Below are 113,138 nucleotides of genomic sequence, written 5' to 3'. Positions count from 1 at the left end.
GCATGCACCTGCCGGCCAAGGTTGGCGACTACACCGACTTCTACGTCGGCATCCACCACGCGAAGAACGTCGGCAAACTGTTCCGCCCGGACAACCCGCTGCTGCCCAACTACAAGTACGTGCCCATCGGCTACCACGGCCGCGCGTCCACCGTCGTGCCCTCCGGCACCGAGGTGCGCCGCCCCAACGGCCAGACCCTGCCCGCCGGCGTCGACGTACCGACCTTCGGCCCCTGCGCACGCATGGACCTGGAGCTGGAACTGGGCATCTGGATCGGCCAGGGCAACGACCAGGGCAAGGCCATCCCGATCAATGCGGCCTCCGGCCACATCGCCGGCTTCTGCCTGCTCAACGACTGGTCCGCGCGTGACGTTCAGGCCTGGGAATACCAACCGCTGGGACCGTTCCTGTCGAAGAGCTTCGCCACCACGGTGTCGCCCTGGGTGGTCACCGCCGAGGCGCTGGAGCCTTTCCGCGTGGCCCAGCCGGCCCGCCCGGAAAGCGACCCGCAGCCGCTGCCGTACCTGTACGACGAAGGCGACCAGCAACACGGCGCTCTGGATATCGAGCTGGAAGTGCTGCTGCACACTGCGCGCATGCGCCGCGAACACCAGGCTCCCGAGCGCATTGCCCTGAGCAACACGTTGAACATGTACTGGACGGTCGCACAGATGGTCGCGCACCACAGCGTCAATGGCTGCCGCCTGCAACCGGGCGACCTGTTCGGCTCCGGTACCCTCTCCGGCGAGACCCCTGACAGCTTCGGCAGCCTGCTGGAAATGACCTTTGGTGGAAAGCAGCCGGTGGTGCTGGCCAATGGCGAAGAACGGCGCTTCCTCGAAGACGGCGACGAGATCATCCTGCGCGCCCGCTGCCGCCGCGAGGGGCATGCGACCATCGGCTTCGGCGAATGCCGCGGACGGATTCTGCCAGCGCACTGATGCGATTCCCGCGGACCGTAGGGCGCATAACGCGTCAGCGTTATTCGCCGAGTAGCCGGCGCATAACCTGTTCCAGGTTATTCGCCCTACGCCTCATACCGCTCTGCGCTCCACCCATCCTACGACTCGCCACCGCGCGAGGCTTTTCGTAGGGCCGAGGGGGACGCCTAGTCCTTGCTCGCGAACAGCCGGTGTCACCGCGGCTGGGCGGTTCGCGAGCAAGCTCGCTCCTACAAGTCCGGTCCGATACAAATCCCGCGCAAAAAAAACGGGCCCGAAGGCCCGCTGCTAAACGAGGGTGTTGCTCTCTCTATCAATCAGTGCGCGATGCACACCGACTTGATCTCGGTATAGGCCTCGACCACGGCACGGCCGAACTCGCGGCCCATGCCCGACTGCTTGACGCCGCCGAAGGGCATGCTCGGGTCGAGCAGCACGTGGGCGTTGACCCACACGGTGCCGGACTCGATGCGCGGCACCAGGTTCATCGCCTTGCTCAGGTCGTTCGTCCACAGGCTCGCGCCCAGACCGTATTCGCTGTCGTTGGCCATCTCGATGGCCTGGTCTTCATCATCGAACGGCAGCACCGCCAGCACCGGGCCGAAGACTTCGTCACGGGCCACGGCCATCTGCATGGTCACGTCCGCCAGCACGGTGGGCTGCACGTAGAAACCGTTGCCAGCGATCCGCTCACCGCCACAGACGATGCGCGCGCCCTGCTCACCGGCGCGGGCAATGTGCTCCAGCACGCTGCGCTGCTGCTTGGCGGATACCAGCGGGTTGATCTGCGCGGACGGATCCATGCCCTCGCCCAGGCTCATGCCGGCGACGGCAGCGGCCAGCTTCTCGACGAACTCGTCGTAGCGCGAGCGATGTACATAGAAGCGCGATGCCGCGGCGCAGACCTGGCCATTGTTCAGCAGGCCGCCCAGCAGCGCGCCCTGCACCGCGTTGTCGATGTTGGCGTCGGCCAGCACGATCATCGGGTTCTTGCCGCCCAGTTCCAGGGCAAAGCGGGTCATGTTCTGCACGGCGGCCAGGCCGACGCTGCGACCCACCGCAGTGGAACCGGTGAAGGACACCTTATTGACCAACTTGTGGCTGGCCAGGCCACCACCGATACGCGGGCCATCGCCAGTCACCAGGTTGAACACGCCGGCCGGTACGCCGGCTTCGAAGGCCAGTTCAGCCAGGCGCAAGGCGGTCAGAGGAGTTTCCGAGGCGGGCTTGATCACCACGCTGTTACCGGTAGCCAGTGCCGGGATCAACTTCCACACAGCGATCATCAGCGGGAAGTTCCACGGCACGATGCCGGCGACCACGCCTACCGGCTCGCGGCGGGTGTAGGCGGTGAACTTGGCGCCCGGCGGCAGCGGGATGGAGACGTTCAGCGACTGGCCTTCGATCTTGGTCGCCCAGCCAGCCATGTAGCGCATGAACTCGACGGTGGCGCCCACATCCAGCATACGCGCGATATTGATCGACTTGCCCTGGCTGAGGGTTTCCAGTTGGGCCAGTTCTTCGCCGTTGGCTTCCACCAGGTCAGCGAAGCGCAGCAGAATGCGCTCGCGGTCGGCCGGGCGCAAATCGGCCCAGACGCGCGACTTGTAGGAGGCGTGGGCGGACTTCACCGCGCGGTCGAGCAGGTCGGTGTCGATGTCGGCAACGCTGGAGATCGCCTCGCCGGTGGCCGGGTTCAGCACGTCGGTGCGGGCGCCTTCGGGCACCACCCAGGCGCCGTCGATGAAGCAGCCATGCTTGCGCTGCAGGAAGGCCGTGACCTTGGGCAGAGTCTGTGTGACGTTCATGGTCTCTCCTGGAATATCAGTGCTGCTGGCTCAGCCAGCAGGTGAGCGCCCGCCGCTCGGCCGCGTCGGCCAAGCCTGCAAAGGGCATGTAGGTTCCGGGCACGGCGGCCTGGGGCTGGCTGACGAAGGCGTCGAGATTGTCGCGCGACCAGGCCGCGCCCTTGCTCTTCATCGCCTGGGAGTAGCTGAAGCCGGCGAGCGAGCCGGCCATCCGACCGACCACGCCATGCAGGTTCGGGCCCATCATGCCGGGGCCGTCGGCCTTGGCGGTGTGGCAGATCGAGCAGTCGCGGGCGAAGACGGTCTCGCCTTTCTGCGCATCATTCGCCGGGCAGTCCCCGGCGAACGCCAGGACCGGTTGCAGCAGCGCGCCGGCCAGCAGCAGGCCGAGGGCACCGAATCGGAGCTTGTTACGGGACATCGGGATATCACCTTCGAGAACAGCGTGCGGCCGAGAGGGCGCGCGTCATCGAAGCTGATTGTTGCCAGCGGCGCTCGGGAGAGTCTTTTCCTCTGTGCCAGACGTATTGGCGGGAGTGCCAGGATGGCGGGAAAGGTGCGTGCCCATGCAAGACCAAAGCCCCTCACCCTAACCCTCTCCCGCACGCGCTAGAGGGGACCCTATGGTGCAGGCTGACACCTCGGCGCCAGCCGGCACAGACTGCCCCCTTTCCCTATGGGAGAGGGCTAGGGTGAGGGGAAAGCAGAGACAGGGGCTAGTAGAGCTGCTCGGTGCAACTCAATTCGCGTAACGCTTGCGATACTCGCCCGGAGAAACCCCGAAGCGCCCCTTGAACGCCGTGGAGAAGTAGCTCGAATCGGAGAAGCCCCAGGCATAGCCCAGCGCCGACAGCTTCTGCTCGAACTGGGCGTTGCGCAGGGTTTCGGCGCAGAAGTCCAGGCGGCGGTTCTTGATGTACTGCGCCACCACCAGGCCCTTCTTGGCGAACATGCGGTACAGGCCGCGCACCGAAATGCCCACTTCACGGGCGATCAGCTCGGGGCAGAGCTCTTCGGCGCCGATGTGCTGGTCGATGAAGACGGTGGCCTTGCGGAACATGCGTTCGTGGTTGTCCTGCTCGGCGTCGTGGCTGGCCAGCGCCGGGCGCAGCAGCGTCACCAGGGCGTCGAGGGTCGCTTCGCTTTCCAGCATGCCGAGGCTTTCCTGCTGGCTGGTCTCGACGATCAGTCGATTGGCGAGCACGGCAATCGGCGAGCTGGCGGGGATCTTCGAGGCGCAGGTCACTTCCGACATGCGCAGGCCGCGCTCGATCACCTGGCGCGGAAGGATCAGCGAGAGCTGCCGGGATTCCTCCAGGTAGGTCATGTCGCTGGGGCGGCTGGCGTCGATCAGGCTGATGTCGCCTCGCGACAGCTCCACACGGTTGTCGCCCTGCTCCAGGCGCGAGCGCCCTTCGAGCTGGAACACCGCGTAGTAGTGGCCGCCGGCGCTGGAGCCGACCTCCTTGCTGGTCCGGTACAGGTGCACCTGGGCCATGTCGACCACGGAAAGCTTGATCGCACCGCCCTGGTACTCGCGCAACCGTCCATGGAACTGGGGGCCGAGGGTACGCGCATCGAAACGACCGCACGCCCGGTTGACCTGTCCCAGCCACGCCTCGAAAGCGTCATCCCTCAATGTCGATGAAGAATTCATGACCTGCAAAGCCTCACACGCATTGTTTGTTGTTATTCAGCGACAGCCTCATGGGCCTGTCGTCATCGTCCGCCGCTCGCCTTCTCAGGAAGGATTCGCGGCGGTGTCCCCGCGCTGCAACCGCAGCGTTGCAGAGCGGGAGGCATTTTTCACGCCAACTCCTGTCAGTTCAATCCGCCGAAACGCTTGTAGAAGCTTTCCCCGACGTCCGGCAGCGGGCCGTCGGCGGTCTCCAGGTTGCGGTTCAGCCAGTCCTCGGCCTTGGCGTGGATCAGTCGGTAGATGTTGCGGCACAGCTGTCGCGCGGCGCGGCCTTCCCAATCACCCGGCAGCAGTTCGTCGGGCAGTTGTGGGTCGCGCAGTAGCAGCCGGCGGTATTCGTGGATCAAAAGGGTGCGCGCCAGGAAGCAGTCTTCCGGGCGCAACTGGTCCTGCTCGCGCAGTGCCTGCCAGAGCGGGCGGAACAGCTGGATGAATTCGCTGTAGTGCTCACCGAGCTCGTCGATCTTCCAGCTCTCGCGCACCTGCAGGCGCATGGCACGGGACGCCAGCACGTCCTGCGCGCGGGTTTCGAAGACAATGCAATCGTCGGCGACTTCGAGATCCTGCAGAGTCGCCATGACGTCGCTGCGGTCGGCGCGCGGGCAGGCCATGACGGTAGGCGAAATCGCGCCAAAGCCCTGCCATTCCAGTTCCTCGCGGACCTGCTTGCGCTTGTCGGCAGCGATCTGCGAGAGCATCACCAGGGTCCAGGAACCGTCCCAGGCCGGCAGGCTGGAGCTGTAGACGCGTTTGAAAGCCTTTTCGAACCGCCGCCGGCCAGTGCCGGTCAGGCTGTAGTAACTGCGCCGGCCGACCTTTTCGGCGGTCAGCCAGTCTTCCTTGGTCAGGCGGAAGATCGAGGTGCGGATCAGCCGCTCGTTGATGCCGAACGGTTCCAGCAGATTGATCAGGCTACCCAACCAGACGGTGCCGCCATGGGGTTCGATGGCATCGCCATACAGGGTGATGATCAGCGAACTGGCGCGGATCGGCGTCTGTTCCTGGAAGCGATTGATCAGCTGATTCAGCGGTGCTAGAGCGGTCATGGCACGTTGCGCAGGCGAAGGAGCGGCGACTATACCTGCCCGCCGCACCGCCTGGCCATTGGAGCGAACCCCAGTACTCATGCACCCTTCCCTGTCTTGGGCCGGAAACCGGAATCACCCAGGCGCGGGCGCTCTTCTTCTATCTCTGCCAGCGGCTGGCACTCCACCAGGCTTTCGATACAGCGCCTGGCCAGGGCCTGGTATTCCTCGGTGCCACGGCGCTTCCAGGCGATCTCTTCGTCGCTGAGGCTGCGCTTGACGCTGGCCGGCGCGCCCATCACCAGGCTTTGCGCAGCGCACTCGAACTTGGCCTTGACGAAGGCGGCGGCTGAAACGATGGAGCGTGCGCCGATGCGGGCGTAATCCATCACCACGGCATTCATGCCCACCAGGGCGTCCTCGCCGATGCGGCAGCCGTGCAGCACAGCGCCATGGCCGATGTGGCCGTTGCGTTCGACGACGGTGTCGCTGTCGGGGAAGCCGTGCATGACGCAGGTGTCCTGAAGGTTCGCGCCCTCTTCGAGGACGATCCGCCCGAAATCACCGCGCAGTGCCGCCAGAGGGCCGACGTAACAGCCGGGGCCGACGATAACGTCGCCGATCAGCACGGCGGTGGGATGGACATAGGCGGTCGGGTGTACGACGGGGCGCACGCCCTCGAGGCTGTAGCAAGGCATCGGGCTCTCCAGCTTTACGGCATCGCTGCGCAAAGCGATTTGTTCTTTTGCAATTCTTGTATCACATCAAAATCAAACCAACCAATCTAAATCTGCCGTATCGCTTCCAGCGACCAGCTGAAGGCCTTTAAAAATCCTTGTGAAACCAGCAAATACGCTGGAACCATTACCTTGCATGAGAACCGAGCCGATTCATTCGATGGCATCGGCAGAAACATTTTAGACACGCAATTCAACTTTCATAGTTGTTTTATTGTATCGCTTTAGGCCTATACTGCGGAAAGGCCGGAGCCGGGCAACGCCTGCCTCCCATAATTCCAATACCAGCCGGCCATGCAGCCGTGCGTGCAGCCTGAGGACGATGTCATGCCTCGCACCCTTGCCGTTCAGATGCCTGAAGCGGGCGTCCGCCTGATCACATTGCAGCGCCCCGAGGCGCTGAACGCCCTGAACACCGAACTGCTCGGCGAACTGGCCAGCGAACTCGAAGCCGCCGAACAGGACGTCGAAACCCGCGCCGTGGTGCTGACCGGCAGCCGCAAGGCGTTCGCCGCCGGCGCCGATATCAAGGAAATGGCCGAGCGCGACCTGGTCGGCATCCTCAACGATCCGCGTGTCGGTTACTGGCAGCGCATAGCCGGCTTCTCCAAGCCGCTGATCGCCGCCGTCAACGGCTTTGCCCTGGGCGGCGGCTGCGAGCTGGCCATGCACGCCGACATCCTGATTGCCGGGGAGGACGCCCGCTTCGGCCAGCCGGAAATCAACCTCGGCATCATGCCGGGCGCTGGCGGCACCCAGCGCCTGCTGCGCGCCGTGGGCAAGCCGCTGGCCATGCAGATGGTCCTCACCGGCGAGGCCATCGATGCCCGCCATGCCCAGCGTGCCGGTCTGGTCAGCGAAGTCACGCAACCCGAGTTCACCGTCGAACGCGGCCTGCAAATCGCCAAGAGCATCGCCGCCAAGGCGCCACTGGCCGTGCGCCTGGCCAAGGAAGCGCTGCTAAAGGCGCAAGACACCGATCTTGCGACCGGCCTGCGCTTCGAACGCCACGCCTTCACCCTGCTGGCCGGCACCGCCGACCGCATTGAGGGCATCCGCGCCTTCCAGGAAAAGCGCAAGCCGGCCTACGAAGGCCGCTGATCTCCCCTTTTTTGTCTTTGATGGAGCGAGCCCGCCCATGAACTTCGAGCACATCCTGTTTTCCATCGAGGACGGCATCGCCCTCCTCAGCCTGAACCGCCCCGAACAGCTGAACAGCTTCAACACCGCCATGCACGGCGAAGTGCGCGAAGCACTCAAGCAGATCCGACAGAACCCGGAAGCCCGCGTGCTGCTGCTGACCGGTGAAGGCCGCGGCTTCTGCGCGGGCCAGGACCTGTCCGACCGCAACGTCGCACCCGGCGCGGAAGCGCCTGACCTCGGCCAGTCCATCGAGCAGTTCTACAACCCGCTGATCCGCACCCTGCGCGACTTGCCGCTGCCGGTCATCTGCGCGGTGAACGGCGTGGCCGCCGGCGCCGGCGCGAACATCCCGCTGGCCTGCGACCTGGTGCTGGCGGCGCGCTCGGCCAGCTTCATCCAGGCCTTCTGCAAGATTGGACTGATCCCCGATTCCGGCGGCACCTGGACCCTGCCGCGCCTGGTCGGCATGGCCCGCGCCAAGGCCCTCGCGCTGCTGGGCAATCGCCTGACCGCCGAGCAGGCCGAGCAATGGGGCCTGATCTACCAGGTGGTGGATGACGCCAACCTGCGTGAGGAAGCCCTCAAGCTCGCCCGTCATCTGGCCACCCAGCCGACCTACGGCCTGGCACTGATCAAGCGCAGCCTCAACGCCAGCCTGAACAACAGCTTCGACGAACAGTTGGAGCTGGAGCGCGATCTGCAGCGCCTGGCCGGGCGCAGCGAGGACTACCGCGAGGGCGTGGCCGCCTTCATGGAAAAACGCACCCCCAGCTTCAAGGGCCGCTGATCGATGAGCGCACTTCAGCAAGACGCGAAAGTCGCGGTCATTGGCGCCGGCGCCATGGGCGCGGGTATCGCCCAGGTCGCCGCCCAGGCCGGGCACCCGGTGAAGCTCTACGACAACCGCCCCGGCGCCGCCGCCCAGGCCATCGACGGCATCGACCGCCAGCTCGGCCGGCTGGTGGAAAAAGGCAAGCTTGACGCCGAAGCTCGCAACGCCATCATCGCCCGCCTGCAACCGGTGGAAGCCATCGAGGCGCTGGCCGATTCGAAGCTGGTGATCGAGGCCATCGTCGAGAACCTGGAGATCAAGCGCAGCCTGTTCCAGCAGCTGGAAGCCCTGTGCGCAGAAGACTGCATCCTCGCCAGCAACACCTCCTCGCTGTCCATCACCAGCCTCGCCGCCGGCCTCAAACGCCCGCAGCAGGTGGTCGGCATGCACTTCTTCAACCCGGCGCCGCTGATGGCGCTGGTGGAAGTCGTCTCCGGCCTCGCCACCGATCCTGCGCTGGCCGACAGCCTGTATGCCACCTCGCTGGCCTGGGGCAAGAAACCGGTTCACACCAAATCCACGCCCGGCTTCATCGTCAACCGCGTGGCGCGCCCCTTCTACGCCGAAAGCCTGCGCCTGCTGCAGGAAGGCGCCGCCGACTGCGCGACGCTGGATGCGCTGATGCGCGATGCCGGCGGCTTCCGCATGGGCGCCTTCGAGCTGACCGACCTGATCGGCCACGACGTCAACTACGCCGTCACCTGCTCGGTATTCGCCGCCTACTACGGCGACTTCCGCTTCCAGCCCTCGCTGATCCAGAAGGAACTGGTGGACGCCGGCCGCCTCGGCCGCAAGAGCGGTCGCGGCTTCTATGACTACGCCGAAGGTGCCGAGCGCCCGCAGCCGGCCAGCCTGAGCAGTGCCTCGCCTGTCAGCGCCTGCGTGCTGGAGGGCGACCTGGGCGTCGCCCAGCCGCTGGTACAGCGCCTGAAGGACGCTGGCATCGAGATCGTCCAGCGCGCCGGCAATGGCCTGCTGCGCGTCGGTGATGCAGTGATCGCGCTGTCCGATGGTCGCCTCGCCAGCCAGCGCGCCAAGCAAGACGGCCTGCGCAATCTCATGCTGATCGACCTCGCGCTGGATTACACCAAGGCTTCGCGCCTGGGCATTGCCTGCTCGGCGGACACCACGCCCGCAGCCCTCGACCAGGCCGTCGCTCTGCTGGCCAAGGCAGGCATCGCCACTAGCCGCCTGAGCGACACCCCCGGCCTTGCCGTGCTGCGCACCGTCGCCATGCTCGCCAACGAAGGCGCGGATGCCGTGCTGCAAGGCGTCGGCAGCGCCGCTGATATCGACCTCGCCATGCGCGCCGGCGTGAACTACCCGCAGGGCCCGCTGGCCTGGGCCGGGCAGATCGGCATCGGCAACGTGCTGCGCGTACTCGACAACCTGCAGGCCGCCTACGGCGAGGACCGCTATCGCCCATCCCTGCTGCTGCGCCGCCTGTACGCCGAGGCCCCGCATGTCGAGGAGAGCACCTTCCATGACTGACGCTACCCAACTGGCCCGCGCCTGCGCCGAGGCGATGTACGAGCGCGACCAGGCCACCCGACGCATGGGCATCCAGTTGCTGGATGCCGGCCCCGGCAGCGCCAAGCTGTCGATGCGCGTGCGCGAGGACATGATCCAGGGCCACGGCACCTGCCACGGCGGCTACCTGTTCGCCCTCGCCGACTCGGCCTTCGCCTTCGCCTGCAACAGCTACAACGACGCCACCGTCGCCATCGGCTGCAGCATCGACTACGTGGCGCCGGCCCGTGAAGGCGACGAGCTGATCGCCAGCGCCTTCGAGCAGAGCCGCAGCGGCCGCACCGGCAACTACGACGTGCGCATCGAGAATTCCCAGGGCCAACTGATCGCCCTGTTCCACGGCAAATCCTACAAAGTGCGCGGCACCGTGCTGGCGCAGGAGACATCCGAATGACAGACCTCACTGACGCCCTGATCATCGACGCGGTGCGCACGCCGATTGGCCGCTACGCCGGCGCCCTGTCCGGCGTGCGCGCCGACGACCTCGCGGCGATCCCGATGAAGGCCCTGATACAGCGCCACCCGGAGCTGGACTGGAGCGCCATCGACGACGTGATCTTCGGCTGCGCCAACCAGGCCGGCGAGGACAACCGCAATGTCGCCCATATGGCCTCGCTGCTGGCCGGCCTGCCGGTCACCGTGCCCGGCACCACGCTCAACCGCCTGTGCGGCTCCGGCCTCGACGCCGTGGGCAGTGCCGCACGCGCCCTGCGCTGCGGCGAGGCCGGACTGATGCTGGCCGGTGGCGTGGAATCCATGTCCCGCGCGCCGTTCGTGATGGGCAAGTCCGAGCAGGCCTTTGGCCGCAGTGCGGAAATCTTCGATACCACCATCGGCTGGCGCTTCGTCAACAAATTGATGAAACAGCAGTTCGGCATCGACTCCATGCCCGAGACGGCGGAGAACGTCGCCGAGCAGTTCAACATCAGCCGCGAAGACCAGGATGCCTTCGCCCTGCGCAGCCAGCACAAGGCCGCCGCCGCCCAGGCCAATGGCCGTCTGGCGAAGGAAATCGTCCCGGTGGAGATTCCCCAGCGCAAACGCCCGGCCAAGGTGGTCGAGCAGGACGAACACCCGCGCGGCGATACCACCCTGGAGCAACTGGCCAAGCTTGGCACGCCGTTCCGCGAAGGCGGCAGCGTCACCGCCGGCAACGCCTCGGGGGTCAACGACGGCGCCTGTGCGCTGCTGATGGCCTCCCCGGCCGCCGCCACGCGCCACGGCCTGAAGGCCCGCGCCCGCGTCGTGGCCATGGCCACCGCCGGCGTCGAGCCGCGGATCATGGGCATCGGCCCGGTGCCGGCGACCCGCAAGGTGCTGGAGCTGGCCGGCCTGTCGCTGAACGACATGGACGTGATCGAGCTGAACGAAGCCTTCGCCGCCCAGGGCCTTGCCGTGCTGCGCGAGCTGGGCCTGGCAGACGACGACGCGCGGGTGAACCCCAACGGCGGCGCCATCGCCCTCGGCCACCCGCTGGGCATGAGCGGTGCGCGCCTGGTCACCACCGCCCTGCATGAACTGGAGGAACGCGGTGGCCGCTACGCCCTGTGCACCATGTGCATCGGCGTCGGCCAGGGCATCGCCCTGATCATCGAAAGAATCTGATCCACAGGGAGCTTCGCCCCCCCGCACCGCCAGTCGCCAAGTGCGCCGGCTGGCAGACAGAGCAACGTCTCTGGCAGGGGTTCGAATCCTTCCGCGAACGGGGGCGTTATGCTGCTCCCATGACACTCGCAGCCCGCTTACGGGCTGGCGTACAAGAACAAATCGAGTGAACCCATGAACATGTACCATGATGCCGAACGTGCCCTGCTTGACCCGATGGAGACCGCCAGTGTCGACGAGCTGCGCCAGCACCAGCTGGAGCGCCTGCGCTGGAGCCTCAAGCACGCCCACGACAACGTCCCGCTGTACCAGAAGCGCTTCGCCGAGGCTGGTGTACACCCGGACGACCTGACCTCCCTGGACGATCTCGCCAAGTTCCCCTTCACCGGCAAGAACGACCTGCGCGACAACTACCCCTACGGCATGTTCGCCGTGCCCCAGGAAGAGATCGTGCGCCTGCACGCCTCCAGCGGCACCACCGGCAAACCCACGGTGGTCGGCTACACGCAGAACGACATCGACACCTGGGCCAACGTGGTCGCGCGCTCCATCCGCGCCGCCGGCGGCCGCAAGGGTGACAAGGTGCATGTGTCCTACGGCTACGGCCTGTTCACCGGCGGCCTGGGTGCGCACTACGGCGCCGAGCGCCTGGGCTGCACCGTGATCCCGATGTCCGGCGGCCAGACCGAGAAGCAGGTCCAGCTGATCCGCGATTTCCAGCCGGACATCATCATGGTCACCCCGTCCTACATGCTCAACATCGCCGACGAGATCGAGCGCCAGGGCGTCGACCCGCACAGCCTCAAGCTGCGCCTGGGCATCTTCGGCGCCGAGCCGTGGACCGCCGAACTGCGCCGCGCCGTGGAAGAACGCATGGGCATCACCGCCCTGGATATCTACGGCCTTTCGGAAATCATGGGCCCGGGCGTGGCCATGGAGTGTGCCGAGACCAAGGACGGCCCGACCGTCTGGGAAGATCACTTCTACCCCGAGATCATCGACCCGGCGACCGGCGCCGTGTTGCCGGACGGCCAGTACGGCGAGCTGGTGTTCACCTCGCTGTCGAAGGAAGCGCTGCCGATGATCCGCTACCGCACCCGCGACCTGACCCGCCTGCTGCCAGGCACCGCGCGGCCGATGCGGCGCATCGACAAGATCACCGGGCGCAGCGACGACATGCTGATCATCCGTGGCGTCAACGTCTTCCCGACCCAGGTCGAGGAACAGGTGCTGAAGATCAAGCAGCTCGCCGAGTGCTACGAGATCCACCTGCACCGCAATGGCAACCTCGACTGCATCGACGTCCACGTCGAGCTGCGCCATGACCAGCAGAGCCTGTCGGCGGACGAGCAGAAGGCCATCGGCAGCGAACTGGGCAAGCAGATCAAGACCCACATCGGCGTCAGCGCCCGCGTGCTGGTGCAGCCGAGCCACAGCCTCAAGCGTTCGGAAGGCAAGGCCTGCCACGTGTATGACAATCGGCCCAAGGGCTGATTCGCCGGCGTGACTGAAAGCCCCGCTTCGGCGGGGCTTTTTATCTTCCGAAGGAGTGATTTAGAACCTCGGCCCGCGCAATCACCCCTCACCCCAGCCCTCTCCCAAGGGGAGAGGGAGCAGTTCGCAACTGCCGGTTGGCTCGGCATTCCTCCTCACGCCGAACGGTCCCCTCTCCCTCTGGGAGAGGGTTAGGGTGAGGGAACGCCCAGCGCCCATCGCTCCCGCAACACGACAACCATCCGTCGCCCCGCCTTCCCTACCTGTCGATCCTTCACACTGCCCTTCGACTATTCCTCAAAGGCAGGCGGCATCCGGCCGTCTGCCCAATCGCAGGAGAAGAGCGATGACCTATGTCGATGGTTTCCTCGTACCGGTGCCCACCGCCAGCCGTGAGCGCTACATCGAAGTGGCACGCAAGGCGGCGGCGCTGTTCAAGGAGCATGGTGCACTGAGCGTCGTCGAGTGCTGGGGCGACGACGTGCCCGAGGGCAAGGTGACCTCCTTCCCCATGGCCGTGAAACGCAAGGAGGACGAAACCGTGGTGTTCTCCTGGATCACCTGGCCGAGCAAGCAGGCGCGGGACGAAGGCATGAAGAAGTTCATGGAGGACGCCCGCATGAAAACCGACTTCAACGACATGCCCTTCGACGGGCAACGCATGATCTTTGGCGGCTTCCAGGTGATCGTCCAGGCCTGACGCCTGCCTCCCCCCACACGCGCTGCTCATTGCAGGACCGAGGGGACGCCTAGTTCTTGCTCGCGAACCGCTCGACGCCTGGTCATCGGCAAGCATGGTTCGCGAGCAAGCTCGCTCCTACAACCCCTCCTAACCACCACATATGATTCATTCATAAAAATACATTTGCGTATCACTTTGTCATCTTTCCGGTGAATGGCAGGCGCTTTTCACGCCCAGGCAAATACGCCGCAGAATTCCGATAAATTCCTGCAAAATTCTCACTTTTTACCGAATTAGCTCGGTGAATTGCGCTCCTTTGCGCGCCCGCCTGATCCCAAAAGATCGCCAAATCGATACACAATCCATTTACGACACATCATTTAGTGTTAGACATTCATTTCTGTATCATTTAAAACTACAGCCATGGCCAAGGCCGTCCCACGAACAAGACAAAAGGCTGGAGACACAGCATGTACGCACAACTGGTTGAGACCGGCGTGAAGCGCATCAAGGCGCTGGACGAGATGTCGCCGGAAGAACGCGCCTTCCAGGAAAAGATCGATGCCGAGATCAAGATCGAGGCAAAGAACTGGATGCCCGACGCCTACCGCCAGACGCTGATCCGGCAGATTTCCCAGCACGCCCACTCCGAGATCGTCGGCATGCTGCCCGAGGGCAACTGGGTGACCCGCGCACCGACCTTGAAGCGCAAGCTGCAGCTGATGGCGAAGATCCAGGACGAAGCCGGCCACGGCCTGTACCTCTACAGCGCCATGGAAACCCTGGGCGCCGACCGTGATACCGAGATCGCCAAGCTGCATTCGGGCAAGGCAAAGTATTCGAGCATCTTCAACTACCCGACGCTGAACTGGGCCGACATGGGCGCGGTGGGTTGGCTGGTGGATGGTGCGGCGATCGTCAACCAGGTGGTGCTGCAGCGCACCTCCTACGGCCCCTACTCGCGCGCGATGATCCGCATCTGCAAGGAAGAGAGCTTCCACCAGCGCCAGGGCTACGAAATCCTCCTGACCATGATGCGCCACGGCAACCAGGCACAGAAGGACATGGTCCAGGACGCCATCAACCGCCTCTGGTGGCCGGCGCTGATGATGTTCGGCCCCAGCGACGCCGACTCCCCCAACAGCGCCCAGTCCATGGCCTGGAAGATCAAGCGGCAGAGCAACGACGAGCTGCGCCAGCGCTTCGTCGACCAGACCGTGCCGCAACTCGAACTGCTCGGCTGCACCGCCCCGGACCCGGACCTGAAGTGGAACGAGGAGCGCGGCCACTACGACTTCGGCGACATCCAGTGGGAAGAATTCTACGAAGTGCTCAAGGGCAACGGCCCGTGCAACACCGAGCGCGTCGCCACCCGCCGCAAAGCCATCGAAGACGGCGCCTGGGTCCGCGAAGCCGCGGTCGCCTACGCCCGCAAACAACAACAGAAGAAAGACGCCGCCTGAGCCGCGAGGAGAGAAAAGTCATGTCCGAGTGGACTTTGTTCGAAGTATTCGTGCGTAGCAAACACGGCCTGAACCACAAGCACGTTGGCAGCGTCCATGCCGCCGACGCCGCCATGGCCATCGAGAACGCCCGCGAGCTGTACACCCGCCGCAACGAAGGCGTGAGCCTGTGGGTCGTGCCCTCCGCGCTGATCACCGCCTCCTCCCCCGACGAGAAGGACCCGCTGTTCGACCCGGCGCAGGACAAGGTCTACCGCCACGCCAGCTTCTACGAGCTGCCGCCCGAAGTCGGCCACATGTGAGATCGCGTGCGATGAACCCGAATTCTGACAAGATCGAATACCTGCTGCGCCTCGCCGACAGCGCCCTGATCCAGGGCCAGCGCCTGTGCGAATGGTGCGGCCACGCCCCGGCCCTGGAAGAAGAGCTGGCGCTGATGAACGTCGGCCTCGACCTGGTGGGCCAGGCGCGCAACTGGTACGAGTACGCCGTGGAACTGCTGGACGACGGCCGCGACGCCGACCACCTGGCCTTCCGCCGCGACGAGCGCGCCTTCCGCAACCTCCTGCTGGTCGAGCAGCCCAACGGCGACTTCGCCGTGACCATCGCCAAGCAGTTCCTCTATGACGCCTGGCACTTCCATGTGCTGCACGCCCTGAGCAGCTCCAGCGACGAGCGTATCGCCGCCATCGCTGCCAAGGGCCTGAAGGAAGTCACCTACCACCTGCGCCGTTCCTCCGAGTGGATGCAGCGTCTGGGCGACGGCACCGAGGAAAGCCATGCGCGCATGCTCGCGGCGATCCCGCAGGTATGGCGCTTCACAGTCGAGCTGTGCAACGCGGACGAAGTAGAGCAGCGCCTGTTCGAAGCCGGGATCGCACCGAACCCGACCGAGCTGGCCAATGCCTGGAAGTCCAAGGTCGCCGACATCTTCGCCGCCGCGACCCTGCCGTTGCCGGAGCCTGCGGTGAACTTCTACCTCAGCGGCCGCCGTGGCCTGCACACCGAGCACCTGGGCATTCTCCTGGCCGAGATGCAGTTCCTCCAGCGGGCCTACCCCGATGCAACCTGGTGAGCTGATTACCAGCGATCGCGGCGCGCGCGCCGGCACGGCTGATGACCTCAGCCGCGCCTGGCACGTGCTCGGCGCGGTGATGGACCCGGAAGTGCCGGTGGTCAGCGTGGTCGAGCTGGGCATCGTGCGCGGGCTCGACTGGCAGGACGGCCACCTGCACGTGGTGGTCACTCCGACCTACTCCGGCTGCCCGGCCACCGAAGTCATCGAGCAGGACATCCAGCACGCCCTGGAGCACGCAGGCTTCGCTGCGCCGCAACTGGAGCGCCGCCTGAGCCCGGCCTGGACCACCGACTGGATCAGCGACAGCGGCCGCCAGGCCCTACGCGAATACGGCATCGCCCCGCCGGCCGGCAGCACCAGCAAGCGCAGCCTGCTTGGCGAGACCCCGGAAGTGCGCTGCCCGCAGTGCGGCAGCCTGCACACCGAGCAGCTCAGCCAGTTCGGCTCCACCGCCTGCAAGGCGCTGTACCGCTGCATCGACTGCCGCGAACCCTTCGATTACTTCAAGTGCATCTAGGAGGACGAAGACAAACCGCTGCGCTAAGCCACGCGTCGCTGAAAACGACTTCGAATTGCTCATTCACAGATGTGAACCCCGCTTCCGAAGCCGCTTCCGCCTCGCCTGACCTTCGCTCGCGACGTTTGTAGTCGCCCTCCGCGCGGTAGAACCGCAGGAGAACAACAATGAGCAAATTCCACAGCCTGAAAATCAAGGAAGTGCGCGCGGAAACCCGCGATGCCGTGTCCATCGCCTTCGACGTCCCGGCGGAGCTGGCCGACAGCTTCCGCTTCCAGCATGGCCAGCACCTGGTCATGCGCACCCAGCTCGACGGCGAGGAAGTGCGCCGCTCCTACTCCATCTGCAGCGGCGTGAATGACGGCGAGCTGCGCGTGGCGATCAAGCGCGTGCCGGGCGGGAGTTTCTCCGCCTACGCCAACGAGACGCTGAAGGTCGGCGCCAGCCTGGAAGTGATGCCGCCAGCCGGCCACTTCAATGTCGAACTGGACCCGGCGCGCCACGGCAACTACCTGGCGGTCGCCGCCGGCAGCGGCATCACGCCGATCCTGTCGATCGTCAAGACCACCCTGGAAACCGAGCCGCACAGCCGCGTCACCCTGCTCTATGGCAACCGCTCCAGCAACGCCGCGATGTTCCGCGAGCAGCTCGAAGACCTGAAGAACCGCTACCTGCAGCGCCTCAACCTGATTTTCGTGTTCAGCCGCGAGCAGCAGGACGTCGACCTGTACAACGGCCGCATCGACGCCGACAAGTGCGGCCAGCTGTTCAGCCGCTGGCTCGACGTGAAGAGCCTGGACGCTGCCTTCATCTGCGGCCCGCAGGCGATGACCGAGACAGTGCGCGACCAGCTCAAGGGCAACGGCATGCCGGCCGAGCGCATCCATTTCGAGCTGTTCGCCGCCGCCGGCAGCGAGAGCAAGCGCGAAGCCCGCCAGGCTGCCGCTGCCGTCGACAGCGCGAAGAGCCAGATCACCGTGATCAGCGACGGCCGCGAGCTGTCCTTCGAGCTGGCCCGCAACAGCGTCAGCGTGCTCGACGCCGGCAACGCCCAGGGCGCCGAACTGCCGTACTCGTGCAAGGCCGGCGTGTGCTCGACCTGCAAGTGCAAGGTGGTTTCCGGCGAGGTGGAAATGGACAGCAACTTCGCGCTGGAGGACTACGAAGTGGCAGCGGGCTACGTACTGAGCTGCCAGGCGTACCCGATCAGCGACAACGTCGTGCTCGATTTCGACCAGCTCTGATCTGGCCCTGCGCTCCTGCAGAAAGAATTCAGCTCCACCGCCAGCGCCCACAAGGCCGCTGGCGAACCCAATCCGGCGGCATCGTCCCGCCAATGAAGAATGCGCCGCCGACGCCCACCCGGCGCGGCGGTCACCGGCAGCAGCCGGCACCCTTGCGTAGCGATCCGGAGGACAACAACCATGGCCCAAGAGCCTATCCTGCAAAGTTTCATCGGCGGCCGCTGGGTCGGCCAGCATGGCGCCCAGGCGCTGCGTAGCGCGCTCAATGGCCAGACCGTGGCGCGCACCCACGAGGAGGCGCTGGACTTCGCCGAAGCCGTCGCCCACGCCCGTGAGCAGGGCCTCAAGGAACTGATGTCCATGGACTTCCAGCAGCGCGCCCAGCGCCTGAAAGCCCTGGCGCTGTACCTCACCGAGCGCAAGGAACAGCTCTACGAGATTTCCCGCCACAGCGGCGCCACCCGCGCCGACAGCTGGATCGACATCGAAGGCGGCGCCGGCACCCTGTTCGCCTACGCCGGCGTCGGCGGCCGCGAGCTGCCCTCGGGCAACGTGGTCCACGAAGGCCCGGCCATGCCGCTGGGCAAGACCGGCAAGTTCGCCGGCAGCCACATCCTGGTGCCGCGCGGCGGCATCGCGGTGCACATCAACGCCTTCAACTTCCCGATCTGGGGGATGCTGGAGAAGTTCGCGCCGAGCTTCCTCGCCGGCATGCCTTGCATCGTCAAACCGGCCACCGCCACCAGCTACATCACCGAAGCCGCCGTGCGCCTGATGCACGAATCCGGCCTGCTCCCGGCCGGCAGCCTGCAACTGATCATCGGCGGCACCGGCGACCTGCTGGACCGCCTGCAGGGCCAGGACATCGTCACCTTCACCGGCTCCGCCGACACCGCCGCCAAGCTGCGCGTCAATCCGAACCTGATTCGTCACTCGGTGCCGTTCAACGCCGAGGCCGACTCGCTGAACTGCGCCATCCTCGCGCCGGACGTCACCCCGGACGACGAGGAATTCGACCTCTTCGTCAAGGAAGTGGCCCGCGAGATGACCGTGAAGGCCGGGCAGAAGTGCACCGCCATCCGCCGCGCCATCGTCCCCGCCAAGCATGCCGACGCCGTCGCCGAACGCCTGCGTGGCCGCCTGGCCAAGGTCGTGGTCGGCGATCCCTCAGTGGACGGCGTGAAAATGGGCGCCCTGGCCTCCCATGCCCAGCAGACCGACGTCGCCGAGCGCGTGGATGCTCTGCTGAAATCCAGCGAACTGGTGTTCGGCGCGAAGGACGGCTTCGCCCCGCGCGGCGACGGCGTGGCCGAAGGCGCATTCTTCGCCCCGACCCTGCTGCGCAGCCGCGATCCGCACGCCGAAGGCGGCGCCCACGACATCGAGGCGTTCGGTCCGGTGACCACCCTGATGGCCTACGACGATATCGACGAAGCCGTCGCCCTCGCCGCTCGCGGCAAGGGCAGCCTGGTGGCGAGCCTGATCACCCGTGATCCGCAGGTCGCCGCAAAAGTCGTCCCGGTGATGGGCGCCCTGCACGGCCGCCTGCACATCCTCGACCGCGAGTCCGCCGCCGAATCCACCGGCCACGGCTCGCCCCTGCCGGTGCTCAAGCACGGCGGCCCGGGTCGCGCCGGCGGTGGTGAAGAACTAGGCGGCGTGCGCGCGGTGAAGCACTACCTGCAGCGCACCGCCGTACAGGGCTCGCCGACCATGCTGATGGCCGTCACCGGCGAGTACGTGCGCGGCGCCAAGGTCTACGAGACCGAGGTGCACCCGTTCCGCCGCTACTTCGACGACCTGAAGATCGGCGAGTCGCTGCTGACCCACCGCCGCACCGTCACCGAGGCGGACCTGGTCAACTTCGGCTGCCTGTCGGGTGACCACTTCTACATGCACTTCGACGAGCTGGCGGCCAAGGATTCGCAGTTCGGCAAGCGCATCGCCCACGGCTACTTCGTGCTCTCGGCGGCGGCCGGCCTGTTCGTCTCGCCCGGCGTCGGCCCGGTGCTGGCCAACTACGGCCTGGACACCCTGCGCTTCATCAACCCGGTGGGCATCGGCGACACCATCCAGGCGCGCCTGACCTGCAAGCGCAAGATCGACCAGGGCAAGAAGAGCCCCAAGGGCGAACCGCAGGGCGTGGTCGCCTGGGACGTGGAAGTCACCAACCAGCTAGGCGAACTGGTGGCCAGCTACGACATCCTCACCCTGGTGCTCAAGCGCGCGTGATGCGCTGAGCGCTCAACTCCGCTGCCATCTTCGACCGGCCTTCGGGCCGGTTTTTTCATGCCCGCGCGCTGCCGACATGCAGGCGCCAGCGGAGCCTCTCCGCTGCCAGGGCCCTACTGGTCGGGCGCCGCCACGGTGGTCATGCTCCTGCCATCCACCCGCCGCAGCGGCAGCGATTCAGGGTCGAACCCGTCGATGCAGCAGGCGTTCACGCTGAGCAGCGCCGGGTTGCTGCGGCGCTGGTGATAGACGTAGATCCCGCACGTTCCGCAGAAATAGTGCAGCGCCACGCCGCTGTTCCAGCGATACAGGCGCAAGGCCTGATCGCCGCGGGTCAGACGGAAGTTGCCCTTCGGCACGGTTGCCATCAGCGCATTGCGCTTGCCGCACAACGAGCAGTCGCAGCGCACCAGTTCGTCGAGTTCCGCGTCGAAGGCGAAAGCCACCGCGCCGCAGTGGCAGGTGCCGGTGTAGTGCATGGCTAATCCCTCGTCACAAGTGCCCTTGATCACTGCCTGCAAGCGTAGCCCCTCGCCCTATTCGTGATTCAGGATCAACTATCCTTTGCCCTTCACCGCGTTTTTCTCAAGGGCTGACTTCCGGACAATGCCTCCCATCGCATCCCATTCGTCCGGAGCCCCCACCATGCCCCTCGCCCTCCTGGCGCTGACGCTCAGTGCCTTCGCCATCGGCACGACGGAGTTCGTCATCGTCGGCCTGATTCCCACCATCGCCAGCGACCTGGGGGTCACCCTGCCCTCCGCCGGCCTGCTGGTGAGCCTCTACGCCCTGAGCGTCGCCATCGGCGCACCGCTGCTGACCGCCATGACCGGGCGCATTCCACGCAAGGCGTTGCTGGTCGGGTTGATGGCGTTGTTCACCGTCGGCAACCTGGTGGCCTGGCAGGCGCCCAGCTACGAATCGCTGATCGTCGCGCGCATCCTCACCGGCCTCGCCCACGGCGTGTTCTTCTCGGTCGGCTCGATCATCGCCACCAACCTGGTGAGCAAGGACAAGGCCGCCAGCGCCATCGCCACCATGTTCAGCGGCATGACCGTCGCCTTCGTCACCGGCATTCCGCTGGGTACCTTCATCGGCCAGCACCTGGGCTGGCGCGTGACCTTCCTGGTGGTGGCCGCCTTTGGCGTGATCGCCCTGCTCGGCAGCCTGCTGTTCGTGCCGAAGAACATCCAGCACACGCCGCCGGCGCCGCTGCTGCGCCAGGCCCGCGTGCTGCTGCAGCCGCGCCTGCTGCTGGTCTACGCGATGACCGCGGTGGGCTACGGCGGCTCGCTGATCGCCTTCACCTTCCTCGCGCCGATCCTCCAGGATCTGGCCGGTTTCAGCCCGAACATGGTCGGCGCCGTGCTCCTGGCCTACGGTGTCTCGGTAGCCATCGGCAATATCTGGGGCGGCCGCCTGGCTGACAAACGCGGTCCGGTGAGCGCCCTGAAGATCATCTTCGGCCTGCTGGCTTCGGTGCTGCTGGTGCTCACCTTCACCGCCGGCAACCCGTGGCTGGTGGTGTTGACCGTGCTCGCCTGGGGCGCCGTCGCCTTCGGCAACGTACCGGGTCTGCAGGTCTACGTGGTACAGCAGGCCGAGCGCGTGGCGCCGGACGCCGTGGACGTGGCCGCCGGCTTCAACATCGCCGCGTTCAACCTCGGCGTGGCCGGTGGCTCCTGGGCCGGCGGCCTGGTGGTCAGCCACCTGGGCCTGGGCCATACGCCCTGGATCGCCGCTGTCGTCACCCTCGCCGCCTTCGGCCTGACCGCCCTGAGCGGTCGTCTGGACCGGCGCAATTCCATGGAACCGGCCGCCCCTGGCGCGGTTCCCACTCACTGATCGACCACAAGGAGTTCTTCCATGAGCGTTCCCGCCTTCGGCCTCGGCACCTTCCGCCTCAAGGGCCAGACCGTCATCGACTCGATCCGCACCGCGCTGGACCTGGGTTACCGCGCCATCGATACCGCGCAGATCTACGGCAACGAAGCCGACGTCGGCGAAGCCATCGCCGGCAGCAAGGTAAAGCGCGACGATCTGTACCTGACCACCAAGATCTGGACCGAGAACTACGCCGCCGACAAGCTGATCCCCAGCCTCAAGGACAGCCTGCACAAGCTGCGTACCGACCGCGTCGAGCTGACCCTGATCCACTGGCCGTCGCCCAAGGGCCAGGTACCGGTCGCCGAGTTCATGGGCGCCCTGGCCGAAGCCAAGGCCCAGGGCCTGACCGGCGAGATCGGCGTGTCCAACTTCACCATCGCCCTGATGCAGGAGGCCATTGCCGCTGTCGGCGCCGGCCAGATCGCCACCAACCAGGTGGAACTGCACCCCTACCTGCAGAACCGCAAGGTGGTGGAGTTCGCCCAGAGCCAGGGCATCCACATCACCTCCTACATGACCCTGGGCTACGGCAAGGTGCTCAGCGACGAGGTGATCATCGGTATCGCCAAGCGCCACGGCGTCACGCCGGCGCAGGTCACCCTGGCCTGGGCGATGCAGCTGGGCTACTCGGTGATCCCGTCGTCCACCAAGCGCGAGAACCTCGAAGGCAACCTGCGCGCTGTCGACCTGCGCCTGACCGACGCCGACATGGCCGCCATCGCCGCACTGGAGCGCAACGAACGCATCACCAGCCCGGAAAGCCTGGCCCCGGCCTGGGATTGATCCGCCGCTGACCGACAGCCGCCCCACCGAGGGCGGCTTTCCCGTTTCCAAGGAGTCTTCATGAGCGCTATCACTGCAGATTATGCCGCCTGGACCTGGACGCCCGGCGCCGGCCTCGATGGCCTGAAACAGGTGCGCCTGCCGATTCCGCAGCCCGGTCCGGACGAGGTACTGGTGGCCAACACCGCTATCGCGCTGAATCCGGTGGACTGGAAGATGATCGACTGGGGCCGCGACGACTGGCAGCAAGGCCAGGTACCTGGCGTGGATGGTGTCGGCATCGTCATTGCGGTGGGCAGCGAAGTGAACCTGCGCGCCGGCGCCCGCGTCGCCTACCACCAGGCGCTGACCCGTGGCGGCAGCTTTGCCGAGTACACCCTGCTGCGCGCCCGTGCTGTCTACCCGGTGCCCGATTCGCTGGACGACGCCACCGCCGCCAGCCTGCCCTGCCCCGGCCTCACGGCCTGGCAAGCACTGAATAAGCTGCCGGCCTGCAACCACCGCGATGTGCTGGTGACTGGCGCCGGTGGTGCGGTCGGCTATCTGCTCGCGCAACTGGCGCTGCAACGTGGGCTGCGCGTGTGGGTGACCGCGGCGCCGAAACACCGCGAACACCTGCTGCAACTGGGTATCGCCGGGGTCTTCGACTACCGCGACGGGCAGTGGTCCCAGCACCTGCGCGAAGCCCTCGGCCCGCGCCGCCTGCAGGGCATCTTCGATACCGTCAGCGGCAACCACGCCGCCAGCCTCGCCCCGCTGCTGGGCTACAACGGCCACCTGGTGTGCATTCAGGACCGCCAGGAAAACGCTCCGCTGCCAGCCTTCAGCACTGCCATCTCGCTGCACGAAGTGGCGCTCAACAGCATCCATGCCCACGGCGAAGCGCTGGACTGGCAGGAGCTGCACCAGGCGGCAGCGAGCCTGATGCAGGGCGTCGCCAGCGGCCAGTTGCAGGCGCCAGCGAAGCAGTTGTTCGACTTCGCCGAACTGCCCGAAGCGCTGCGGCGCTTGAAGTCCGGCGAAGGCAGCGGTAAATGGATCAGTCTGCTGCCGGCGCCGATGGTCGTTGCCTGACCAGAGCGCTGCGGGCGAAAGCGGAACTCCCATTTCGCAGGACGAACACGTCCTACAAAGACACTCCCCGGGCAAACACACAGGAGAACAACATGGATCTGGGCATCAAGGGCCGCTGGGCCGTGGTCTGCGCCGCCAGCAAGGGGCTGGGCAAGGGTTGCGCCGTGGCGTTGGCCCGCGAGGGCGTGAACCTGGCGATCAACGCCCGCGACGTCGATACCCTCGCCGCTACCGCCGCCGAGCTGCGCCAACTGGGCGTGGAAGTGCACGAAGTGGCCGGCGACATCAGCCAGCCGGAGGTGCGTGCCGCACTGCTCGCCGCCTGCCCGCAGGTGGACATCCTGGTAAACAATGCCGGCGGCCCGCCACCCGGCGATTTCCGCGACTGGGAACGCGAAGACTGGCTGCGCGCCCTGGAGCTGAACATGCTCACGCCCATCGAGCTGATCAAGGCCACGGTGGACGGCATGGCCGAGCGCGGTTTCGGCCGCATCGTCAACATCACGTCCGGCTCGGTGAAGGCGCCAATCGCCACTCTCGGGCTGTCCAACGGAGCGCGCAGCGGCCTGACCGGCTTCGTCGCCGGCCTGGCACGCCAACCGCAGGTGGCGGGCAGGAACGTGACCATCAACGGCCTGCTGCCCGGCTCCTTCGATACCGATCGCCTGCGCAGCGGCTTCCACCGCGCCGCCCAGCTGAGCGGGCGCGATGAAGATGAGCTGGTGGAGGCCGGCAAGCAGGAAATCCCCGCCGGACGCTTCGGCAGCGCGGAAGAATTCGGCCAGTTCTGCGCCTTCCTGTGCAGCGCACAGGCCGGCTACCTGACCGGGCAGAACCTGTTGCTCGATGGCGGCGCTTATCCGGGAACCTACTGACGGCGCCACCCTGTAGGAGCGAGCTTGCTCGCTCCTACAAAGGCCAGCCGCTACCATCCACCCCGCCGCTCCCGAACAGGCCCCCCGATGAAAGCCCACTCCGACGAACTCAAGACCTTCGCCACGGTGATCGACTGCGGCTCCATCACCGCCGCCGCCGAGCAACTGGGGCTGACGCCCTCGGCCGTGAGCCGGGCGTTGTCGAAGCTGGAGGAGAAACTCGGCACCACCCTGCTCAACCGCACCACGCGGCGGATGAAGCTCACCGAGGAAGGCGAGTTCTTCCTGGAGAACGCCCGGCACATCCTCGAACAGATGGACGCCCTGGAGGAACGCCTGGCCCTGCGCCAGCAATCCCCGGCCGGGCGGCTGCGGATCAACGCCGCCTCGCCCTTCATGCTGCACGCCGTGGTGCCGCATATCGGTGCCTTCCGCGAGCGCTACCCGGACATCGAGCTGCAGCTCAATACCAACGACCTCAACATCGACCTGCTGGAGCAGAGCACCGACATCGCCATCCGCATCGGCCACCTCGCCGACTCCAGCCTGCACGCGCGCCCCCTGGGCAGCAGCCGGCTGAACCTGCTGGCGGCGCCGCAGTACCTGGAGCGCCACGGGACGCCGGGCAACCTGGAAGAGCTGCTCGGCCACTCGCTGCTGGGCTTCACCCAGCCCGAAGCGCTGAACATCTGGCCGATCCGTCACGCCGGTGGCGATACCCTGACCATCAATCCGTCGCTGTCCGCCTCCAGCGGCGAGACCCTGCGCCAACTGGCCATCGGTGGCCAGGGCATCGCCTGCCTCGCCAGCTTCATGACCTGCGACGACATCCGTGCCGGGCGGCTGGTACGAGTGCTGCCGGAGCTGACCAGTGAGCGTCGCCAGCCAATCCACGCGGTGTACTACCGCAACTCGCAACTGGCGTTGCGCATCCAGTGTTTCCTCGACTTCATCCAGGAGCGCCTGGCGCAGTCCCTGCACGCCACCGGCTGACCTAAGAAATTTCCCACAGCTGGAAAACCTCGACCACACTGAACAGGGTTCGCGACGCACCGCATCGACGGGCGTCCTCCCGCCAAGATCGAGGGCCCGGCATGTCACCCATGCTGCTGTACCTGCGCGCCATCATCCATCCCGGCCGCGACACCCTGCTGTTTGCCCTGCGCACCGTAGTCGCGGGCCTGCTGACGCTGTACCTGGCGTTCCTGCTCGACCTCGACCAGCCCAAGTGGGCGACCATGACGGTCGTCATCATCAGCACCCCGCTGGCCGGCATGACGCTGCAGAAGAGCTTCGCCCAGGTGATCGGCACCACCATCGGCGCCATGGTCGCGGTGGCGATCATGGCGCTGTTCCCCCAGGCGCCCCTGCCCTTCATCGTCACCCTGGCGCTGTGGCTGGCGATCTGCACGGCCGGCGGCACGCTGATGCGCTTCACGCATTCCCATGCCTTCGTGCTCAGCGGCTTCACCGCCGTGATAGTCGCCCTGCTGGCCCAGCCGGCGCCCGAATCCACCTACACCCTGGCCATCACCCGCGTCACCGAGACCTTGCTCGGCGTCGCCTGCGTCACTCTGGTCAGCCTGTTCTTCGCTCGCCCACAGAGCGTAGCGCGGGGCTATTTCGCCAAGGTCGACCAACTGATCCGCTTGATCGCCGTGCATGCCGCTGCGGTGATCCGCGGCGAGGAGCCGGAAGAGGACTTCCAGCAAAGGCAGAAGCAACTGCTGGGCGAGATCGCCGCCCTGGAAATGTTGCGCCGCCACCTGTATTTCGACGCCCCGCGCCTGCGCGGCGCCAACGAACTGGTGCAGCAACTGGCCAACCAGCTGGTGCTGATGACCTCGCGCCTGGCCATTCTGCGGCGCCAGCGCAAGCTGATCGAAGCCCGGCTGACCGGCCCGCTGCCCGAATCCGTGCGACGGCTGCGCGAAGACGAACTGGCCTGTCTGGAGGAACTGGCCGAATTCGGTCGCTCCCTGCCCAATACCACTCGCCGACGCATCACCCAGCTGCGCCAGCGCTTCGACGCTGCTGCGCGGCAGGCCGAGGAGCTGGCCGACGGGCTGCCCGCCTCGCTGCGCTCGCTGGCCTGGGCACTGCGATTCGAACAGGCGCGGCTGATGCAGCAGCTGGACGAGATGATCGAGCTCAGCGAAGCCATCCAGGAAGGCCGACCCGGCAGCAGCACCTACCGGCAGAGCCAGGCCCAGGCGCTGCACCTGGACTTCCACCTCGCCGCGATGAACGCCACCCGCGCCTTCGTCGCGCTGTGCTGCGCCGGCTGGATCTGGGTGGAAACCGCCTGGGACGGCGCCCGCGCCGGGATGATCCTGATCGGCATCCTCTGCTCCCTGCTGGCCACCTTCCCGCGCCCGCTCATGGCCAGCCTGGCGTACATGCGCGGGCTGGCTATGGCGCTGGTGGCGGCGGCGTTGCTGCAATTCCTGCTGCTACCCAGCGTCGGCGACTTCGAGATGCTCGCACTGTTCCTCACGCCGCTGCTGTACGTGATCGCGGTGGGCCTGGCCAATCCGCAGACCGCCGGGATCGGCATCGGCCTGGGGCTATCAACCTTCCTGCTGGTGGGCCCGCAGAACCAGGGCGCGTGGATCAACACGTCGCTGCAATGGTTCGAGTTCGCCGGTGGCTATGTCAGCGCCGGCGTGCTGGCGCTGCTGGTGTACGCCTGGGTGTTCCCCTTCGACGCCGACGCCCGCCTGCGCCGCCAGTCGCGGCGGACCCGCGCCGAGGTGCGCTCGGTGCTGCTGTCCAAACCCAGCGAGGCGCGCCGCTTCCTGTTCGAGAGCCGCATGGTGGATCGCCTGGCAATCATGCTCGGGCTGCTGCCGGCGGCGCGCGACAGCCAGTCCGGCGAGCGCTTCCAGTGCAGCCTGGCGAGCATGACCCTGGGCGTGGTGCTGCACCAGTTGCGCCGCGAGAGCCTCAACCCCGGCGGCCTGCCGCAAACCCTGCGCGCCCGACTGTCGCTGCTGCTGGATGAGCTCGCCGCCTGCCTCGACCAGCCACCCGCCGCCCCGCTGCACCGGGTGCTGCCGGCGATGCGCGAGCTGGGAAATGAGCTGGACGAGCTGCAGAGCCTCGGCAGCTACCCCAGCGGCGACGCCATGCGCCCGGTGTTCGTCAGCGGCGTGGCGCTGCTGGTGGCCGCCGATCTGCTGGAGCGCTTCCGCGACCTTTACGGCGAATCCACCGCCTTCAACGACGACCCTGGGGAACCCGCGCTGCATGCCCGTTGATATCGAATTGGGCGGGGTCTACCTGCCGCCGCTGGCCCAGGCCCTGCTGCTGGCCTTGCCGATCTTCCTGCTGCTGGACTGGAGCCTGCGCCGACTCGGCGTGTTGCGCCTGGTCTGGCACGAGGCGCTGTTCGAAGGAGCGCTCTACGCCTGCCTCTGTGCCGGCCTGATCCTGCTCATGGGAGCCCTGCACTGAATGGCCGGCCTGCGCAAAGCCCTACCGCCGCTGATCACCCTGGCCGTCGTGGCGCTCGCCCTGGTCCTCGGCTTCTTCGCCTGGACCTACTACACCCGTGCGCCCTGGACCCGCGACGCCCGGGTGCGTGCCGACGTGGTGACGGTCTCGGCCGACGTCACCGGGCGCATCGTCGAATTGCGGGTGAAGGACAACCAGCACGTCAGCAAGGGCGACCTGTTGCTGAGCATCGACCCGGCGCGCTACGAGCTGGCGGTATTGCACGCCGATCGCGCGGTGGAAGTCGCCCGCGCCGCGCTCGGCCAGTCCCAGGCCGCCATCGCTGCCAACCAGGCGCTGCTGCGTCAGCGGCAGAGCGAGGAAGTCCGCCGCAAGGCGCTCAAGGCCCGCTCGGCAATCTCCAACGAGGAGTGGGAGAAGGCTCACACCGACGTCACCGTGGCCGAGGCGCAACTGCTGCGCGAGCAAGCCAACCTGGGGCTGGCGCAAGCCAATGTCAGCCTCGCCGAGGCCGCGCAGAAACAGGCCCGCCTCGATCTGGAACGCACCCAGGTGGTGGCGCCGGTGAACGGCTACGTGACCAACCTGCTGACTCGCGCCGGCGACTACGCCACCGCCGGCCACTCGCTGGTGGCGCTGGTGGACAGCGATTCCTTCTACGTCGGCGGCTACTTCGAGGAAACCAAGCTGCCGCGCATCCGCGAGGGCGACGCGGTGAACGTGCAACTGATGAGCGGCGAGCGCTTCGCCGGCCGCGTCGAAAGCATCGCCTTCGCCATCACCGACCGCGAGAACGCCCCCGGTGCGCGCCTGCTGGCGAACATCAACCCGAGCTACACCTGGGTCAAACTGGCCCAGCGCATCCCGGTACGTATCGCCATCGACCCGGACTACAAGGGCCGTGACCGCCTGCGCGCCGGCACCACCGCCACCGTCAGCGTGGTCGAAAGCCCTCGTTAGACTCGATCTTCCGATGGGCAGGCGGAACTTTCATCAGCGCCTCGTCATCAACCCATCGCGTGATTGTCACCCGCCCGGTGCAACATGCGCCCAGCTTCCCGCATCCCGCGCGGCAGCCACCGCCGAGGATCGCCCTTGCCCCGCCTTCGCCTTCTGGCCGCTTCCCTGCTGACCTGCACCACCCTCGCCCTGGTGGCCTGGCGCGCGCTGCCCTCGCCACCGGAGGACGTGCCCAGCAGCAGCCTGTTCGCACAGAACTGGGCCCGTGGCGGAGTCGTCCTGCTGGTCCGTCACATGGAGCGCTGCGACCGCTCCAGCGCCGAATGCCTGGGCGCCGCCGACGGCATCACCGAGCGTGCCGCCGCCCTGGCACGGAGCATGGGCGCAAGCATAACCCGCCTGGGCCTGACCGCCACCGACATCTACAGCAGCCCGGCCAACCGCACCATGCAGACCGCCGACCTGATGTTCGACCGCAGCGTGGCGCGCCAGGACTGGCTGCTCACCTGCAAGGACGGCGACCTCGCCGCGCAGATCCGCGAACACAAGGCCGAGCACCGCAACCTGGTGCTGGTCACCCACAGCGAATGCTTCGACCTCCTGCGCGAGAACCTCAAGGTGCGCGAGACCGACACGCCCGAGTACGGCAGCGCCCTGGTGCTGTTCGACGAGGCCCAGCCGCGGTTGCGCATCGCCGGCGAAGTCGAGACCGATGAATGGCTGAAGCTGGTGAACCCGCACAACCCGAGCTGAGGCCGCTGCCAGAAAGCGCTTTCTGTGCCATCTTCTTGCGATCGCTCCAAGGAGAGGCTCGATGCCCGCCCTGCTCACTAGCCACCCACTGTTCGCCGCCCCCATCCTGCTGCTGATCGACCTGCTGCTCTGGCGGCTGGTCGGCCCGGCCCATCCGCATTGGCGCCTGGCCGTGCGGCTGGTCGGCTTCCTGCTGTTCAGCCTGCTGCTGTTCAATGCCGGGATGAACCCGCTGCGCGCCGCACCCTGGGCGGACGACCTGCCCAGCCACATGGTCGCCACCGCCGTGCAGATCATCTGGTGGCTGTTCGCCGCACGCTGCCTGACGGTCGTGCTGGGCTTCCTGCTGGTGCAGCGCATCGGACATGGCGGGCGGTTGCTGCAGGATGTGGTCGGCGCGCTGATCTTCCTGGTCGCCATCATCGCTGCCGCCGGCTATGTGCTGGAGCTACCGGTGAAGGGCCTGCTGGCGACTTCCGGGGTGGTCGCCATCGTCCTCGGCCTCGCGCTGCAGAGCACCCTGAGCGACGTGTTCTCCGGCATCGTGCTGAACACCACCAAGCCGTACCAGCTGGACGACTGGATCTCCATCGACGGCATCGAGGGCAAGGTCACCGAGATCGACTGGCGCTCCACCTACCTGCAGACCTCCCAGGGCACGCTGGCCGTGGTGCCCAACTCCCTCGCCGCCAAGGCCAAGGTGCTCAACCTCAGCCGCCCGGCGAACCTGTATGGCGTCAGCGTGAGCCTGACGGTCAGCCCGCACATCCGCCCGCGCAAGGTGATCGAGGCGCTGGAGCACGCCCTCGGCGGCTGCCGCGTCCTGCTGGCCAACCCGGCGCCGGCGGTCAGCGTGCGCAAGTCCGCGCCCGATGGTGTGGAATACGAGATGAGCGGCTTCGTCGCCGCCATGGGCGAGAAGCGCGAGGTGCGCAACCAGTTGTTCGACCTTGCCTACCGCCACCTGCAGGCCGCCGGTATCAACCTGCTGGCCGAGGCCGACGCACCGATGCGCGAAAGCGCCTCGCGGGCGCGGGCGTTGCTGGTGCGCTCGGGGCTGTTCGATGCGCTGCGGGACGAGGAGCGCGACGAACTGGCCAGCCGCATGCAGCGCCGGCCCTTCAAGCAAGGGGAAGTGCTGCTGGCGCCGGGGGATGTCAGCGACCGCCTGCTGATCATCGACTCGGGCGTCGTCAGCGTCACCCTGCCCCAGGATGCCCAGAGCATCGAAGCCGGACGCATGGGGCCGGGCGAAGTCTTCGGCGAGGCCGGCGTGCTCACCGGCTCCGGCTGGCAGGCGCAATTCACCGCCATGAGTGACGGCGCGGCCTATTACATCGACAAGGAAACCCTGGCGCCCTGCATGGAAGCCCGCCAGGAGATCGCCGAGGCCATGGGCCGCCTGCTGGACTTCCGCCAGAAGGCCAGCGCCGCGCTGCTGGTCGAGCAACCCACAGTGGTGCAGCAGCGCGGGCTGATGGCCTGGCTCAGGCAGCACGCCGGGCGCCGCTACAAGGCCTGACCCGACGCCGGGTCAGGCGCTGACTTCCTGCAGGCAATCCAGCGGTACCCAGCCGGCCTCGCCGCCGGAGCGGACACACCAGAGCCAGCCACCGAGCTCGCGGCCGCCTTCGAGCCGCTCGCCGACCTCCACGTCGAGTTCGCGGGCGGTGTAGTCCTCCATCGCCACCCCGGCGCCTGGCGCGGTCATGTTGAACACCTGCGCCGGCACCCAGCCTTCGCGCTGCCCTGGCGTGGAGCAGAAGTACCAGTCTTCCCAGCCCTCGGCGCCTTCGTAGCGTTCGCCGACGAACAGCGGCGCCCCCTTGGCGAAGGTGATGGGCGTGGGGTACTCGCTACGGTGGCGTTGAATCACTTCGTAGTGCATGTCTCTCTCCCGGCTCCCTCGACCGATCCATGCTACTCCTCACAACGCATCGTGGAAGATCAGCCCGAGGGTGAAGCGCTCACCGGTATGCAGGCGGCTGACGCCATGGCGCAGGTTGAGCCGGTGGTAGCCGCGCACGCCCCGTACCGGCCGCTGGGCCACGGCGAACACCACGGCATCGCCCTGCCTGAGCGGCACCACGGCCACCCGCGACTGCATGCGCGGCCGCTGCTCGGTGAGGACGAACTCGCCGCCCTCGAACTCCTCGCCCGGTTGCGACAGCAGGATCGCCACCTGCAACGGGAAAGCCAGCTCCCCATACAGGTCCTGGTGCAGGCAGTTGTAATCGCCGGCGCGGTAGCGCAACAGCAAGGGCGTCGGCCGCCGCTGCCCGGCGGCATGGCATTGAGCGAGGAAGCCGGTGTGCTCCGGCGGGTAATGGATACCGGTACCCATGCGCTCGTGCCAGCAGTTGGCGATGGCGCGCAGTGGCGGATAGAAGGCTCCGCGCAACGCCTGCAGCAGTACCGGCAAGGGATAGGCGAAGTAACGGTACTCACCGAGGCCGAAGTTGTGCCGGGCCATGATCACCCGGCTGCGGAACGGCTCGTCCTGGTCGTAGAGCGCGCGCAGGGCTTCGCATTGCGCCTTGTCGAGCAGGCCCGGGATCAATGCATGGCCGTCGGCGTCGAGACGCTCAGCCAGCAGCGGCCAGTCCAAGGCAGCGATTCGATGGGCAAGGATGGGGATGACGGGCATCTTGAAGGTCCGTGGAAACCAGGCTCCAGTCTAGGTTCGCCCCTGCCCCAGCGCGCCCCGAGGCCGACTTTCAAACTGCCCCGCAGCGACGCATTGTAGAATCAACCACTCATTCTCGATCGAACACAGCCATGCCCCCCGAAGACCCGATCCTGCGGGACATTTCCCGCGTGACCCTGCAGCATTACCAGGAGCGCGCCGAAGCGTTTCGCGAAGGCACCTGGGACCACGATGTCACCCAGAACATCGCCGCGCTGCTGCGACATATCCAGGGCGATGCGCCCTTCGCCCTGCTCGACTTTGGCTGTGGTCCTGGGCGTGACCTGTGTGCACTGAAGCGCCTGGGGCATGAGCCAGTCGGCCTGGACGGCTGCGCCGACTTCGTCGCCATGGCCCGCGAGACCAGCGGCTGCGAGGTCTGGCAGCAGGACTTCCTGGCTCTCGACCTGCCCGCCGAGCGCTTCGACGGTATCTATGCCAATGCCAGCCTGTTCCACGTCCCGCGCAGTGAACTGCCACGGGTGCTCGGCCAGTTGCAGGCAGCGCTGAAGCCGGGTGGCGTGCTGTTCAGCTCCAACCCGCGCGGGGAGAACCAGGAGGGCTGGAATGGCGGGCGCTATGGCTCCTACCACGATCTGCAGAACTGGACGCGTTTGCTGGAAGCCGCGGGATTCCGCGAGCTGGAACACTACTACCGCCCCACCGGCCTGCCGCGCGAGCAGCAGCCCTGGCTGGCGAGTGTGTGGCGCAAGGTTTGACGGCTTACAGCAGCCGGAAGTGATTCGCGAGCAAGCTCGCTCCTCCAGGCCAATGTCGGTGCAACCGTGCAGGAGCGGGCTTGCTCGCGGACCCACCTGACGTCCGGCCGAAGGCCAGACGCTCCCCTCTGGACGGCGCGGGCAGTATTACCCGCGCCGCTGCGGTCAGCCCTTCGCCGCCCAGGCGTTGAAGCGCTGCTCCAGGTCCTCGCCGTGGTCGACCCAGAACTCGAAGTTCACCGGGACGGCCTGTTCGAGGTTCGCCGGTGCAGTGTTCAGGCGCTCCACCAGCTTCGGATCGAGCAGCTTGGTAGTCCCCAGGTTCACCGAGCCGTAGCCCAGCTTCACCGTGTGGATCTTCTGCTGTTCGGGTTGGAGCGAGAAGGCGATGAAGTCCTCGGCGGCCTTCTTGTTCGGGCTGCCCTTGGGGATCGCCCAGGAGTCGATGGCATACAGGCTGCCATTCCACACCACCTTCATCGGCGCGCCCTCTTCCTGGGCGGCGAAGGCGCGGCCGTTGTAGGCGGTACTCATGGCCACGTCGCCGCTGGCGATGAACTGCATCGGCTGCGCGCCGGACTCCCACCACTGGATCGACGGCTTGATCTCATCGAGCTTCTTGAACGCGCGGTCCACGCCTTCTTTCGTCGCCAGCACCTTGTACAGTTCTTCCTTCTTCACGCCGTCGGCCAGCAGGGCGATCTCCAGGGTGTACTTGGCGCCCTTGCGCAGCGAGCGCTTGCCGGGGAATTTCCTGGTGTCCCAGAAGTCCGTCCAGCCGGTGGGGCCGTTGGCGAAGCGCTTGCCGTCGTAGACCATGGCCATCGACCAGACCAGCAGGCCGGCGCCACAGTCGGAGAGGGTGCCGGGCACGTAGTCCTCGGCCTTGCCGAGAATCGCCGGGTCGAGCTGCTCGAACAGGCCGTCCTCGCAGCCGCGCAGCAGCTCGGGGCCTTCCACTTGGACGACATCCCAGTTGACGCTGCCGGTGTCGACCATGGCCTTGATCTTGCCCATTTCGCCGTTGTACTCGCCGGCGATCACCTTCATGCCTTCCTTCTTCTCGAAGGGTTTGTAGAAGGCTTCGGTCTGTACATCCTTGCTGGTGCCGCCGAAGGAGATCACGGTCAGGTCAGCAGCCATGGCGCCGGACGCCACGCCCATGAGCAGGGCTCCCAGAATCGGGTTCTTCATTTCCACCTCTTGGCTTTGTTGTTGGCAGATTGCTTAAGCACGCAGGCGCCCGGCCTCTGCGGACCGGGGCACGATAACAGGGTCAGGTGCGGTAGACCGCCTCGCCGTCCTCGATCAGGCGCAGCGCCGATTCCCAAGCCAGCAGGTGCAGGCCGTCGACCAGCGCTTCTTCTTCCTGCACGGCAACGCGTTCGCATACCGCGGGCGCCGGGTAGCGCAACTGGCGACCGCCGGCCAGGGCCTGGACCTGCGCTTGGCAGGCGCGTTCGAGGAAGTAGATCTGGTTGAAGGCTTCGGCGATGCAGCGCCCGGTGGCCAGCAGGCCGTGGTTGCGCAGGATCATCACCATGTGGCTGCCCAGGTCGTTGACCAGGCGCGAGCGCTCGTCCGGGTCCAGGGCGATGCCTTCGTAGTCGTGGTAGCCCAGGCGGTTGTAGAACTTCAGCGCGTGCTGGCTGATCGGCAGCAGGCCGTCTTCCTGGGCCGACACCGCGATGCCGGCGGCGGTGTGGGTATGGATCACGCAGGCCACGTCTTCGCGGGCGGCGTGTACCGCGGAATGGATGTTGAAGCCGGCGCGATTGACGCTTTTCGGGCCAAAGCGCGGGTCGATGACGTCGCCCGCGTGGTCGACCTTCACCAGGTCGGAGGCGCGCATTTCGTGGAACAGCACGCCGTAGCGGTTGATCAGGTAGTGGCCCGGCTCGCCCGGCACCCGTGCGGAGATGTGGGTGTCGATGTGGTCGGTCCAGCGGAAGTGCGCGATCAGGCGATACAGCGCGGCGAGGTCGCAGCGGGCCTGCCACTCTTCGGCGGAAATACTCGACGGATCGATGTTGTAAGCTGTGTCACGCATGACGGGTGGTCCTTGTTGTTCTGTCAGGCTGTGCGGCGAATTGCCGCCGTCTGGGACCGAGTGTGCTGGGCGCGTCCCGCCCGCACCATGCACAGGCACCCTGGAGAATTTGCAGTGCTGTTATGGTCCACCGACCTGTACAGATCCTTCCTCACCAGAATCGGACCCTCGGATGCTGTTGCTCGACCCCACCTCGGACACTCCCCTGGTCACCCAGATCGTCGACGGCATCGCCCAGGCCATCGACGAGCAGCGCCTGCGTGCAGGCGCCAAGCTGCCCTCGATCCGCAAGTTCGCCCAGGCCAACGGCGTCAGCCACTTCACCGTGGTCGAAGCCTACGACCGGCTGGTGGCGCGCGGCTGCCTGAACGCGGTGCCCAATGCCGGCTTCTACGTGCGCGGCCCGGCGCTCGAGGACAGCGCCAGCGCCGAGGCACCGACGGAATTCGACTTCGACGCGCACCTGCTGCTGCACAAGGTCTTCCAGCCGCTGGGCATGGAGATTCGCCCCGGCGTCGGCCTGCTGCCGGAACACTGGCTGGATGGCGAAGGCCTGCAGCGCGGTTTGCGCAGCCTGGCGCGGGAAGAGCCGACGCAGTTCGGCAACTACGGCCACAGCAAAGGCAACCTGAAGCTGCGCGGCAAGCTCGCCGACCGCATGGGCGACGCCGGCGTCGCCGCCAATCCCGAGCAGATCCTGCTGACCGCCGGCGCCAGCCAGGCGCTGGACCTCACCGTGCGCTACCTGGTGCAGCGCGGCGATCCGGTGCTGGTGGACGAACCCGGCTACCACAACCTGTTCCTCAACCTGCGCCTGCAAGGTGCGCAACTGCTCGGCGTGCCGCGCAGCGCCGACGGGCTGGACCTCGACCGCCTGGAGCAACTGGCCCGCGAGCACCGGCCCAAGGTCTATTTCACCCAGGCGCGCCTGCAGAGCCCCACCGGCGGCAGCCTGTCCCTGGCCGCCGCGCACCGCCTGCTGCAACTGGCGGAAAGGTACGATTTCCTCATCGTCGAGAACGATATCTACGCCGACCTCGACCCGGCCGGCCAGATGCTGCTGGCCAACCTCGACCAGCTGGCGCGGGTGATCTACATCGGCAGCCTGTCGAAAGTCATTGCACCCGCACTGCGCACCGGTTTCATCGCCGCCCACCCGGAGCTGATCGAAGAGCTGGTGCCGCTGAAGATGGTCAGCGGCCTGACCAGCTCGGAACTCACCGAAACCCTGGCCCTGGACATCCTCCTGCAAGGCCGCCACCGCAAGCACGTACGGCAGTTGCGCGACCAGCTTGGCGAAGCCCACGACAGCGTGGCGCGGCGCCTGGAAGCAGCCGGCCTGGAAGTCTTCCACGAACCCCGCGCCGGGTTGTTCCTCTGGGCCCGGCACCGCGCGGTGGACGATGCCACCCTGCTCGCCAGCCGCGCCAAGGAAGCGAAGATCCTGCTGTTCCCCGGCCAGCTGTTCATGCCCGATGGCCGCAGCGTGCCGTGGATGCGCTTCAACGTGGCGCATTCCCTGGATGAGCGGCTGTACGCTTTTCTTTCCCGGCAGGGCTGAAGACGGTCACAAAACTCGCGGCAGCCAAGTCCAAGGAAGAAGAGCCGGAATTTCCCCGGCCACGTCAGGAGGACACCGTGAAGTTCCCAGCCATCGAACCCGAGCAACTGCAACGCGCCCGGCAGGGCGAACCCGCTGCCCTCGACGCACTGCTGCTGGCCTTGCAGGCGCCGGTCTACAACCTTGCCCTGCGCATGCTCGGCCGCCGCGAAGACGCCCAGGACGCCAGCCAGGAAATCCTCCTGCGCATCACCACGCACCTCGCCAGCTTCCGTGGCGACAGCCAGTTCTCCACCTGGGCCTTCCGCATCGCCAGCAATGCGCTGCTGACCGCGCGCACCAAGGTCCGCGAGACGCCCACCGTGTCGCTGGACGCCCTGGCCGACAAGCTCGACCTCGGCCTGCGTCTGGCCCAGGCCAACGAGCGCCCGCTGGAGCCAGCGGACAAGCTGGCCGCCGAACGCATCGCACTGGCCTGCACCCAGGGCATGCTGATGTGCCTGGAGCGTGAACAGCGCCTGGCCTACGTGCTGGATATCGCCTTCGGCCTGGATTCGGAAACCGCCGCCGCCGTGCTGGAGGTCGAACCGGCGACCTACCGCAAGCGCCTGTCACGGGCGCGCCAGCGGCTGGACGACTTCATGCAACAGCATTGCGCTCTGGTGAATCCCCAGGCGCCCTGCTCCTGCGAGCGCCAGGCGCTGGCCCTGCCGGCCGGCGTGAACGACACCCGCAAGGCCGAAAGCGAACTGCTTGCCCTCACCCGCCTGGCCGACGCCGCCGCGGTATTCCGCGCGCACCCGGATTACCAGGTGCCGCAACGGGTGATCGAAACCGTGCGCGCCGTGCTGCAGCAGCACACCGGAGGCTGGCAATGAACGCTTTCGCCGATCTGGGCTATCCCGAGGGCTTCCAGCCACTGCAACGGCGCAACCCGCTGCTGGACCTGCTCGGTCCCTTCCTGGTGCGTGGCGAAGGCGATTCGCTGGAACTGGGCCTGCTGCTGGACGAACGCCACACCAACAGCCGCGGCGGCGTGCATGGCGGCATTCTCGCTACCCTGGCGGATATCGGCATGGGCTACGCCATGGCCTTCTCCAGCCAACCACCACAGCCGCTGGTCACCGCCAGCCTGACCCTGGACTACGTTTCCAGCGCCCAGGTCGGCGACTGGCTGAGCATCCGCCTGCTGCACAGCCGGCGCGGCAGGCAGATGGCTTTCGCCAATGCGCTACTGTCGGTGGACGACAAGGTGGTCGCCCAGGCCAGCGCGGTGTTCGCGGTGCCGGCGCAGCGCTGAGCCGCCGGATATCGCCGCAAATATCGCCAGAGTCCGCGCAAGGCCTTAGACTTGCCGCCCATCAGCAACCGCCAGCAAGAGATCACTATGGGCGCCCAGTGGAAAGCCAAACATAAAGAAGTCGCCGCCAACGCCAAGGGCCGCGTGTTCGGCAAACTGTCGAAGGAAATCATGATCGCCGCGCGCAATGGCGCCGACCCGGACATGAACCCGAAACTGCGCCTGGTCGTCGAGCAGGCGAAGAAGGCCTCGATGCCCCGCGATACCCTGGAGCGCGCGATCAAGAAGGGCGCCGGCCTGCTGGATGGCGCCGCCACCTTCGAGCGCGTGGTCTACGAAGGCTTCGCGCCGCACCGCGTGCCGGTGATCGTCGAGTGCCTGACCGACAACGTGAACCGCACCATCGCGGAAATCCGCGTGCTGTTCCGCAAGGGCCAGCTCGGCGCCTCCGGCTCGGTAGCCTGGGACTTCGATTACCTGGGCCTGGTCGAGGCCACCCCGGCCAGCGCTGACGCCGACCCGGAACTGGCCGCCATCGAGGCCGGCGCCCAGGACTTCGAGCCGGGCGAGGAAGACGGCGACACCCTGTTCCTCACCGACTCCACAGATCTTGACGCCGTCTGCCGCGCCCTGCCCGAGCACGGCTTCACCGTTGCCTCGGCCAAACTCGGCTACAAGGCGAAGAACCCGGTCAGCCTGTCCGGCGCGGAACTGGAGGAAGTCGAAGCCTTCCTCGACGCTCTGGACGGCAACGACGACGTGCAGAACCTTTACGTCGGCCTGGCGTAACGCAGAACGGGCGGCCCATTGGCCGCCCGTTTTCTTTGTAGACCGCGCATCCCGTAGGACGCATATCGCCCCAAGCGTTATCCGTCGTCCTGCATACGGCGGATGAATCGTACCGATTCACGCGCCCTACGCTTTCCGTCCCATCAACACTTCCTGGCTGCTCTCGGCCTTCTCCCGCAGGAAGTCCCAGGTCGTGCGCATCCGCGCGATGTCCTTGAGCTCCGTGGGCATCAGCATCCAGAACGTCCGCACGAACTCGATCTCGCCAGCCAGCACCGGCTGCAGCGACGGGTCTTCGCTCGCCGCGAACGCCGGCAGGATCGCCAGACCCGCGCCCTCCGCCACCGCCCGCTGCTGGGCGAGGATGCTGGTGCAGCGCAGCGCCATGTGCAGCGGCCGGCCGATCTCGTCGAGGTATTGGAGTTCCTTGCTGTACAGCAGGTCGTCGACATAGCCCACCAGCGCGTGCACGCGCAGGTCGTCGCGCGTGCGGATCGGCCCGCGTTCGGCCAGGTAGTCCTTCGAGGCGTAGAGCCGCAGCACGTAGTCGGTCAACCGGGTGATCAAGTAAGGACCGCGACCGGGCCGCTCCAGGGTGATCACGATGTCCGCCTCGTGACGTGACAGCTGTAGCGCACGCGGCACCGCCAGCAAATCGACGCCCAGGTGCGGGTGGCGCTGGTTCAGCTCCACCAGCTGCGAGGTCAGCAGCGTCGAACCGTAGCCCTCGGTGGCGCCGATGCGCACCTTGCCGGAGAGGTTGTCCTCGGTGCCGGCCAGGCGTTTCTCGATCACCTTGCAGGCGCTTTCCATCGCCTCGGCCTGGGGCAACAGACCATGTCCGGCTTCGGTCAGCCGATAGCCTGCGGGCTCGCGCACCAGCAATTGTGCGCCGATGCTTTTCTCCAGTGCCTGCAGGCGGCGGGCCACCGTGGTGTGGTCCACGCCCAGGCGCCGCGCCGCTACCGTGAGTTTGCCGGCACGAGAGAGTTCGAGGAAAAACCGCAGGTTGTCCCAGTCCATGTGCGCTCCTGTGTGCGCCCTCTATCTGCAAAAATGCAGACCATACTTGCACATCACCTCATTGAGCACATCAAAAATGCACTGTTAGGATCGGACCACACAAGAACAAAGCCTTCAGGCTGGGAGAACCACGATGACTGCACCTGCCGTCCCGACCGTCAAACTCTTCCTCGACGGCAAGCCCGTCGAGTCCACCACCGCCGAATGGCGCGACGTGATCAACCCCGCCACCCAGGAAGTCCTCGCCCGCGTGCCCTTCGCCACGCCCGAAGAAGTCGAGCGCGCGGTGGCCAGCGCCAAGGCCGCGTTCAAGACCTGGAAGAAGACCCCCATCGGCGCCCGCGCACGAATCTTCCTCAAGTACCAGCAACTGATCCGCGAGAACATGAAGGAACTGGCGGCCATCCTCACCGCCGAACAGGGCAAGACCCTACCCGACGCCGAAGGCGACGTGTTCCGCGGCCTGGAGGTGGTCGAGCACGCCTCGGCCATCGGCAACCTGCAACTGGGCGAGCTGGCCAACAACGTGGCCGGCGGTGTGGATACCTTCACGATCCTGCAGCCCATCGGCGTGTGCGCCGGCATCACCCCCTTCAACTTCCCGGCGATGATCCCGCTGTGGATGTTCCCGATGGCGATTGCCACCGGTAACACCTTCGTCCTCAAGCCCTCCGAACAGGACCCGATGGTGACCATGCGCCTGGTCGAACTGGCCCATGAGGCCGGCGTGCCGCCGGGTGTACTGAACGTCATCCATGGCGGCCCGGACGTGGTGAACGCCATCTGCGATCACCCGGACATCAAGGCCGTCTCCTTCGTTGGTTCGACCCGAGTCGGCACCCACGTCTACAACCGCGCCTCGCTGGCCGGCAAGCGCGTGCAGTGCATGATGGGCGCGAAGAACCACGCCGTGGTGCTGCCCGACGCCAATAAGGAACAGACGCTGAACGCCATTGCCGGCGCAGCTTTCGGCGCCGCCGGGCAACGCTGCATGGCAGTCTCGGTGGCGATCCTGGTGGGCGAAGCCAACGAATGGATTCCCGACCTGGTCGCCAAGGCCAGGACCCTGAAAGTGAGTGGCGGCACCGAGGCCGACACCGACGTCGGCCCGCTGGTTTCCTGCGCGGCGCTGGACCGCGTCAGCGGCCTGATCGAGCGCGGCACCCAGGAAGGCGCCACGTTGGAACTGGACGGCCGCAATCCGCAGGTCGTCGGCTACGGCAAGGGCAACTTCGTCGGCCCGACCGTGTTTTCCGGCGTTACCCCGCAGATGACCATCTACCGCGAGGAAATCTTCGGCCCGGTGCTTTGCGTCGTGTCGGTCAAGACCTTCGACGAGGCCATCGAGTTGATCAACGCCAACCCCAACGGCAACGGCACCGCGCTGTTCACCCGCTCCGGCGCTGCCGCACGGCACTTCAAGGAGGAAATCGACGTCGGCCAGGTGGGCATCAACGTGCCGATCCCGGTGCCGGTACCGCTGTTCTCCTTCACCGGCTCGCGCGGCTCCAAGCTCGGCGACCTCGGCCCATACGGCAAGCAGGTGGTGCAGTTCTACACCCAGACCAAGACCGTCACCGAACGCTGGTTCGACGAGAATGAGGTCGGTGGTGCGGTGAACACCACCATCAATCTGAAGTAAGACTGCCCGCCCGCCTGCCCCGAGCCGGCCCGGACTTCAGCAGGGATGCTGGTCCGGATTCGGCACCACGCGGGCGGGCACCCTTTCCGGCGCTCCGACCACGGAGCGCTTCCAGTACAAGAAGAAGAGGAAATCCCCATGCGCATCGGTTTCATCGGACTCGGCAACATGGGCGGGCCCATGGCCGCCAACCTGCTCAAGGCCGGCTTCGACCTGAGCGTCTTCGATCTTTCCGCCAAGGCCGTGGAGGCCGCCGTAGCCTTGGGCGCACGCGCGTTCGGCTCGCCAGCCGAAGTCGCTCGCGACGACGTCGAGGTGATCATCACCATGCTGCCGGCCGCCGCCCATGTGAAGCAGGTGTTCCTCGGCGACGATGGCCTGCTGGCCAACGTGCAATCCGGCGTGTTGCTGATCGATTCGTCCACCATCGACCCGCTGAACGCCCGCGAGGTCTCCGCCGCCGCCCTCGCCCACGGCAACCCCATGCTCGATGCGCCGGTTTCCGGCGGTACGGCTGGCGCCGCAGCGGGCACCCTGACCTTCATGGTCGGCGGCGAGCAGGCCGATTTCGAACGCGCGCGCCCGGTGCTGGCCGCCATGGGCAAGAACCTCGTGCACTGCGGCGGCGCCGGCAACGGCCAGGTGGCCAAGGTGGCGAACAACCTGCTGCTGGGTATCTCCATGATCGGCGTAGCGGAAGCCATGTCCCTGGGCGTGAAGCTGGGTATGGACGCCGAAGTGCTGGCCGGCATCATCAACACCTCCAGCGGCCGCTGCTGGGCCTCGGAGATCAACAACCCGCTCACCGGGGCCCCGGCGGCGCGCGGCTACAGCGGCGGCTTCGGCACCGACCTGATGCTCAAGGACCTGGGCCTGGCCAGCGAGGCCGCGCGACAGATCCGCCAGCCGGTGCTGCTTGGCGCATTGGCCCAGCAGCTGTTCCAGACCTTCAGCAACCAGGGCAACGGCCAGCTGGACTTCTCGGCGATCGTGAAGCTGTACCAACAGGGCTAGGTCCGCCAGGGCGTTCCGCTTTTCTGTAGGAGCGAGCTTGCTCGCGAACCTCTTCGCTACGAGGCCGGTTCGCGAGCAGGCTCGCCCCTACAAAGGTCCCACTCCGCGACACGTCGCCCAAGCCTTCATCTCGGCTATCATGCGCGCTCCGCCCCACCGGATGCCGCCGCATGATCCTCCGCCCGCAAACCCCGACACTCTGGGTCCTGCTGTTCTCGCTCAAGGGATCGATCATCCCGGCCATCTGGCGCAAGGTGCTCTACACCGTGCTGCTGAGTTCCCTGGTGGTAGCCACCCACGGCACGCTCTACCACTACAAGGTGATCATCACCTCTACGCCATTCACCCTCTGGGGGCTGACGCTGGCGATCTTCCTCGGCTTTCGCAACAACGTCGCCTACCAGCGCTTCTGGGAGGCGCGCACGCTCTGGGGCGAGCTGCTGATCGTGACGCGCAACCTGGCGCGGCAGACCCGGTCGCTGCTGCCCGACCTCGATGCCGATGGCCGCCGCCAGCTGTGCAAGCCGCTGATCGCTTTCGGCTACACCCTGCGCGACCAGCTGCGCGGCACCGAGCAAGGCGACGACGTGAAACGTGTGCTGGGCGACGCCGCCGCGGCATTCGCCCATCGCCGCAACCCGGCAAACGCCCTGCTGGCGGACCTTGGCCAGCGCTTCGCCGACCAGGGCCGCGCGGCGGGCGCCAGCGACATCACCCTGGCCGCCATCGACCAGCAGATGACCCGCCTGTCGTACGTGCTGGGCGGCTGCGAGCGGATCAGCAACACGCCGATTCCCTACCCCTACATCCTGATGCTGCACCGCATCGTGCACGTCTACTGCTTCCTGCTGCCTTTCTGCCTGGTGGACAGCATCGGCTGGTTCACTCCGCTGGCCGTCTGCGTGCTGGCCTACACCTTCTTCGGCCTGGATGCCCTGGGCGACCAGATTGCCGACCCGTTCGATACCCAACCCAACGATCTGCCGCTGGACGCCATGAGCCGCAACCTGGAAATCACCGTGCTGGAAATCCTCGGTGGAACCGACCTGCCCGAACCGCTGAAACCGGTGGATGGCCTGCTGCTCTGAGCCAGCCCTGAGGACCCGAGAATGAGTCACCTGAAAGACGTACCGCTGAACAAGGCCTACCTGCTGCTCAACCACGGCCCGAGCACCATCGTCACCTGCGAGCACCAGGGCACGGCCAACGTCATGGCCGCCGCCTGGGTCATGCCACTGGACTTCGACCCGCCCAAGCTGATGCTGGTGCTCGACCGCAACACCTGGTCACGTCATCTGGTGGAAGGCTCCGGCGCTTTCGTCATCCAACTGCCAACGCGCCAGCAGGCCGAGCTGACCCTGGCGGTGGGATCGAGCAACGGCGGCGAGGGCAACAAGTTCGAGCAACTGGACATTGGCGTTTCGCGTGCGAAGCAGGTCGACGCACCGGTGGTCGATGGCTGTATCGCCTACCTGGAATGCAAGGTGATCAGCGAGCCGCACAACCAGGAGAAATACGACCTGTTCATCGCCGAGGTGGTCGCCGCCTACGCCGATGAGCGCGCCTTCTCCAACGGTCGCTGGCATTTCCCCAGCGACGAGTTGCGCACGATCCATTACCAGGCCGGCGGCGCCTTCTTCGCCACTGGCGAGGCGTTCCAGGTCAGCCGGGGCTGACCGGCTGCCAGGCGGCCGGCGCCGAGCCCAGCTCGGAGGCCGGCAACTCCCAGAAGAGCGGCGAACCGGCGACCTGCAACGGCGGGCGCAGGCGGCGCGCATGGCCCCAGGGCGTGGCTTCGATGCCCGGCGCCAGATCGGCCGCGGTTTCCGCCCCCAGCTCCGCCTGGCTTGGCGGCGCGGCACCCGCCTCCAGCAGGAACTGCGCTGTCCGCGCCAGCGACAGCCGCCAACGGCTGCCCCGGCCGCTGCGCCGGCGCTCGGCCAGCCCGCGCAAGGCGGCGGCAGCAATCAGGTAGCCGGTCGCGTGGTCGAGCGCCTGAACGGGCAAGGGTACGGGCTTTTCCTCGCCACGCCACACGCGCCCAGCTTCGGCAATGCCGCTGCTCATCTGCACCAGGCTGTCGAAGCCGCGTCTTTCGCACCATGGGCCGGACCAGCCATAGGCATTCAGGCTGACGTCCACCAGCCCCGGTGCGATGGTGCGGCGCACGTCGGCACCGAAACCCAGGCGTTCCAGGGCATCGGCCCGATAGCCGTGGACCAGAACGTCGGCGCTGGCGAGCAGCGCCTGGAAACGCTCGCGACCTGCCGGCTGGCGCAGGTCCAGCCGCGCGCACTGCTTGCCCAGGGTGACTTCCGGCACCACGCCGGGCTCATCCCAGTCCGGCGGGTCGATGCGCAGTACCTCGGCACCGAAGCCGGCGAGGAATCGGGTGGCGACCGGGCCGGCCAGTACACGGGTCAGATCCAGCACCCGCAGGCCGGCCAGCGGGCGTTCGCGGTCGATCTCGATGTCCAGGGAGGGTCCGGACACCAGTTGGATATCGCGCAACACGAGAGGCTCGCGAGCCACGGCGATGCCTTGCGGGTGCTGTTTCCAGGCATCCCATGAGCGCATCTCGGCCGCGCAGCCGCCCTCCCTGACGATCGCCAGTTCCAGCTCGCCCGCCGCCCAACCGGCCACCGCGCTGGCGACCTGATCGCGCTGATTCTCGACGCCGAGGACCCGGAGTGCGGCGGCGCGGTGGTGCGGCGCATTGGTGTGCAGGCGAATCCAGCCGTCGCGTGTGCGGTAGTTACCGGCAATGGCATCCCAGAGGTCGGGCACTGTCCAGCCCTGAGGCCGCAAGGAGGTGGAGAACCAGAAGGAGGCCAAACGGCGGTCCACGACCATGGAGGTCGCCGTGCCACCTTCCGGCTCCAGCCACTCGCCCAGTGCCAGCCCGGCGCTGGCGATGCTGGCGGCGGCCAGCTCGGTGACGAAGAATGCCGAAGGCAGGGAGCCTTCGCTGCGAGGGGCCAGGTGGCTCAGGCGTTCGGCCTGGCCACCGAGGGCTGTCCAAAGTCGTTCCGCAAGAACCCGCTGCATCTCTATCTCCGCCTTTCCGTGGAGCTTCACCTTAGCTGCAGAGCGTCTGGCGGGCGAGCCGACCTTGGTCGGCAGGCAATAAAAAGCCCGCAATCAAGCGGGCTTTTCGATGGGGAGCTAATCCCTTAGCTGGTTTTCATCCTCTGCCCCTGGGTGTGAAAAAAACGTGAAGAGAGGGCCAGCCGAAACATTTTGTCGGAGATCGGATTTCTGGAAGCTGATGCTCAGCTCGAATAGTCCAGCGCGGTCCAGACGCGGCTGAGCCCATCGCTGATCCGGCAGCCCGAAAGGTCGTCCGCTTCGCCCTGCGGGGACAGCCGCACGGTGGAGTCGCCCTCGCCTTCGGTCAACCATTGCAGGCGCCCGCAGTTGGGCGTGTCGATCACGTAGCTGGCAGCGATCGCCGAGCGCTCCTTCGGCAGACGGATGGCATCGCGTACCGTGCCGCGCTCCTCGATGCGCTTGCCGTCAGCCACCAGAACGGCCCAGGCCTCCTTGCCCTCGATGATGAGGTAGGCGCCATTGGCGCGCGGGACATCCGCCTGGGGCTGGGCGCAACCCGCAAGCATCGCCAGACCGGCACAAAGCATCAGTTTCTGCAGCATCGCCATCGCTCCTGTTCGTCGAGCAATGCCCGCCAGGCCACTGGCGACGGGCACTTCAAGGTTTCTGTCAGACCGCGAGAGGGATACTAGGAGAAAATACTGTTCATGCATACAGTCTTTTGCGAAAATTTTTTAAACCTCGACGAAAGGCCATAGTCCATTGGCTACGTCGATCACCTCGAATCACAGGGCATGGGCCTGAAACCCATTGAGGAGCAAGCGATGGTGAGTATCCATCAGCTGAAGTACACGGTGAACCACATGGCCATCGAGGAAGTCAGCGAGGCCGTGGCGGAACTGCTGTTGGAGGGGTTGGTCACAGAGGGCAAGACGCCTTTCAGCCGTACCCACTTCAACCTGTGCTTCGCGGAAATCGAGGCCCTGATGCAGCGCGCCGGCTATCACCGCCCGCTGGATGTAGTGGGTTACCAGGGCCAGGCCTACGCCATGTTCGACCCCAGCCGCTGGGATGCCGTGGAGGTGCTGCGCTGGCTGAAGGAGTACGTCGAGGAATCGAAGGCGCTCAGCACTGCCTGAGTGCGCAGGCGTTTTCGCAGGTTGCGGTTGCGGGAGCAGCGACTTGCGAAGGCCTATCAGGCGCACTAATGTCCCATGCACTTTTCCCGCTTGCCGAATCAAGGACGATTCCATGAGCGCCTCCTCCTCCGACGACAGCTGGCTCTGGGCCTACCGCAAACTCCGTAGCTGGGATGTGGGCCGGGTCAGCTCGGCGTTTCTCGCCACACTCTTCCATTGGCGCGGCGATACCGGGCTGTTCTACAGCCACGGCGGCCTGCGTAAATCCCGCCTGACGCGCGACGACCTGGTCGACTGACCCGGCTCACTGCTGCTGATAATTGCCGTTGCCTCGCGGATAGACCGCGCCATTGGGGTATTCGATGCTCTGTCGGATGCCGCCGCTGCCCTGGTCGATGATGACCGTGTTCGAACGCGTCTCGCCGTAGCCACTGGGCACCCGCACGCCACCATAGCTGTCATTGCGTTGCCAGCTGGACGAGCTGCCTACGCTACCGGTTGCCCCCGGGCTGACATAGATGCGCTGGATCACCGGCGGCGACTGCTGCCATTGCGTCTGGTTCTGATAGCGCGGCGCACTTTGCGATTGCGCCTCCTGCCCGGTGAACTTCTGCGCGAAGGCTGGCATGGCCAATGCGAGGCAGGCGATCGCCGCCAAGGTTCTGCGCTCAATCATGATGATCATCCCGGATGACGGAAAGGTTCAGCTTACCAAGCCTTGTACACCTCGAGCAGGCCGCGCACACAGATAAATTTAATCTTTTTATATCAATGCCTTGCAATAATATATTGATGTCAAATCTCTGATATATGCCCCGCAAGATACACGACAGATGCGGTCGCCATCCGCAGCAGGGGAAAACTCATTAAAACATCGTGATAGCGCTTGTTCTTAAAGTAATTTAGACAACTTAATTTACTTTAAAATCATGACGTTACGAGCCATTTATGAAGCAAGTTGAAAAGATTGGAAGCTCCATTGCCAAGCGTTCCCAGTCGCCATAAGCCCTGCGCACCACGTCGGGCGTTTCTCGTCACGCCACAGCCTTGCCATTCCATTGCCACGATTGGCAATTCTTTCTCAATCAGTAAGATGCAGCGACTTTCGTAAGGAATGCCTCATGTTCGGACGCTGCCTGGCCCTGCTGCTGATCCTCGCTGTTCCCACCGTTGCCTCTGCTGCCGCCCCGCGCACCTTCGAGGAAGCCAAGAAGGTCGGGCGCAAGCTGTACGCCCGCCAATCGGTGGAGTTCTATTGCGGCTGCCGCTACAACGGCACCAAGGTCGACCTGAAGAGCTGCGGCTACACCCCGCGCAAGAATGCCAACCGCGCCTCGCGCATCGAGTGGGAGCACATCGTTCCCGCCTGGGTGATCGGCCACCAGCGCCAATGCTGGCAGAGCGGCGGGCGCAAGAACTGCTCGCGCAATGACCGGGTGTACCAGAAGGCCGAGGCGGACCTGCACAACCTGGTGCCGAGCATCGGCGAAGTGAACGGCGACCGCGCCAACTACAGCTTCGGCTGGCTGCAGCAAAAGCCCTCGCAGTACGGCGCCTGCCCGATGGTGGTGGATTTCAAGGCACGCAAGGCCATGCCCCGCCCGCAGATTCGCGGCATGATCGCCCGCACCTACTTCTATATGAGCGACCGCTACGGCCTGAAGCTCTCCAACCAGGACCGCCAGCTGTTCACCGCCTGGAGCAAGCAGTACCCGGTGGAAGCCTGGGAGCGCCAGCGCAACCAGATGGTCGGCTGCGTAATGGGCTGGGGCAATCCCTACGTCGGCCCGATCGAGAACGATCGCTGTCCGGCGCCGAAAGTGGCCTGGCGCTGAAGCCTGGCGACAGCCGCAGATACCCGCAGTAGACTCCGACGGCCGTCCACCGTGACGAGCTCACCTTCATCTGTCTGGAGTACGCAGCATGTCCCTCTCGATCTACCAGGCTTCCGTTCCCGTCTTCATCCGCATGCTCGGCAATCTCTCGGCGATTCTCGCCAAGGCCGCCACCCATGCCGAAGCCAAGTCCATCGACCCTTCCGTCCTGATCAACGCCCGTCTCGCCCCGGACATGTTCGCTCTGGGGCGCCAGGTGCAGATAGCCTCCGACTCCGCCAAAGGCGCCGGCGCGCGCCTGGCCGGTGTCGAGGTGCCGAGCTTCGCCGATGACGAAACCACCTTCGCAGAGCTGCAAGCGCGCATCGCGAAGACCATCGACTTCCTCAAGTCCCTGAAGCCCGAGCAGTTCGAAGGCGCCGAAAACCGCACCATCGAGCTGAAGCTGCGTACTCGCGAAGTCAGCTTCAAGGGCTCGGACTTCCTGCTCGGGTTCGTCAACCCGAACTTCTATTTCCACATCACCACGGCCTACGACATCCTCCGCCACAATGGCGTGGAAGTCGGCAAGATGGACTATCTCGGCGGCGTCTGACCGCCCTGGGCGCCGGCATCCCGGCGCCTTTTCAGCCGCGCGGCAGAGGCAATGTGGTGGTGGACTTGATCTCCGAGAGCGCCACGATGGAGTTGATCTCCTGCACGCCCGGCACCTGGGACAGTCGCTCGAAGAAGAAGCGCTCGTAAGCCTCCACATCCTCCGTCACGATGCGCAGCATGAAGTCGACCGCGCCCATCAGGACGTGGCACTCCAGCACCTCGGGGAACTCCTGCATGGCCTGCGCAAAATCCGTCAGGTGATTGCGCCCATGGGCGTTGAGTTTCACCTGGGCGAATATCTGGGTATTCAGGCCGATCTTCTTGCGATCCAGCAGAGTCACCTGCTTGCGGATCACACCCTCGTCCTTCAATCGCTGAATTCGGCGCCAGCACGGCGATTGCGACAGGCCGATGCGCTCAGCGATCTCGGCCGTCGAAAGCGTTGCCTCCTCCTGCAGTAACTCGAGGATCCTGCGGTCTTGGGCATCCAGCGATATGGGCATATACAAATCTCAAATATCAGCAAGAAAGACTTATTAATGCACAAATAAGTCACCCATTGCAGAAATCAGGCAAATAATTCCTCCGGCGCGCCCGCAGAATATTCTTCACCTTTCCTGCATCGGCCAGCCGCCATGACGCTCCCCGCACTCCAACTCGTCGAACTCCCCCCGCTCCCACAAGACCGCCCCGTCCCCACCGAAGTGGCCGCCGACGTGCGCTACCTGATTCGCGCCGAGATCGATGCCGACATTCTCTGTCGCCTGCTGAACCAGTTTGCACTGCAGGGCCACGTACCGGCCGAGGTGGAATCCTCCCGTCGGGAAGACTGGCTGGACATCGCCCTGCGCGTGAACACGCTGCCGCGCTATCGCGCCGAGGTGATCGCCCAGCGCATGCGCGGAATGGTCAGCGTGTGCTCGGTGGACCTGCATGTGCAGGGAGCAGAAACTGTCCTTTCAGCGACATAAGCTGACTTTCTGGCGTTAGCCGGCACATCCTCGCAGGCTTAGAGTGCGAACCTGACCTTCGTGGTCTTTCACACACAACAACGATGAGAGATGTGCCCATGGCTCGCCCACGCCTGCTCCCCGACAACTTCACCCTGGCGCTGATCGCCACCGTGACCGTTGCCAGCCTGCTGCCCTGCGAAGGCACCGCTGCCGTGATTTTCGGCTGGATCACCAACCTGGGCATCGCGCTGCTGTTCTTCCTTCACGGTGCCAAGCTGTCGCGCCAGGCGATCATCGCCGGCGCCACCCACTGGCGGCTGCACCTGCTGATATTCTCCTGCACCTTCATCCTCTTTCCCCTGCTCGGCCTGGCGCTCAAGCCCGCATTGTCGCCCCTGGTGACCCCGGACCTGTACCTGGGCATGCTGTATCTCTGCGCCCTGCCCGCCACCGTGCAATCGGCTATCGCCTTCACGTCGCTGGCACGGGGCAATATCCCGGCGGCTATCTGCAGCGCATCGGCCTCCAGCCTGCTGGGCGTCTTCGTCACGCCGCTGCTCGTGCAGTTGCTGATCGGCGCCCATGGCGATACCGGAATGTCGACGCTGGACGCCATCGGCAAGATCACCCTGCAACTGCTGGTGCCCTTCATTGCCGGCCAGCTGCTGCGCCCGTGGATCGGCGCCTGGGTGGAGCGGCACAAGCCGGTCCTGCGCTACGTGGACCAGGGATCGATTCTGCTGGTGGTCTACACCGCCTTCAGCGCCGCCGTCATTCAGGGCCTGTGGCACCAGGTTCCGCTTCCGGCGCTGGCCGGCCTGGTCGTGGCCTGCTGCGTGCTGCTGGCACTGGCGCTGGTCGCCACCAACCTGCTGGGGCGCTGGCTGGGCTTCTCCCTGGAAGACAGGATTACCATCATCTTCTGCGGCTCGAAGAAGAGCCTCGCCACCGGCGTGCCCATGGCCTCGGTGCTGTTCGCCAGCAGCACCGTCGGCGTGATCCTGCTGCCACTGATGCTGTTCCACCAGATCCAGCTGATGGTCTGCGCCGTGCTCGCCCAGCGCTACTCCCAGCGCCAGGAAGACGGCCACGCACCGCTGGAGCGCGCCAACTGACGGCGCCCCGCCCGCAAAAAAGCCGGTGCATCTGCACCGGCTTTTTCATTTCCGCCAGCGCCGTCAGGCACCGACCGGGGTACGCAGCGTCACGAACTCTTCCGCCGCGGTCGGGTGAATGCCGATGGTTTCATCGAACACCCGCTTGGTTGCTCCAGCCTTGAGCGCAATGGCGATGCCCTGGAGGATTTCTCCGGCTTCCGGGCCGACCATATGGCAACCCAGCACCTTATCGGTGTCGGCATCGACGATCAGCTTCATCAGGGTCCGTTCCTGGCACTCGGTGAGCGTCAGTTTCATCGGACGGAAACGGCTCTCGAATAGCTTCACCCGGTGTCCGGCGCTGCGCGCTTCATCTTCGGTCAGGCCGACCGTGCCGATGTTGGGCAGGCTGAATACAGCGGTGGGAATCAGCTTGTAGTCTACCGGGCGGTATTCCTCCGGGCGGAACAGCTTGCGCGCCAGCGCCATGCCTTCGGCCAGTGCCACGGGGGTCAACTGCACCCGGCCGATCACATCACCGATGGCATGGATCGATGGCTCGCTGGTGCAATAGGCCTCATCGACCTTGATGTAACCACGATCATCCAGCTCGACCGAGACATTCTCCAGGCCCAGGTTGTCCAGTTGCGGACGGCGGCCGGTTGCGTAGAACACGCAATCCGCCTCCAGCACGCGACCATCCTTGAGCGTCGCAGCGAGGCTGCCGTCGGCCTGCTTGTCGATGCGTGCGATGTCGCTGTTGAACTGCAGGTCCAGCCCCTTCTTCGTCAGCTCGTCGCGCAGGTGCTCGCGCACGCTGCGATCGAAGCCACGCAGGAACAAATCCTTGCGGTACAGCAGCGAAGTCTGCGCCCCCAAGCCGTGGAATATGCCGGCGAATTCCACGGCAATGTAACCGCCGCCGACCACCAGCACCCGACGCGGCAGTTCCTTGAGGAAGAAGGCCTCATTGGAAGAGATCGCGTGCTCCTTGCCGGGAATATCCGGCACCTGCGGCCAGCCACCGGTGGCAATGAGGATGTGCTTGGCACGGAAACGCTGGCCGTCGACTTCCACGGTGTGCGCATCCTGCAGCCTGGCATGTCCCTCCAGCAGCGTGACGCCGCTGTTCACCAGCAGATTGCGGTAGATGCCATTGAGGCGATGGATCTCGCGATTCTTGTTGGCGATCAGTGTCGGCCAGTCGAACTTCGCCTCACCCAGGGTCCAGCCAAAGCCGGCAGCCTGCTCGAAGTCCTCATGGAAATGCGCCCCGTACACCAGCAGCTTCTTCGGCACGCAACCGACGTTGACGCAGGTACCTCCCAGGTAGCGGCTTTCCGCCACGGCCACCTTGGCGCCAAAGCCCGCGGCAAAGCGCGCAGCACGCACACCGCCGGAACCCGCACCGATGACGAACAGGTCGAAATCGAAAGACATCATGGATCTCCGCTTGGATATGACAGGCAGCATACCTCATGACGCCTGACCTATCCTGCCATCAGCCGCTGCCAAAGGAGTATTCGCCATGCGCCCATCCCTGACCCACCTGGCCCTGCACGTACCTGATCTTGAGGCCTGCATAGCGTTCTACGAGCGCTTCTGCGGTATGCGCATCATCCACCAGCGCGAAGGCAAGGGGTCACGCATTGTCTGGATGGCGGAGCCCGGCAAGGAGCACCGCCTCATCTTCGTCATCATGCCAGGCGGGCAGGCGCGGCACCTGGCCAGCGATGACTACAGCCACTTCGGCTTCGCGGTGGACAGCCACGAGGAAGTCGACCGTATCGCCAGGGATGCCCAGTCGGCCGGCTGCCTGATCTGGGCACCCCGGGCAGAGCCCTACCCGGTGGGTTATTACTGCGGACTGCGCGACCCGGCGGGCAACTACGTCGAGTTCAGTTATGGGCAGCCACTCGGGCCGGGATCGGAGGCCATGCCAATCCCGCGCTCGATGTGATGCCCGGCTGCACACACGAAAAAGCCACCCGAAGGTGGCTTTCTCAAAGAGCGGAAAGGTCCGGAGTTACCAGGCCTTGCCAGTCTTGTAGAGGTGCTCGTAGCAGAAGTTGGTCGCCTCGATGTAACCCTCGGCGCTACCGCAGTCGAAGCGCTTGCCCTTGAATTTGTAGGCCAGTACGCAACCGTCCTGGGCCTGCTTCATCAGAGCGTCGGTGATCTGGATTTCACCGCCCTTGCCCGGCTCGGTCTGCTCGATCAGGTCGAAGATATCCGGAGTCAGGATGTAACGGCCGATGATCGCCAGATTCGACGGGGCATCTTCGGGCTTGGGCTTCTCGACCATGGTGTTCACGCGGTAGATGTCGTCGCGGATCATCTCGCCGGCGATCACACCGTATTTGTTGGTCTCTTCCGGCGGCACTTCCTGGATTGCCACGATGGAGCAGCGGAACTGGTTGTACAGCTTGACCATCTGCTTGAGGACGCTGTCGCCTTCCAGGTTCAGGCACAGGTCGTCCGCCAGCACGACAGCGAAGGGCTCGTCGCCGATCAGCGGGCGACCGGTCAGGATCGCGTGGCCCAGGCCCTTCATTTCAACCTGGCGGGTGTAGGAGAAGGTGCACTCGTCGATCAGGCGACGAATACCGACCAAGTACTTTTCCTTGTCGGTGTTGCGAATCTGGTGCTCCAGCTCATAGCTGATGTCGAAGTGGTCTTCGAGCGAGCGCTTGCCACGGCCAGTGACGATACCGATTTCGCCGAGACCGGCTTCCAGCGCCTCTTCAACGGCATACTGGATCAGCGGCTTGTTCACCACCGGCAGCATTTCCTTGGGCATGGCCTTGGTGGCCGGGAGGAAGCGGGTACCGTAGCCGGCGGCCGGGAACAGACATTTCTTGATCATGGGAGTCCTTCGAGAGGGACAGGGGTGCGAGTTGCGCGCAGTCTAATCAGGCTGCGTCCGCCTTACAATGCCCCGGATTGCAAGCTGCACGACACTTCCGCGCACTTGAAACCGATGACACGCGCATCTGACCACCGGATTGCCAGTTTAGTTCTCGAACTTACTGGCAAATGGGCAGCATCCCGGTCCTGCCCGCGCCCTTTCTATGCTCTGGCTCCTTGCGCCACGTCGCTCCCGCAAAGCCGCTGCCGCACCACGCCCCAGATCGAAAGCTCATCTCCCTCCTCGACCTTCAAGGTGGGAAAGCCATCGCTCGCTGCCTGGAGAGCGAAACAGCCATCGATGATGGCGAGCCGGCGAATCAGCGCCTCACCGTTCAGTGCCGCCACCACGATCTCACCCGGCGCCGCCAATTCGGAACGGTCGACCAGCAACAGGTCGCTGTCGTGAATGCCCGCCTGCGTCATCTCTTCGCCACACGCACGGACTATGTAGGTATGCAGAATCACTGCGGTGGCCGCAACGCCTGCGCCCGACTGCATCACATCTTGGACATCCAGAATGGCTTGTTGCATGACCTTTCTCCGAATACTGTATATACATACAGATATCAGATACCTGCCAGCCCGGCAAGCCATTGAATGGAACCTACGCAGAGATTGCCGCTCAACCGAAAGGACAGTAAGCCGTTGGCGGTGGACTACCCTTAGGGAGGGGTGAGGATATCAAGATGAATCCAGGCACGTTCGTCACACTCATGATTCTCGGCTGGGTCCTGCTGGCACTGGTCACGCTGTGGGCCATCCTGCGCGTACCCATGCGCCGCGCCCGCATGCAGAAGTTCAAGCACAAGGCAAAAACCGCTTCACCGAGGCGTCACCTCCTCCCGCACTAGAATCGCCATCGTGCAAAATGCCATTGTATTTGCGCCACACCTTGCAGGCTGCATGGAAAGCGAGACGCGGATTATTTTTAAATATTTGATTTTAAAGGATTTTTAATTTATCCGAGATTGGTACGCACCCTGCAATGAAAGGGATGAATCCACCCACACATTGCCGAGGACGACGCCATGCCAATCGACCGCCTGCCTGCCGCCCAATATCTCTGCCAGGTCTTTTCCGATTTCGAAGTGAGTTTCACCGCTCGACCGGACGGCAATCTGATCATGACGCTGAGCAAGGAAGCGGGTGAACACATCGCCTGTCGGGTGGTGCGACTGGAAGAACAACGCAACGAAGAGCTGCTGACCAGCCTGGTAGGTCGCATCCGCCGCGATCTGGCAACCGAATACGGCCCGCTGCAGGAGCAGGACGCCGATCACTTCAAGGAAGAAGTACCGCTGCAGAATTTTTATGAGGCCAGCGGCCCCCTGCGCCAGCGCCGCATCGTCAAGGCCGGCGCAAAACTGCGCTCGATGGCGCACATCGGCGCCTGAATCGCTGAAAATGAAAAACCCGGCCTAGGCCGGTTTTTTCATGTATGGCGCTCGCCTCGATTCAGACATGCAAACTGCAATGATTCGGGGAGATGGGAAATGGTGCCCGGAGCCGGACTCGAACCGGCACGCCCAAAGGGCGAGAGATTTTAAGTCTCCTGCGTCTACCGATTTCGCCATCCGGGCGGCAGCGCGTTGTAGCGTATCCAGGCATGCGCCCGGAAAGGGCTGGACTATATACAGCCCCAACTCATCTGCGCAAGTTGCCGAACCTGGCAACTCCCGCAGCGGGCAGTTAAAGAAAAAGCCCTGTAAATCTTCGATTTACAGGGCTTTTCTATTGGAGGCTGAGGTCGGAATCGAACCGGCGTTCACGGATTTGCAATCCGGTGCATAACCACTCTGCTACTCAGCCGTAACACGGATGACTCAAGGTGAATCATCGAAAATCTGGAGCGGGAAACGAGACTCGAACTCGCGACCCCGACCTTGGCAAGGTCGTGCTCTACCAACTGAGCTATTCCCGCGTTGTCGTGTTGACGGGCGCCATTCTAACGATTTGGAAATGCCTGTCAACTCCTTGATTCAAAAATACTTATTTCTCTTTTGGGGTAGTGTTCAGGTGCGGCCATGCAGCCAGGAGATAGTGCAGCATCGACCACAGGGTAAGGATGGCGGCAACAATGAGCAGCGCGTAACCCACCAGGACCCAGAAAGTCATCAACGGTGGATTGGCCAGTAGAATGACCAGCGCCAGCATCTGCGCCGCCGTTTTCCATTTGCCCAGGCTGGATACCGCCACGTGCGCCCTAGCCCCGATCTCTGCCATCCATTCGCGCAGCGCGGAAACGACGATCTCGCGACCGATGATGATAACGGCCGGCAGGGTCAGCCACAGATTCGCGTGTTCCTCCACCAACAGCACTAGCGCGGTAGCGACCATCAGCTTGTCTGCCACCGGATCGAGGAAGGCACCGAAGGGCGTGCTCTGCCCCAGCCGTCGCGCCAGGTAGCCGTCCAGCCAGTCGGTGGCGGCAGCAAGGGCAAAGACGGCACTGGCGGCCAGATGGCTGGCCGGGAACGGAAGATAGAACAGCAGGATGAAGATCGGGATGAGCAGAACGCGAAGCAGTGTGAGCAGGTTCGGGATATTCATCGGGTCGGAAGGTCTGCGAGTTGAGCCGGCATTCTACTCGCTGTGCAGTGCTGCATAAATCTGCTCTGCCAGCTTTTTGCTGATGCCGGGGGCTTTGGCAATTTCATCGATACTGGCTCTGCCCAATTCCTGCAACCCGCCGAAATGCTTCAGCAGATCGCGCCGGCGCTTGGGCCCGACGCCAGCGACGTCTTCTAATGTGGAGGTGCGTCGCGCCTTGCCCCGCCGTGCACGGTGACCGGTGATGGCAAAGCGGTGCGCTTCGTCGCGGATCTGCTGGATCAGGTGCAACGCCGGTGAGTCAGCGGGCAAGGTGAATTCGTGCTCGGCATCATTGAGGTAAAGGGTTTCCAGACCAGGCTTGCGAGTGACGCCCTTGGCGACCCCTAGCAGCGTCAGGCCGACTACCGCCAGTTCCTGAAGCACCTCCTGAGCCATCGCCAGCTGCCCCTTGCCGCCGTCCACCAGAAGGATATCGGGCATCTTGCCCTCGCCTTCCTTCAATCGGCTGAAGCGGCGGGTCAGCGCCTGGTGCATGGCGGCGTAATCATCGCCGCCAGTGATGCCCTCGATATTGAAGCGGCGATAGTCCGACTTCAGTGCGCCTTCGGGGCCAAAGACCACACAGGACGCCACCGTCGCCTCGCCACTGGAATGGCTGATATCGAAACACTCGAGCCGCTGCGGTGGCTCGGGGAGGTCCAGCGCCTCTCCCAGCGCATCGAAGCGCGCCGCCATGTGCTGTCGATTGGCGAGGCGTGCCGCCAGCGCCTGCTCGGCGTTGGTCACGGCAAGCTGCTGCCAGCGGGCGCGGGTAGCACGCACGCGGTGACTGATTTCCAGCAGCCGCCCACGTGATGCCTCGATGGCGGAAGCCAGGATGGGGAAGTCTTCGTGCACGGCATTGACGATCAGCTCGTTCGGCAGATCGCGCTCGTGATGACTGAGGTAGTACTGCCCAAGGAAGGCCAGCAGGACATCGCCCACCTCCTCCTCGATCGCCACCTGCGGGAAGAAGTTCTTGCTTCCCAGCACTCGACCGCCCCGCACGCTGATCAGGTGTACGCATGCGCCACCCGGCGTAACGATGGCCGCCACCACATCGACGTTACCGGTGCCGAACTCCATGCTCTGCTGGTCCTGCACGCGGCGCAGGATCTGCACCTGATCGCGCAGCTCCGCCGCCTTTTCAAAGTCCAGGCGCATCGCCGCCTCTTCCATGTTGGTGGAGAGCTCCTCGGCCAGCACATTGCTGCGCCCTTCGAGAAACATGATCGAGTGGCGTACGTCTTCGGCGTACTCCTCCTCGCTCACTAGTCCGACACAGGGCGCCTTGCAGCGCTTGATCTGATACTGCAGACACGGGCGCGTGCGGTTGCGGTAGTAGCTGTCCTCACACTGGCGCACGAAGAAGGCCTTCTGCAGCAACGCCAGGCTTTCGCGAATGGCGCCAGCGCTCGGATAAGGCCCGAAGTACCGTCCTTTGGCCTTCTTCGCGCCGCGGTGAATGGTCAGACGCGGATACTGATCCTCGCTCGACAGGAAGACGTACGGATACGATTTATCGTCGCGCAGCAGAATGTTGTAGGGCGGCCGCCATTCCTTGATCAGCGTCTGCTCAAGCAGCAGCGCCTCGGTTTCGTTGGCGGTGATGGTGGTCTCGACCTGGGCGATCTTCGCCACCAGGGCGGCCGTCTTTGGCGCCAGGCCAGTCTTGCGGAAGTAGCTGGAGAGACGCTTCTTGAGGTCCTTCGCCTTGCCGACGTAGAGCAACTTTGCGTCGACGTCGAACATGCGATAAACGCCCGGCCGCCCGCTGCAGGTGGCAAGGAAAGCCGCCGAATCGAACGGTTGCACCATGATCAGTTACTGGCGTCGACCATGCCGTGCCGGACAGCCAGCAACGCCAGTTCGACGTCACTGGTGATCGAGAGCTTCTCGAAGATGCGGTAGCGGTAGGTATTCACAGTCTTGGGCGAGAGGCACAGCTTGTCCGAGATGCTCTGCACCTTGTGACAGTTGGCGATCATCAGCGCGATCTGGATTTCACGCTCGGACAGGGTATCGAATGGCGATGCGTTCCTTTCCGGCTCGAAGGACTTCAGCGCGAGGTTCTGGGCAATCTGCGGGCTGATGTAGCGCTGACCGGCAAAAACCTGGCGTATCGCCTGGACCATCTCATCCAGCGCTGCACCCTTGGTGAGATATCCCGCAGCACCAGCCTGCATCAGACGGGTCGGGAACGGGTCTTCCTCGCATACCGTCACCACCACGACGCGTACATCGGGCTGGCTGCGCAACAGCTTACGGGTGGCTTCGAGACCGCCGATGCCGGGCATCTTCACATCCATCAGGACGACGTCAGGCTTGAGTTCGCGAGCGAGCTGCAGCCCACGCTCACCGGAGTCGGCCTGCCCAACGACCTGCAGGCCATCGATATCAGCCAGCATGCGGGTAATTCCGGTGCGCACCAGATCGTGATCATCGACCACCAGCACCTTAATCACGCAGCACCCCTTGAGCAGAATGGAATGGTGAGACCCGAAAAGGGACTTCGAACAATTGCCGAACCTTAACAGAAAGCAGCCTTACGACCTAGCCTGGAAGCGGTTCGCCAAAATGCAAGCGCCAGAGATACGTGGCGCAGGCGGGGTAAATGCTGACAGATGCTTGGCGAAGCGTCTAGGACGGCCGTACCGGCAACCTATTGCGCTGTAAGAAGCTGGAGCCATCGCCGGAGTTTTCCATCTGATAGACGCTATCGGCTCGACATCCATCGCACGGGATTGCCACGCCATATCGGCAACCGACGGATGACCCATGGCGTCACCGCGCTCATGCGGCTCAGGCCTCGACGGCATCCAGCAGGGCCCAGGGCTTGTAGCCTGCGGCGCGCGCGGCTTTCTCCGCCTCCAGGATGGCCTCGGTACGGCTCAGCGAACGTGAGCGGTGCTCGAAGCGAAATGCGGGCCCGCTTGCGCCTCGCACACTGAGAACAATCAGGTAACCCCTCATGGGGTTGCTGACTTCCCGAGTGGTTTTCACTTTCTTCGGAGCTACGCCCAGCGCTTCGCGCATCTGCCGCTCGAGATCTTCGACTTGGTTCATTCAGGATTTTCCGAGGAGAGGAACTTTAAGTTTAACTGAGACAATCATCGCCCTACAGAAACATCTACCGGGATGACTGACTTTTCCGACACTGTTTAACTTGTGCGATGCGTATTCGGAGGTCGAGCCCTTAAAGCAACCCACCGCAGAAACGCGAAAGCCCCGCAGTGCGGGGCTTTCAACGTTGTAATAGTGGCGGAAGCGTAGAGATTCGAACTCTAGGACAGTTGCCCGTCGACGGTTTTCAAGACCGTTGCCTTAAACCACTCGGCCACGCTTCCACATGAGCGGGCCGCAATATTACCGGATCGCAACACACTGTCAAACTCTGATGATTCAGCGCGCTTTTCCCTCTGTTATGATAAGCATCACTACGGTCATGGATCCGTATCCCGCTTAACAGGAGTGTCACGACATGCAAGAACGGCAATATCTCGACTCCACAGCCGTGGAGCAGAAAGAGGTCAGCGGCGTCCTGCGCAATACCTACGGCCTGCTGGCCCTGACCCTGGCCTTCAGTGGCCTGGTAGCCTTCGCCTCGCAACAGATGCGCCTGCCGTACCCGAGCTTCTTCGTGGTGCTGCTCGGCTTCTATGGCCTGTTCTTCCTCACCGTGAAGCTGCGCAACAGCGCCTGGGGCCTGGTCAGCACCTTTGCCCTCACCGGCTTCATGGGCTACACCCTCGGCCCGATCCTGAACATGTACCTGGGCATGGCCAATGGCGCGAGCATCATTTCCTCCGCCTTCTTCATGACCGCCCTGGTGTTCTTCGGCCTGTCCGCCTACGTGCTGACCACCCGCAAGGACATGAGCTTCCTGTCCGGCTTCATCACCGCAGGCTTCTTCGTCCTGCTGGGCGCCGTGCTGGTCTCGCTGTTCTTCCAGATCAGCGGCCTGCAACTGGCCATCAGCGCCGGCTTCGTGCTGTTCTCCTCGGCGATGATCCTGTTCCAGACCAGCGCGATCATCCACGGTGGCGAGCGCAACTACATCATGGCGACCATCAGCCTGTATGTGTCGATCTACAACCTGTTCATCAGCCTGCTGCAGATCTTCGGCATCATGGGCAGCGACGACTGATCAACACAGTGCCACGGAAAAAGCCCGTTTCGACGGGCTTTTTTCATGTCAGGCGCGGCAAAAAAAGGCGCAGCGCCGTATCATCCTGCGAAAATTCGCCGCCAAGGCCAGCTCCATGAAGTTCGTCATCGCCCTCTTCTCCCCGCCGCACTCGCCAGCCGCCCGGCGCGCCCTGCGCTTCGCCGAAGCTGCGCTGGCCGGCGGCCACGATATCTCCCGACTGTTCTTCTATCAGGACGGAGTGCACAGTGCAGCGGCCAACACCGTGGCCAGCCAGGATGAACTGGATGTTGCGGCGGCCTGGACGCGCTTCGTTGCCGACAACCAGCTTGACGGCGTTGTCTGCATCGCCGCAGCGCTGCGCCGCGGCGTGCTGAATAGCGAGGAAGCCAGCCGCTACTCCCGTCCCGCCGCCAACCTGCAGGCACCCTGGGATCTTTCCGGCCTCGGCCAGTTGCATGAAGCGGCGCAACAGGCGGACCGCCTGATCTGCTTTGGAGGCAACTGATGGCCAAGTCCCTGCTGATCATCAGCCGCCAGGCTCCCTGGGCCGGCCCCGCTGCCCGCGAGGCGCTGGATATCGCTCTGGCCGGCGGCGCGTTCGACCTGCCGATCTCAATGCTCTTCCTTGATGACGGCGTGTTCCAGCTGGCACCCGACCAGCGCCCTGCCGGTATTGAGCAAAAAGACCTGCAAGCCAATCTGCAGGCCTTGCCGCTTTTTGGCGTCGAGGATCTCTATGCCAGCGCGCGCAGCCTGACCGAGCGCGGCCTGGACGCCAGCAGCCTCACGCTGGCCACACAGGTGATGGATGACAACGCCCTTCGCGGCCTGCTGCAAACCCACGACCAGGTGATCACGATCTGATGGCTACCCTCCACCTGCTCTCGCACTCCCCCTTCAATGACAGTCGGCTCGACAGTTGCCTGCGCCTGCTGGGCGCCGATGACGGCATCATGCTGACCGGTGACGCGGTATACGCGCTCCGCACAGGTACGCAGCCGGCGCAGGCGCTGGAGCAATTGCCGGCAAGCAACTCCCTGTTTGCGCTGCAGGAAGACCTGCAAGCGCGCGGGCTCGACGCCCTCGCCTCCCGAGTCGACAGCGTGGACTACCCCGGCTTCGTCGAACTCTGCACCCGCTTCGACAAGGTGAACACCTGGCTATGAGTATCTTATTGGTCAATGGCCAAGCCCTGCCGCTGGATAAGGACGGCTACCTCGCTGACCTGAACGACTGGAGCGACGCCGCCGCCGAAGCCCTGGCCCACAACGAAGGCATCCACCTGACCCCCGAGCATTGGGAAATCCTCCTGTTGCTGCGCGAGTTCTACGGCGAGTTCCAGCTCTCGCCGGCCAACCGCCCGCTGATCAAATACGTAGCCCAGAAGCTGGGCGCGGAAAAGGGCAGCAGCCTGCACCTCAACCTCCTGTTCAAGGGCACCCCGGCCAAGCTTGCCGCCAAGCTCGCCGGCCTGCCGAAGCCGACCAATTGCCTATGACCGCCGCCCCGCTCGTCCTGCAGACACCCGCCGAACACCCTTTCGCCCAGTTCGTCCGCATCCTCGGCAAAGGCAAGCGCGGTGCACGCGGCCTGACCCGCGAGGAGGCCCGCGAAGCGCTGGGCTTCATCCTCGACGACAAGGTCGAGGAGGCGCAACTGGGTGCCTTCCTGATGCTGTTGCGGCACAAGGAGGAAAGCGCAGAAGAGCTGGCCGGCTTCACTGAGGCCGTCCGCGAGCGCCTGCAAGCGCCGAAGATCGCCGTGGACCTGGACTGGCCGAGCTACGCCGGCAAGAAGCGTCACCTGCCCTGGTACCTGCTGGCGGTGAAATGCCTGGGCGGCAGCGGCACCCGCATACTTTTGCATGGCGCAGGCGCCCACACCGCCGGCCGCCTCTACACCGAGCAATTGCTCGAGCTGCTGGGCCTGCCGCTGTGCCGCGACTGGAGCGCAGTCAGCCAGGCACTGGATACCCAGGGCGTCGCCTTCGCCCCGCTGGTGGACTGGATGCCGCGACTGCAGCGAATGATCGACTTGCGCAATACCCTCGGCCTGCGCTCACCCATTCATTCCTCGGTGCGCCTGATCAACCCGCTGGGCGCAACCTGCGTGCTGCAAAGCATTTTCCATCCCGGCTACCAGGCCGTACACCGCGAAGGCAGCCGCCTGCTGGGCGACTACGCCATCGTCATCAAAGGCGAAGGCGGCGAGATCGAAGTGAACCCGGACGCCTCTTCGCACCTGTACGGCTGCCGCGATGGCAATGACTGGGACGAAGAATGGCCCGCGCTTTCACCGCTGCGTCACGTCAAGCCGGAAAGCCTCGACCCGCAGCATCTGGCCGCGGTCTGGCGCGGCGACGCAGAGGACGTCTACGGCGAGCTGGCCGTCCGCGCAACAATGGCCCTGGCCTTGCGCGCGCTCGGGCTGCAGCGAGACGAAGCCTTCGCAGAGGCCGATAAACGCTGGACTGAGCGCAACAGATCGATTTAGTCGATAGCTGGAATCCTGTTTTTGCGCTAAACAATCGAGCCAGAGCCGATAGACTGGTCCCATCTTCCCGCTTTCTGGAGCACTCAAGATGGGACAGTTGATTGATGGCCGCTGGCAAGATCAGTGGTATGACACCAGCAAGGACGGCCGCTTCCAGCGCGAAAATGCGCAGCGCCGCAATTGGGTCACCGCCGACGGTCAGCCCGGCCCCACCGGCGAAGGCGGCTTCCGCGCCGAGGCCGGCCGCTATCACCTCTACGTATCCCTGGCCTGCCCGTGGGCTCACCGCACGCTGATCTACCGCCAGCTCAAGGGCCTCGAATCGTTGATCGACGTGTCGGTTGTCAGTTGGCTGATGCTGGAAAACGGCTGGACCTTCGACAAGGCGCTCGGCTCCACCGGCGACAAACTCGAAGGCCTCGACTTCCTCCATCAACGCTATACCCGGGACGACCCGCACTACACCGGCCGTGTCACCGTACCAGTGCTGTGGGACAAGCATGAGCAGCGCATCGTCAGCAACGAATCGGCGGAGATCATCCGCATGTTCAACACCGCTTTCGACGGCATCACCGGCAACAAACTGGACCTCTACCCGGAGCCGCTGCGCGCGCAGATCGATGAGCTGAACGAGCGTATCTACCCGGCCGTGAACAACGGTGTTTACCGTGCGGGCTTCGCGACGACGCAGGGCGCCTACGAAGAAGCCTTCAAGACATTGTTCAATGAACTGGACTGGCTGGAAGAGCGCCTGGGCGAGCAGCGCTACCTGGCGGGCGAATACCTGACCGAAGCCGATGTGCGCCTGTTCACTACGCTGATCCGCTTCGATGCGGTCTACCACGGCCACTTCAAGTGCAACCTGCGGCGCCAGGCGGACTATCCGAACCTGTCCGGCTGGCTGCGCGAGTTGTATCAACTGGACGGCGTTGCCGGTACGGTGGATTTCCAGCACATCAAGCACCACTACTACGGCAGCCATCGCACCATCAACCCGACCGGCATCGTGCCACTGGGGCCGCAGCAGGACTTCACCAGTCCGCACGGGCGCGAGCATCTGGCGGGCGAGGGTATTTTCCGTAGGGGCTGAGTCAGCCGCGGGAGCGGAATTCGCCATCAGACCTGTAGGAGCGAGCTTGATCACGGACCCAGCGCAAGCCATCAGCGTCAAGCGGCTCGCGAGCAAGCCCGCTCCTACAAGGTCAAGAGCGGATCAGATCGGTTTTTCGATACCGTCGTAGACCTTCTGCAGCGCGCCCAGGCGCTCCTGGTAACGCTGCTTCAGGCAGGCCTTGTTGGCGCCGCAGGCGCGGCGCTGCTCCAGCCAGGCGAGCTGGGAGTCACCCAGGTTGCCCCGCATGCCCATCGCAAACAGGCCGCGCAACAGGCGGTAGGTGGTTGCCACCTGCACGTCCATTTCGGACAGTTGGCGGTCCGCGCAGATGGCTTTCTCGTCGGCCTGCCTGGCCTTCTTGCAATCGAAGCTGGCCGCTGAGGCCGGCGCGGTGAACCCCATGGCACAGCACACGGCGCCCAGGATCACCACATAAGGGGCTTTCACTGCTGCCCCTCGAACCACGCCAGCTTTTCGCGCAGCTGCACCACTTCCCCGACGATCACCAGTGTCGGCGCATGCACTTCGTGCTCGGCAACCAGCTCCGGCAGATTCGCCAGGGTGCCGGTGAACACGCGCTGATGCACCGTGGTGCCCTGCTGTACCAGGGCGGCAGGCGTGTCGGCGGAGCGGCCGTGACGCACCAGTTGCTCGCAGATGACCGGCAAGCCGACGAGGCCCATGTAGAACACCAGGGTCTGGCCCGGAGCGACCAGGTCGTTCCAGGGCAGGTCGGTGGTGCCGTCCTTCAAGTGCCCGGTCACGAAGCGCACGGATTGTGCGTAATCACGGTGTGTCAGCGGAATACCGGCATAAGCCGCACAGCCGTTTGCCGCAGTAATGCCCGGCACCACCTGGAACGGGATTCCGTTGGCCGCCAGTTCGTCGATTTCCTCGCCGCCACGGCCGAAGATGAACGGATCACCGCCCTTCAGGCGCAGCACGCGCTTCCCTTGCTGGGCGAGCTCGACCAATTGGCGGTTGATCTCATCCTGCGGCACGGCGTGGTCCGCGCGGCGCTTGCCGACATACAGGCGGTCCGCATCGCGGCGGCACAGCTCGAGGATGGCCGGCGCAACGAGGCGGTCATAGAGCACCACATCGGCCTGCTGCATCAGGCGCAGGGCACGGAAGGTCAGCAGGTCCGGATCACCAGGGCCGGCGCCGACCAGATAGACCTCGCCACGGGATTCGGGCTGCGGCGCTTCCAGCTTATCCGCCAGCAAGCGCTCCGCTTCGTTCGGCTGGCCGGCGAGCATGCGCTCGGCGACCGGGCCCTGGAACACCTCTTCCCAGAACTTGCGGCGCTGCTGCAGGTCCGGCAGGCGCTGCTTCACGCGCTCGCGGAAGCGGCTGGCCAGGCCGGCCAGTTGGCCGTAGGTTGCGGGAATCCAGGTTTCCAGCTTGGCGCGCAGCAGGCGCGCCAGCACCGGCGCGTCGCCACCGCTGGACACGGCCACCACCAGCGGCGAACGGTCGACGATGGCGGGGAAGATCACGCTGCACAGGGCCGGTGCGTCGACCACGTTGACCGGTACGCCGCGCTCGTTGGCGTCTCGGGACACCTGGGCGTTGAGCGGCTCATCGTCGGTGGCGGCGATGACCAGCACGCAGTCCTGCAGGTCGCCTTCGGCGTAGGGGCGCAGGATCAATTCGCCCGCGCCCTCCTCGACCAACTCTCGCAGCTCGGAGTGCACCTCCGGCGCCACCACACGCAGCACCGCGCCGGCGTCATTCAGCAGGCGCGCCTTGCGCAGTGCGACATCACCGCCGCCGACCAGTAGCGCGCGACGTCCGCGCAGGATGTGGAACAGCGGCAGGAAGTCCATCTCAGCCAATTACCTCGATGCCCGCCATGTACGGCTTGAGCACTTCCGGCACGCGAATCGAACCGTCGGCCTGCTGGTAGTTCTCCAGCACGGCGACCAGGGTGCGGCCCACGGCCAGTCCGGAGCCATTGAGGGTATGCACCAGCTCGGGCTTGCCGGTTTCCGGGTTGCGGTAACGAGCTTGCATGCGGCGCGCCTGGAAGTCGCCACAGTTGGAGCAGGAGGAAATCTCGCGGTACTTGTCCTGACTCGGCACCCAGACTTCCAGATCGTAGGTCTTGGCGGCGCCGAAGCCCATGTCGCCAGTGCACAGCGCCAGGGCGCGGTACGGCAGCTCCAGTGCCTGGAGGACCTTCTCGGCATTGCCGACCAGGCTTTCCAGGGCTTCCCAGGACTTCGACGGCTCGACGATCTGCACCATCTCGACCTTGTCGAACTGGTGCTGGCGGATCATGCCGCGGGTATCACGGCCCGACGCGCCGGCTTCGCTGCGGAAGCACGGGGTGTGGGCGACGAACTTCAGCGGCAGCTCCTTCGCGTCGAGGATCTGGCCGGCCACGATGTTGGTCAGCGAGACTTCGGCAGTCGGGATCAGGTACAGATCGGCCTCGTCTTCACGCTGGATCTTGAACAGGTCTTCTTCGAACTTCGGCAGCTGGCCGGTACCCTGCAGCGCCGGAGCCTGTACCAGGTACGGGGTATAGGCCTCTTCGTAGCCGTGTTCGCGGGTGTGCAGGTCGAGCATGAACTGCGCCAGTGCGCGGTGCAGGCGGGCGATCGGGCCGCGCATCAGGGCGAAGCGGGCGCCGGACAGGCGCGCGGCGGTCTCGAAGTCCAGCCAGCCGTGCTGCTCACCCAGGGCGACGTGGTCCTTGATCTCGAAGTCGAAGGTGCGCGGGGTGCCCCAGCGACGGACTTCGACGTTCTCTTCTTCATCGGCACCGACCGGCACGGATTCGTGCGGCAGGTTCGGGATATTCAGCAGCAGGCTGTCCAGCTCGGCCTGGATGGCATCCAGCTCGCGCTTGCCCGACTCCAGCTCCTCGGCCATGCGATTGACTTCGGCCTTCAGCGGCGCGACGTCCTCGCCATTCTTCATGGCCTGGCCGATGGCCTTGGAGCGCGAGTTGCGCTCGGCCTGCAGGGTCTCAGTGCGGGTCTGCACGGCCTTGCGCTGGCTCTCCAGCGCTTCGATGCGCGCCACGTCCAGGGTAAAGCCACGGGTGGCCAGGCGTTCGGCCACTTCCTGCGGCTGGGTACGAACCAGTTTGGAATCGAGCATGGTGTCTTCTCGTGTCTAGTGTCAGGCGGCGCTCAAGGGCGCCACTTCAGGATTTTCTGCGACGGCGGGAACTGGCCTTGTCGAGGCTGGCCAGGTGGCGCAGCTTTTCGCCGATCTTCAGTTCGAGCCCGCGCGGCACGGGTTGGTAATACTGGCGCGGCTCCATGGACTCGGGGAAGTAGTCTTCTCCGGCCGCATAGGCATCCGGCTCATCATGGGCATAGCGATACTCGTCGCCATAGCCCAGGTTCTTCATCAGCTTGGTTGGCGCGTTGCGCAAATGCAGCGGCACTTCCAGCGAACCGCTCTCCGCCACGTCACGGCGCGCCATGTTGTAAGCGTTGTAGACGGCATTGCTCTTCGGCGCACAGGCCAGGTAAACGATAGCCTGTGCAATCGCCAGCTCGCCCTCCGGGCTGCCGAGGCGTTCCTGCACGTCCCAGGCGTGAAGGCACAGGGTCAGCGCGCGCGGATCGGCATTGCCGATGTCCTCGCTGGCCATGCGCACCACTCGGCGGGCGATGTACAGCGGATCGCAGCCACCATCGAGCATGCGCGAATACCAGTACAGCGCGCCATCGGGGCTGGAACCACGCACTGACTTGTGCAGCGCGCTGATCTGGTCGTAGAAGGCCTCGCCGCCCTTGTCGAAGCGCCGGCGTGAGTCGCCCAGCAGGTTCTGCAGCAGCTCGGCGCTGATCTCGCTGTTGTCTTCGGCGAGGTCGGAAGCGTTCTCCAGCAGATTGAGCAGGCGCCGCCCATCGCCGTCGGCGGCGGCCATGAGGATCGAGAAACTGTCGTCGGGCAGGCTCAGGTTGCGCTTGCCCAGGCCCTTTTCCTCGGTCAATGCGCGCTCCACCAACCGCCGCAGGGCCGCTTCATCCAGGCTTTTCAGCACGTAGACGCGGGCACGGGAGAGCAACGCGTTGTTCAACTCGAAGGACGGGTTCTCGGTGGTCGCGCCGATGAAGATCAGCGTGCCGTCTTCAACGTAAGGCAGGAACGCATCCTGCTGGCTCTTGTTGAAGCGGTGCACTTCATCGACGAAGAGGATGGTTCGGCGGCCGTACTGCGCGGCATGCTGCTTGGCCACTTCCACCGACTGGCGGATTTCCTTCACGCCCGAGAGCACCGCCGAGAGGGTCTCGAAGTGCGCGTCGGTGACCTGCGCCAGCAGTTTCGCCAGGGTGGTCTTGCCGACTCCGGGCGGGCCCCAGAAGATCATCGAGTGCAGCGCGCCCTGCTCCAGCGCCTCACGCAGCGGCTTGCCACGGGCGAGCAGATGCTCCTGGCCGACGTACTCGTCCAGGCTGGTCGCGCGCAGTCGCGCGGCCAGGGGCTGGGAAACGGGGGCGGAGCGGAACAGGTCCACGGTATTACCTATCGATCAATCCGGCGCGCGGCCGGTCATTCCTGGATGACGTCGACGCCCTTGGGCACGTCGAAGACGAACTGCTTGGTGTCCATCGGCTCGTTCATCTTCACGTCGAAGAACAGGATATTGGTGCGCTGGCCGACGCTGTCGATCAGCTGCATGTCGTTCACCACACCGCTGCGGAAGGAAATCCGCAGGCTGTCGAACAGGGTGTCCTTGGACTTGGGCTTGAGGGTGAAGTCGACCACGTTGCCGCCATCCTTCGCGGTGATATCGAAGCTCTGGCCGATCTTCGACACGTCACCGGACAGCAGCAGCGCCGGGGTCTGGGTCAGGCGCTGGTCGAGCTTCTGGATGGTCACCTGCTCCAGGTCCGGGTCGTACAGCCAGATTTTCTCACCGTTGGAGATCAGCAGCTGCTCGTTCGGCGCATCGGTGTGCCAGCGGAACAGGCCAGGGCGCTTGAGGCCCAGGGTGCCGGCGGTTTCCTGCAAGCGGGTGCCGCTGCCGTCCAGGGTCAGCTGGGAGAAGCGCGCGGTCATTGTCTGGGCCTTGGTGAGCATCCCGCTCAGGCGCTGCGCAGCAGCATCGTCGGCATGGGCCTGGGCGCCGGCAAAGGCCAGCGCAGCAACGAACAACAGGCGGATCAGACGCATCGAAATCCTCGAAGTCGAATCAATCACGGATCGGGGCCGGCGCGATCACTTCACGCGAGCCATTGGTATTCATCGCGGTGACCACGCCGGCCATTTCCATGGCCTCGATCATCCGCGCGGCGCGGTTGTAGCCGATCTTCAGCTTGCGCTGCACGGCAGAGATGGAAGCCCGGCGGCTTTCGGTCACGAAGCGCACGGCTTCGTCGTAGAGCGGATCGTCCTCGCTGCCCTCGCTGCCTTCGCCGCCACCGCCACCGTCGAACGAACCACCACCGCCTTCATCGGCGCCGGCGAGAATGTCCTCGATATAGTTCGGTGCGCCACGCAGCTTCCACGCCTCAACGACACGGTGCACTTCGTCGTCGGAAACGAAGGCGCCATGAACACGGATCGGCAGGCCGGTGCCCGGCGGCAGGTAGAGCATGTCGCCGTGGCCCAGCAGTTGCTCGGCGCCGCCCTGGTCGAGAATGGTGCGCGAGTCGATCTTGCTGGACACCTGGAAGGCGATGCGGGTGGGGATGTTCGCCTTGATCAGGCCGGTGATCACATCCACCGACGGACGCTGGGTCGCCAGGATCAGGTGGATGCCCGCCGCACGCGCCTTCTGGGCGATACGGGCGATCAGCTCTTCCACCTTCTTGCCGACGATCATCATCATGTCGGCGAATTCGTCCACGACGACCACGATGGTCGGCAGGGTCTGCAGCAGCGGCGCTTCGTCTTCCATGCTCTCGCGGCGGTACAGCGGGTCGGTCAGCGGGGTGCCGGCCTCCTCCGCGTCCTTCACCTTGCGGTTGAAGCCAGCCAGGTTACGCACGCCCATGGCCGCCATCAGCTTGTAGCGGCGCTCCATCTCGGCGACGCTCCAGCGCAGCGCGTTGGCGGCCTCCTTCATGTCGGTGACGACCGGGCAGAGCAGGTGCGGAATGCCTTCGTAGATCGACAGCTCCAGCATCTTCGGGTCGATCATGATCAGCCGCGCCTCTTCCGGCGTGGACTTGAACAGGATCGACAGCAGCATGGCGTTCACGCCCACCGACTTACCGGAACCGGTAGTACCGGCCACCAGCAGGTGCGGCATCTTCGCCAGGTCGGTGATGATCGGATGACCGCCGATATCGTGGCCCAAGGCCAGGGGCACGGTGGACTTGTGCTCGTCGTATTCCGGCGTCATCAGCACTTCGGAGAAGCGCACCATCTGCCGGTCTTCGTTGGGAATCTCGATACCCACGGTGGTCTTGCCGGGGATGACTTCCACCACGCGCACGCTGATCACGGCCAGCGAACGTGCCAGGTCCTTGGCCAGGTTGGAGATACGGCTGACCTTCACACCGGCGGCCGGCTGGATTTCGAAACGGGTGATCACCGGGCCCGGATGCACGGACTCGACGATGACTTCGACGCCGAACTCCTTGAGCTTGATCTCCAGCAGGCGCGACATGGCCTCCAGGGATTCGGGCGAATAGCTCTGCTTCTTTTCCGAGGCCGGGTCGAGGATCGACAGCGGCGGCAGCGTGCCTTCCACGGCGGTATCGACGAACAGCGGCGCCTGCTTCTCTTTCAGCACGCGCTTGCTCGGCTCGGCCGGCTTGGTAGGCGGCGGCGGGACGTCGATCTTCGGCGCCACGCGCTTCTCGCGCTCCTGCACGCTCTTGACCAGCGCTTCCTCGCGCTCGATCAGGCGCTCCTTGACCTTTGCCTGCTCGCGGCGATCGGCAACGATGGGCGCGGCAACTTCGGCTACGCGTTCGTCGACTTCACGCAACTGGGCGACGAGCTGCTTGTGCTCGCTGCGGGCGCTCCACCAGCGGTTGGTGGCGTTATGAATGAGCTCGAACAGGTCGAGGGTGATCTTGCCGGTGACGTCCATCACCTTGAACCAGGACAGGTCGGCGAACACCGTCATGCCGAACAGGAACAGCGCCAGAAACAGCAGCGTGCTGCCCTGCACGTTCAGCGCATTGACGCCCAGCTGGCCGAGGCTTTCACCCAGGGCGCCGCCCGCGGTAGCCGGCATGTGGGCACCGCTGGTATGGAAATGGATATAGGCCAGGGCGGAACCGGACAACACCAGGAACACCAGGCCGATCAGGCGCCAGGAGAACAGCCAGCCACTCCACTCCCAAGGCAGGTGGCGCTTGCGGAAGACCTGGTAGGTCTTCACCGCCAGCAGCAGCGGGAACAGGTAGGCGAAGTACCCCAGCACCATGAACAGGATATCGGCGCTCAGCGCCCCCAGACGGCCGGCAGCGTTCTGCACCTGCTCGACGTGACTGGAGTGGCTCCAGCCCGGATCGGAGGAATCGTAGGTGAGCAGCGCCATCCAGAGGTAAAGGCAGAGCGCGCCAAGCGCGATCAGGGCCCCTTCCTTCAGACGGTAATGCAATTGCTGGCGCCAGGCGGCGGCATGGCTTGCTGTGGTGTCCTTCAAAACGCTTCTAATCCTGCGCTATACGCGCTTCCGAGAGTCGTTGGGCCGCGAAACGGGCCTATTGTACGGCTTTGGCCGGCCGATGCCAGCGACCCCGGATGTGCCCGACTGCGCTTTTGCCGGCTTTCCGGGGTTCGGTGTAGCATAGCCCAACACCGCTTTTCGGCTGCTCAATTGGAGCATGCATTCTCTTACGTGACAAAGGCTTATGGAGTCTTTTTATGAGTGAAGTCAAGCATTCGCGCCTGATCATCCTGGGCTCCGGCCCCGCGGGCTACACCGCGGCCGTGTATGCCGCGCGCGCCAACCTCAAGCCTGTTGTCATCACCGGCATCCAGCCCGGCGGCCAGCTCACCACCACCACCGAGGTCGACAACTGGCCCGGCGACGTCGAGGGCCTGACCGGTCCCGCCTTGATGCAGCGCATGGAGCAGCACGCCAAGCGTTTCGACACCGAGATCGTCTACGACCACATCCACACCGCCGAGTTGCAGCAGAAGCCCTTCACCCTCAAGGGCGACAGCGGCACCTACACCTGCGACGCATTGATCATCGCCACCGGCGCCTCGGCCCAGTACCTGGGCATGTCCTCGGAAGAGGCCTTCATGGGCAAGGGCGTTTCCGCCTGCGCCACCTGTGACGGCTTCTTCTACCGCAACCAGGTCGTCTGCGTGGTCGGTGGCGGCAACACCGCCGTGGAAGAAGCGCTGTACCTGTCCAACATCGCCAAGGAAGTCCACCTGATCCACCGCCGCGACAAGCTGCGCTCGGAGAAGATCCTTCAGGACAAGCTGTTCGAAAAAGCCAGGAACGGCAACGTGCGCCTGCACTGGAACACCACACTGGACGAAGTCCTGGGCGACGACATGGGCGTGATCGGCGTTCGCCTGAAAGATGCCGAAAGCGGCGAAACCCGCCAACTGGACCTGTCCGGCGTATTTATCGCCATCGGCCACAAGCCCAACACCGACCTGTTCAAGGGCCAGCTGGAGATGCATGACGGTTACCTAAAGATCAAGGGCGGCGCCGAAGGCAACGCGACCCTGACCAGCATCGATGGCGTGTTCGCCGCTGGCGACGTGGCCGACCACATCTACCGCCAGGCGATCACTTCTGCCGGCGCCGGCTGCATGGCCGCGCTGGACGCTGAAAAGTTCCTCGACGACAACTGATCGGTGCCGGGGGAGGCTCGCCCTCCCCTCCTCCCTATGCTCAAGTGGCTTTCCCGCAGCAATTTCGACTTTCCGCCCCTCGACAAGGCCCTGCGCGAGCCCAACGGCCTGCTCGCGGCCGGCGGCGACCTCAACCCGCAGCGCCTGATCCAGGCCTACCGCCACGGCTGCTTCCCCTGGTTCCAGGACGGGCAACCCATCCTCTGGTGGTCGCCGGACCCACGCACCGTGCTATTCCCCGAAGAACTGCACGTCTCCCGCAGCCTCGCCAAGCTTATCCGCCAGCAGCAGTACCAGGTCACCATCGACCGGGCGTTCGAGCAGGTCATCCACGGCTGCGCCGGCCCGCGCGATTACGCGGACGGCACCTGGATCACCACACCGATGCAGGATGCCTATTGCCAGCTGCACCGCCTGGGCGTCGCCCATTCGGCCGAAGCCTGGCAAGGCAATGAACTGGTCGGGGGCCTCTACGGCCTGGCCATCGGCCGCCTGTTCTTCGGCGAGTCCATGTTCAGCCGCGCCGACAATGCCTCCAAGGTGGCCTTCGTGACCCTGGTGCAGCGCCTGAAGGCAGCCGGCTTCGTGCTGATCGATTGCCAGATGCCGACGCAGCACTTGCACAGTTTTGGCGCTCGCGCCATTTCCCGCGGCGAATTCGCCAGCTACCTGCACCGTCATCTCGACGAAACACCTTCGCAGGACTGGACTTCGCAAGCGGACCTGCTCAGCCTGTCTTAAACTTGCCTGAGGGACCTCGCAGGGGTTGAAGATGACCGAGCTCGCCCGCCTGAAGTTTTACGCTACACAACCGCATCCATGCAGCTATCTGCCCGAAGAGCAGGCCACAACGCTGTTCCTCGACCCCAGCCAGCCCATGGATGCGCAGTTGTACGCCTCGCTGTCAGAGGTTGGCTTCCGGCGCAGCGGCGAACACCTCTACCGGCCGCACTGCCAGCACTGCACCGCCTGCATCCCCGCGCGCATCCCTGCAGCCGGATTCCAGCCGAGCCGCCAGCAGAAGCGCATCATCAAGCGTAACGCCGATCTGGAAGTCATCCGCAAGCGCCCGGCCTTCACCGAGGAGTACTATGCGCTGTACATGCGCTACATCGAGCAGCGCCACGCCGATGGAGACATGTACCCGCCCAGCCGCGACCAGTTCGCCACCTTCCTGGTGCGCGACCTGCCGTTCAGCTGTTTCTTCGAGTTCCGCCTGCAGGGCCGCCTGCTCGCCGTCGCCGTGACCGACGTGCTGCCCAACGGTCTTTCAGCCGTCTACACCTTCTACGATCCGGACGAAGAACGCCGCAGCCTGGGACGCTTCGCCATCCTCTGGCAGGTCGGCGAGACCGAGCGACTGGGTCTGCACGCTGTCTATCTCGGGTACTGGATCAAGAACTGCCGCAAGATGAACTACAAGACCCAGTACCGCCCGATCGAACTTTTCGTAAATCAGCGCTGGGTCGCATTGAACTGACCCGAAAACACCCATTGGCGTTGTGGGGTGATTTCAGGCACACTATGTGCCTTTTTTAATGGCCTGAAACACTTCAGGCAATCTTAGATACCGAGGGTTCTACTGCATGTCGAAAGAAGACAGCTTCGAAATGGAAGGCACTGTCGTCGACACCCTGCCCAACACCATGTTCCGCGTGGAGTTGGAAAACGGGCACGTCGTTACCGCGCACATCTCCGGGAAGATGCGCAAGAATTACATCCGCATCCTGACCGGCGACAAAGTTCGCGTTGAACTGACGCCCTACGACCTCTCCAAGGGTCGTATCACCTACCGCGCTCGCTGATAGACGGTAGGTGCCGGTAGAAACCGGCACATAGAAAAACGCCCGGCATTGCCGGGCGTTTTTGCTTGGGCCTAACTTTTCAACGTCAGGCCGGCTCTGCAGCGATCACCTCGAACTCGAAGGCCAGCTCGCCATCCTTCAGGTCCACATGGGCCACGCCACCGTGCTCGGCCAGCTCGCCGAACAGGATCTCCTCGGCCAATGGCCGCTTGATCTTGTCCTGGATAAGCCGCGCCATTGGGCGAGCCCCCATCTGCGGGTCGTAGCCCTTGTCCGCCAGCCAGGCGCGCGCCGAGTCGCTGACTTCGATCTGCACGTGCTTGTCTTCGAGCTGCGCCTGAAGTTCGGTAAGGAACTTGTCGACGATGCTCTTGATGGTCTCGTGACTCAGACGGCCGAACTGGATGATGGTATCCAGGCGGTTGCGGAACTCCGGCGTGAAGCTCTTCTTGATCACTTCCATGGCGTCGCTGGCGTGATCCTGTTGCGTGAAGCCGATGGAGGCCCGCGCCGCGGTTTCCGCGCCTGCGTTGGTGGTCATGATCAGGATGACGTTGCGGAAATCCGCCTTGCGCCCGTTGTTGTCGGTCAGGGTGCCGTGGTCCATCACCTGCAGCAGCAGGTTGAAGACTTCCGGGTGCGCTTTCTCGATCTCATCCAGCAGCAGCACGCAGTGCGGCGTCTTGGTGATTGCCTCGGTCAGCAGGCCGCCCTGGTCGAAACCAACGTAGCCCGGAGGCGCGCCGATCAGGCGGGACACGGTATGCCGCTCCATGTACTCGGACATGTCGAAGCGCACCAGCTCCACACCCAGCGCTTTAGCCAACTGACGAGCCACTTCGGTCTTGCCCACCCCGGTCGGACCGGAGAAGAGGAAGGAGCCGACCGGCTTGTCCGGTGATTTCAGGCCGGCGCGTGAAAGCTTGATTGCCGTGGACAGTGATTCGATCGCCGCCGTCTGGCCGAACACGGTCAGCTTCAGGTCGCGCTCCAGATTACGCAGCAGCTCTTTATCGGAACTGGACACGTGCTTGGGCGGAATCCGCGCGATCTTCGCGACGATATCCTCGACCTGCGGGACTTCGATGCGCTTCACGCGCTTCTCTTCCGGCTGCAGGCGCTGGTAGGCACCCGCCTCGTCGATCACGTCGATGGCCTTGTCCGGCATGTGCCGGTCGTTGATGTAGCGGGCAGCCAGCTCGGCGGCGGCACGCAGGGCTTCATCGCTGTATTCGATGTGGTGGTGCTGCTCGAAACGAGGCTTCAGGCCCTTGAGGATGCCGAAGGTATCCTCGACGGACGGCTCGGTGACGTCGACCTTCTGGAAGCGACGGGCCAGCGCGCGATCCTTCTCGAAGATGCCACGGAATTCCTGGAAGGTGGTGGAGCCGATGCAGCGGATCTCACCGGAGGACAGCAGCGGTTTCAGCAGGTTGGACGCATCCATGACCCCGCCCGATGCCGCACCGGCACCGATGATGGTGTGGATCTCGTCGATGAACAACACGGCGTGCGGACGCTTGCGCAGCTCGTTGAGCAGTGCCTTGAAGCGCTTCTCGAAGTCGCCGCGGTACTTGGTGCCCGCCAGTAGCGCGCCCAGGTCCAGGGAGTAGACGACGCTGTCGGACAGAAGGTCCGGCACCTGGCCGTCGACGATGCGCTTGGCCAGGCCTTCGGCGATGGCGGTCTTGCCGACGCCAGCCTCACCCACCAGCAGCGGGTTGTTCTTGCGGCGCCGAGCCAGGATCTGGGCGACGCGCTCGACTTCCGACTCGCGACCGACCAGTGGGTCGATACGCCCCTGGCGCGCCAGGTCGTTCAGGTTGCTGGCATAGGCATCCAGCGGGTGGCTGGAAGTGGAAGACTCGCCGCCTTCCTCGTCCTGCATCTCCTGCTCACTGTCCTGATGCTCGGCATGTCCCGGCACCTTGGAGATGCCGTGGGCGATGTAGTTGACCACGTCGATCCGCGCGACGCTCTGCTGCTTGAGCAGGAACACCGCCTGACTTTCCTGTTCGCTGAAGATCGCGACCAGCACGTTGGCGCCGGTGACTTCGCGCTTGCCGGAACTTTGCACGTGGAATACCGCACGCTGCAGGACGCGCTGGAAGCCCAGGGTCGGCTGGGTTTCGCGATCCTCGTCGTGCTGGGGAATCAGCGGCGTGGTGGAGTCGATGAACTCCTGCAGGTCTCGCCGCAGCTTGTCCAGATTCGCACCACACGCCTTCAGAACCGTCGCGGCGGCTTCGTTATCCAGAAGCGCCAACAGCAAGTGCTCAACGGTCATGAACTCATGCCGCTTCGCCCGCGCCTCCTTGAAGGCGAGATTGAGGGTGACTTCGAGCTCTCGATTCAACATGACTTCACCTCGCTCCCAAACATCCGCATCAACCTTCTATCTCAATTTCACACAACAGTGGATGTTGGCTCTCCCTCGCATATTGATTGACCTGCATGGCTTTGGTTTCCGCGACATCGCGGGTAAAGGTCCCGCAGTTCGCCTTGCCCTGGGTATGCACAGTCAACATGACCTTGGTTGCCTGCTCGCGGTTCATGTTGAAGTACAACTCGAGCACCTCAACCACGAAATCCATCGGGGTGTAATCATCGTTGAACATGATGACCCGATACATGGACGGCGCTTTCAGTGCAGGCTTGGCTTCTTCAACCGCCAACCCCGTTCCGTCGTCTTCCAATGGATCCGGGCGGTCCTGATTGAATGTTAGTCGAATCTGGCTACTTGCATGCATGCTGGAATAAAAGCTTTGCGAGTGGGTGAATGAGTGGGCCAGGCGGAGTATGAAACGCCTCTCAGGCCCAGACGACGCCGCCTTGACTAACGGCAAAAGGGTGTTACAACCAAAGGATACCCCCCGGAGGGTATCAGGAGTTCCGGACGCCAGTCTTTACAAAAAGGCATAGCGGAATAGTAGTGGATGATACTCCAGCGATGGAGTCCTTTGCAGAGGGATATCAGCATGCTCAGCGGTAAGGTCAAGTGGTTCAACAACGCCAAGGGCTACGGTTTCATCCTGGCTGACGGCCGAGATGAGGACCTGTTTGCTCATTACTCGGCAATCCAGATGGATGGCTACAAGACACTCAAGGCCGGCCAACCCGTCAGTTTCGAGATCCTGCAAGGTCCGAAAGGGTTGCACGCGGTGAACATCCAACCCGTCAACGCCAATGCATCCACCTCATCCGCGCAGACTGCCCCGAGCAGCGAGGTAGAGAACCTCACGGCGGAAGCCTGATTCGTCAAGGATCAGACGAAATGAAAAAGGCCGGCAGCAAGCCGGCCTTTTTCATGGACGGAAACTCACCCGGCTACATCTTGGCGATGATCGCGTCGCCGAACTCGGAGCAGGACAGCAGCCTGGCGCCGTCCATCAGACGCTCGAAGTCGTAGGTGACGGTTTTCGCGGCAATAGCCCCGTTCACGCCGTCGATGATCAGGTCGGCCGCTTCCGGCCAGCCCATGTGGCGCAGCATCATCTCGGCGGAGAGGATCACCGAGCCCGGGTTGACCTTGTCCAGGCCGGCGTACTTGGGCGCAGTACCGTGCGTCGCTTCGAACATGGCCACTGAATCGGACAGGTTGGCTCCCGGCGCGATGCCGATACCACCCACCTCCGCCGCCAGGGCGTCGGACAGGTAGTCGCCGTTCAGGTTGAGGGTGGCGATCACGTCGTACTCAGCCGGGCGCAGCAAGATCTGCTGCAGCATCGCATCGGCGATTACGTCCTTCACCACGATGCTCTTGCCGGTATTCGGGTTCTTGAACTGCATCCACGGACCGCCATCCAGCAACTCGGCACCGAACTCGTCGCGGGCAATCTCGTAGCCCCAGTCCTTGAACGCACCCTCGGTGAATTTCATGATGTTGCCCTTGTGGACGATGGTGACCGAGTCACGGTCATTGTCCACGGCGTACTGCAGGGCCTTGCGCACCAGGCGCTTGGTGCCTTCCTGGGAAACCGGCTTGATGCCGATGCCACAGTTCTCGGTGAAGCGGATCTTCTTGACGCCCATTTCCTCGGTGAGGAACTTGATGACCTTCTGGGCTTCGGGGGAGCCGGCCTTCCATTCGACGCCGGCGTAGATGTCTTCGGAGTTCTCACGGAAGATCACCATGTCCACATCGCCGGGCTTCTTCACCGGGCTGGGCACGCCTTCGAACCAACGCACCGGGCGCAGACAGACATAGAGGTCGAGCTGCTGGCGCAGGGCCACGTTCAGGGAGCGGATACCGCCGCCGACCGGCGTGGTCAGTGGGCCCTTGATGGACACGACATAATCGCGAACGGCGTCCAGGGTCTCCTGGGGCAGCCAGGTGTCCTGGTCATAGACCTGGGTGGCTTTCTCGCCAGCGTAGACTTCCATCCATGCGATCTTGCGGTCGCCTTTGTAGGCTTTCTCGACGGCTGCGTCGACGACCTTGATCATGACCGGGCTGATATCCACGCCAATACCATCCCCCTCGATGAAGGGGATGATCGGGTTCTTCGGTACATTCAAGGACATATCGGCGTTGACGGTGATTTTGTCACCGGCCGGCACCTGGATCTTTTGGTATCCCATGCTGAACTCCGCTTTTTGGTTGAAACCCTCTTGCAGCCACTGAGGGTAGCTCACAAGTCGGTAATCGAACCACATCATTCCTTAGTCTAAAAAAGGGACGCGCTTCACCCTGCCTTTAGGGTGGTATACTGGCCGGCATGACTTAATGGTCATCGAGGTCCGAGCAGTCTGGGACCAGACTCTCTCCTCGCAGCGGCGCATGTCCCCACCAGGATTCCGCCGTACAACGCTCTACTGGCGCCCCAATATCCCCGCGGCAAATCTCGAAGGTCGGTCAACCACTTCGTTGAACGCATGCGTGTACCAACGCGATTCGAGACTCTGTGCGCGCCCAGCAAAGAAGAGAGTTAGAACGAGATGTCCATCCGCTCGAAGATCACCTACACCTTCACCGACGAAGCACCCGCCCTTGCCACCTATTCGCTTCTTCCTATCGTAAAAGCCTTTGCCGCTTCCGCCGGCATCGACGTCGAGACCCGCGACATCTCTCTTTCGGGCCGTATCCTGGCCTCCTTCGCTGACAAGCTCGGCGACAAGGCGATCGAAGACGATCTGGCCTACCTGGCCCAACTGGCCACCGACGCCAAAGCCAACATCATCAAGCTGCCGAACATTTCCGCTTCGGTACCGCAGCTCAAGGGCGCCATCGCCGAGCTGCAGAAGCTGGGCTACGCCCTTCCGGACTTCCCGGAAGACCCGCAGACCGACGAAGAGAAAGACACCCGCGCTCGCTACGCCAAGGTCCTGGGCAGCGCCGTGAACCCGGTCCTGCGCGAAGGCAACTCCGACCGCCGCGCCCCGGCCGCCGTGAAGGCCTACGCCCGCAAGCACCCGCACAGCATGGGCAAGTGGAGCATGGCTTCGCGCTCCCACGCCGACTACATGCGTGGCGGCGACTTCTTCTCCAGCGAGCAGTCGGTCACCATTCCGAAGGCCGGTGAGGTCCGCATCGAGTTCGTCGGCAAGGACGGCAAGGTCGAGACCAAGAAGACCCTGAAGATGCAGGAAGGCGAAGTCCTCGACAGCATGTTCATGAGCTGCAGCAAACTGCGCGCCTTCTTCGAGAAGACCCTGCAGGACTGCAAGGAAACCGGCGTCATGTGGTCCCTGCACGTCAAGGCCACCATGATGAAGATCTCCCACCCGATCGTCTTCGGCCACGCCGTCACCGTCTACTACAAGGACGTGTTCGAGAAGTACGGCCAGCTGTTCGAAGAGCTGGGCGTGAACCCGAACAACGGCATCTCCAGCGTCTACGACAAGATCAAGTCGCTGCCGGCCTCGCAGCAGGAAGAAATCCTCCACGACATCCACGAGGTGTACAGCCACCGTCCGGAAATGGCGATGGTCGACTCGGTCAAGGGCATCACCAACCTGCACATCCCCAGCGACGTGATCGTCGACGCCTCCATGCCGGCCATGATCCGCAACTCGGGTCAGATGTGGGGCAAGGACGGCAAGCAGAAAGACACCAAAGCGGTGATGCCGGAAAGCACCTACGCCCGCATTTACCAGGAAATGATCAACTTCTGCAAAACCAACGGCGCGTTCGACCCGACCACTATGGGCAGCGTACCGAACGTTGGCCTGATGGCGCAGAAGGCCGAGGAATACGGCTCCCACGACAAGACCTTCGAACTGGAAGCTGACGGCGTGATGCGCGTCGTCGACGCCGACGGCAAGGTGCTGATGCAGCATGCCGTGCAGGCCGGCGACATCTGGCGCGCCTGCCAGACCAAGGACGCCCCGATCCGCGACTGGGTCAAGCTGGCCGTTACCCGTGCCCGCGCCTCCAACACCCCGGCCATCTTCTGGCTGGACCCGGAGCGCGCCCACGACAACGAGCTGCGCAAGAAGGTCGAGCTGTACCTGAAGGACCATGATCTGACCGGCCTGGACATCAGCATCAAGGGCTACAACGAAGCCATCCGCACCAGCATGGAGCGTCAGCTGCGCGGCCAGGACACCATCTCGGTGACCGGCAACGTCCTGCGCGACTACCTGACCGACCTGTTCCCGATCATGGAGCTGGGCACCTCGGCCAAGATGCTCTCCATCGTTCCGCTGATGGCGGGCGGCGGCATGTACGAAACCGGCGCCGGCGGCTCGGCTCCGAAACACGTACAGCAGCTGGTGGAAGAGAACTACCTGCGCTGGGATTCCCTGGGCGAGTTCCTGGCCCTGGCCGTCTCCTTCGAAGAAGAAGGCATCAAGACCGACAATGCCAAGGCCAAGGTACTGGGCAAGACCCTGGACATCGCCACCGGCAAGCTGCTCGACAACAACAAGTCGCCGTCGCGCAAGATCGGTGAGATCGACAACCGCGGCAGCCACTTCTACCTGGCCATGTACTGGGCTCAGGCCCTGGCCGAGCAGAACGACGACGCCGAGCTGAAGGCTCACTTCGCCGGCCTGGCCAAGACCCTGACCGAGAAGGAAGCGGCCATCGTCGCCGAACTGAACGGTGTTCAGGGCAAGCCGGCGGACATCGGCGGCTACTACCGTTCCAACCCGGAGCTGACCAGTCAGGTCATGCGTCCGAGCGCGACCTTCAACGCCGCGATCGACGCACTGGCGTAAGCCACTTCGCGTGACACCAGAACCCCCGGGCCTTCCCGGGGGTTCTGCTTTCTGCGCCCCGCCACGTTAAACTCGCGCCTTTTGAGTATCGAGAACAGACCCATGCGCTGGCTAGCACACGTCACCGTCGCCACTATCGTCGAAGACCAGGGCCGCTTCCTGCTGGTGGAAGAAATGTCCGCTGACAAAAAACAGGTCTTCAACCAGCCGGCCGGCCACCTGGAGGCCAACGAGAGTCTGCTCGAGGCCGCCGTGCGCGAAACCCTTGAGGAGACCGGCTGGGACGTGGAGTTGACCGCCGTCACCGGCATCTACCTGTACACCGCGCCGAGCAATGGCGTGACCTACCAGCGCGTCTGCTTCGCCGCCCGCCCCCTGCGGCATCACTCCGAGCGCGCGCTGGACGACGGCATCCTCGGCGCCCGCTGGCTGACCCGCGACGAACTCGCCGCCCAGCCCGAGCGCTGGCGCAGCCACCTGGTACTGCGCTGCATCGACGATTACCTGGCAGGCGAACGCTTCCCGCTGACCCTGATCCGCACCTGAGCCAAGCCCGAGCCTCTGCCGCTCGGCTCTGGTAGAATCCCCGCCTTTACCTGCACCTGTGATGCGCCACCATGCCTGATTCCCTGAAAGCCCCGCAGAACACCCGCGTCATCGTCGGCATGTCCGGCGGCGTGGACTCCTCCGTCTCCGCCCTGCTCCTCAAGGAACAGGGCTACCAGGTGGAAGGCCTGTTCATGAAGAACTGGGAAGAGGACGACGGCACCGAGTACTGCACCGCCATGACCGACCTGGCCGACGCCCAGGCCGTCTGCGACCGCATCGGCATCAAGCTGCACACCGCCAATTTCGCCGCAGAATACTGGGACAACGTCTTCGAGCACTTCCTCGAGGAGTACAAGGCCGGCCGCACGCCAAACCCGGACATCCTCTGCAACCGCGAGATCAAGTTCAAAGCCTTCCTCGATTACGCCGTCGCCCTGGGCGCCGACCTGATCGCCACCGGCCACTACGTGCGCCGCCGCGACATCGACGGCCGCAGCGAACTGCTCAAGGGCCTGGACCCGAACAAGGACCAGAGCTACTTCCTCCACGCCGTGGGCGGCGAGCAGATCGGCAAGACCCTGTTCCCGGTCGGCGAACTGGAAAAGCCCGAGGTCCGCGCCATCGCCGAGAAGTACGGCCTGGCCACCGCGAAGAAGAAGGACTCCACCGGTATCTGCTTCATCGGCGAGCGCCGCTTCAGCGACTTCCTCAAGCAGTACCTGCCGGCCCAGCCGGGCGACATCGAGACCACCGACGGCACGGTCATCGGCAAGCACGTCGGCCTGATGTACCACACCATCGGCCAGCGCCAGGGCCTGGGCATCGGCGGCCTGAAGAATGCCGATGACAGCCCCTGGTACGTGCTGGAGAAGGACCTGACGCGCAACGTCCTGGTCGTCGGCCAGGGTAACGACCACCCCTGGCTGTTCTCCCGCGCCCTGCACGCCTCGCACATCTATTGGGTCAACCCCGTCGACCTGGACCAGCCCAAGAACCTGCGCGCCAAGGTGCGTTACCGCCAGGCCGACCAGGATTGCGTGCTGGAGCGCACCGAGAGCGGCTATCGCGCCGTCTTCGACGAGCCGCAGCGCGCCGTGACCCCGGGCCAGTCCGTCGTCTTCTATGACGGCGAGATCTGCCTCGGTGGCGGCGTCATCGAATCCGCAGAACCCGCGTTCGCTAAGGACCGCACATGAGCGATCTGCACGACCAGATCATCGCCCTCTCCGGCGTCTTCGAAGCCGCCGCCCTGGTAGACCGCCTCGCCCGCACCGGCCAGGTTCCCGAGGCGCCGCTGGGCTGCATGCTCGGCAGCCTGCTGGTGCGCGACCCGAAGACCACCCTCGACGTCTACGGCGGCGACACCGCCAACCTGCGCGAGGGCTTCCGTGCCCTGGTCAGCGCGCTGGAGCGCGACCCGAACAGCCTGCAGCGCGAGCCGCTGCGCTACGCGCTCTCGCTGATCGGCCTGGAGCGCCAGCTGAACAAGCGCGACGACATGCTCGACATCATGGGCACCCGCCTGGACCAGATCCAGCAGCAGGTGCAGCACTTCGGCCTGGTCCACGAGAACGTCATCGCCTCCTGCGCCGGCCTCTATCAGGACACCCTGAGTACCTTCCGTCAGCGTATCCAGGTGCACGGCGACATGCGCCACCTGCAGATCAATGCCAACGCCGCGCGCATCCGCGCCCTGCTGCTGGCCGGCATCCGTTCCGCGCGCCTATGGCGACAGCTCGGCGGCAACCGCTGGCAGATGCTGTTTGCCCGAAAGAAAATGCTCAACGAGTTGCGCCCCCTGCTGCGCGGCTGAAGCATGCCCTTCCGGTCGCCGCAAGGGCGACCGGTTCGCGCCATTCGTGTATGATGTGCGCCCTTTTCGTTGACCGACAGCTACGAGAACGCCCCCATGCAGCTTTCCTCCCTTACCGCGGTTTCCCCCGTTGACGGCCGTTACGGCAGCAAAACCAGCGCCCTGCGTCCGATCTTCAGCGAATACGGCCTGATCCGTTTCCGCGTCCTGGTGGAGGTCCGCTGGTTGCAGCGTCTCGCCGCCCATGCCGGCATCCCTGAAGTAGCGCCCTTCTCCGCCGAAGCCAACGCCGTGCTGAACCAACTGGCCGACGACTTCCAGCTGGAGCACGCACAGCGCATCAAGGACATCGAGCGCACCACCAACCACGACGTCAAGGCCGTGGAATACCTGCTCAAGGAGCAGGCGGCCAAACTGCCGGAACTGGCCAAGGTCAGCGAGTTCATCCACTTCGCCTGCACCTCCGAGGACATCAATAACCTGTCCCACGCCCTGATGCTGCGCGAAGGCCGCGACAGTGTGCTGCTGCCGCTGATGCGCCAGATCGCCGATTCCATCCGTGAGCTGGCGGTAAAATTCGCCGACGTACCGATGCTCTCGCGCACTCACGGCCAGCCGGCCTCCCCGACCACCCTGGGCAAGGAACTGGCCAACGTCGTGTACCGTTTGGAGCGCCAGATCAAACAGGTGGCTTCGGTCGAGCTGCTGGGCAAGATCAACGGCGCCGTGGGCAACTACAACGCCCACCTGTCCGCCTATCCGCAGGTCGACTGGGAAGCCAACGCCCGCGAATTCATCGAGGGCGACCTGGGCCTGAACTGGAACCCCTACACCACCCAGATCGAGCCGCACGACTACATCGCCGAACTGTTCGACGCCATCGCGCGTTTCAACACCATCCTCATCGACTTCGACCGCGACGTCTGGGGCTACATCTCCCTGGGCTACTTCAAGCAGAAGACCGTCGCCGGCGAGATCGGCTCCTCGACCATGCCGCACAAGGTCAACCCGATCGATTTCGAGAACTCCGAAGGCAACCTGGGCATCGCCAACGCGCTGTTCCAGCACCTGGCCAGCAAGCTGCCGATCTCCCGCTGGCAGCGCGACCTGACCGACTCCACCGTGCTGCGCAACCTGGGCGTCGGTTTCGCCCACAGCGTCATCGCCTACGAAGCCAGCCTGAAAGGCATCGGCAAGCTGGAGCTGAACGCCGCGCGTATCGCCGAAGACCTGGACGCCTGCTGGGAAGTCCTGGCCGAGCCGGTGCAGACCGTCATGCGCCGCTACGGCATCGAGAACCCCTACGAGAAGCTCAAGGAGCTGACCCGCGGCAAAGGCATCAGCGCCGAGGCCCTGCAGGTCTTCATCGAAGGTCTCGACATGCCGGCCGAAGCCAAGGCCGAACTGAAGAAACTGACCCCCGCGAACTACATCGGTAACGCTGCCGCCCAGGCCAAGCGCATCTGAGATTCGCCCCGACTTTGCACGCCCGGCTGTGCCGGGCGTTTTTGTTTCAAGGACTTAGACATGAATCCTGCTATTCCTCTTCAGCTTTTGGGCGGCATCAGCGCCGAAGAATTCCTCCGCGACTACTGGCAGAAGAAACCCCTGCTGGTGCGCCAGGCCATCCCGGATTTCAAGAGCCCGCTCGACCCTGACGAACTGGCCGGCCTCGCCCTGGAAGAGATGATCGAGTCGCGCATCGTCGTCGAGCACGGCGACAGCCCCTGGGAACTGCGCCGCGGCCCGTTCCAGGAAGACACCTTCAGCCAGATGCCCGAGCGTGACTGGACCCTGCTGGTGCAGGCTGTCGACCAGTTCATCCCGGAGGTCGCGGAGCTGCTGGAACACTTCAAGTTCCTGCCCAGCTGGCGCATCGACGACGTGATGATCAGCTACGCCGCACCGGGCGGCGGTGTCGGCCCGCACTTCGACAATTACGACGTGTTCCTGCTGCAGGGCCACGGCCACCGCCGCTGGAAAGTCGGCCAGACCTGCGATGCCAGCAGCCCGATGCTGCCGCACGCCGACCTGCGCATCCTCGCCGAATTCGAAGAGAGCGCCGAGTGGGTCCTGGAGCCCGGCGACATGCTCTACCTGCCGCCGCGCATAGCCCACTACGGCATCGCCGAAGACGACTGCATGACCTATTCGGTCGGCTTCCGCGCCCCCAGCGCCGCCGAAGTGCTGACCCACTTCACCGACTTCCTCGCCCAGTTCCTTTCCGACGAAGAGCGTTACAGCGACGCCGGCATGGCCGCGTTGAAAGGTGATTTCGACCAGCACCAGATCCAGCGCGACGCCCTCGACCGCCTGAAGAACCTGCTGCAGGAACACATGAGCGACGAGCGCCTGCTGCTCACCTGGTTCGGCCAGTTCATGACCGAACCGCGCTACCCGGAACTGGTGGCCGGCGAGGAGATCGAGGAAGCCGACCTGACCGCCGCCATCGAAGACGGCGAGGTCCTGATTCGCAACCCCAGCGCCCGCATGGCCTGGAGCGAAGTGGACGTCGGCCTGCTGCTGTTCGCCAGCGGCCAGACGGTGGTGCTACCGGAAAAACTGCGCGACCTGCTCAAGCTGGTGTGCTCGGCGGAATCGCTGCACGAAGGGAATCTCGGCCAATGGCTGGCCGACGACGATGGGCGTAAGCTCATCGGAGAACTGATCAAACAGGGCAGTCTGGAGTTTGCCGATGAGTAGCAAGATCAGGGTTCGCGTCGCGGACTGGCAGAAGGATAATGCCGATCTGCGGCGCATTCGCGAGGCGGTGTTCATCGCCGAGCAATCGGTCCCGCCGGAACTCGAATGGGACGCCGAGGATGTCGAAGCCGTGCACTTCCTGGCCTTCGAAGGCGACTACGCCATCGGTACCGCCCGCCTCCTGCCGGACGGGCATATCGGCCGGGTGTCGGTCCTCAAGGACTGGCGCGGACTTAAGGTCGGCGACCTGCTGATGCGCGCCGCCATCGAACAGGCGGAAAGTCAGGGCCTGCAGCGCCAGTTGCTGACGGCACAGGTCTACGCCATTCCCTTCTACGAACGGCTAGGCTTCCAGGTAGCCAGCGGCGAATTCCTCGACGCCGGCCTCCCCCACGTGGACATGGTGCGCGAGAGCGCGTGAGCACCAACCAGGCAAGCGCCTGAAAGTAAAGGAGCGACATGGAAAACGCCCCGGACCAAGACGACCTCCCGGTAGAGTTGCCGGACATCGAGTTTCAGTCACCGGGGCGTTTTGCCGTCCACAACCCGCCCAGCGAAGCGCTGCCGCCCATCGCCCTGGAGCCGGCACCCTTTCGCCTCGGCGAAGGCGATCAGTTGCATCGCTTCAGCAAGCCGGATGCCGCCCGCGCCCACGCCCTGGCGCTGATCCAGCAGGCACGCCGCACGCTCTATCTCTACACCCCTGACCTGGAGCCCTGGCTGTATCACCACAGCAGCATCCAGGAAGCGTGCACGCAACTGCTGCTGGGCAATCCGCGCAACCGTCTGATGATCCTGGTGCGCGACAGCACCCGCGCCGTGAAGGAAGGCCATCGCCTGCTCAACCTCAGCCGCCGCCTGTCCAGCTACTGCCAGATCCGCCGGATCAATCCCGACTACCCGAGCGAGGAGCACGCCTTCCTCCTCGCCGACAATTGCGGCCTGCTGCTGCGCCCGGAACCAGGCGAGTACGCCGGTTACGCGCACTACAACAACAGCGGTCGCGTCCGCCAATTGATCGCGCAATTCGAACAGACCTGGAACACCAGCGTCCTCGACCCGAACCTGCGGAGTTTCCTGATTTGAGCCTACGCCCAGTTGCCCTGATGCTTGCCTGCGCCTTCAGCCTTAGCGCCATCGCAGCGCCGCGCACCGAAATCATCCCGCTCAACTACCGCACCGCCGAAGACGTGCTGCCGGTGGCACAGCAGGTATTGGGCAACGAAGGCCGGGTCACCGCCTACGGCAACCAACTGGTCGTGAATGCCGAACTGGCGAAGATTCGCGAACTGCAGCAGGTGCTCGAACAGCTGGATACCCGCCCGCACCAACTGCTGATCAGCCTCGACACGGTCGACGGCAGCCAGGGCAGCCAGAGCGGCTACTCGGTGAACGGATCGGTCAGCGCCGGCAATGTGGAGATCCAGTCCGGCCGCGGCGAAGTGAACGGCCGTGACCAGGTGCGCATCATCAACCGCTCCACCAGCAGCCGCGGCGGTGGCACCCAGCAGGTCCGGGCCACCGAAGGCTCACCCGCCTTCATCCAGATCGGCCAGAGCCAGCCGGTGACCAACGCCGGTGTAGGTCCCTACGGCCAGGTCTACAGCCAGACCGAGTACCGCGACGCCAACCAGGGCATGTACGTGACAGCCAGCCTCTCCGGGAACCTCGTGCACATTACCCTGAGCACCCGCAACGATCGCTTCAACGGCAATTATCAGGGATCGATGAACACCAGCGCGGCCGACACCCGCGTCAGCGGCCCAATCGGGCAGTGGATCGAGATCGGCGGCGTCAGCGAAAGTAACCAGAGCACCCAGGGCGGCTATACCCGCCAGTACAGCACCCAGGGGCGCAGCGACAGCAGCCTGCGGGTAAAGGTCGAAGTGCTCGACTAATCCTTCCGTAGGTGACTTGCCGGTCCTCGTTAGACCTTCGTGTAGTAGCCAAAAAAAAACACTACAAAACGTTTGACGAACGCTCGTTTGAAAGGGCATGATGGCCTCGCTCCCGCTAACCAGAGGGCCTCAAAGCCCTTCGGACCAAGCCAGTGGCCCATCCGCCATGCAGGTCCGTGTTGTTAAGCCCACAAGGCGGATCGACGAGGTTGCGACTGGCAAGAGGTTGTCCTGAGGGACGGGGAAGCAAGCCTAAGCAACAGCACGAAGTGACGGATTCAGCCGTCCACCATCGCCCAACGGCTGCCACGAGCCGGCAAGCGATTCTGGATGTCACCGCTGCAGTCACGAGTCTGTACGCCGCGCCACCCCATTCCTCCAGCGTCATTCCTTCTTTCGGTCGCCCCTTCGCCCTCCCGCGGCGAGCAACCCGCAGTCAATTCCGTTTCGATACAGGTTTTGAGTGGGTAAGTCGGTGCTCAACCAAACATATACTTTGAAGGATTGACCATGTCCGCATATCAAAACGACATCAAAGCCGTTGCCGCTCTGAAAGAGAAAGCCGGTAACAGCTGGAGCGCTATCAACCCCGAGTCGGTTGCCCGTATGCGCGCTCAGAACCGCTTCAAGACTGGTCTGGACATCGCCAAGTACACTGCGGCCATCATGCGCAAGGACATGGCCGAGTATGACGCCGACAACTCCGTCTACACCCAGTCCCTGGGCTGCTGGCACGGCTTCATCGGTCAGCAGAAGCTGATCTCGATCAAGAAGCACCTGAAGACCACCAACAAGCGCTACCTCTACCTGTCCGGCTGGATGGTTGCCGCGCTGCGTTCCGACTTCGGCCCGCTGCCCGACCAGTCCATGCACGAAAAAACCGCCGTCTCCGGCCTGATCGAAGAGCTGTACACCTTCCTGCGCCAGGCTGACGCCCGTGAGCTGGACCTGCTCTTCACCGCCCTGGACAGCGCCCGCGCCGCCGGCGACAAAGCCAAACAGGACGAAATCCAGGCCCAGATCGACGGCTACGAAACCCACGTAGTACCGATCATCGCCGACATCGACGCCGGCTTCGGCAACCCGGAAGCCACTTACCTGCTGGCCAAGAAAATGATCGAAGCGGGTGCCTGCTGCATCCAGATCGAGAACCAGGTTTCCGACGAGAAGCAGTGCGGCCACCAGGACGGCAAAGTGACCGTTCCGCACGAAGACTTCCTCGCCAAGATCAACGCTGTTCGCTACGCATTCCTCGAACTGGGTGTTGACGACGGCGTGATCGTTGCCCGTACCGACTCCCTGGGCGCCGGCCTGACCAAGCAGATCGCCGTGACCAAAGAGCCGGGCGACCTGGGCGACCAGTACAACTCCTTCCTGGATTGCGAAGAAGTTTCCGCTGCCGAACTGCAGAACGGCGACGTGGTGATCAACCGCGGCGGCAAACTGCTGCGTCCGAAGCGCCTGGCTTCCAACCTGTTCCAGTTCCGCAAGGGCACCGGCGAAGACCGCTGCGTCCTCGACTGCATCACCTCGCTGCAGAACGGCGCTGACCTGCTGTGGATCGAAACCGAGAAGCCGCACGTTGGCCAGATCAAGGGCATGGTTGACCGCATCCGCCAAGTCATCCCGAACGCCAAGCTGGTGTACAACAACAGCCCGTCGTTCAACTGGACCCTGAACTTCCGCCAGCAGGTCTTCGACGCGTTCGTTGCCGAAGGCAAGGACGTTTCCGCCTACGACCGCGCCAAGCTGATGAGCGTCGAGTACGACGAGACCGAGCTGGCCCAGGTTGCTGACGAGAAGATCCGCACCTTCCAGCGCGATGGTTCCGCCCACGCCGGTATCTTCCACCACCTGATCACCCTGCCGACCTACCACACCGCCGCTCTGTCGACCGACAACCTGGCCAAAGGCTACTTCGCCGACCAGGGCATGCTGGCCTACGTGAAAGGCGTTCAGCGTCAGGAACTGCGTCAGGGCATCGCCTGCGTCAAGCACCAGAACATGGCCGGCTCGGACATCGGCGACAACCACAAAGAGTACTTCGCTGGCGAAGCCGCTCTGAAAGCCTCGGGTAAAGACAACACCATGAACCAGTTCCACTAAGAACTGGCTCACCGGCCCTTCGGGGCCGGGAGGCACCACAAAACCCCGGCCCAGGCCGGGGTTTTGCTTTTTACGCTTGGCCGAACCGCCAGCCTCCCCCTTCCTGCCCGCCAAGGGCAGATCGGCATCCACGTGCCAGCCTCGGGCTTCCTTTGAATGAATGGAAACGTCCATGCCCCAGCGCAACCGCCTCGCACTCGCCGCTCATCTCATCCAGCGCCTGCCGCACCCACTTCACGAATCGCTGCTCAGTCGCCTGTTCTGCTCCCAGGTACGCTTCGCCGGCACCGCGGGCATACGCATCCAGAAGCTCTCCAGCGATGAGGTACGGATGAGCCTGGCCAACCACCGCCGCGCCCGCAACCACATCGGCGGCATACATGCTGCGGCCATGGCGCTACTGGCCGAATCCGCCAGCGGCTGCCTGGTCGGCATGAATCTGCCCGATCACAAGCTGCCGCTGATCAAGACCCTCAAGGTGGATTACCTGCGCCGGGCCCGTGGCAGCCTGCGCGCTATCGCCACACTGGCTCCTGAGCAGCGTCGTGCAATGCTGGAGCAAGACAAGGGGGAAGCACTGATCCAGGTGACGCTCCTGGACGACTCCGGTGCAGAGCCGGTGCGCTGCGAGATGCACTGGGCGTGGGTTCGGAAGGGAAATTGAACCACCCCGAATGAGGGGCGCCCAGGGGAATTGCAGGGGGATAATTGAATGCCGAAGATTGAGCGAAATAAAAGCGTCGCCGCTTATATGTAGTAAAGTTACGGATATACGACACAGCAAATGATAATACTTATCATTTGTGGATTGGCAATTTATTGCGGTCAAATACCTCGAAAGTACTATTCGACCAAAGCCCAAGTGCCGCCACACTAAGCGCCCAGAGCCCCGCAAACAGGGCGCTACGGGAAATGCAAAAGGCTTTTGCCCGAATTAGAAGCATCTGTTTGTGTTGGAAAAATTTACTTGCTGAAGGCTTTGGGCATAAAATTGGAAAGATGACCTGAACCCTTAGCTCACTATCCTTGAGTTGTCGGGTTCGCAGTAGTCAGGCGTTGCGCCTGGAACCCAAGACAATCGTTATTTGTAGGAAGGAGTATCGGCATGCCCAATCCAGCTGAACTTGCAGCTCAACACTGGGGACTCGCCGCCTTCCTTTTAGGAGTGCTGGGCCTGCTCGGCTTCATGCTAGGGGTTTCCAGCCTGCTTGGCAGTAAGGCATTTGGTCGCAGCAAGAACGAGCCGTTCGAATCCGGCATCGTCCCCACCGGCAGCGCCCGCCTGCGTCTGTCGGCAAAATTCTATCTGGTCGCGATGCTCTTCGTGATCTTCGACGTCGAAGCCCTCTTCCTTTTCGCCTGGTCAGTGTCCGTCCGTGAAAGCGGCTGGGCCGGTCTGATCGAGGCAACCATTTTCATAGCAATTCTGTTGGCAGGTCTTGTCTACCTGTGGCGTATCGGCGCGCTCGATTGGGCGCCGGCGGCACGCCGCGCACGGCAGGCGAAGCTAAAACAATGAGGCTTTGGCGATGCAATACAAACTTACCCGGATCGATCCGGATGCGCCCAATGATCAATACCCGATCGGCCAGCGCGAAACGGTAGAAGACCCGCTCATCGAAGGGCAGGTCCACAAGAACATCTTCATGGGCAAGCTCGAGGATGTTCTCAACGGTGCGGTGAACTGGGGGCGCAAGAACTCCCTGTGGCCGTACAACTTCGGGCTGTCCTGCTGCTACGTGGAGATGACCACGGCGTTCACTGCGCCGCACGACATCGCCCGTTTCGGCGCCGAAGTGATCCGTGCATCGCCGCGCCAGGCTGACTTCATGGTCATCGCCGGCACCTGCTTCATCAAGATGGCTCCGGTCATCCAGCGCCTGTACGAGCAGATGCTGGAACCCAAGTGGGTGATCTCGATGGGGTCGTGCGCCAACTCCGGCGGCATGTACGACATCTACTCGGTCGTTCAGGGGGTCGACAAGTTCCTCCCCGTGGACGTGTACATCCCCGGCTGCCCGCCCCGTCCAGAGGCGTTCCTGCAAGGCCTGATGCTGCTGCAGGAATCCATCGGCCAGGAGCGTCGTCCGTTGTCCTGGGTTGTAGGCGATCAAGGCGTCTATCGCGCCGACATGCCTGCCCAGAAGGATCTCAAGCGCGAACAGCGCATTGCGGTCACCAACCTGCGCAGCCCCGACGAAGTGTGATCCGGCCCTCCACGAGAGGCCCGTTTTCACTCCACCGTTGACCGAGTGACTTAAAGACTATGAATGCAGACTCCGCTCTGTACATCCCGCCTTACAAGGCAGACGACCAAGACATCGTCGTCGAACTGAATTCCCGCTTTGGCGCCGAGGCCTTCACCGTCCAGGCCACCCGCACCGGCATGCCGGTGCTCTGGGTCGCCCGTGAGCGCCTGATCGACGTCCTCACCTTCCTGCGCAATGTGCCCAAGCCGTACGTCATGCTCTATGACCTGCACGGCGTGGACGAGCGCCTGCGCACCCAGCGTCGCGGCCTGCCGGGCGCCGATTTCAGCGTGTTCTACCACCTGATGTCGCTCGAGCGTAACAGTGACGTGATGATCAAGGTGGCCTTGTCCGAAGGCGACCTGAACCTGCCCACCGCCACCCGTATCTGGCCGAACGCCAACTGGTACGAGCGTGAGGTCTGGGACATGTACGGGATCACCTTCACCGGTCACCCGCACCTGACCCGCATGCTGATGCCGCCGACCTGGGAAGGTCACCCGCTGCGCAAGGACTACCCGGCGCGCGCCACCGAGTTCGACCCCTACGCGCTGTCCGCCGCCAAGCAGGACCTCGAGCAGGAGGCCCTGCGCTTCAAGCCCGAAGACTGGGGCATGAAGCGCCATGGCGAGAACGAGGACTTCATGTTCCTCAACCTCGGCCCGAACCACCCGTCCGCCCACGGTGCGTTCCGCATCATCCTGCAGTTGGACGGTGAAGAGATCCTCGACTGCGTTCCGGAGATCGGCTACCACCACCGTGGTGCCGAGAAGATGGCCGAGCGCCAGTCCTGGCACAGTTTCATCCCCTACACCGACCGTATCGACTACCTCGGCGGTGTGATGAACAACCTGCCGTACGTGCTCTCGGTCGAGAAGCTCGCCGGCATCAAGGTGCCGCAGCGCGTCGACGTCATCCGCATCATGATGTCGGAGTTCTTCCGCATCCTGAACCACCTCCTCTACCTGGGCACCTACATCCAGGACGTGGGCGCGATGACCCCGGTGTTCTTCACCTTCACCGACCGCCAGCGCGCCTACAAGGTCGTCGAAGCCATCACCGGCTTCCGCCTGCACCCGGCCTGGTACCGCATCGGCGGCGTCGCCCACGACCTGCCGCGCGGCTGGGACAAACTGGTCCGCGAATTCCTCGACTGGATGCCCAAGCGCCTGGACGAGTACGAAACCGCCGCCCTGAAGAACAGCATCCTGCGTGGCCGTACCATCGGCGTTGCCCAGTACAACACCAAGGAAGCGTTGGAATGGGGCACCACCGGCGCCGGCCTGCGCGCCACCGGCTGCGACTTCGACCTGCGTAAAGCGCGCCCCTACTCCGGCTACGAGAACTTCGAGTTCGAAGTCCCACTGGCGGCCAACGGCGACGCCTACGACCGCTGCATGGTCAAGATGGGCGAGATGCGCCAGAGCCTGCGCATCATCGAGCAGTGCCTGAAGAACATGCCCGAAGGCCCGTACAAGGCGGACCACCCGCTGACCACGCCGCCGCCCAAAGAGCGCACGCTGCAGCACATCGAGACCCTGATCACCCACTTCCTGCAGGTTTCCTGGGGCCCGGTCATGCCGGCCAACGAAGCCTTCCAGATGGTGGAAGCGACCAAGGGCATCAACAGCTACTACCTGACGAGCGATGGCAGCACCATGAGCTACCGGACCCGCATCCGGACGCCCAGCTTCGCGCACCTGCAGCAGATTCCGTCGGTGATCAACGGCAGCATGATCGCTGACCTGATCGCCTATCTGGGCAGTATCGACTTCGTTATGGCCGACGTGGACCGCTGATCATGAGTACCCTTATCCAGACTGATCGTTTCGAACTCAGCGAAACCGAGCGCTCGGCCATCGAGCACGAGATGCATCACTACGAGGACTCCCGCGCGGCGTCCATCGAAGCCCTGAAGATCGTCCAGAAGCAGCGCGGCTGGGTGCCGGACGGCGCCATTCCGGCGATCGCCGACATCCTCGGCATCCCGGACAGCGACGTCGAAGGCGTCGCTACCTTCTATAGCCAGATCTTCCGCCAGCCGGTCGGCCGCCACATCATCCGCGTCTGCGACAGCATGGTCTGCTACATCGGCGGCCACGAGTCCGTCGTTGGCGAAATCCAGAAGCAGCTGGGCATCGGCCTCGGCCAGACCACCGCCGACGGCCGCTTCACCCTGCTGCCGGTGTGCTGCCTGGGCAACTGCGACAAGGCCCCGGCGATGATGATCGACGACGACACCTTCGGCGACCTGCGTCCCGACGGCGTCGCCAAACTGCTGGAGGCCTACGCATGAGTCGCCTCACCTCCTACGGCACGCCCAATCGCACCGCGCGCGCGGCCGAAACCCACCCGCTGACCTGGCGCCTGCGTGACGACGGCGCCCCGGTCTGGCTGGAGGAGTACCAGTCGAAGAATGGCTATGCCGCCGCGCGCAAGGCGCTGGCGCAGATGGCCACCGACGACATCGTCCAGACGGTCAAGGACTCCGGCCTCAAGGGCCGCGGCGGTGCGGGCTTCCCCACCGGCGTGAAGTGGGGCCTGATGCCCAAGGACGAATCCCTCAACATCCGCTACCTGCTGTGCAACGCGGACGAGATGGAGCCCAACACCTGGAAGGACCGCATGCTCATGGAGCAGCTGCCGCACCTGCTGGTGGAAGGCATGCTGATCTCCGCGAGGGCGCTGAAGGCCTACCGCGGCTACATCTTCCTGCGCGGCGAGTATGTCGACGCGGCCCGTAACCTGAACCGCGCCATCGATGAAGCCAAGGCCGCCGGCCTCTTGGGCAAGAACATCCTCGGCAGCGGTTTCGATTTCGAGCTGTTCGTGCACACCGGCGCTGGTCGCTATATCTGTGGCGAAGAGACCGCGCTGATCAACTCGCTGGAAGGCCGCCGCGCCAACCCGCGCTCCAAGCCGCCCTTCCCCGCCGCCGTTGGCGTCTGGGGCAAGCCGACCTGCGTGAACAACGTCGAGACCCTGTGCAACGTGCCGGCGATCGTCGAGCACGGCGTCGACTGGTACAAGGGCCTCGCCCGTCCGGGCAGCGAAGACATGGGCACCAAGCTCATGGGCTTCTCCGGCAAGGTGAAGAACCCCGGCATCTGGGAACTGCCCTTCGGCCTTCCGGCCCGCGAGCTGTTCGAGGACTACGCCGGCGGCATGCGCGACGGCTACAAGCTCAAGGCCTGGCAGCCGGGCGGCGCCGGTACCGGCTTCCTCCTGCCGGAGCACCTGGACGCGCTGTTCTACGCCGGCGGCGTCGCCAAGGTCGGCACCCGTATGGGTACTGGCCTGGCCATGGCGGTGGACAACAGCGTCAACATGGTGTCCCTGCTGCGCAACATGGAAGAGTTCTTCGCCCGCGAATCCTGCGGCTGGTGCACGCCGTGCCGCGACGGCCTGCCGTGGAGCGTGAAGGTGCTGCGCGCGCTGGAGAAAGGCGAAGGCGCCCAGGGCGACCTGGAAACCCTCGAGCAGCTCGTCAACTTCCTCGGCCCAGGCAAGACCTTCTGTGCCCACGCACCGGGTGCCGTCGAGCCGCTGGGCAGCGCACTGAAGTATTTCCGTCCCGAGTTCGAAGCGGGCATTTCCCGCCAGGCTCAGGCCGTACAAGCACCGCAGACCGTCGGCGCTTGATGCTTTGATCGCCGGGCGCTGCGCCCGGCGTTGTTTCGTTGCAGTGCCGCGGCGTGCCGCCGGCCCGATGAAACCGTGATTTCTATTAGCCACGCCCGCTGACAACGGGCCAACGAAGACTTAGACCCATGGCCACGATCCACGTAGACGGCAAGACGTTAGAAGTCGACGGAGCGGACAACCTGTTGCAGGCCTGCCTCTCCCTCGGTCTCGACATCCCCTACTTCTGCTGGCACCCGGCGCTCGGAAGCGTCGGCGCATGCCGCCAGTGCGCGGTCAAGCAGTACACCGACGAGAACGACAAACGCGGTCGTCTCGTCATGTCCTGCATGACTCCCGCCACCGACAACACCTGGATTTCCATCGAGGACGAAGAGGCCAAGCAGTTCCGCGCCAGCGTCGTCGAATGGCTGATGACCAACCACCCGCACGACTGCCCGGTCTGCGAGGAAGGCGGTCACTGCCACCTGCAGGACATGACGGTGATGACCGGCCACAACCAGCGCCGGTACCGCTTCACCAAGCGCACCCACCAGAACCAGGAGCTCGGCCCGTTCATCGCCCACGAGATGAACCGCTGCATCGCCTGCTACCGCTGCGTCCGTTACTACAAGGACTACGCCGGCGGCACCGACCTGGGCGTCTACGGCGCGCACGACAACGTCTACTTCGGCCGGATCGAGGACGGTGTGCTGGAGAGCGAATTCTCCGGCAACCTGACCGAGGTCTGCCCGACCGGCGTGTTCACCGACAAGACCCACTCCGAGCGCTACAACCGCAAGTGGGACATGCAGTTCGCCCCGAGCATCTGCCATGGCTGCTCCAGCGGCTGCAACATCAGCCCCGGCGAGCGTTACGGTGAAATCCGCCGCATCGAGAACCGCTACAACGGCTCGGTGAACCACTACTTCCTCTGCGACCGCGGCCGCTTCGGCTACGGCTACGTCAACCGCGAAGACCGCCCACGCCAGCCGCAGCTGATGCTGAGCAAGCAGAAGCTCTCGCTGGATGGCGCCCTCGACCAGACCGCTGCCCTGCTCAAGGGCCGCAAGGTCATCGGTATCGGTTCGCCGCGTGCCAGCCTGGAAAGCAACTACGCCCTGGCCGAGCTGGTCGGCGCGCAGAACTTCTACAGCGGCATCTCCGCTGACGAACTGCAGCGTCTGCAACTCGTACTGAAGGTGATGCAGGACGGCCCGCTGCCGGTGCCGACCATCCGTGATATCGAAGACCACGACGCGGTGTTCGTGCTCGGCGAAGACCTGACCCAGACCGCTGCCCGTATCGCCCTGGCCCTGCGCCAGTCGGTGAAGGGCAAGGGCGAGGACATGGCCGCCGCGATGAAGATCCAGCCGTGGCTCGACGCCGCGGTGAAGACCATCGCCCAGCACGAGATGAACCCGCTGTTCATCGCCAGCCTGGATGAAACCCGCCTGGACGACGTTGCTGCCGAGTGCGTGCACGCCGCCACCGAAGACCTGGCTCGCCTGGGCTTCGCCGTCGCCCACGCCATCGACCCGAGCGCTCCGGCCGTTGCCGGCCTCGACGCCGAAGCCGCCGCCCTGGCCCAGCGCATCGCCGATGCCATGGTGGCCGCCAAGCGTCCGCTGGTCATCTCCGGCACCTCGCTGGGCAGCAACGCCCTGATCGAGGCCGCCGCCAACATCGCCAGCGCGCTGAAGAACCGCGAGAAGAACGGCTCGCTTAGCCTGGTCGTCCCGGAAGCCAACAGCCTGGGCCTGGCCCTTTTCGGCGGTGAGTCCGTCGAAGCCGCTCTCGAGCAACTGACCTCCGGCGGCGCCGATGCCGTGGTGATCCTGGAGAACGACCTGTACCGCCGCGCCGACGCCGCCGTTGTCGACGCCGCCCTGGCCGCTGCGAAGATCGTCGTGGTCGCCGACCACCAGCAGACCGCCACCAGCGCCAAGGCCACCGTCCTGCTGCCGGCCGCCAGCTTCGCCGAAGGCGATGGCACCCTGGTCAGCCAGGAAGGCCGCGCCCAGCGTTTCTTCCAGGTCTTTGACCCGACCTACTACAACGCCGACAACCTGGTCCGCGAAGGCTGGCGCTGGCTGCACGCCCTGCACAGCACCCTCGAAGGCAAGCGTGTCGACTGGACCCAGCTGGACCACGTGATCGACGCCGTCGTCGCCGCCAAGCCGCAACTGGCCGGCATCCGCGAAGCCGCGCCGAACGCCGCGTTCCGCATCAAGGGCCTGAAGCTGGCGCGCGAGCCGCACCGCTACTCCGGCCGTACCGCCATGCGCGCCAACATCAATGTCAGCGAGCCGCGTCAGCCGCAGGACATCGACTCCGCCTTCGCCTTCTCCATGGAAGGCTACGCCGGCAGCGCCGAACCGCGTCAGCAGATTCCCTTCGCCTGGTCCCCGGGCTGGAACTCCCCGCAGGCCTGGAACAAGTTCCAGGACGAAGTCGGCGGCCACCTGCGCGCCGGCGATCCGGGCGTGCGCCTGATCGAAGCCAAGGGCGAAGCCCTGTGGTTCAGCGAGATTCCTGCGCCATTCCACACCGCCGCCAGCCAGTTCAAGGTGGTGCCCTTCTATCACCTGTTCGGCAGCGAGGAGAATTCCGCCAAGGCCGCCCCGGTGCAGGAGCGCATCCCGCAGACCTACGTCACCCTGGCCAAGTCCGAGGCTGACCGTCTGGGCGTCAACGAAGGCGCGATCATCCGCCTGACCGTCAAGGGGCAGGAACTGCGCCTGCCGCTGCGCGTGAGCGAAGAGCTCGGCGCCGGCCTGGTCGCCCTGCCGATCGGTCTGCAAGGCATTCCCGCCGGTGTCATCGGCGCCGTCGCTGAAGGTCTGCAGGAGGCTGCCCAATGAGCTGGCTGACACCCGCCGTCGTCGACATCCTGATCGAGGTCATCAAGGCCATCGTCATCCTGCTCGCCGTGGTCGTCTGCGGCGCGCTGCTGAGCTGGGTCGAGCGTCGTCTGCTCGGCCTCTGGCAGGACCGCTACGGTCCGAACCGGGTCGGCCCCTTCGGTGCCTTCCAGCTCGGCGCCGACATGCTGAAGATGTTCTTCAAGGAAGACTGGACCCCGCCGTTCGCCGACAAGATGATCTTCACCCTCGCCCCCATGATCGCCATGGGTGCGCTGCTGGTCGCCTTCGTCGTCATCCCGATCACCCCGACCTGGGGTGTGGCGGACCTGAACATCGGCATCCTGTTCTTCTTCGCCATGGCTGGCCTGACCGTGTACGCGGTGCTGTTCGCCGGCTGGTCGAGCAACAACAAGTTCGCCCTCCTCGGCAGCCTGCGCGCCTCGGCCCAGACCATCTCCTACGAGGTGTTCCTGGCCCTGTCGCTGATGGGCATCGTGGCCCAGGTCGGCTCGTTCAGCCTGCGCGACATCGTCGATTACCAGGCCGAGCACATGTGGTTCATCATCCCGCAGTTCTTCGGTTTCATGACCTTCTTCGTCGCCGGCGTCGCCGTGACTCACCGTCACCCGTTCGACCAGCCCGAAGCCGAGCAGGAACTGGCCGACGGTTACCACATCGAGTACGCCGGCATGAAATGGGGCATGTTTTTCGTCGGCGAGTACATCGGCATCGTGCTGGTGTCCGCGCTGCTGGCGACCCTGTTCTTCGGCGGCTGGCACGGGCCCTTCGGCATCCTGCCGCAGATCCCGTTCATCTGGTTCGCCCTGAAAACCGGCTTCTTCATCATGATGTTCATCCTGCTGCGCGCATCCATTCCGCGCCCGCGCTATGACCAGGTGATGGCCTTCAGCTGGAAGTTCTGCCTCCCGCTGACTCTGATCAACCTGCTGGTGACCGGCGCTGTCGTGCTGGCGACCCAGTAAGGAGCAAGACAATGATCAAATACATTTTCGAAGTCGTGCATGGCACCTACACCCAGCTTCGCAGCCTGGTGATGATCTTCGGCCATGCCTTCCGCAAGCGTGACACCCTGCAATACCCGGAAGAAGCGGTATACCTGCCGCCGCGCTACCGCGGCCGCATCGTCCTTACCCGCGACCCCGATGGCGAGGAGCGCTGCGTAGCGTGCAACCTGTGCGCTGTGGCCTGCCCGGTCGGCTGCATCTCCCTGCAGAAGGCCGAGACCGACGACGGTCGCTGGTACCCCGAGTTCTTCCGCATCAACTTCTCCCGCTGCATCTTCTGCGGCCTGTGCGAAGAAGCCTGCCCGACCACCGCGATCCAGCTGACGCCGGATTTCGAAATGGGCGAGTTCAAGCGCCAGGATCTGGTCTACGAGAAGGAAGACCTGCTGATCTCCGGCCCCGGCAAGAACCCGGACTACAACTTCTACCGCGTTGCCGGCATGGCCATCGCCGGCAAGCCGAAAGGCGCCGCGCAGAACGAAGCCGAACCGATCAACGTCAAGAGCCTGCTGCCGTAAGGAGACGTCGCGTGGAATTCGCTTTCTACTTCGCCGCCGGCGTCGCCGTGCTGGCAACCTTCCGGGTCATCACCAACAGCAACCCGGTGCATGCCCTGCTTTACCTCGTGATCTCGCTGCTGGCCATTTCGATGACCTTCTTCAGCCTCGGCGCCCCGTTCGCCGGCGCCCTGGAAATCATCGTCTACGCCGGCGCGATCATGGTGCTGTTCGTCTTCGTGGTGATGATGCTCAACCTCGGCCCGGCTATCGCCGAGCAGGAGCGCAAGTGGCTCAAGCCTGGCGTCTGGATCGGCCCGGGCGCGCTGGCCGCAGTCCTGCTGGTCGAACTGCTGTGGATGCTCTCGCGCACCCCGAGCGGTGCCGGCATCGGTCACACCACCGTGGACGCCAAGGCCGTGGGCATCAGCCTGTTCGGCCCGTACCTGCTGGTCGTCGAACTGGCCTCGATGCTGCTGCTGGCGGCACTGGTCGCCGCCTACCACCTCGGCCGCCACGAAGCGAAGGACTAACACCATGAATACAATTCCTCTCGAACACGGACTGGCGCTCGCCGGTGTGCTGTTCTGCTTCGGCCTGGTGGGCCTGATGGTGCGACGCAACATCCTGTTCGTACTGATGAGCCTGGAAGTGATGATGAACGCCGCCGCGCTGGCCTTCGTGGTCGCCGGTAGCCGCTGGGCGCAGCCCGACGGCCAGGTGATGTTCATCCTGGTGCTCAGCCTGGCTGCGGCCGAGGCCAGCATCGGCCTGGCGATCCTGCTCCAGCTGTATCGCCGCTTCCATACCCTCGATATCGACGCTGCCAGCGAGATGCGCGGATGAACCTGCTGCCCCTTACTTTCCTGTTCCCCCTGGTCGGCTTCCTGCTGCTCTCGTTCTCCCGTGGCAAGTGGTCGGAAAATCTCTCGGCTCTGGTCGGTGTCGGCTCCGTGGGGCTCGCCGCCCTCTCCGCCTTCTGGGCGATCTGGAGCTTCCACAGCAACCCGCCCGAAGGTGGCGCCTACAGCCTGGTGCTGTGGCAATGGATGAGCGTTGGTGACTTCAAGACCAACTTCACCCTGTACCTGGACGGCCTGTCGGTCACCATGCTCGGCGTGGTCACCGGCGTCGGCTTCCTGATCCACCTGTTCGCCTCCTGGTACATGCGCGGTGAAACCGGTTACTCGCGTTTCTTCGCGTACACCAACCTGTTCATCGCCAGCATGCTGTTCCTGGTGCTGGGCGATAACCTGCTGTTCATGTACTTCGGCTGGGAAGGCGTGGGCCTGTGCTCCTACCTGCTGATCGGTTTCTATTACAACCACGTACCGAACGGCAACGCGGCACTCAAGGCCTTCATCGTGACCCGCGTGGGTGACGTGTTCTTCGCCATCGGCATGTTCATCCTGTTCCAGCACCTGGGCACGCTGAACATCCAGGAACTGCTGGTCCTGGCTCCGCAGCACTTCGCCAAGGGCGATCTGTGGATCAACCTGGCCACCCTGATGCTGCTCGGCGGCGCCGTCGGCAAATCCGCCCAGCTGCCGCTGCAGACCTGGCTGGCCGACGCGATGGCCGGCCCGACTCCGGTCTCCGCGCTGATCCACGCCGCCACCATGGTGACCGCGGGCGTCTACCTGATCGCCCGCTGCCACGGCCTGTTCGAGCTGGCTCCGAACGTACTGGAGCTGGTCGGCATCATCGGCGCCGTGACCCTGGTCCTGGCCGGCTTCGCCGCGCTGGTGCAGACCGACATCAAGCGCATCCTCGCCTACTCGACCATGAGCCAGATCGGCTACATGTTCCTGGCCCTGGGCGTGGGTGCCTGGGGTGGCGCGATCTTCCACCTGATGACCCACGCCTTCTTCAAGGCCCTGCTGTTCCTTGCCTCCGGTGCGGTGATCGTTGCCTGCCACCACGAGCAGAACATCTTCAAGATGGGTGGCCTGTGGAAGAAGTTGCCGCTGGCCTACGCGAGCTTCGTGGTCGGTGGTGCGGCACTGTCCGCCCTGCCCTTCCTGACCGCCGGCTTCTACTCCAAGGACGAGATCCTCTGGGAAGCCTTCGCCAGCGGCCACCAGAACCTGCTGATCGCAGGGCTCGTCGGCGCGTTCATGACTTCGCTGTACACCTTCCGCCTGATCTTCATCGCCTTCCACGGCGAAGCGAAGACCGAAGCGCACGCTGGCCATGGCATCAGCCACTGGCTGCCGCTGGGTGTCCTGATCGTGCTCTCCACCTTCATCGGCGCGCTGATCACTCCGCCGCTGGCCGGTGTCCTGCCGGAAAGCGCCGGTCACGCCGGTGGTGAAGCCAAGCACAGCCTGGAAATCGCCTCGGGCGCCATCGCCATCGCCGGTATCCTGCTGGCGGGCCTGCTGTTCCTCGGCAAGCGTCGCTTCGTCAGCGCCGTCGCCCAGAGCGCACCCGGCCGCTTCTTCGGCACCTGGTGGTACCACGCCTGGGGCTTCGACTGGCTGTACGACAAGCTGTTCGTGAAACCCTACCTGCTGATCTGCCGCCTGCTGGCCGCGGACCCGATCGACAAGACCCTGGTCCTGGTCCCGCTCACCGCCCGCGGTGGCAACAAACTCCTCAGCCTCACCGAGAACGGCCGCCTGCGTTGGTATGCCGCTTCCCTGGTGGGTGGCGCCGCGCTGCTCCTCGGCGCGCTGCTGCTGGCTTAATGAATTCACGAAAGAGATTGAGCCCGACATGATTCTGCCCTGGCTAATCCTGATCCCCTTCATCGGCGGCTTCCTTTGCTGGATCGCCGAGTACACCAGCAAGACCCTGCCTCGCTGGGTCGCCCTGGGATCGATGGTCCTCACCCTGGCCCTGAGCCTGTGGGTGTGGCACACCGGTGACTTCCAACTGGCCCCGGCGCCGGGTGGCGAGCCGCAATGGACCCTGCAGTTCCAGGTACCCTGGATCGAGCGCTTCGGCATCAGCGTGCACCTGGCAATGGACGGCCTGTCCCTGCTGATGGTCGCGCTGACCGGCCTGCTCGGCGTGCTGTCCGTCCTCTGCTCCTGGAACGAGATCCAGCGCCGCATCGGCTTCTTCCACCTGAACCTGCTGTGGATCCTGGGCGGTGTGATCGGCGTGTTCCTCGCCGTCGACCTGTTCCTGTTCTTCTTCTTCTGGGAAATGATGCTGGTGCCGATGTACTTCCTCATCGCGCTCTGGGGTCATAGTTCGGACGACGGCAAGAAGACCCGCATCTACGCCGCCACCAAGTTCTTCATCTTCACCCAGGCCAGTGGCCTGGTGATGCTGGTGGCGATCCTCGGCCTGGTGTTCGTGCACTACAACAGCACCGGCGTGCTGACCTTCAACTACGCCGACCTGCTGAAAACCCAGCTGCCGCCACACACCGAGTGGATCCTGATGCTCGGCTTCTTCGTCGCCTTCGCGGTGAAGATGCCGGTCGTGCCGGTGCACTCCTGGCTGCCGGACGCCCACGCCCAGGCACCGACCGCCGGTTCCGTGGACCTCGCCGGCATCCTGCTGAAGACCGCCGCCTACGGCCTGATCCGCTTTGCCCTGCCGCTGTTCCCCAACGCCTCGGCCGAGTTCGCCCCGATCGCCATGACCCTGGGCCTGATCGGCATCTTCTACGGCGCCTTCCTGTCGTTCGCGCAGACCGACATCAAGCGTCTGGTGGCCTACTCCTCCGTGTCGCACATGGGCTTCGTGATGATCGGCATCTACTCCGGCAGCCCCCAGGCGCTGCAGGGCGTAGTGGTGCAGATGATCGCCCACGGCCTCTCCGCTGCCGCGCTGTTCATCCTGTGCGGCCAGCTGTACGAGCGCCTGCACACCCGTGACATGCGCAAGATGGGCGGCCTGTGGTCGCGCATCCCGTACCTGCCGGCCGTGGCGCTGTTCTTCGCCACTGCCTCGCTGGGTCTGCCGGGTACCGGCAACTTCGTCGGCGAATTCCTGATCCTGCTGGGCAGCTTCAAGGTGGTTCCGGTGATCACCGTGATCGCCACCTTCGGCCTGGTGTTCGGCTCGGTCTACTCGCTGATCATGATCCACCGCGCGTACTTCGGCCCGTCCAAGTCCGACACCGCCATTGCCGGCCTGAACTTCCGCGAACTCTCCATGGTGCTCGGCCTGGCGGTGTTGCTGATCCTGCTCGGCGTTTACCCGCAGCCGGTTCTCGACACCTCCGCGGCCACCATGCACGGCGTCCAGCAGTGGCTGGGTGCCGCCCTTTCCACCCTGGCAGTACGGTGAGCGCGACATGACCTTCACGATTCAACACTTCATCGCGCTCCTGCCACTGCTCATCACCAGCGCCACCCTGGTGGTGGTGATGCTCGCCGTGGCCTGGAAGCGTAACCACTCGATGACCGCCACCCTCTCGGTGATCGGTCTGAACCTGGCGTTGCTGTCGATCTTCCCGGTGCTGAAAGTCACCCCGATCGAAGTCACCCCGCTGATGCTGGTGGACAACTTCGCCTGCTTCTACATGGCGCTGATCCTGGTCGCCGCCCTCGCCTGCACCACGCTCGCCCATGCGTACATGGAGAGCTTCCCGGGTAACCGCGAAGAGCTCTACCTACTCCTGCTGCTGTCCACCGCGGGCGGCCTGGTGCTGGTCAGCGCGCAGAACCTGGCCGGTCTGTTCATCGGCCTGGAGCTGCTGTCGGTGCCGGTCTACGGCATGGTGGCCTACGCCTTCTTCAACAAGCGCACCCTCGAAGCGGGCATCAAGTACACCGTACTGTCCGCCGCCGGCTCGGCTTTCCTGCTGTTCGGCATGGCCCTGCTCTATGCCGAGTCCGGCAGCCTGAGCTTCGCCGGTATCGGTGCGTCGCTGGCCGAGGGCACCAGCCATGGCCCGCTGCTGTCCATCGGCGTCGGCATGATGGTCGTCGGCCTGGGCTTCAAGCTGTCGCTCGCACCGTTCCACCTGTGGACCCCGGACGTCTACGAAGGCGCCCCGGCTCCGGTAGCGACCTTCCTCGCCACGGCCAGCAAGGTCGCCGTGTTCGCCGTGCTGCTGCGCCTGTTCCAGATCGCTCCGGCGGCCCTGAACAACGGCCTGCTGCATGACGCCATCGCGGTCATCGCGATTGCCTCGATCCTGATCGGCAACCTGCTGGCACTGACCCAGAGCAACATCAAGCGCCTGCTCGGCTACTCGTCCATCGCCCACTTCGGCTACCTGCTGATCGCCCTGGTGGCGAGCAAGGGCCTGGCCGTGGAAGCGGTTGGCGTGTACCTAACCACCTACGTCGTCACCACCCTGGGCGCCTTCGGCGTGGTCACCCTGATGTCCACCCCGTACAGCGGCCGCGACGCCGACGCGCTGTTCGAGTACCGCGGCCTGTTCTGGCGCCGCCCGGTGCTGACCGCGGTGATGACCGTGATGATGCTGTCCCTGGCCGGCATTCCGCTGACCGCCGGCTTCATCGGCAAGTTCTACATCGTCGCCACCGGCGTCGAGTCGCAGCACTGGTGGCTGGTCGGCTCGCTGGTACTGGGCAGCGCCATCGGCCTGTTCTACTACCTGCGCGTAATGGTGACCATGTTCCTGGTCGAGCCGAACATGAAGCGCCACGACGCGCCCCTGGACTGGGCCCAGCGCGCCGGCGGCATCATGCTGGTGGCCATCGCCCTGCTCGCCTTCTTCCTCGGCGTCTACCCGCAACCGCTGCTGGATATCCTCCAGCACAGCGGCCTGGTAGCCATCGCCGGCTGAGATCGACAGGCATGAAAAACCCCGCTTCGGCGGGGTTTTTTATTGGGCGCAATTCATGCGCGGTGCCTTTTTGTAGGAGCGAGGTTGCTCGCAAATACCCTCCGCTGCGAAGCCGGGTTCGCGAGCAAGCTCGCTCCTACAGTTCTGGCGCCCTACTCCGCGCCCTTGGTCACTTCACCTTCACGGCCGGTGAACAGGTCCCACGACGCCATGAACAGCGCCGCGATCAGCGGGCCGATGACGAAGCCGTTGAGGCCGAACAGCGACATGCCACCGAGGGTGGAGATCAGCACTACATAGTCGGGCATCTTGGTGTCCTTGCCGACCAGGATGGGGCGCAGGATGTTGTCCACCAGACCAATCACCACCACGCAGAACAGCGTCAGCACCACGCCTTGCCAGATCGCCCCGGTGAGCAGGAAGTAGGCGGCCACCGGCACCCAGATCAGCCCCGCGCCGATGGCTGGCAGCAGCGAGAGGAAGGCCATCAGCGTGCCCCAGAGCAGCGAGCCCTGGATACCGAGGAACCAGAAGATCAGGCCGCCCAATGCGCCCTGGGTCGCGGCAACGGCGATGTTGCCCTTCACCGTGGCGCGGATCACCGTGGTGAACTTGGTGAACAGGTGCTGCTTGTGCTCCGCGCTCAGCGGCATCGCCTGCTTGATCCGCCGCCCCAGCGCAGGCCCGTCGCGCAGCAGGAAGAACAGCAGGTAAAGCATGATGCCGAAGCTGATGACGAACTCGAAGGTGTTCTGGCCAATGCTGAACGCCTTGGTCGCCACCAGTTGGCTCGCCTGCATCGCGCCCGCGGAGAGTTTCTCCTGCAGGCTGGACAGGTCCGCCAGGTCGAAACGCTCCAGCAACTGGTGCCCCCAGCCAGGCAGCGCGGCAACCGCCTGCTGGTAATAGGTGATGAAGTTCAGATCCCCCGACTTCAACCGCTGGTAAACCATCGCCCCCTCCTGCACCAGCGCACCGGCAATGAAGGTCACCGGCAGGATCACGATGAGGAAGCACACGCCGAGGGAAATCAGCGCGGCGAGGTTGTTGCGTCCGTTGAGTTTCACCCGCAGGCGGCGCTGCAACGGGGCAAAGATGATCGCCAGAATGGTGCCCCAGAAGACGGCCCCGTAGAACGGCAGCAGGATCCAGCCGAAGGCGAGTGTCACCACCAGCAGCAGGGCGAGGAACGTCCGGTATTCCAGTTTCGAGTCGAGCATGAGCGGGTCCATGGGTGGGAAACCTGCTCATTAGTCAGCAGATGGCCTGCCGAGTGCAACTTTACCTGCGCATTTCCCCGTCCCAGGGCCTCACAGCACCATCGCCGCAACCCAGCCGAACGCCAGCAGCGGCAGGTTGTAATGCAGGAAGGTCGGCACCACGGTGTCCCAGATGTGGTTGTGCTGGCCGTCCACGTTCAGGCCGGAGGTCGGGCCAAGGGTGGAGTCCGATGCTGGCGAGCCCGCGTCACCCAGCGCTCCTGCGGTACCGACGATGCTGACGATGGCCAGCGGGCTGAAGCCCAGGTGCACCGCCAGCGGCACGAAGATCGCCGCGATGATCGGCACCGTAGAGAACGACGAGCCGATGCCCATGGTCACCAACAACCCCACCAGCAGCATCATGAAGGCGCCCAGCGCCTTGCTGCTGCCAATCCAGCCGGCGGCGCTGTCCACCAGGCTGGCGACCTGCCCGGTGGCCGTCATCACGGCGGCGAAGCCCTGGGCGGCAATCATGATGAAACCGATCATGGCCATCATCTTCATGCCTTCGGTGAACAGGTCGTCCGCCTCCTTCCAGCGCACCACGCCGGACAGCGAGAACACCAGGAAACCCACCAGCGCGCCGAGGATCATCGAGTCCAGCAGCAGCTGCACGGCGAAGGCTGCAGCGACTGCGACGCCGGCCACGGCGAGGCTCATCTTGCTGTAGGGCGTATCGACCCGCTCAGCCTGTTCGATGCGCTGCAGATCGTAATCACGCTTGCCCCGGTAGCTGAAGCACACCGCGATCAGCAGCCCGCAGACCATGCCCAGCGCCGGGATCAGCATGGCGTGGGTGACGTTGATGCCCTGCACGTCGACGCCCGCGCGCGCCACGTTGGCCAGCAGGATCTGGTTCAGGAAGATGCTGCCGAAACCCACCGGCAGGAACATGTAGGGCGTGATCAGGCCGAAGGTGATGACGCAGGCGATCAGCCGGCGGTCGATCTGCAGGCGCGTCAGGACGTAGAGCAGTGGCGGCACCAGCAGCGGAATAAAGGCGATGTGGATCGGCAGGATGTTCTGCGAGGCGATCGCCACCACCAGCAGCAGGGCAATCATCATCCACTTGAAGGCACTGGAACCGTTCGCCTCGTGCCGGCCGAGCATCGCCAGGGCGCGGTCGGCCAGGGCGTGCGCCATTCCGGAGCGCGCGATGGCCACGGCGAAGGCGCCGAGCATGGCGTAGGACAGCGCCACCGTCGCACCGGCACCCAGGCCCTCGTTGAACGCCTTGAGCGTGCCGTCCATGCCCAGGCCGCCGAGCAGACCACCTGCCACTGCACCGGCGATCAGCGCGACCACCACATGCACGCGACACAGGCTCAACACCAGCATCAGGCCAATGGCGATCAACACCGCATTCATTCCAGCACTCCTTCCAGGGCTCGCCGCGCCAGGGCGCGGGCAAAAGGCGCGCACTCTGCCAAACGCTCGCCGGGGTGTCAAAATTTCAGTCGAATCAAGACGTTTCCGAGTTCGCCTGGCAGGACTTTCACGCAGACGAGCACGCTTCTTGCCTGGCTTTTCGCCGCCCGTCGGCCAGGCACGCCAGAATCGCCTGTTTTCTGGCGTTTCGCCCCGTCGCGGGTCAAGAAGATGCGGGAAAGGCCGATATAGCTGGCATCCCGAGGCTTAGTTCAAACAAGGATTCCCCTCCATGCTTCTGCGCCGTCTTTCCATCCAGTGGAAGATCACCTTGCTTGCCGGGCTCTGCCTGCTCGGCGTCGTCTCGCTGCTGTCCGGGCTGTCCGTTTACCGCACCCAGCACAGCACCGCGCTGGTCAAGCAATCGAGCACGCAGATGCTCGACGAAGCAGCCAAGGCCCGCCTGCAATCGCGCGGTGAAGTCCAGGCCATGCGCATCCAGCGCTACATCATGGACGCCTATCAATATGGCAAGGGTTTCTCACGGCAGGTGCTGTTCCTGCGTGACCAGGCGCAGAAGCGCTTCCTCGACGCCTACGACCTGCGCGAGGACCTGACCCGCCAGGTGAAGACCGCGCTGGAAGGCAACCCGGAACTGCTCGGCCTCTACGTCGCCTTCGAACCCGACGCGCTGGATGGCAAGGACAAGCTGTTCGCCGGCCAGGGCGAACTGGGCAGCAATGATGCCGGTCGCTTCTCCATCTACTGGTCTCAGGCCACGCCGGGTCACCTCGAGTCCGAGGCCATGGCCGAATCGCTGCTCAACGACACCAGCCCCGGCCCGAGTGGCAGCGCCTACAACGCCTGGTTCACCTGTCCCAAGACCACCGGCCGACCTTGCGTGCTCGACCCCTACCTCGATGAAGTGGGCAAGAAGAAGATGCTCATGACCAGTATCGCCTTCCCCCTGGAACTGGACGGCAAGGTCATCGGCGTCATGGGCCTGGATATCAGCATGGAGAAGCTGCAGGAAATCGCCTTAGAAGGCAGCCGGGAACTCTATGATGGCCAGGGCCGCGTCAGCATCGTCAGCGCGGCCGGCCTGCTCGCCGGTCACAGCGCGGATGCCTCGAAGCTGAGCAAGAACCTCAAGGAGGTCTACCCCAACCAGGGCGCCGACCTGTTGCAAGCCATCGCCGCCAACCATGAGCAGGTGTTCCGCCACGACGACCAGTTGCGCGTAGTCGAGCCGTTGCAGCCGATTCCCGGCTCCAAACCCTGGGGCGTACTGCTGGAAGTCCCCCAGAACGTCCTGCTGGGCCCGGCCATCGAACTGCAGAACGAGTTGGATAACCAGCGTGTGCAGGGCACCGTCTCGCAGCTGGGCTTCGGCCTGATCGCCGTGCTGATCGGCCTGTTCGCCATGTGGCTCACCGCCCGCGGTGTGACCCGGCCGATCCTCGGTGTGGCCGCCATGTTGCGCAACATCGCCAGCGGCGAAGGCGACCTGACCAAGCGCCTGGACTACGCCGGCARGGATGAACTGGGCGAGCTGGCCGGCTGGTTCAACCGCTTCCTCGACAAGCTGCAGCCGATCATCCGCGACGTGAAATCCTCGGTGCACGACGCCCGCGCCACCGCCGACCAGTCCTCGGAAATCGCCAGCCAGACCAGTGCCGGCATGCAGCAGCAGTTCCGCGAAGTCGACCAGGTTGCCACTGCTTCGCARGAGATGAGCGCCACCGCCCACGACGTCGCCAACAGCGCCGCCATGGCCGCCGATGCCGCCCGTGGCGCCGACGGYGCGACCCGCGACGGCCTCAACGTGATCGACAACACCACCCGCCTGATCGACGAACTGGCCAGCGACATGAGCAGYGCCATGAGCCAGGTGGAAGGCTTGGCGGCGAGCAGCGAGCAGATCGGCTCGGTGCTGGAAGTGATYCGCGGCATCGCCGAGCAGACCAACCTGCTGGCGCTCAACGCCGCCATCGAAGCGGCTCGCGCCGGTGAAGCCGGGCGCGGCTTCGCGGTGGTCGCCGACGAGGTGCGCAACCTCGCCAAGCGCACCCAGGATTCGGTGGAGGAAATCCGCCAGGTCATCGAGGGCCTGCAGAACGGTACCCGCGACGTGGTYGGCGCCATGAGCAACAGCCACCGSCAGGCCCAGGACAGCGTGTCCCAGGTCGARCAGGCCGTGGCCGCGCTCAAGCGTATCGGCGATGCCGTCAGCGTGATCACCGACATGAACCTGCAGATCGCCAGCGCCGCCGAGGAACAGAGCGCGGTGGCCGAGGAGATCAATCGCAACGTGGCGGGGATTCGCGACGTGACCGAATCGCTGTCCAGCCAGGCGCAGGAATCGGCGCAGGTGAGCCAGTCGCTGAACAAGCTGGCGAATCATCAGCAGGGGTTGATGGATCAGTTCAGGGTCTGAGGTTTTACACCGGCGCGTGGGCTTCCCCCTCACCCCAGCCCTCTCCCAGCGGGAGAGGGGGCAGTCCGCACGCGCCTGTACGTTCGCCGCTCTTTGTAGCGCCGCGCGAAATTCGCGAGCCTGATGCGCGATAAATCGAGCGCAGCGCTCATTTCATTGGTGGAAAAGGAATTTCAAAATCGCCAGCTGGACAGCGCCGCCTGACTACCACATTGGGCTTCAGTAACGTGCAGCCTCATAAAGGCGAACATTGCCCCAAGTAAACGAACCTGTCCCGTACTTGGTGTTGTCGAAAGACAGCAAGATCTGCTTGGACCCGTAGGGGAACACCATCGGATGCGGCTGGGTATCTACGCCGCCGCTGAAGGCGGCGCCCAGGGCGCCACGGTAGGTCATTGTGGCGGCATCGTATATCCGCGACGAGTTACCCGACCCCGCCGGCCCGCCAGCCATCACCCAGAACTGGTTGTTGTTCCAAAGCAGCTTGGTGCCTTCCCATCCGGTGTTTGCGCTATCTGCGCCGATCAACGTGAAGGATGACCAGTCCGTCGTGGAGCACAGCGCGGCGTAGAACGGGCTGCCGCTGAAACTGGTGTTGGTCACCAGGGCATAGGCAATCAGCCAGCGGCTGTTGGCCGCGTCGTAGGCTGCCATGGCGTCGTAGGCCCCAGGCTTCACACCCGTCTGCCCAGGCAAGGTGATCTGCGCAGCCGTCGTGACCAGGTTCGTCCCGGCGAGAATGTCACCGCTGGTCAGCAGCGCGTGCAGGGTCTGTAGGGT

At 64.5% G+C, this 113,138-nt stretch carries 113 protein-coding genes and 4 tRNA genes (2 of these 117 only partly in view); 79 read left to right on the top strand and 38 right to left on the bottom strand.

All coding sequences use genetic code 11. The features are described from left to right. Positions 1–941 carry the 3' portion of a fumarylacetoacetase gene (gene fahA, locus A9513_RS18560; RefSeq protein ID WP_065085233.1) on the top strand. It extends 364 nt beyond the left edge of the window, so 941 of the gene's 1,305 nt are visible here — the last part of the coding sequence; its start codon lies off the left edge, out of view; its stop codon occupies positions 939–941. Between the two features lie 317 nt (positions 942–1,258). Here fahA and A9513_RS18555 read toward each other — a convergent pair whose 3' ends face one another. From A9513_RS18555 to paaY, 5 genes are all read right to left on the bottom strand, one after another. Then, on the bottom strand, positions 1,259–2,749 hold the full coding sequence (locus tag A9513_RS18555; RefSeq protein ID WP_037013669.1) for an aldehyde dehydrogenase family protein: 1,491 nt from the start codon (positions 2,747–2,749) through the stop codon (positions 1,259–1,261). Positions 2,750–2,765: 16 nt separating this feature from the next. Further along, complete coding sequence (locus tag A9513_RS18550; RefSeq protein ID WP_065085232.1) at positions 2,766–3,170, bottom strand: cytochrome c family protein; 405 nt, start codon at positions 3,168–3,170, stop codon at positions 2,766–2,768. Between the two features lie 318 nt (positions 3,171–3,488). Then, complete coding sequence (feaR, locus tag A9513_RS18545; protein WP_024764437.1) at positions 3,489–4,406, bottom strand: transcriptional regulator FeaR; 918 nt, start codon at positions 4,404–4,406, stop codon at positions 3,489–3,491. 164 nt (positions 4,407–4,570) lie between these two features. Continuing rightward, positions 4,571–5,494, bottom strand: a complete 924-nt coding sequence (gene paaX / locus A9513_RS18540; protein ID WP_024764436.1) for a phenylacetic acid degradation operon negative regulatory protein PaaX — start codon at positions 5,492–5,494, stop codon at positions 4,571–4,573. Positions 5,495–5,571: 77 nt separating this feature from the next. Continuing rightward, a complete protein-coding gene (gene paaY / locus A9513_RS18535) occupies positions 5,572–6,171 on the bottom strand; it encodes a phenylacetic acid degradation protein PaaY (protein ID WP_065085304.1) in 600 nt (199 codons plus the stop codon). 366 nt (positions 6,172–6,537) lie between these two features. Between paaY and paaF the strand changes: the two genes are divergently transcribed. The 13 genes from paaF (at position 6,538) to paaZ (ending at position 20,030) form a co-directional block, all read left to right on the top strand. Further along, positions 6,538–7,311, top strand: a complete 774-nt coding sequence (gene paaF / locus A9513_RS18530; protein WP_065085231.1) for a 2,3-dehydroadipyl-CoA hydratase PaaF — start codon at positions 6,538–6,540, stop codon at positions 7,309–7,311. Between the two features lie 37 nt (positions 7,312–7,348). Continuing rightward, the gene (paaG, locus tag A9513_RS18525) at positions 7,349–8,140 is read left to right on the top strand and encodes a 2-(1,2-epoxy-1,2-dihydrophenyl)acetyl-CoA isomerase PaaG (RefSeq protein WP_065085230.1); all 792 of its coding nucleotides are present in this window, start codon (positions 7,349–7,351) and stop codon (positions 8,138–8,140) included. Between the two features lie 3 nt (positions 8,141–8,143). After that, positions 8,144–9,676, top strand: a complete 1,533-nt coding sequence (paaH, locus tag A9513_RS18520) for a 3-hydroxyacyl-CoA dehydrogenase PaaH (protein WP_065085229.1) — start codon at positions 8,144–8,146, stop codon at positions 9,674–9,676. Next, positions 9,669–10,109, top strand: coding sequence for a hydroxyphenylacetyl-CoA thioesterase PaaI (paaI, locus tag A9513_RS18515; RefSeq protein WP_065085228.1), 441 nt, complete (start codon positions 9,669–9,671; stop codon positions 10,107–10,109). Before paaH ends, paaI begins: the two co-directional genes overlap by 8 nt. Beyond that, on the top strand, positions 10,106–11,320 hold the full coding sequence (pcaF, locus tag A9513_RS18510) for a 3-oxoadipyl-CoA thiolase (RefSeq protein ID WP_065085227.1): 1,215 nt from the start codon (positions 10,106–10,108) through the stop codon (positions 11,318–11,320). The genes paaI and pcaF overlap by 4 nt, the downstream gene beginning before the upstream one ends. A 174-nt stretch (positions 11,321–11,494) precedes the next feature. Further along, a complete protein-coding gene (paaK, locus tag A9513_RS18505; protein ID WP_065085226.1) occupies positions 11,495–12,814 on the top strand; it encodes a phenylacetate--CoA ligase PaaK in 1,320 nt (439 codons plus the stop codon). Between the two features lie 346 nt (positions 12,815–13,160). Next, the gene (locus tag A9513_RS18500; protein WP_024764428.1) at positions 13,161–13,514 is read left to right on the top strand and encodes a DUF1428 domain-containing protein; all 354 of its coding nucleotides are present in this window, start codon (positions 13,161–13,163) and stop codon (positions 13,512–13,514) included. A 452-nt stretch (positions 13,515–13,966) separates the two neighbouring features. Then, positions 13,967–14,959, top strand: coding sequence for a 1,2-phenylacetyl-CoA epoxidase subunit PaaA (paaA, locus tag A9513_RS18495; RefSeq protein ID WP_024764427.1), 993 nt, complete (start codon positions 13,967–13,969; stop codon positions 14,957–14,959). Between the two features lie 20 nt (positions 14,960–14,979). Then, entirely contained in the window at positions 14,980–15,261 is a 282-nt protein-coding gene (paaB, locus tag A9513_RS18490) for a 1,2-phenylacetyl-CoA epoxidase subunit PaaB (RefSeq protein ID WP_024764426.1), read from the top strand. Positions 15,262–15,272: 11 nt separating this feature from the next. Further along, on the top strand, positions 15,273–16,034 hold the full coding sequence (gene paaC / locus A9513_RS18485; RefSeq protein WP_065085225.1) for a 1,2-phenylacetyl-CoA epoxidase subunit PaaC: 762 nt from the start codon (positions 15,273–15,275) through the stop codon (positions 16,032–16,034). After that, on the top strand, positions 16,021–16,554 hold the full coding sequence (gene paaD / locus A9513_RS18480; RefSeq protein ID WP_065085224.1) for a 1,2-phenylacetyl-CoA epoxidase subunit PaaD: 534 nt from the start codon (positions 16,021–16,023) through the stop codon (positions 16,552–16,554). Before paaC ends, paaD begins: the two co-directional genes overlap by 14 nt. A gap of 167 nt (positions 16,555–16,721) precedes the next feature. After that, positions 16,722–17,798 carry a 1,2-phenylacetyl-CoA epoxidase subunit PaaE gene (gene paaE / locus A9513_RS18475; protein WP_065085223.1) on the top strand — a complete coding sequence of 359 codons (1,077 nt, stop codon included), beginning with the start codon at positions 16,722–16,724 and terminating at the stop codon, positions 17,796–17,798. Between the two features lie 180 nt (positions 17,799–17,978). Beyond that, a complete protein-coding gene (paaZ, locus tag A9513_RS18470; protein WP_065085222.1) occupies positions 17,979–20,030 on the top strand; it encodes a phenylacetic acid degradation bifunctional protein PaaZ in 2,052 nt (683 codons plus the stop codon). A 113-nt stretch (positions 20,031–20,143) separates the two neighbouring features. Here paaZ and A9513_RS18465 read toward each other — a convergent pair whose 3' ends face one another. Next, positions 20,144–20,509, bottom strand: a complete 366-nt coding sequence (locus A9513_RS18465; protein ID WP_037010547.1) for a GFA family protein — start codon at positions 20,507–20,509, stop codon at positions 20,144–20,146. A gap of 166 nt (positions 20,510–20,675) precedes the next feature. On the opposite strand from A9513_RS18465, the gene A9513_RS18460 reads away from it, so the two are divergent. From A9513_RS18460 to A9513_RS18415, 10 genes are all read left to right on the top strand, one after another. After that, entirely contained in the window at positions 20,676–21,875 is a 1,200-nt protein-coding gene (locus A9513_RS18460; RefSeq protein ID WP_024764420.1) for an MFS transporter, read from the top strand. 21 nt (positions 21,876–21,896) lie between these two features. Further along, on the top strand, positions 21,897–22,700 hold the full coding sequence (dkgB, locus tag A9513_RS18455; protein WP_065085221.1) for a 2,5-didehydrogluconate reductase DkgB: 804 nt from the start codon (positions 21,897–21,899) through the stop codon (positions 22,698–22,700). 60 nt (positions 22,701–22,760) lie between these two features. Next, positions 22,761–23,774, top strand: a complete 1,014-nt coding sequence (locus A9513_RS18450; RefSeq protein WP_037010551.1) for a zinc-binding dehydrogenase — start codon at positions 22,761–22,763, stop codon at positions 23,772–23,774. Positions 23,775–23,866: 92 nt separating this feature from the next. Beyond that, complete coding sequence (locus tag A9513_RS18445; protein WP_065085220.1) at positions 23,867–24,649, top strand: SDR family oxidoreductase; 783 nt, start codon at positions 23,867–23,869, stop codon at positions 24,647–24,649. Positions 24,650–24,736: 87 nt separating this feature from the next. Further along, positions 24,737–25,642, top strand: a complete 906-nt coding sequence (locus A9513_RS18440; protein ID WP_024764416.1) for a LysR family transcriptional regulator — start codon at positions 24,737–24,739, stop codon at positions 25,640–25,642. Between the two features lie 101 nt (positions 25,643–25,743). Further along, a complete protein-coding gene (locus A9513_RS18435; protein WP_065085219.1) occupies positions 25,744–27,909 on the top strand; it encodes an FUSC family protein in 2,166 nt (721 codons plus the stop codon). Beyond that, a complete protein-coding gene (locus tag A9513_RS18430; RefSeq protein WP_037010560.1) occupies positions 27,899–28,105 on the top strand; it encodes a DUF1656 domain-containing protein in 207 nt (68 codons plus the stop codon). Before A9513_RS18435 ends, A9513_RS18430 begins: the two co-directional genes overlap by 11 nt. Continuing rightward, entirely contained in the window at positions 28,106–29,065 is a 960-nt protein-coding gene (locus A9513_RS18425) for an HlyD family secretion protein (protein ID WP_051445631.1), read from the top strand. Positions 29,066–29,200: 135 nt separating this feature from the next. Then, positions 29,201–29,818 (top strand): hypothetical protein, encoded by a 618-nt coding sequence (locus A9513_RS18420; RefSeq protein ID WP_065085218.1) that lies wholly within the window; start codon positions 29,201–29,203, stop codon positions 29,816–29,818. Between the two features lie 61 nt (positions 29,819–29,879). Further along, positions 29,880–31,340 carry a mechanosensitive ion channel domain-containing protein gene (locus A9513_RS18415; RefSeq protein WP_065085217.1) on the top strand — a complete coding sequence of 487 codons (1,461 nt, stop codon included), beginning with the start codon at positions 29,880–29,882 and terminating at the stop codon, positions 31,338–31,340. Between the two features lie 12 nt (positions 31,341–31,352). On the opposite strand, the gene A9513_RS18410 is transcribed toward A9513_RS18415, so the two are convergent. Further along, the gene (locus A9513_RS18410; RefSeq protein WP_024764411.1) at positions 31,353–31,706 is read right to left on the bottom strand and encodes an SH3 domain-containing protein; all 354 of its coding nucleotides are present in this window, start codon (positions 31,704–31,706) and stop codon (positions 31,353–31,355) included. A gap of 39 nt (positions 31,707–31,745) precedes the next feature. After that, entirely contained in the window at positions 31,746–32,465 is a 720-nt protein-coding gene (locus A9513_RS18405) for a 2OG-Fe(II) oxygenase (protein WP_065085216.1), read from the bottom strand. Between the two features lie 131 nt (positions 32,466–32,596). On the opposite strand from A9513_RS18405, the gene A9513_RS18400 reads away from it, so the two are divergent. Further along, on the top strand, positions 32,597–33,223 hold the full coding sequence (locus A9513_RS18400; RefSeq protein ID WP_024764409.1) for a bifunctional 2-polyprenyl-6-hydroxyphenol methylase/3-demethylubiquinol 3-O-methyltransferase UbiG: 627 nt from the start codon (positions 32,597–32,599) through the stop codon (positions 33,221–33,223). 165 nt (positions 33,224–33,388) lie between these two features. Here the strand turns inward: A9513_RS18400 and A9513_RS18395 are convergent, their stop codons facing one another. Next, a complete protein-coding gene (locus tag A9513_RS18395; protein ID WP_065085215.1) occupies positions 33,389–34,417 on the bottom strand; it encodes an ABC transporter substrate-binding protein in 1,029 nt (342 codons plus the stop codon). A gap of 82 nt (positions 34,418–34,499) precedes the next feature. Continuing rightward, a complete protein-coding gene (locus A9513_RS18390) occupies positions 34,500–35,273 on the bottom strand; it encodes a class II aldolase/adducin family protein (protein ID WP_024764407.1) in 774 nt (257 codons plus the stop codon). 172 nt (positions 35,274–35,445) lie between these two features. Between A9513_RS18390 and A9513_RS18385 the strand changes: the two genes are divergently transcribed. The 4 genes from A9513_RS18385 to A9513_RS18370 all read left to right on the top strand — a co-directional run bounded on the left by A9513_RS18385 (position 35,446) and on the right by A9513_RS18370 (position 38,923). Beyond that, a complete protein-coding gene (locus A9513_RS18385) occupies positions 35,446–36,834 on the top strand; it encodes a PLP-dependent aminotransferase family protein (RefSeq protein WP_065085214.1) in 1,389 nt (462 codons plus the stop codon). A gap of 77 nt (positions 36,835–36,911) precedes the next feature. Beyond that, on the top strand, positions 36,912–37,712 hold the full coding sequence (locus tag A9513_RS18380) for an RNA polymerase sigma factor (protein WP_065085213.1): 801 nt from the start codon (positions 36,912–36,914) through the stop codon (positions 37,710–37,712). Continuing rightward, the gene (locus A9513_RS18375; protein WP_065085212.1) at positions 37,709–38,134 is read left to right on the top strand and encodes a PaaI family thioesterase; all 426 of its coding nucleotides are present in this window, start codon (positions 37,709–37,711) and stop codon (positions 38,132–38,134) included. The genes A9513_RS18380 and A9513_RS18375 overlap by 4 nt, the downstream gene beginning before the upstream one ends. An 87-nt stretch (positions 38,135–38,221) precedes the next feature. Then, on the top strand, positions 38,222–38,923 hold the full coding sequence (locus A9513_RS18370; protein WP_024764403.1) for a YebC/PmpR family DNA-binding transcriptional regulator: 702 nt from the start codon (positions 38,222–38,224) through the stop codon (positions 38,921–38,923). 126 nt (positions 38,924–39,049) lie between these two features. On the opposite strand, the gene A9513_RS18365 is transcribed toward A9513_RS18370, so the two are convergent. After that, positions 39,050–39,946, bottom strand: a complete 897-nt coding sequence (locus tag A9513_RS18365; protein ID WP_065085211.1) for a LysR family transcriptional regulator — start codon at positions 39,944–39,946, stop codon at positions 39,050–39,052. Positions 39,947–40,079: 133 nt separating this feature from the next. Here A9513_RS18365 and A9513_RS18360 point away from each other — a divergent pair, with 133 nt between their 5' ends. The 4 genes from A9513_RS18360 to A9513_RS18345 all read left to right on the top strand — a co-directional run bounded on the left by A9513_RS18360 (position 40,080) and on the right by A9513_RS18345 (position 44,278). Further along, positions 40,080–41,588 carry a CoA-acylating methylmalonate-semialdehyde dehydrogenase gene (locus A9513_RS18360; protein ID WP_065085210.1) on the top strand — a complete coding sequence of 503 codons (1,509 nt, stop codon included), beginning with the start codon at positions 40,080–40,082 and terminating at the stop codon, positions 41,586–41,588. A gap of 138 nt (positions 41,589–41,726) precedes the next feature. After that, positions 41,727–42,602, top strand: coding sequence for a 3-hydroxyisobutyrate dehydrogenase (mmsB, locus tag A9513_RS18355; RefSeq protein ID WP_065085209.1), 876 nt, complete (start codon positions 41,727–41,729; stop codon positions 42,600–42,602). Positions 42,603–42,772: 170 nt separating this feature from the next. After that, positions 42,773–43,690 (top strand): bestrophin family protein, encoded by a 918-nt coding sequence (locus A9513_RS18350; protein WP_065085208.1) that lies wholly within the window; start codon positions 42,773–42,775, stop codon positions 43,688–43,690. A gap of 21 nt (positions 43,691–43,711) precedes the next feature. Beyond that, positions 43,712–44,278, top strand: a complete 567-nt coding sequence (locus A9513_RS18345) for a flavin reductase family protein (protein WP_024764398.1) — start codon at positions 43,712–43,714, stop codon at positions 44,276–44,278. On the opposite strand, the gene A9513_RS18340 is transcribed toward A9513_RS18345, so the two are convergent. Together A9513_RS18340 and A9513_RS18335 are read right to left on the bottom strand one after the other, a co-directional pair. Further along, positions 44,265–45,650 carry a CoA transferase gene (locus tag A9513_RS18340; protein ID WP_038803669.1) on the bottom strand — a complete coding sequence of 462 codons (1,386 nt, stop codon included), beginning with the start codon at positions 45,648–45,650 and terminating at the stop codon, positions 44,265–44,267. The genes A9513_RS18345 and A9513_RS18340 overlap by 14 nt on opposite strands. 224 nt (positions 45,651–45,874) lie before the next feature. Then, positions 45,875–46,255 carry a hypothetical protein gene (locus A9513_RS18335; protein ID WP_024767175.1) on the bottom strand — a complete coding sequence of 127 codons (381 nt, stop codon included), beginning with the start codon at positions 46,253–46,255 and terminating at the stop codon, positions 45,875–45,877. 222 nt (positions 46,256–46,477) lie between these two features. Between A9513_RS18335 and A9513_RS18330 the strand changes: the two genes are divergently transcribed. Next, entirely contained in the window at positions 46,478–46,792 is a 315-nt protein-coding gene (locus tag A9513_RS18330) for a hypothetical protein (RefSeq protein WP_024767174.1), read from the top strand. Between the two features lie 112 nt (positions 46,793–46,904). Next, positions 46,905–47,090, top strand: coding sequence for a hypothetical protein (locus A9513_RS18325; protein ID WP_037009884.1), 186 nt, complete (start codon positions 46,905–46,907; stop codon positions 47,088–47,090). A 6-nt stretch (positions 47,091–47,096) separates the two neighbouring features. Here A9513_RS18325 and A9513_RS18320 read toward each other — a convergent pair whose 3' ends face one another. After that, entirely contained in the window at positions 47,097–47,468 is a 372-nt protein-coding gene (locus A9513_RS18320; RefSeq protein ID WP_141678457.1) for a hypothetical protein, read from the bottom strand. Positions 47,469–47,913: 445 nt separating this feature from the next. Here A9513_RS18320 and A9513_RS18315 point away from each other — a divergent pair, with 445 nt between their 5' ends. Together A9513_RS18315 and A9513_RS18310 are read left to right on the top strand one after the other, a co-directional pair. Further along, the gene (locus tag A9513_RS18315; protein ID WP_037009886.1) at positions 47,914–48,627 is read left to right on the top strand and encodes an endonuclease; all 714 of its coding nucleotides are present in this window, start codon (positions 47,914–47,916) and stop codon (positions 48,625–48,627) included. Positions 48,628–48,715: 88 nt separating this feature from the next. Continuing rightward, on the top strand, positions 48,716–49,222 hold the full coding sequence (locus tag A9513_RS18310) for a DUF1993 family protein (RefSeq protein WP_024767171.1): 507 nt from the start codon (positions 48,716–48,718) through the stop codon (positions 49,220–49,222). Between the two features lie 31 nt (positions 49,223–49,253). Here the strand turns inward: A9513_RS18310 and A9513_RS18305 are convergent, their stop codons facing one another. After that, positions 49,254–49,727 (bottom strand): Lrp/AsnC family transcriptional regulator, encoded by a 474-nt coding sequence (locus A9513_RS18305; RefSeq protein ID WP_037009888.1) that lies wholly within the window; start codon positions 49,725–49,727, stop codon positions 49,254–49,256. Positions 49,728–49,940: 213 nt separating this feature from the next. Here A9513_RS18305 and A9513_RS18300 point away from each other — a divergent pair, with 213 nt between their 5' ends. Then, positions 49,941–50,195 carry a hypothetical protein gene (locus A9513_RS18300; protein WP_064979825.1) on the top strand — a complete coding sequence of 85 codons (255 nt, stop codon included), beginning with the start codon at positions 49,941–49,943 and terminating at the stop codon, positions 50,193–50,195. A gap of 98 nt (positions 50,196–50,293) precedes the next feature. Beyond that, a complete protein-coding gene (locus A9513_RS18295; protein ID WP_065085207.1) occupies positions 50,294–51,292 on the top strand; it encodes a bile acid:sodium symporter family protein in 999 nt (332 codons plus the stop codon). Between the two features lie 63 nt (positions 51,293–51,355). Here the strand turns inward: A9513_RS18295 and gorA are convergent, their stop codons facing one another. Continuing rightward, positions 51,356–52,714 (bottom strand): glutathione-disulfide reductase, encoded by a 1,359-nt coding sequence (gene gorA / locus A9513_RS18290; RefSeq protein ID WP_065085206.1) that lies wholly within the window; start codon positions 52,712–52,714, stop codon positions 51,356–51,358. A gap of 88 nt (positions 52,715–52,802) precedes the next feature. On the opposite strand from gorA, the gene A9513_RS18285 reads away from it, so the two are divergent. After that, positions 52,803–53,234 (top strand): VOC family protein, encoded by a 432-nt coding sequence (locus A9513_RS18285; RefSeq protein ID WP_065085205.1) that lies wholly within the window; start codon positions 52,803–52,805, stop codon positions 53,232–53,234. 66 nt (positions 53,235–53,300) lie between these two features. Here the strand turns inward: A9513_RS18285 and galU are convergent, their stop codons facing one another. Together galU and A9513_RS18275 are read right to left on the bottom strand one after the other, a co-directional pair. Continuing rightward, complete coding sequence (galU, locus tag A9513_RS18280; protein ID WP_024767166.1) at positions 53,301–54,140, bottom strand: UTP--glucose-1-phosphate uridylyltransferase GalU; 840 nt, start codon at positions 54,138–54,140, stop codon at positions 53,301–53,303. A 203-nt stretch (positions 54,141–54,343) separates the two neighbouring features. Then, entirely contained in the window at positions 54,344–54,715 is a 372-nt protein-coding gene (locus A9513_RS18275; protein WP_065085204.1) for a LexA family transcriptional regulator, read from the bottom strand. A 155-nt stretch (positions 54,716–54,870) separates the two neighbouring features. Here A9513_RS18275 and A9513_RS36145 point away from each other — a divergent pair, with 155 nt between their 5' ends. Together A9513_RS36145 and A9513_RS18270 are read left to right on the top strand one after the other, a co-directional pair. Next, on the top strand, positions 54,871–55,035 hold the full coding sequence (locus A9513_RS36145; protein ID WP_099051257.1) for a hypothetical protein: 165 nt from the start codon (positions 54,871–54,873) through the stop codon (positions 55,033–55,035). Between the two features lie 177 nt (positions 55,036–55,212). Further along, complete coding sequence (locus A9513_RS18270) at positions 55,213–55,578, top strand: DUF3509 domain-containing protein (RefSeq protein ID WP_024767164.1); 366 nt, start codon at positions 55,213–55,215, stop codon at positions 55,576–55,578. 100 nt (positions 55,579–55,678) lie between these two features. On the opposite strand, the gene A9513_RS18265 is transcribed toward A9513_RS18270, so the two are convergent. From A9513_RS18265 to A9513_RS18230, 8 genes are all read right to left on the bottom strand, one after another. Further along, positions 55,679–55,764, bottom strand: a tRNA-Leu gene (locus A9513_RS18265). A gap of 155 nt (positions 55,765–55,919) precedes the next feature. After that, positions 55,920–55,993 (bottom strand) — tRNA-Cys (locus tag A9513_RS18260). A 36-nt stretch (positions 55,994–56,029) separates the two neighbouring features. Beyond that, a tRNA-Gly gene (locus A9513_RS18255) sits at positions 56,030–56,105 on the bottom strand. A gap of 68 nt (positions 56,106–56,173) precedes the next feature. Continuing rightward, complete coding sequence (gene pgsA / locus A9513_RS18250; RefSeq protein WP_024767418.1) at positions 56,174–56,734, bottom strand: CDP-diacylglycerol--glycerol-3-phosphate 3-phosphatidyltransferase; 561 nt, start codon at positions 56,732–56,734, stop codon at positions 56,174–56,176. 33 nt (positions 56,735–56,767) lie between these two features. Then, a complete protein-coding gene (uvrC, locus tag A9513_RS18245; protein WP_065085203.1) occupies positions 56,768–58,594 on the bottom strand; it encodes an excinuclease ABC subunit UvrC in 1,827 nt (608 codons plus the stop codon). 2 nt (positions 58,595–58,596) lie between these two features. After that, the gene (gene uvrY, locus A9513_RS18240; RefSeq protein ID WP_017517075.1) at positions 58,597–59,241 is read right to left on the bottom strand and encodes a UvrY/SirA/GacA family response regulator transcription factor; all 645 of its coding nucleotides are present in this window, start codon (positions 59,239–59,241) and stop codon (positions 58,597–58,599) included. A gap of 337 nt (positions 59,242–59,578) precedes the next feature. Beyond that, positions 59,579–59,842 carry a hypothetical protein gene (locus tag A9513_RS18235; protein WP_226045085.1) on the bottom strand — a complete coding sequence of 88 codons (264 nt, stop codon included), beginning with the start codon at positions 59,840–59,842 and terminating at the stop codon, positions 59,579–59,581. 193 nt (positions 59,843–60,035) lie between these two features. Then, positions 60,036–60,123 (bottom strand) — tRNA-Ser (locus tag A9513_RS18230). 134 nt (positions 60,124–60,257) lie between these two features. Here A9513_RS18230 and A9513_RS18225 point away from each other — a divergent pair. From A9513_RS18225 to A9513_RS18195, 7 genes are all read left to right on the top strand, one after another. Beyond that, positions 60,258–60,923 (top strand): Bax inhibitor-1/YccA family protein, encoded by a 666-nt coding sequence (locus A9513_RS18225; protein ID WP_024765156.1) that lies wholly within the window; start codon positions 60,258–60,260, stop codon positions 60,921–60,923. Positions 60,924–61,038: 115 nt separating this feature from the next. Further along, positions 61,039–61,431 (top strand): sulfurtransferase complex subunit TusD, encoded by a 393-nt coding sequence (gene tusD, locus A9513_RS18220; protein WP_065085202.1) that lies wholly within the window; start codon positions 61,039–61,041, stop codon positions 61,429–61,431. Continuing rightward, complete coding sequence (gene tusC / locus A9513_RS18215; RefSeq protein WP_065085201.1) at positions 61,431–61,790, top strand: sulfurtransferase complex subunit TusC; 360 nt, start codon at positions 61,431–61,433, stop codon at positions 61,788–61,790. Before tusD ends, tusC begins: the two co-directional genes overlap by 1 nt. Then, positions 61,790–62,092 carry a sulfurtransferase complex subunit TusB gene (gene tusB, locus A9513_RS18210; protein WP_065085200.1) on the top strand — a complete coding sequence of 101 codons (303 nt, stop codon included), beginning with the start codon at positions 61,790–61,792 and terminating at the stop codon, positions 62,090–62,092. The genes tusC and tusB overlap by 1 nt, the downstream gene beginning before the upstream one ends. Continuing rightward, positions 62,089–62,424, top strand: a complete 336-nt coding sequence (locus A9513_RS18205) for a TusE/DsrC/DsvC family sulfur relay protein (RefSeq protein ID WP_065085199.1) — start codon at positions 62,089–62,091, stop codon at positions 62,422–62,424. Before tusB ends, A9513_RS18205 begins: the two co-directional genes overlap by 4 nt. Then, positions 62,421–63,419, top strand: coding sequence for a glycosyl transferase family protein (locus A9513_RS18200; protein ID WP_065085198.1), 999 nt, complete (start codon positions 62,421–62,423; stop codon positions 63,417–63,419). Before A9513_RS18205 ends, A9513_RS18200 begins: the two co-directional genes overlap by 4 nt. 88 nt (positions 63,420–63,507) lie before the next feature. Continuing rightward, on the top strand, positions 63,508–64,509 hold the full coding sequence (locus A9513_RS18195) for a glutathione S-transferase family protein (protein WP_065085197.1): 1,002 nt from the start codon (positions 63,508–63,510) through the stop codon (positions 64,507–64,509). Positions 64,510–64,632: 123 nt separating this feature from the next. Here A9513_RS18195 and A9513_RS18190 read toward each other — a convergent pair whose 3' ends face one another. The 6 genes from A9513_RS18190 to ftsK are packed head-to-tail and all read right to left on the bottom strand — an operon-like array spanning position 64,633 to position 72,106. Then, positions 64,633–64,935, bottom strand: coding sequence for a lysozyme inhibitor LprI family protein (locus A9513_RS18190; RefSeq protein WP_037007284.1), 303 nt, complete (start codon positions 64,933–64,935; stop codon positions 64,633–64,635). A 41-nt stretch (positions 64,936–64,976) separates the two neighbouring features. Continuing rightward, on the bottom strand, positions 64,977–66,362 hold the full coding sequence (gene cysG, locus A9513_RS18185; RefSeq protein ID WP_065085196.1) for a siroheme synthase CysG: 1,386 nt from the start codon (positions 66,360–66,362) through the stop codon (positions 64,977–64,979). Between the two features lies 1 nt (position 66,363). Beyond that, on the bottom strand, positions 66,364–67,644 hold the full coding sequence (serS, locus tag A9513_RS18180; RefSeq protein ID WP_065085195.1) for a serine--tRNA ligase: 1,281 nt from the start codon (positions 67,642–67,644) through the stop codon (positions 66,364–66,366). Positions 67,645–67,690: 46 nt separating this feature from the next. Next, entirely contained in the window at positions 67,691–69,016 is a 1,326-nt protein-coding gene (locus A9513_RS18175) for a replication-associated recombination protein A (RefSeq protein WP_065085194.1), read from the bottom strand. Positions 69,017–69,051: 35 nt separating this feature from the next. Continuing rightward, positions 69,052–69,675, bottom strand: a complete 624-nt coding sequence (gene lolA, locus A9513_RS18170; protein ID WP_024765146.1) for an outer membrane lipoprotein chaperone LolA — start codon at positions 69,673–69,675, stop codon at positions 69,052–69,054. Between the two features lie 19 nt (positions 69,676–69,694). Continuing rightward, positions 69,695–72,106: a DNA translocase FtsK gene (gene ftsK / locus A9513_RS18165; protein WP_024765145.1), complete on the bottom strand. Its 2,412-nt coding sequence runs from the start codon at positions 72,104–72,106 to the stop codon at positions 69,695–69,697. A 221-nt stretch (positions 72,107–72,327) separates the two neighbouring features. On the opposite strand from ftsK, the gene trxB reads away from it, so the two are divergent. The 4 genes from trxB to infA all read left to right on the top strand — a co-directional run bounded on the left by trxB (position 72,328) and on the right by infA (position 75,083). After that, positions 72,328–73,278 (top strand): thioredoxin-disulfide reductase, encoded by a 951-nt coding sequence (gene trxB, locus A9513_RS18160; RefSeq protein ID WP_065085193.1) that lies wholly within the window; start codon positions 72,328–72,330, stop codon positions 73,276–73,278. A 36-nt stretch (positions 73,279–73,314) separates the two neighbouring features. Next, positions 73,315–74,019, top strand: coding sequence for a leucyl/phenylalanyl-tRNA--protein transferase (gene aat, locus A9513_RS18155; RefSeq protein WP_024765143.1), 705 nt, complete (start codon positions 73,315–73,317; stop codon positions 74,017–74,019). A gap of 31 nt (positions 74,020–74,050) precedes the next feature. Further along, the gene (locus tag A9513_RS18150) at positions 74,051–74,758 is read left to right on the top strand and encodes an arginyltransferase (protein ID WP_024765142.1); all 708 of its coding nucleotides are present in this window, start codon (positions 74,051–74,053) and stop codon (positions 74,756–74,758) included. 106 nt (positions 74,759–74,864) lie between these two features. After that, complete coding sequence (gene infA / locus A9513_RS18145; RefSeq protein ID WP_002553999.1) at positions 74,865–75,083, top strand: translation initiation factor IF-1; 219 nt, start codon at positions 74,865–74,867, stop codon at positions 75,081–75,083. 85 nt (positions 75,084–75,168) lie between these two features. On the opposite strand, the gene clpA is transcribed toward infA, so the two are convergent. Next, positions 75,169–77,442: an ATP-dependent Clp protease ATP-binding subunit ClpA gene (clpA, locus tag A9513_RS18140; protein ID WP_038803607.1), complete on the bottom strand. Its 2,274-nt coding sequence runs from the start codon at positions 77,440–77,442 to the stop codon at positions 75,169–75,171. A gap of 28 nt (positions 77,443–77,470) precedes the next feature. Then, entirely contained in the window at positions 77,471–77,833 is a 363-nt protein-coding gene (gene clpS / locus A9513_RS18135) for an ATP-dependent Clp protease adapter ClpS (protein ID WP_037012443.1), read from the bottom strand. A 228-nt stretch (positions 77,834–78,061) separates the two neighbouring features. Between clpS and cspD the strand changes: the two genes are divergently transcribed. Then, complete coding sequence (gene cspD / locus A9513_RS18130; RefSeq protein WP_024765140.1) at positions 78,062–78,337, top strand: cold shock domain-containing protein CspD; 276 nt, start codon at positions 78,062–78,064, stop codon at positions 78,335–78,337. Positions 78,338–78,410: 73 nt separating this feature from the next. On the opposite strand, the gene icd is transcribed toward cspD, so the two are convergent. Beyond that, positions 78,411–79,664, bottom strand: a complete 1,254-nt coding sequence (icd, locus tag A9513_RS18125) for an NADP-dependent isocitrate dehydrogenase (protein ID WP_065085302.1) — start codon at positions 79,662–79,664, stop codon at positions 78,411–78,413. 357 nt (positions 79,665–80,021) lie between these two features. On the opposite strand from icd, the gene A9513_RS18120 reads away from it, so the two are divergent. The 24 genes from A9513_RS18120 (at position 80,022) to nuoN (ending at position 107,291) form a co-directional block, all read left to right on the top strand. Beyond that, positions 80,022–82,244, top strand: a complete 2,223-nt coding sequence (locus A9513_RS18120; protein ID WP_065085192.1) for an NADP-dependent isocitrate dehydrogenase — start codon at positions 80,022–80,024, stop codon at positions 82,242–82,244. Between the two features lie 102 nt (positions 82,245–82,346). Continuing rightward, complete coding sequence (locus A9513_RS18115) at positions 82,347–82,790, top strand: NUDIX hydrolase (RefSeq protein WP_024765137.1); 444 nt, start codon at positions 82,347–82,349, stop codon at positions 82,788–82,790. Positions 82,791–82,861: 71 nt separating this feature from the next. Then, positions 82,862–83,989, top strand: a complete 1,128-nt coding sequence (gene mnmA, locus A9513_RS18110; protein WP_176707267.1) for a tRNA 2-thiouridine(34) synthase MnmA — start codon at positions 82,862–82,864, stop codon at positions 83,987–83,989. After that, positions 83,986–84,606 carry a high frequency lysogenization protein HflD gene (hflD, locus tag A9513_RS18105; RefSeq protein ID WP_024765136.1) on the top strand — a complete coding sequence of 207 codons (621 nt, stop codon included), beginning with the start codon at positions 83,986–83,988 and terminating at the stop codon, positions 84,604–84,606. The genes mnmA and hflD overlap by 4 nt, the downstream gene beginning before the upstream one ends. A gap of 96 nt (positions 84,607–84,702) precedes the next feature. Beyond that, positions 84,703–86,073 (top strand): adenylosuccinate lyase, encoded by a 1,371-nt coding sequence (gene purB / locus A9513_RS18100; protein ID WP_024765135.1) that lies wholly within the window; start codon positions 84,703–84,705, stop codon positions 86,071–86,073. A 60-nt stretch (positions 86,074–86,133) separates the two neighbouring features. Further along, positions 86,134–87,309 carry a cupin domain-containing protein gene (locus A9513_RS18095; protein ID WP_024765134.1) on the top strand — a complete coding sequence of 392 codons (1,176 nt, stop codon included), beginning with the start codon at positions 86,134–86,136 and terminating at the stop codon, positions 87,307–87,309. Further along, complete coding sequence (locus A9513_RS18090) at positions 87,302–87,730, top strand: GNAT family N-acetyltransferase (protein ID WP_017517103.1); 429 nt, start codon at positions 87,302–87,304, stop codon at positions 87,728–87,730. Before A9513_RS18095 ends, A9513_RS18090 begins: the two co-directional genes overlap by 8 nt. Before the next feature lie 38 nt (positions 87,731–87,768). Then, entirely contained in the window at positions 87,769–88,395 is a 627-nt protein-coding gene (locus tag A9513_RS18085; RefSeq protein WP_065085191.1) for a histone acetyltransferase HPA2, read from the top strand. 20 nt (positions 88,396–88,415) lie between these two features. Continuing rightward, positions 88,416–89,207: a secretin N-terminal domain-containing protein gene (locus A9513_RS18080; RefSeq protein ID WP_083196162.1), complete on the top strand. Its 792-nt coding sequence runs from the start codon at positions 88,416–88,418 to the stop codon at positions 89,205–89,207. A gap of 510 nt (positions 89,208–89,717) precedes the next feature. Then, positions 89,718–91,313 carry an isocitrate lyase gene (locus tag A9513_RS18075; protein ID WP_024765130.1) on the top strand — a complete coding sequence of 532 codons (1,596 nt, stop codon included), beginning with the start codon at positions 89,718–89,720 and terminating at the stop codon, positions 91,311–91,313. A 172-nt stretch (positions 91,314–91,485) separates the two neighbouring features. After that, positions 91,486–91,977 (top strand): DUF4442 domain-containing protein, encoded by a 492-nt coding sequence (locus A9513_RS18070; RefSeq protein ID WP_083196161.1) that lies wholly within the window; start codon positions 91,486–91,488, stop codon positions 91,975–91,977. A gap of 441 nt (positions 91,978–92,418) precedes the next feature. Continuing rightward, the gene (ndhC, locus tag A9513_RS18065; protein WP_015477476.1) at positions 92,419–92,832 is read left to right on the top strand and encodes an NADH-quinone oxidoreductase subunit A; all 414 of its coding nucleotides are present in this window, start codon (positions 92,419–92,421) and stop codon (positions 92,830–92,832) included. A gap of 10 nt (positions 92,833–92,842) precedes the next feature. Beyond that, complete coding sequence (locus A9513_RS18060) at positions 92,843–93,520, top strand: NADH-quinone oxidoreductase subunit B family protein (protein WP_017517109.1); 678 nt, start codon at positions 92,843–92,845, stop codon at positions 93,518–93,520. Positions 93,521–93,579: 59 nt separating this feature from the next. After that, positions 93,580–95,361, top strand: a complete 1,782-nt coding sequence (nuoC, locus tag A9513_RS18055) for an NADH-quinone oxidoreductase subunit C/D (RefSeq protein ID WP_024765128.1) — start codon at positions 93,580–93,582, stop codon at positions 95,359–95,361. Then, entirely contained in the window at positions 95,358–95,858 is a 501-nt protein-coding gene (gene nuoE / locus A9513_RS18050; protein ID WP_169887231.1) for an NADH-quinone oxidoreductase subunit NuoE, read from the top strand. Before nuoC ends, nuoE begins: the two co-directional genes overlap by 4 nt. Continuing rightward, entirely contained in the window at positions 95,855–97,204 is a 1,350-nt protein-coding gene (nuoF, locus tag A9513_RS18045) for an NADH-quinone oxidoreductase subunit NuoF (protein ID WP_065085188.1), read from the top strand. Before nuoE ends, nuoF begins: the two co-directional genes overlap by 4 nt. Before the next feature lie 128 nt (positions 97,205–97,332). Beyond that, the gene (nuoG, locus tag A9513_RS18040) at positions 97,333–100,047 is read left to right on the top strand and encodes an NADH-quinone oxidoreductase subunit NuoG (RefSeq protein ID WP_065085187.1); all 2,715 of its coding nucleotides are present in this window, start codon (positions 97,333–97,335) and stop codon (positions 100,045–100,047) included. Beyond that, complete coding sequence (nuoH, locus tag A9513_RS18035; protein ID WP_024765124.1) at positions 100,044–101,033, top strand: NADH-quinone oxidoreductase subunit NuoH; 990 nt, start codon at positions 100,044–100,046, stop codon at positions 101,031–101,033. Before nuoG ends, nuoH begins: the two co-directional genes overlap by 4 nt. Positions 101,034–101,044: 11 nt before the next feature. Continuing rightward, complete coding sequence (gene nuoI, locus A9513_RS18030) at positions 101,045–101,593, top strand: NADH-quinone oxidoreductase subunit NuoI (RefSeq protein WP_024765123.1); 549 nt, start codon at positions 101,045–101,047, stop codon at positions 101,591–101,593. An 11-nt stretch (positions 101,594–101,604) separates the two neighbouring features. Next, positions 101,605–102,105, top strand: a complete 501-nt coding sequence (nuoJ, locus tag A9513_RS18025) for an NADH-quinone oxidoreductase subunit J (RefSeq protein ID WP_024765122.1) — start codon at positions 101,605–101,607, stop codon at positions 102,103–102,105. Between the two features lie 4 nt (positions 102,106–102,109). Then, a complete protein-coding gene (gene nuoK / locus A9513_RS18020; protein WP_024765121.1) occupies positions 102,110–102,418 on the top strand; it encodes an NADH-quinone oxidoreductase subunit NuoK in 309 nt (102 codons plus the stop codon). Beyond that, the gene (gene nuoL / locus A9513_RS18015; protein ID WP_054909447.1) at positions 102,415–104,262 is read left to right on the top strand and encodes an NADH-quinone oxidoreductase subunit L; all 1,848 of its coding nucleotides are present in this window, start codon (positions 102,415–102,417) and stop codon (positions 104,260–104,262) included. The genes nuoK and nuoL overlap by 4 nt, the downstream gene beginning before the upstream one ends. 28 nt (positions 104,263–104,290) lie before the next feature. Beyond that, positions 104,291–105,820, top strand: coding sequence for an NADH-quinone oxidoreductase subunit M (nuoM, locus tag A9513_RS18010; RefSeq protein ID WP_037012466.1), 1,530 nt, complete (start codon positions 104,291–104,293; stop codon positions 105,818–105,820). A gap of 7 nt (positions 105,821–105,827) precedes the next feature. Continuing rightward, entirely contained in the window at positions 105,828–107,291 is a 1,464-nt protein-coding gene (gene nuoN, locus A9513_RS18005) for an NADH-quinone oxidoreductase subunit NuoN (RefSeq protein WP_024765119.1), read from the top strand. 152 nt (positions 107,292–107,443) lie between these two features. Here the strand turns inward: nuoN and A9513_RS18000 are convergent, their stop codons facing one another. After that, positions 107,444–108,511, bottom strand: coding sequence for an AI-2E family transporter (locus A9513_RS18000; RefSeq protein ID WP_065085300.1), 1,068 nt, complete (start codon positions 108,509–108,511; stop codon positions 107,444–107,446). Between the two features lie 90 nt (positions 108,512–108,601). Further along, complete coding sequence (locus A9513_RS17995) at positions 108,602–109,921, bottom strand: Na+/H+ antiporter family protein (protein WP_065085186.1); 1,320 nt, start codon at positions 109,919–109,921, stop codon at positions 108,602–108,604. A gap of 292 nt (positions 109,922–110,213) precedes the next feature. On the opposite strand from A9513_RS17995, the gene A9513_RS17990 reads away from it, so the two are divergent. Continuing rightward, entirely contained in the window at positions 110,214–112,358 is a 2,145-nt protein-coding gene (locus tag A9513_RS17990) for a methyl-accepting chemotaxis protein (protein ID WP_065085185.1), read from the top strand. 219 nt (positions 112,359–112,577) lie between these two features. Here the strand turns inward: A9513_RS17990 and A9513_RS17985 are convergent, their stop codons facing one another. Continuing rightward, positions 112,578–113,138: the final stretch of an arabinofuranosidase catalytic domain-containing protein gene (locus A9513_RS17985; RefSeq protein WP_141678456.1), read on the bottom strand. 1,833 nt of this gene lie beyond the right edge of the window; the window shows 561 of its 2,394 coding nt (coding positions 1,834–2,394); its start codon lies beyond the right edge, outside the window; it ends in the stop codon at positions 112,578–112,580.

It is taken from the genome of Pseudomonas sp. AU12215 (genome assembly GCF_001675465.2).
GTDB lineage: Bacteria > Pseudomonadota > Gammaproteobacteria > Pseudomonadales > Pseudomonadaceae > Pseudomonas > Pseudomonas nitroreducens.
Note: the sequence above shows the minus strand (reverse complement) of the source record. Positions and strands in the feature narration are given on the sequence as shown.

Coding starts and splice junctions, on each gene's coding strand:
- mnmA (WP_176707267.1), top strand. CDS start 82,862: ATGCCTGATTCCCTGAAAGCCCCGCAGAACACCCGCGTCATCGTCGGC.
- paaK (WP_065085226.1), top strand. CDS start 11,495: ATGAACATGTACCATGATGCCGAACGTGCCCTGCTTGACCCGATGGAG.
- paaX (WP_024764436.1), bottom strand. CDS start 5,494: ATGACCGCTCTAGCACCGCTGAATCAGCTGATCAATCGCTTCCAGGAA.
- nuoG (WP_065085187.1), top strand. CDS start 97,333: ATGGCCACGATCCACGTAGACGGCAAGACGTTAGAAGTCGACGGAGCG.
- A9513_RS18440 (WP_024764416.1), top strand. CDS start 24,737: ATGAAAGCCCACTCCGACGAACTCAAGACCTTCGCCACGGTGATCGAC.
- A9513_RS18270 (WP_024767164.1), top strand. CDS start 55,213: ATGCCAATCGACCGCCTGCCTGCCGCCCAATATCTCTGCCAGGTCTTT.
- A9513_RS18350 (WP_065085208.1), top strand. CDS start 42,773: ATGATCCTCCGCCCGCAAACCCCGACACTCTGGGTCCTGCTGTTCTCG.
- purB (WP_024765135.1), top strand. CDS start 84,703: ATGCAGCTTTCCTCCCTTACCGCGGTTTCCCCCGTTGACGGCCGTTAC.
- A9513_RS18410 (WP_024764411.1), bottom strand. CDS start 31,706: ATGCACTACGAAGTGATTCAACGCCACCGTAGCGAGTACCCCACGCCC.
- A9513_RS18335 (WP_024767175.1), bottom strand. CDS start 46,255: ATGCTGCAGAAACTGATGCTTTGTGCCGGTCTGGCGATGCTTGCGGGT.
- paaE (WP_065085223.1), top strand. CDS start 16,722: ATGAGCAAATTCCACAGCCTGAAAATCAAGGAAGTGCGCGCGGAAACC.
- A9513_RS18435 (WP_065085219.1), top strand. CDS start 25,744: ATGTCACCCATGCTGCTGTACCTGCGCGCCATCATCCATCCCGGCCGC.
- A9513_RS18405 (WP_065085216.1), bottom strand. CDS start 32,465: ATGCCCGTCATCCCCATCCTTGCCCATCGAATCGCTGCCTTGGACTGG.
- paaH (WP_065085229.1), top strand. CDS start 8,144: ATGAGCGCACTTCAGCAAGACGCGAAAGTCGCGGTCATTGGCGCCGGC.
- nuoM (WP_037012466.1), top strand. CDS start 104,291: ATGATTCTGCCCTGGCTAATCCTGATCCCCTTCATCGGCGGCTTCCTT.
- A9513_RS18285 (WP_065085205.1), top strand. CDS start 52,803: ATGCGCCCATCCCTGACCCACCTGGCCCTGCACGTACCTGATCTTGAG.
- A9513_RS18075 (WP_024765130.1), top strand. CDS start 89,718: ATGTCCGCATATCAAAACGACATCAAAGCCGTTGCCGCTCTGAAAGAG.
- tusD (WP_065085202.1), top strand. CDS start 61,039: ATGAAGTTCGTCATCGCCCTCTTCTCCCCGCCGCACTCGCCAGCCGCC.
- aat (WP_024765143.1), top strand. CDS start 73,315: ATGCTCAAGTGGCTTTCCCGCAGCAATTTCGACTTTCCGCCCCTCGAC.
- uvrC (WP_065085203.1), bottom strand. CDS start 58,594: ATGGTGCAACCGTTCGATTCGGCGGCTTTCCTTGCCACCTGCAGCGGG.
- nuoF (WP_065085188.1), top strand. CDS start 95,855: ATGAGTCGCCTCACCTCCTACGGCACGCCCAATCGCACCGCGCGCGCG.
- paaG (WP_065085230.1), top strand. CDS start 7,349: ATGAACTTCGAGCACATCCTGTTTTCCATCGAGGACGGCATCGCCCTC.
- A9513_RS18400 (WP_024764409.1), top strand. CDS start 32,597: ATGCCCCCCGAAGACCCGATCCTGCGGGACATTTCCCGCGTGACCCTG.
- A9513_RS18370 (WP_024764403.1), top strand. CDS start 38,222: ATGGGCGCCCAGTGGAAAGCCAAACATAAAGAAGTCGCCGCCAACGCC.
- A9513_RS17995 (WP_065085186.1), bottom strand. CDS start 109,921: ATGAATGCGGTGTTGATCGCCATTGGCCTGATGCTGGTGTTGAGCCTG.
- A9513_RS18000 (WP_065085300.1), bottom strand. CDS start 108,511: ATGCTCGACTCGAAACTGGAATACCGGACGTTCCTCGCCCTGCTGCTG.
- lolA (WP_024765146.1), bottom strand. CDS start 69,675: ATGCGTCTGATCCGCCTGTTGTTCGTTGCTGCGCTGGCCTTTGCCGGC.
- A9513_RS18190 (WP_037007284.1), bottom strand. CDS start 64,935: ATGGGGTTCACCGCGCCGGCCTCAGCGGCCAGCTTCGATTGCAAGAAG.
- dkgB (WP_065085221.1), top strand. CDS start 21,897: ATGAGCGTTCCCGCCTTCGGCCTCGGCACCTTCCGCCTCAAGGGCCAG.
- A9513_RS18060 (WP_017517109.1), top strand. CDS start 92,843: ATGCAATACAAACTTACCCGGATCGATCCGGATGCGCCCAATGATCAA.
- A9513_RS18500 (WP_024764428.1), top strand. CDS start 13,161: ATGACCTATGTCGATGGTTTCCTCGTACCGGTGCCCACCGCCAGCCGT.
- A9513_RS18225 (WP_024765156.1), top strand. CDS start 60,258: ATGCAAGAACGGCAATATCTCGACTCCACAGCCGTGGAGCAGAAAGAG.
- A9513_RS36145 (WP_099051257.1), top strand. CDS start 54,871: ATGAATCCAGGCACGTTCGTCACACTCATGATTCTCGGCTGGGTCCTG.
- tusB (WP_065085200.1), top strand. CDS start 61,790: ATGGCTACCCTCCACCTGCTCTCGCACTCCCCCTTCAATGACAGTCGG.
- paaA (WP_024764427.1), top strand. CDS start 13,967: ATGTACGCACAACTGGTTGAGACCGGCGTGAAGCGCATCAAGGCGCTG.
- mmsB (WP_065085209.1), top strand. CDS start 41,727: ATGCGCATCGGTTTCATCGGACTCGGCAACATGGGCGGGCCCATGGCC.
- paaB (WP_024764426.1), top strand. CDS start 14,980: ATGTCCGAGTGGACTTTGTTCGAAGTATTCGTGCGTAGCAAACACGGC.
- A9513_RS18390 (WP_024764407.1), bottom strand. CDS start 35,273: ATGCGTGACACAGCTTACAACATCGATCCGTCGAGTATTTCCGCCGAA.
- tusC (WP_065085201.1), top strand. CDS start 61,431: ATGGCCAAGTCCCTGCTGATCATCAGCCGCCAGGCTCCCTGGGCCGGC.
- ndhC (WP_015477476.1), top strand. CDS start 92,419: ATGCCCAATCCAGCTGAACTTGCAGCTCAACACTGGGGACTCGCCGCC.
- A9513_RS18555 (WP_037013669.1), bottom strand. CDS start 2,749: ATGAACGTCACACAGACTCTGCCCAAGGTCACGGCCTTCCTGCAGCGC.
- A9513_RS18430 (WP_037010560.1), top strand. CDS start 27,899: ATGCCCGTTGATATCGAATTGGGCGGGGTCTACCTGCCGCCGCTGGCC.
- A9513_RS18315 (WP_037009886.1), top strand. CDS start 47,914: ATGTTCGGACGCTGCCTGGCCCTGCTGCTGATCCTCGCTGTTCCCACC.
- paaF (WP_065085231.1), top strand. CDS start 6,538: ATGCCTCGCACCCTTGCCGTTCAGATGCCTGAAGCGGGCGTCCGCCTG.
- A9513_RS18310 (WP_024767171.1), top strand. CDS start 48,716: ATGTCCCTCTCGATCTACCAGGCTTCCGTTCCCGTCTTCATCCGCATG.
- cspD (WP_024765140.1), top strand. CDS start 78,062: ATGCTCAGCGGTAAGGTCAAGTGGTTCAACAACGCCAAGGGCTACGGT.
- A9513_RS18070 (WP_083196161.1), top strand. CDS start 91,486: ATGCCCCAGCGCAACCGCCTCGCACTCGCCGCTCATCTCATCCAGCGC.
- nuoI (WP_024765123.1), top strand. CDS start 101,045: ATGATCAAATACATTTTCGAAGTCGTGCATGGCACCTACACCCAGCTT.
- paaD (WP_065085224.1), top strand. CDS start 16,021: ATGCAACCTGGTGAGCTGATTACCAGCGATCGCGGCGCGCGCGCCGGC.
- infA (WP_002553999.1), top strand. CDS start 74,865: ATGTCGAAAGAAGACAGCTTCGAAATGGAAGGCACTGTCGTCGACACC.
- nuoH (WP_024765124.1), top strand. CDS start 100,044: ATGAGCTGGCTGACACCCGCCGTCGTCGACATCCTGATCGAGGTCATC.
- paaI (WP_065085228.1), top strand. CDS start 9,669: ATGACTGACGCTACCCAACTGGCCCGCGCCTGCGCCGAGGCGATGTAC.
- A9513_RS18385 (WP_065085214.1), top strand. CDS start 35,446: ATGCTGTTGCTCGACCCCACCTCGGACACTCCCCTGGTCACCCAGATC.
- A9513_RS18195 (WP_065085197.1), top strand. CDS start 63,508: ATGGGACAGTTGATTGATGGCCGCTGGCAAGATCAGTGGTATGACACC.
- hflD (WP_024765136.1), top strand. CDS start 83,986: ATGAGCGATCTGCACGACCAGATCATCGCCCTCTCCGGCGTCTTCGAA.
- A9513_RS18205 (WP_065085199.1), top strand. CDS start 62,089: ATGAGTATCTTATTGGTCAATGGCCAAGCCCTGCCGCTGGATAAGGAC.
- A9513_RS18295 (WP_065085207.1), top strand. CDS start 50,294: ATGGCTCGCCCACGCCTGCTCCCCGACAACTTCACCCTGGCGCTGATC.
- paaY (WP_065085304.1), bottom strand. CDS start 6,171: ATGCCTTGCTACAGCCTCGAGGGCGTGCGCCCCGTCGTACACCCGACC.
- A9513_RS18115 (WP_024765137.1), top strand. CDS start 82,347: ATGCGCTGGCTAGCACACGTCACCGTCGCCACTATCGTCGAAGACCAG.
- A9513_RS18550 (WP_065085232.1), bottom strand. CDS start 3,170: ATGTCCCGTAACAAGCTCCGATTCGGTGCCCTCGGCCTGCTGCTGGCC.
- A9513_RS18325 (WP_037009884.1), top strand. CDS start 46,905: ATGAGCGCCTCCTCCTCCGACGACAGCTGGCTCTGGGCCTACCGCAAA.
- A9513_RS18090 (WP_017517103.1), top strand. CDS start 87,302: ATGAGTAGCAAGATCAGGGTTCGCGTCGCGGACTGGCAGAAGGATAAT.
- A9513_RS18375 (WP_065085212.1), top strand. CDS start 37,709: ATGAACGCTTTCGCCGATCTGGGCTATCCCGAGGGCTTCCAGCCACTG.
- A9513_RS18080 (WP_083196162.1), top strand. CDS start 88,416: ATGCTTGCCTGCGCCTTCAGCCTTAGCGCCATCGCAGCGCCGCGCACC.
- serS (WP_065085195.1), bottom strand. CDS start 67,644: ATGCTCGATTCCAAACTGGTTCGTACCCAGCCGCAGGAAGTGGCCGAA.
- gorA (WP_065085206.1), bottom strand. CDS start 52,714: ATGTCTTTCGATTTCGACCTGTTCGTCATCGGTGCGGGTTCCGGCGGT.
- A9513_RS18360 (WP_065085210.1), top strand. CDS start 40,080: ATGACTGCACCTGCCGTCCCGACCGTCAAACTCTTCCTCGACGGCAAG.
- A9513_RS18085 (WP_065085191.1), top strand. CDS start 87,769: ATGGAAAACGCCCCGGACCAAGACGACCTCCCGGTAGAGTTGCCGGAC.
- A9513_RS18465 (WP_037010547.1), bottom strand. CDS start 20,509: ATGCACTACACCGGCACCTGCCACTGCGGCGCGGTGGCTTTCGCCTTC.
- A9513_RS18320 (WP_141678457.1), bottom strand. CDS start 47,468: ATGATTGAGCGCAGAACCTTGGCGGCGATCGCCTGCCTCGCATTGGCC.
- nuoN (WP_024765119.1), top strand. CDS start 105,828: ATGACCTTCACGATTCAACACTTCATCGCGCTCCTGCCACTGCTCATC.
- A9513_RS18445 (WP_065085220.1), top strand. CDS start 23,867: ATGGATCTGGGCATCAAGGGCCGCTGGGCCGTGGTCTGCGCCGCCAGC.
- A9513_RS18345 (WP_024764398.1), top strand. CDS start 43,712: ATGAGTCACCTGAAAGACGTACCGCTGAACAAGGCCTACCTGCTGCTC.
- A9513_RS18450 (WP_037010551.1), top strand. CDS start 22,761: ATGAGCGCTATCACTGCAGATTATGCCGCCTGGACCTGGACGCCCGGC.
- A9513_RS18305 (WP_037009888.1), bottom strand. CDS start 49,727: ATGCCCATATCGCTGGATGCCCAAGACCGCAGGATCCTCGAGTTACTG.
- nuoC (WP_024765128.1), top strand. CDS start 93,580: ATGAATGCAGACTCCGCTCTGTACATCCCGCCTTACAAGGCAGACGAC.
- nuoL (WP_054909447.1), top strand. CDS start 102,415: ATGAACCTGCTGCCCCTTACTTTCCTGTTCCCCCTGGTCGGCTTCCTG.
- cysG (WP_065085196.1), bottom strand. CDS start 66,362: ATGGACTTCCTGCCGCTGTTCCACATCCTGCGCGGACGTCGCGCGCTA.
- A9513_RS18460 (WP_024764420.1), top strand. CDS start 20,676: ATGCCCCTCGCCCTCCTGGCGCTGACGCTCAGTGCCTTCGCCATCGGC.
- A9513_RS18365 (WP_065085211.1), bottom strand. CDS start 39,946: ATGGACTGGGACAACCTGCGGTTTTTCCTCGAACTCTCTCGTGCCGGC.
- pgsA (WP_024767418.1), bottom strand. CDS start 56,734: ATGAATATCCCGAACCTGCTCACACTGCTTCGCGTTCTGCTCATCCCG.
- A9513_RS18415 (WP_065085217.1), top strand. CDS start 29,880: ATGCCCGCCCTGCTCACTAGCCACCCACTGTTCGCCGCCCCCATCCTG.
- trxB (WP_065085193.1), top strand. CDS start 72,328: ATGAGTGAAGTCAAGCATTCGCGCCTGATCATCCTGGGCTCCGGCCCC.
- galU (WP_024767166.1), bottom strand. CDS start 54,140: ATGATCAAGAAATGTCTGTTCCCGGCCGCCGGCTACGGTACCCGCTTC.
- A9513_RS18120 (WP_065085192.1), top strand. CDS start 80,022: ATGTCCATCCGCTCGAAGATCACCTACACCTTCACCGACGAAGCACCC.
- clpS (WP_037012443.1), bottom strand. CDS start 77,833: ATGCATGCAAGTAGCCAGATTCGACTAACATTCAATCAGGACCGCCCG.
- A9513_RS18395 (WP_065085215.1), bottom strand. CDS start 34,417: ATGAAGAACCCGATTCTGGGAGCCCTGCTCATGGGCGTGGCGTCCGGC.
- A9513_RS18275 (WP_065085204.1), bottom strand. CDS start 54,715: ATGCAACAAGCCATTCTGGATGTCCAAGATGTGATGCAGTCGGGCGCA.
- A9513_RS18330 (WP_024767174.1), top strand. CDS start 46,478: ATGGTGAGTATCCATCAGCTGAAGTACACGGTGAACCACATGGCCATC.
- A9513_RS18340 (WP_038803669.1), bottom strand. CDS start 45,650: ATGCAGCGGGTTCTTGCGGAACGACTTTGGACAGCCCTCGGTGGCCAG.
- A9513_RS18095 (WP_024765134.1), top strand. CDS start 86,134: ATGAATCCTGCTATTCCTCTTCAGCTTTTGGGCGGCATCAGCGCCGAA.
- A9513_RS18235 (WP_226045085.1), bottom strand. CDS start 59,842: ATGAACCAAGTCGAAGATCTCGAGCGGCAGATGCGCGAAGCGCTGGGC.
- feaR (WP_024764437.1), bottom strand. CDS start 4,406: ATGAATTCTTCATCGACATTGAGGGATGACGCTTTCGAGGCGTGGCTG.
- icd (WP_065085302.1), bottom strand. CDS start 79,664: ATGGGATACCAAAAGATCCAGGTGCCGGCCGGTGACAAAATCACCGTC.
- paaZ (WP_065085222.1), top strand. CDS start 17,979: ATGGCCCAAGAGCCTATCCTGCAAAGTTTCATCGGCGGCCGCTGGGTC.
- nuoK (WP_024765121.1), top strand. CDS start 102,110: ATGAATACAATTCCTCTCGAACACGGACTGGCGCTCGCCGGTGTGCTG.
- A9513_RS18200 (WP_065085198.1), top strand. CDS start 62,421: ATGACCGCCGCCCCGCTCGTCCTGCAGACACCCGCCGAACACCCTTTC.
- paaC (WP_065085225.1), top strand. CDS start 15,273: ATGAACCCGAATTCTGACAAGATCGAATACCTGCTGCGCCTCGCCGAC.
- clpA (WP_038803607.1), bottom strand. CDS start 77,442: ATGTTGAATCGAGAGCTCGAAGTCACCCTCAATCTCGCCTTCAAGGAG.
- pcaF (WP_065085227.1), top strand. CDS start 10,106: ATGACAGACCTCACTGACGCCCTGATCATCGACGCGGTGCGCACGCCG.
- A9513_RS18150 (WP_024765142.1), top strand. CDS start 74,051: ATGACCGAGCTCGCCCGCCTGAAGTTTTACGCTACACAACCGCATCCA.
- A9513_RS18425 (WP_051445631.1), top strand. CDS start 28,106: ATGGCCGGCCTGCGCAAAGCCCTACCGCCGCTGATCACCCTGGCCGTC.